Annotated in this window: 108 protein-coding genes and 4 tRNA genes (2 of these 112 cut by a window edge); 47 read left to right on the top strand and 65 right to left on the bottom strand. The window is 56.4% G+C overall.

Going from position 1 to position 111,396, the window contains the following annotated elements; genetic code table 11:
• Positions 1-331: the final stretch of a translation elongation factor Ts gene (gene tsf / locus ACR0NE_RS05295; RefSeq protein ID WP_170509912.1), read on the top strand. The gene continues 545 nt to the left of window position 1, outside the view; the window shows 331 of its 876 coding nt (coding positions 546-876); its start codon lies beyond the left edge, outside the window; the stop codon is at positions 329-331.
• A 363-nt stretch (positions 332-694) separates the two neighbouring features.
• On the opposite strand, the gene ACR0NE_RS05300 is transcribed toward tsf, so the two are convergent.
• The 3 genes from ACR0NE_RS05300 to ACR0NE_RS05310 form a co-directional block, all read right to left on the bottom strand.
• Positions 695-1,447, bottom strand: coding sequence for an autoinducer binding domain-containing protein (locus ACR0NE_RS05300; protein WP_170393076.1), 753 nt, complete (start codon positions 1,445-1,447; stop codon positions 695-697).
• Positions 1,444-1,893 (bottom strand): type II 3-dehydroquinate dehydratase, encoded by a 450-nt coding sequence (aroQ, locus tag ACR0NE_RS05305; protein ID WP_170393075.1) that lies wholly within the window; start codon positions 1,891-1,893, stop codon positions 1,444-1,446. Before aroQ ends, ACR0NE_RS05300 begins: the two co-directional genes overlap by 4 nt.
• Before the next feature lie 129 nt (positions 1,894-2,022).
• Complete coding sequence (locus tag ACR0NE_RS05310; protein ID WP_170595623.1) at positions 2,023-3,024, bottom strand: NADPH:quinone oxidoreductase family protein; 1,002 nt, start codon at positions 3,022-3,024, stop codon at positions 2,023-2,025.
• A gap of 108 nt (positions 3,025-3,132) precedes the next feature.
• Here ACR0NE_RS05310 and ACR0NE_RS05315 point away from each other — a divergent pair, with 108 nt between their 5' ends.
• The 4 genes from ACR0NE_RS05315 to ACR0NE_RS05330 all read left to right on the top strand — a co-directional run bounded on the left by ACR0NE_RS05315 (position 3,133) and on the right by ACR0NE_RS05330 (position 7,251).
• Positions 3,133-3,951 (top strand): SDR family NAD(P)-dependent oxidoreductase, encoded by an 819-nt coding sequence (locus ACR0NE_RS05315; RefSeq protein WP_170405770.1) that lies wholly within the window; start codon positions 3,133-3,135, stop codon positions 3,949-3,951.
• Between the two features lie 27 nt (positions 3,952-3,978).
• Positions 3,979-5,010, top strand: coding sequence for a phosphotransferase family protein (locus ACR0NE_RS05320; protein WP_170595621.1), 1,032 nt, complete (start codon positions 3,979-3,981; stop codon positions 5,008-5,010).
• Between the two features lie 107 nt (positions 5,011-5,117).
• Entirely contained in the window at positions 5,118-6,335 is a 1,218-nt protein-coding gene (locus ACR0NE_RS05325; RefSeq protein WP_170595618.1) for a serine hydrolase domain-containing protein, read from the top strand.
• A gap of 49 nt (positions 6,336-6,384) precedes the next feature.
• Positions 6,385-7,251 carry an acyl-CoA thioesterase gene (locus ACR0NE_RS05330; protein WP_170595616.1) on the top strand — a complete coding sequence of 289 codons (867 nt, stop codon included), beginning with the start codon at positions 6,385-6,387 and terminating at the stop codon, positions 7,249-7,251.
• Here ACR0NE_RS05330 and ACR0NE_RS05335 read toward each other — a convergent pair.
• A complete protein-coding gene (locus ACR0NE_RS05335; RefSeq protein ID WP_170595614.1) occupies positions 7,248-8,015 on the bottom strand; it encodes an SDR family oxidoreductase in 768 nt (255 codons plus the stop codon). The genes ACR0NE_RS05330 and ACR0NE_RS05335 overlap by 4 nt on opposite strands.
• Before the next feature lie 133 nt (positions 8,016-8,148).
• Complete coding sequence (locus ACR0NE_RS05340) at positions 8,149-9,378, bottom strand: acyl-CoA dehydrogenase (protein ID WP_170595612.1); 1,230 nt, start codon at positions 9,376-9,378, stop codon at positions 8,149-8,151.
• Positions 9,379-9,476: 98 nt separating this feature from the next.
• Here ACR0NE_RS05340 and ACR0NE_RS05345 point away from each other — a divergent pair, with 98 nt between their 5' ends.
• The gene (locus tag ACR0NE_RS05345) at positions 9,477-10,388 is read left to right on the top strand and encodes a LysR family transcriptional regulator (protein ID WP_170595610.1); all 912 of its coding nucleotides are present in this window, start codon (positions 9,477-9,479) and stop codon (positions 10,386-10,388) included.
• On the opposite strand, the gene phoB is transcribed toward ACR0NE_RS05345, so the two are convergent.
• The 10 genes from phoB to ACR0NE_RS05395 form a co-directional block, all read right to left on the bottom strand.
• Positions 10,385-11,074 carry a phosphate regulon transcriptional regulator PhoB gene (gene phoB, locus ACR0NE_RS05350; RefSeq protein ID WP_170393066.1) on the bottom strand — a complete coding sequence of 230 codons (690 nt, stop codon included), beginning with the start codon at positions 11,072-11,074 and terminating at the stop codon, positions 10,385-10,387. The genes ACR0NE_RS05345 and phoB overlap by 4 nt on opposite strands.
• Positions 11,075-11,086: 12 nt before the next feature.
• The gene (gene phoU, locus ACR0NE_RS05355) at positions 11,087-11,788 is read right to left on the bottom strand and encodes a phosphate signaling complex protein PhoU (RefSeq protein WP_170393065.1); all 702 of its coding nucleotides are present in this window, start codon (positions 11,786-11,788) and stop codon (positions 11,087-11,089) included.
• Between the two features lie 16 nt (positions 11,789-11,804).
• On the bottom strand, positions 11,805-12,602 hold the full coding sequence (pstB, locus tag ACR0NE_RS05360) for a phosphate ABC transporter ATP-binding protein PstB (RefSeq protein WP_170393064.1): 798 nt from the start codon (positions 12,600-12,602) through the stop codon (positions 11,805-11,807).
• 12 nt (positions 12,603-12,614) lie between these two features.
• Entirely contained in the window at positions 12,615-13,931 is a 1,317-nt protein-coding gene (gene pstA / locus ACR0NE_RS05365) for a phosphate ABC transporter permease PstA (protein WP_170595608.1), read from the bottom strand.
• Complete coding sequence (gene pstC / locus ACR0NE_RS05370; RefSeq protein ID WP_170595605.1) at positions 13,928-15,400, bottom strand: phosphate ABC transporter permease subunit PstC; 1,473 nt, start codon at positions 15,398-15,400, stop codon at positions 13,928-13,930. Before pstC ends, pstA begins: the two co-directional genes overlap by 4 nt.
• An 88-nt stretch (positions 15,401-15,488) precedes the next feature.
• A complete protein-coding gene (locus ACR0NE_RS05375; protein WP_170393061.1) occupies positions 15,489-16,529 on the bottom strand; it encodes a substrate-binding domain-containing protein in 1,041 nt (346 codons plus the stop codon).
• Positions 16,530-16,710: 181 nt separating this feature from the next.
• Positions 16,711-17,742 carry an ATP-binding protein gene (locus tag ACR0NE_RS05380; protein WP_170595603.1) on the bottom strand — a complete coding sequence of 344 codons (1,032 nt, stop codon included), beginning with the start codon at positions 17,740-17,742 and terminating at the stop codon, positions 16,711-16,713.
• Between the two features lie 6 nt (positions 17,743-17,748).
• Positions 17,749-18,270: a gamma carbonic anhydrase family protein gene (locus ACR0NE_RS05385; RefSeq protein ID WP_170595601.1), complete on the bottom strand. Its 522-nt coding sequence runs from the start codon at positions 18,268-18,270 to the stop codon at positions 17,749-17,751.
• Positions 18,267-18,908 (bottom strand): guanylate kinase, encoded by a 642-nt coding sequence (gene gmk, locus ACR0NE_RS05390; RefSeq protein WP_170595599.1) that lies wholly within the window; start codon positions 18,906-18,908, stop codon positions 18,267-18,269. The genes ACR0NE_RS05385 and gmk overlap by 4 nt, the downstream gene beginning before the upstream one ends.
• 15 nt (positions 18,909-18,923) lie before the next feature.
• Entirely contained in the window at positions 18,924-19,814 is an 891-nt protein-coding gene (locus tag ACR0NE_RS05395) for a YicC/YloC family endoribonuclease (protein WP_170595597.1), read from the bottom strand.
• Positions 19,815-20,046: 232 nt separating this feature from the next.
• Between ACR0NE_RS05395 and ACR0NE_RS05400 the strand changes: the two genes are divergently transcribed.
• Positions 20,047-20,718, top strand: a complete 672-nt coding sequence (locus ACR0NE_RS05400; protein ID WP_170595595.1) for a PAS domain-containing protein — start codon at positions 20,047-20,049, stop codon at positions 20,716-20,718.
• Positions 20,719-20,773: 55 nt separating this feature from the next.
• Here ACR0NE_RS05400 and ACR0NE_RS05405 read toward each other — a convergent pair whose 3' ends face one another.
• Positions 20,774-22,144: a class II 3-deoxy-7-phosphoheptulonate synthase gene (locus ACR0NE_RS05405; protein WP_170595593.1), complete on the bottom strand. Its 1,371-nt coding sequence runs from the start codon at positions 22,142-22,144 to the stop codon at positions 20,774-20,776.
• Positions 22,145-22,313: 169 nt separating this feature from the next.
• Here ACR0NE_RS05405 and ACR0NE_RS05410 point away from each other — a divergent pair, with 169 nt between their 5' ends.
• A complete protein-coding gene (locus ACR0NE_RS05410) occupies positions 22,314-23,318 on the top strand; it encodes a GlxA family transcriptional regulator (protein WP_170393055.1) in 1,005 nt (334 codons plus the stop codon).
• A gap of 20 nt (positions 23,319-23,338) precedes the next feature.
• Here the strand turns inward: ACR0NE_RS05410 and ACR0NE_RS05415 are convergent, their stop codons facing one another.
• Together ACR0NE_RS05415 and ACR0NE_RS05420 are read right to left on the bottom strand one after the other, a co-directional pair.
• Positions 23,339-23,866, bottom strand: coding sequence for a GNAT family N-acetyltransferase (locus tag ACR0NE_RS05415; RefSeq protein WP_170562711.1), 528 nt, complete (start codon positions 23,864-23,866; stop codon positions 23,339-23,341).
• Positions 23,867-23,954: 88 nt separating this feature from the next.
• Positions 23,955-25,049 carry a PQQ-dependent sugar dehydrogenase gene (locus ACR0NE_RS05420; protein ID WP_170405812.1) on the bottom strand — a complete coding sequence of 365 codons (1,095 nt, stop codon included), beginning with the start codon at positions 25,047-25,049 and terminating at the stop codon, positions 23,955-23,957.
• 170 nt (positions 25,050-25,219) lie between these two features.
• On the opposite strand from ACR0NE_RS05420, the gene ACR0NE_RS05425 reads away from it, so the two are divergent.
• The 6 genes from ACR0NE_RS05425 (at position 25,220) to ACR0NE_RS05450 (ending at position 30,988) form a co-directional block, all read left to right on the top strand.
• Positions 25,220-26,401: an ABC transporter substrate-binding protein gene (locus ACR0NE_RS05425; protein ID WP_170393052.1), complete on the top strand. Its 1,182-nt coding sequence runs from the start codon at positions 25,220-25,222 to the stop codon at positions 26,399-26,401.
• 125 nt (positions 26,402-26,526) lie between these two features.
• A complete protein-coding gene (locus ACR0NE_RS05430; RefSeq protein WP_170595591.1) occupies positions 26,527-27,315 on the top strand; it encodes an ABC transporter ATP-binding protein in 789 nt (262 codons plus the stop codon).
• A complete protein-coding gene (locus ACR0NE_RS05435; protein WP_170393050.1) occupies positions 27,312-28,142 on the top strand; it encodes an ABC transporter ATP-binding protein in 831 nt (276 codons plus the stop codon). The genes ACR0NE_RS05430 and ACR0NE_RS05435 overlap by 4 nt, the downstream gene beginning before the upstream one ends.
• 85 nt (positions 28,143-28,227) lie before the next feature.
• Entirely contained in the window at positions 28,228-29,238 is a 1,011-nt protein-coding gene (locus ACR0NE_RS05440) for a branched-chain amino acid ABC transporter permease (protein WP_170393049.1), read from the top strand.
• Positions 29,235-30,548, top strand: a complete 1,314-nt coding sequence (locus ACR0NE_RS05445; protein WP_170509854.1) for a branched-chain amino acid ABC transporter permease — start codon at positions 29,235-29,237, stop codon at positions 30,546-30,548. The genes ACR0NE_RS05440 and ACR0NE_RS05445 overlap by 4 nt, the downstream gene beginning before the upstream one ends.
• A gap of 227 nt (positions 30,549-30,775) precedes the next feature.
• Positions 30,776-30,988, top strand: coding sequence for a hypothetical protein (locus ACR0NE_RS05450; RefSeq protein WP_480438555.1), 213 nt, complete (start codon positions 30,776-30,778; stop codon positions 30,986-30,988).
• Between the two features lie 45 nt (positions 30,989-31,033).
• Here the strand turns inward: ACR0NE_RS05450 and ACR0NE_RS05455 are convergent, their stop codons facing one another.
• A complete protein-coding gene (locus tag ACR0NE_RS05455; protein ID WP_170595589.1) occupies positions 31,034-32,581 on the bottom strand; it encodes a helicase HerA-like domain-containing protein in 1,548 nt (515 codons plus the stop codon).
• A gap of 442 nt (positions 32,582-33,023) precedes the next feature.
• Here ACR0NE_RS05455 and ACR0NE_RS05460 point away from each other — a divergent pair, with 442 nt between their 5' ends.
• Positions 33,024-33,623: an invasion associated locus B family protein gene (locus ACR0NE_RS05460; protein ID WP_170393045.1), complete on the top strand. Its 600-nt coding sequence runs from the start codon at positions 33,024-33,026 to the stop codon at positions 33,621-33,623.
• A 52-nt stretch (positions 33,624-33,675) separates the two neighbouring features.
• On the opposite strand, the gene ACR0NE_RS05465 is transcribed toward ACR0NE_RS05460, so the two are convergent.
• Genes ACR0NE_RS05465 through ACR0NE_RS05480 form a run of 4 tightly spaced genes read right to left on the bottom strand, consistent with a single transcriptional unit; the run spans position 33,676 to position 37,910 of the window.
• A complete protein-coding gene (locus ACR0NE_RS05465; RefSeq protein ID WP_170595586.1) occupies positions 33,676-34,884 on the bottom strand; it encodes a beta-ketoacyl-[acyl-carrier-protein] synthase family protein in 1,209 nt (402 codons plus the stop codon).
• 8 nt (positions 34,885-34,892) lie between these two features.
• Positions 34,893-35,150: an acyl carrier protein gene (locus tag ACR0NE_RS05470; protein WP_170393043.1), complete on the bottom strand. Its 258-nt coding sequence runs from the start codon at positions 35,148-35,150 to the stop codon at positions 34,893-34,895.
• Between the two features lie 32 nt (positions 35,151-35,182).
• Positions 35,183-36,274 (bottom strand): UDP-3-O-(3-hydroxymyristoyl)glucosamine N-acyltransferase, encoded by a 1,092-nt coding sequence (lpxD, locus tag ACR0NE_RS05475; RefSeq protein ID WP_170595584.1) that lies wholly within the window; start codon positions 36,272-36,274, stop codon positions 35,183-35,185.
• A gap of 34 nt (positions 36,275-36,308) precedes the next feature.
• Positions 36,309-37,910: a L,D-transpeptidase family protein gene (locus ACR0NE_RS05480; protein WP_170595582.1), complete on the bottom strand. Its 1,602-nt coding sequence runs from the start codon at positions 37,908-37,910 to the stop codon at positions 36,309-36,311.
• 345 nt (positions 37,911-38,255) lie between these two features.
• Here ACR0NE_RS05480 and mepK point away from each other — a divergent pair, with 345 nt between their 5' ends.
• Positions 38,256-38,825: a peptidoglycan L,D-endopeptidase MepK gene (gene mepK / locus ACR0NE_RS05485; RefSeq protein WP_170393040.1), complete on the top strand. Its 570-nt coding sequence runs from the start codon at positions 38,256-38,258 to the stop codon at positions 38,823-38,825.
• A gap of 128 nt (positions 38,826-38,953) precedes the next feature.
• Here the strand turns inward: mepK and ACR0NE_RS05490 are convergent.
• The 10 genes from ACR0NE_RS05490 to iscR all read right to left on the bottom strand — a co-directional run bounded on the left by ACR0NE_RS05490 (position 38,954) and on the right by iscR (position 46,755).
• A tRNA-Arg gene (locus ACR0NE_RS05490) sits at positions 38,954-39,030 on the bottom strand.
• Between the two features lie 57 nt (positions 39,031-39,087).
• Positions 39,088-40,308: a cysteine desulfurase gene (locus tag ACR0NE_RS05495; RefSeq protein WP_170595580.1), complete on the bottom strand. Its 1,221-nt coding sequence runs from the start codon at positions 40,306-40,308 to the stop codon at positions 39,088-39,090.
• Positions 40,309-40,321: 13 nt separating this feature from the next.
• Complete coding sequence (locus ACR0NE_RS05500; protein WP_170393038.1) at positions 40,322-40,888, bottom strand: Yip1 family protein; 567 nt, start codon at positions 40,886-40,888, stop codon at positions 40,322-40,324.
• Complete coding sequence (locus tag ACR0NE_RS05505) at positions 40,885-41,370, bottom strand: YIP1 family protein (RefSeq protein ID WP_170595578.1); 486 nt, start codon at positions 41,368-41,370, stop codon at positions 40,885-40,887. Before ACR0NE_RS05505 ends, ACR0NE_RS05500 begins: the two co-directional genes overlap by 4 nt.
• Positions 41,370-42,650 (bottom strand): Fe-S cluster assembly protein SufD, encoded by a 1,281-nt coding sequence (sufD, locus tag ACR0NE_RS05510; RefSeq protein ID WP_170393036.1) that lies wholly within the window; start codon positions 42,648-42,650, stop codon positions 41,370-41,372. The genes ACR0NE_RS05505 and sufD overlap by 1 nt, the downstream gene beginning before the upstream one ends.
• The gene (sufC, locus tag ACR0NE_RS05515) at positions 42,650-43,405 is read right to left on the bottom strand and encodes a Fe-S cluster assembly ATPase SufC (RefSeq protein ID WP_170393035.1); all 756 of its coding nucleotides are present in this window, start codon (positions 43,403-43,405) and stop codon (positions 42,650-42,652) included. The genes sufD and sufC overlap by 1 nt, the downstream gene beginning before the upstream one ends.
• Positions 43,406-43,456: 51 nt before the next feature.
• Positions 43,457-43,660, bottom strand: coding sequence for a hypothetical protein (locus tag ACR0NE_RS05520; RefSeq protein ID WP_170405842.1), 204 nt, complete (start codon positions 43,658-43,660; stop codon positions 43,457-43,459).
• Positions 43,660-45,180 (bottom strand): Fe-S cluster assembly protein SufB, encoded by a 1,521-nt coding sequence (gene sufB, locus ACR0NE_RS05525; protein ID WP_170393033.1) that lies wholly within the window; start codon positions 45,178-45,180, stop codon positions 43,660-43,662. The genes ACR0NE_RS05520 and sufB overlap by 1 nt, the downstream gene beginning before the upstream one ends.
• An 18-nt stretch (positions 45,181-45,198) precedes the next feature.
• Positions 45,199-46,242, bottom strand: coding sequence for a cysteine desulfurase family protein (locus ACR0NE_RS05530; protein WP_170393032.1), 1,044 nt, complete (start codon positions 46,240-46,242; stop codon positions 45,199-45,201).
• A 54-nt stretch (positions 46,243-46,296) separates the two neighbouring features.
• Positions 46,297-46,755, bottom strand: a complete 459-nt coding sequence (gene iscR / locus ACR0NE_RS05535) for a Fe-S cluster assembly transcriptional regulator IscR (protein WP_170393031.1) — start codon at positions 46,753-46,755, stop codon at positions 46,297-46,299.
• Positions 46,756-46,933: 178 nt separating this feature from the next.
• Between iscR and ACR0NE_RS05540 the strand changes: the two genes are divergently transcribed.
• On the top strand, positions 46,934-47,587 hold the full coding sequence (locus tag ACR0NE_RS05540) for an alpha/beta hydrolase (protein WP_008758207.1): 654 nt from the start codon (positions 46,934-46,936) through the stop codon (positions 47,585-47,587).
• Positions 47,587-47,832: a hypothetical protein gene (locus tag ACR0NE_RS05545; RefSeq protein WP_170393030.1), complete on the top strand. Its 246-nt coding sequence runs from the start codon at positions 47,587-47,589 to the stop codon at positions 47,830-47,832. Before ACR0NE_RS05540 ends, ACR0NE_RS05545 begins: the two co-directional genes overlap by 1 nt.
• A 72-nt stretch (positions 47,833-47,904) precedes the next feature.
• Here the strand turns inward: ACR0NE_RS05545 and ACR0NE_RS05550 are convergent, their stop codons facing one another.
• On the bottom strand, positions 47,905-48,036 hold the full coding sequence (locus ACR0NE_RS05550; protein WP_255612097.1) for a hypothetical protein: 132 nt from the start codon (positions 48,034-48,036) through the stop codon (positions 47,905-47,907).
• 186 nt (positions 48,037-48,222) lie between these two features.
• Here ACR0NE_RS05550 and ACR0NE_RS05555 point away from each other — a divergent pair, with 186 nt between their 5' ends.
• From ACR0NE_RS05555 to ACR0NE_RS05565, 3 genes are all read left to right on the top strand, one after another.
• Entirely contained in the window at positions 48,223-48,558 is a 336-nt protein-coding gene (locus ACR0NE_RS05555) for a DMT family transporter (RefSeq protein WP_480453698.1), read from the top strand.
• 76 nt (positions 48,559-48,634) lie between these two features.
• The gene (typA, locus tag ACR0NE_RS05560) at positions 48,635-50,452 is read left to right on the top strand and encodes a translational GTPase TypA (protein ID WP_170595576.1); all 1,818 of its coding nucleotides are present in this window, start codon (positions 48,635-48,637) and stop codon (positions 50,450-50,452) included.
• Between the two features lie 273 nt (positions 50,453-50,725).
• The gene (locus tag ACR0NE_RS05565) at positions 50,726-51,583 is read left to right on the top strand and encodes a hypothetical protein (RefSeq protein ID WP_170393028.1); all 858 of its coding nucleotides are present in this window, start codon (positions 50,726-50,728) and stop codon (positions 51,581-51,583) included.
• A gap of 101 nt (positions 51,584-51,684) precedes the next feature.
• Here the strand turns inward: ACR0NE_RS05565 and ACR0NE_RS05570 are convergent, their stop codons facing one another.
• From ACR0NE_RS05570 to recA, 4 genes are all read right to left on the bottom strand, one after another.
• On the bottom strand, positions 51,685-52,305 hold the full coding sequence (locus ACR0NE_RS05570; RefSeq protein ID WP_170595574.1) for a transglutaminase-like cysteine peptidase: 621 nt from the start codon (positions 52,303-52,305) through the stop codon (positions 51,685-51,687).
• 360 nt (positions 52,306-52,665) lie between these two features.
• The gene (locus ACR0NE_RS05575) at positions 52,666-52,953 is read right to left on the bottom strand and encodes a DUF1330 domain-containing protein (protein WP_170393026.1); all 288 of its coding nucleotides are present in this window, start codon (positions 52,951-52,953) and stop codon (positions 52,666-52,668) included.
• A 1-nt stretch (position 52,954) separates the two neighbouring features.
• The gene (alaS, locus tag ACR0NE_RS05580; protein WP_170596106.1) at positions 52,955-55,627 is read right to left on the bottom strand and encodes an alanine--tRNA ligase; all 2,673 of its coding nucleotides are present in this window, start codon (positions 55,625-55,627) and stop codon (positions 52,955-52,957) included.
• A 180-nt stretch (positions 55,628-55,807) separates the two neighbouring features.
• The gene (gene recA / locus ACR0NE_RS05585; RefSeq protein WP_170595572.1) at positions 55,808-56,872 is read right to left on the bottom strand and encodes a recombinase RecA; all 1,065 of its coding nucleotides are present in this window, start codon (positions 56,870-56,872) and stop codon (positions 55,808-55,810) included.
• A 190-nt stretch (positions 56,873-57,062) separates the two neighbouring features.
• Here recA and ACR0NE_RS05590 point away from each other — a divergent pair, with 190 nt between their 5' ends.
• On the top strand, positions 57,063-57,656 hold the full coding sequence (locus ACR0NE_RS05590; RefSeq protein ID WP_170595570.1) for a sulfotransferase family 2 domain-containing protein: 594 nt from the start codon (positions 57,063-57,065) through the stop codon (positions 57,654-57,656).
• Positions 57,657-57,661: 5 nt separating this feature from the next.
• Here the strand turns inward: ACR0NE_RS05590 and ACR0NE_RS05595 are convergent, their stop codons facing one another.
• From ACR0NE_RS05595 to guaB, 3 genes are all read right to left on the bottom strand, one after another.
• Entirely contained in the window at positions 57,662-59,953 is a 2,292-nt protein-coding gene (locus ACR0NE_RS05595; RefSeq protein ID WP_170595568.1) for an ATP-binding protein, read from the bottom strand.
• 103 nt (positions 59,954-60,056) lie between these two features.
• A complete protein-coding gene (locus tag ACR0NE_RS05600; RefSeq protein WP_170595566.1) occupies positions 60,057-61,220 on the bottom strand; it encodes an RsmB/NOP family class I SAM-dependent RNA methyltransferase in 1,164 nt (387 codons plus the stop codon).
• Positions 61,221-61,280: 60 nt separating this feature from the next.
• Complete coding sequence (guaB, locus tag ACR0NE_RS05605; protein ID WP_170595564.1) at positions 61,281-62,729, bottom strand: IMP dehydrogenase; 1,449 nt, start codon at positions 62,727-62,729, stop codon at positions 61,281-61,283.
• A 215-nt stretch (positions 62,730-62,944) separates the two neighbouring features.
• On the opposite strand from guaB, the gene ACR0NE_RS05610 reads away from it, so the two are divergent.
• Together ACR0NE_RS05610 and ACR0NE_RS05615 are read left to right on the top strand one after the other, a co-directional pair.
• Positions 62,945-64,990, top strand: coding sequence for an ASKHA domain-containing protein (locus tag ACR0NE_RS05610; protein WP_170595562.1), 2,046 nt, complete (start codon positions 62,945-62,947; stop codon positions 64,988-64,990).
• Between the two features lie 24 nt (positions 64,991-65,014).
• Positions 65,015-65,872 (top strand): methyltransferase domain-containing protein, encoded by an 858-nt coding sequence (locus ACR0NE_RS05615; RefSeq protein ID WP_170595560.1) that lies wholly within the window; start codon positions 65,015-65,017, stop codon positions 65,870-65,872.
• A 1-nt stretch (position 65,873) separates the two neighbouring features.
• Here the strand turns inward: ACR0NE_RS05615 and ACR0NE_RS05620 are convergent.
• The 4 genes from ACR0NE_RS05620 to ACR0NE_RS05635 form a co-directional block, all read right to left on the bottom strand.
• Positions 65,874-65,947 (bottom strand) — tRNA-Gly (locus ACR0NE_RS05620).
• Between the two features lie 111 nt (positions 65,948-66,058).
• Positions 66,059-67,123, bottom strand: a complete 1,065-nt coding sequence (locus ACR0NE_RS05625; RefSeq protein WP_170393018.1) for a methyltetrahydrofolate cobalamin methyltransferase — start codon at positions 67,121-67,123, stop codon at positions 66,059-66,061.
• A gap of 9 nt (positions 67,124-67,132) precedes the next feature.
• Positions 67,133-68,059, bottom strand: coding sequence for a methylenetetrahydrofolate reductase (locus ACR0NE_RS05630; RefSeq protein WP_170596104.1), 927 nt, complete (start codon positions 68,057-68,059; stop codon positions 67,133-67,135).
• 26 nt (positions 68,060-68,085) lie between these two features.
• Entirely contained in the window at positions 68,086-68,382 is a 297-nt protein-coding gene (locus ACR0NE_RS05635) for a virulence factor (RefSeq protein ID WP_170393016.1), read from the bottom strand.
• A gap of 241 nt (positions 68,383-68,623) precedes the next feature.
• Between ACR0NE_RS05635 and ACR0NE_RS05640 the strand changes: the two genes are divergently transcribed.
• Together ACR0NE_RS05640 and ACR0NE_RS05645 are read left to right on the top strand one after the other, a co-directional pair.
• A complete protein-coding gene (locus tag ACR0NE_RS05640) occupies positions 68,624-69,736 on the top strand; it encodes a Ppx/GppA phosphatase family protein (protein ID WP_170393015.1) in 1,113 nt (370 codons plus the stop codon).
• A complete protein-coding gene (locus ACR0NE_RS05645; RefSeq protein WP_170393014.1) occupies positions 69,736-70,452 on the top strand; it encodes an RlmE family RNA methyltransferase in 717 nt (238 codons plus the stop codon). The genes ACR0NE_RS05640 and ACR0NE_RS05645 overlap by 1 nt, the downstream gene beginning before the upstream one ends.
• Before the next feature lie 6 nt (positions 70,453-70,458).
• On the opposite strand, the gene ACR0NE_RS05650 is transcribed toward ACR0NE_RS05645, so the two are convergent.
• The 3 genes from ACR0NE_RS05650 to ACR0NE_RS05660 all read right to left on the bottom strand — a co-directional run bounded on the left by ACR0NE_RS05650 (position 70,459) and on the right by ACR0NE_RS05660 (position 73,506).
• On the bottom strand, positions 70,459-70,653 hold the full coding sequence (locus ACR0NE_RS05650; RefSeq protein ID WP_170393013.1) for a hypothetical protein: 195 nt from the start codon (positions 70,651-70,653) through the stop codon (positions 70,459-70,461).
• A 91-nt stretch (positions 70,654-70,744) separates the two neighbouring features.
• Positions 70,745-72,649 carry a cytochrome c3 family protein gene (locus ACR0NE_RS05655; protein WP_170596102.1) on the bottom strand — a complete coding sequence of 635 codons (1,905 nt, stop codon included), beginning with the start codon at positions 72,647-72,649 and terminating at the stop codon, positions 70,745-70,747.
• Positions 72,649-73,506: a YihY/virulence factor BrkB family protein gene (locus ACR0NE_RS05660; RefSeq protein WP_170393012.1), complete on the bottom strand. Its 858-nt coding sequence runs from the start codon at positions 73,504-73,506 to the stop codon at positions 72,649-72,651. Before ACR0NE_RS05660 ends, ACR0NE_RS05655 begins: the two co-directional genes overlap by 1 nt.
• 158 nt (positions 73,507-73,664) lie before the next feature.
• Here ACR0NE_RS05660 and ACR0NE_RS05665 point away from each other — a divergent pair, with 158 nt between their 5' ends.
• A complete protein-coding gene (locus tag ACR0NE_RS05665; protein WP_170595558.1) occupies positions 73,665-74,750 on the top strand; it encodes an AI-2E family transporter in 1,086 nt (361 codons plus the stop codon).
• Between the two features lie 13 nt (positions 74,751-74,763).
• On the opposite strand, the gene ACR0NE_RS05670 is transcribed toward ACR0NE_RS05665, so the two are convergent.
• Complete coding sequence (locus ACR0NE_RS05670) at positions 74,764-75,444, bottom strand: Crp/Fnr family transcriptional regulator (protein WP_170595556.1); 681 nt, start codon at positions 75,442-75,444, stop codon at positions 74,764-74,766.
• A 191-nt stretch (positions 75,445-75,635) separates the two neighbouring features.
• Between ACR0NE_RS05670 and ACR0NE_RS05675 the strand changes: the two genes are divergently transcribed.
• The 3 genes from ACR0NE_RS05675 to cls are packed head-to-tail and all read left to right on the top strand — an operon-like array spanning position 75,636 to position 79,717.
• Positions 75,636-77,246: an arylsulfatase gene (locus ACR0NE_RS05675; RefSeq protein ID WP_255612093.1), complete on the top strand. Its 1,611-nt coding sequence runs from the start codon at positions 75,636-75,638 to the stop codon at positions 77,244-77,246.
• 60 nt (positions 77,247-77,306) lie between these two features.
• A complete protein-coding gene (locus ACR0NE_RS05680; protein ID WP_170595554.1) occupies positions 77,307-78,281 on the top strand; it encodes an HAD family hydrolase in 975 nt (324 codons plus the stop codon).
• A 23-nt stretch (positions 78,282-78,304) separates the two neighbouring features.
• Positions 78,305-79,717 carry a cardiolipin synthase gene (cls, locus tag ACR0NE_RS05685; protein WP_170595552.1) on the top strand — a complete coding sequence of 471 codons (1,413 nt, stop codon included), beginning with the start codon at positions 78,305-78,307 and terminating at the stop codon, positions 79,715-79,717.
• Here the strand turns inward: cls and ACR0NE_RS05690 are convergent.
• Positions 79,714-80,316, bottom strand: a complete 603-nt coding sequence (locus tag ACR0NE_RS05690) for a potassium channel family protein (RefSeq protein WP_370644421.1) — start codon at positions 80,314-80,316, stop codon at positions 79,714-79,716. The two genes, cls and ACR0NE_RS05690, sit on opposite strands and share 4 nt — an antisense overlap.
• On the opposite strand from ACR0NE_RS05690, the gene ACR0NE_RS05695 reads away from it, so the two are divergent.
• From ACR0NE_RS05695 to ACR0NE_RS05705, 3 genes are read left to right on the top strand one after another with little or no spacing between them, the layout of a single operon-like run.
• Positions 80,315-80,962, top strand: a complete 648-nt coding sequence (locus tag ACR0NE_RS05695; protein WP_170510210.1) for an ABC transporter ATP-binding protein — start codon at positions 80,315-80,317, stop codon at positions 80,960-80,962. The genes ACR0NE_RS05690 and ACR0NE_RS05695 overlap by 2 nt on opposite strands.
• The gene (locus ACR0NE_RS05700) at positions 80,959-83,373 is read left to right on the top strand and encodes an FtsX-like permease family protein (protein ID WP_170595550.1); all 2,415 of its coding nucleotides are present in this window, start codon (positions 80,959-80,961) and stop codon (positions 83,371-83,373) included. Before ACR0NE_RS05695 ends, ACR0NE_RS05700 begins: the two co-directional genes overlap by 4 nt.
• Positions 83,363-84,397 (top strand): lipocalin-like domain-containing protein, encoded by a 1,035-nt coding sequence (locus tag ACR0NE_RS05705; RefSeq protein WP_170595548.1) that lies wholly within the window; start codon positions 83,363-83,365, stop codon positions 84,395-84,397. The genes ACR0NE_RS05700 and ACR0NE_RS05705 overlap by 11 nt, the downstream gene beginning before the upstream one ends.
• A 33-nt stretch (positions 84,398-84,430) precedes the next feature.
• Here ACR0NE_RS05705 and ACR0NE_RS05710 read toward each other — a convergent pair.
• A tRNA-Leu gene (locus ACR0NE_RS05710) sits at positions 84,431-84,516 on the bottom strand.
• Positions 84,517-84,661: 145 nt separating this feature from the next.
• Between ACR0NE_RS05710 and ACR0NE_RS05715 the strand changes: the two genes are divergently transcribed.
• A complete protein-coding gene (locus tag ACR0NE_RS05715; RefSeq protein WP_170393003.1) occupies positions 84,662-85,240 on the top strand; it encodes a YqaA family protein in 579 nt (192 codons plus the stop codon).
• On the top strand, positions 85,237-85,701 hold the full coding sequence (locus ACR0NE_RS05720; RefSeq protein WP_170595546.1) for a disulfide bond formation protein B: 465 nt from the start codon (positions 85,237-85,239) through the stop codon (positions 85,699-85,701). The genes ACR0NE_RS05715 and ACR0NE_RS05720 overlap by 4 nt, the downstream gene beginning before the upstream one ends.
• Positions 85,702-85,704: 3 nt before the next feature.
• Here the strand turns inward: ACR0NE_RS05720 and ACR0NE_RS05725 are convergent, their stop codons facing one another.
• Positions 85,705-86,292 carry an HNH endonuclease gene (locus ACR0NE_RS05725; RefSeq protein WP_170405905.1) on the bottom strand — a complete coding sequence of 196 codons (588 nt, stop codon included), beginning with the start codon at positions 86,290-86,292 and terminating at the stop codon, positions 85,705-85,707.
• A 211-nt stretch (positions 86,293-86,503) separates the two neighbouring features.
• Here ACR0NE_RS05725 and ACR0NE_RS05730 point away from each other — a divergent pair, with 211 nt between their 5' ends.
• Both ACR0NE_RS05730 and ACR0NE_RS05735 read left to right on the top strand, forming a co-directional pair.
• The gene (locus tag ACR0NE_RS05730) at positions 86,504-87,109 is read left to right on the top strand and encodes an rRNA large subunit pseudouridine synthase E (protein ID WP_170562621.1); all 606 of its coding nucleotides are present in this window, start codon (positions 86,504-86,506) and stop codon (positions 87,107-87,109) included.
• Between the two features lie 31 nt (positions 87,110-87,140).
• Positions 87,141-87,566, top strand: coding sequence for a VOC family protein (locus tag ACR0NE_RS05735; RefSeq protein WP_170405910.1), 426 nt, complete (start codon positions 87,141-87,143; stop codon positions 87,564-87,566).
• A 4-nt stretch (positions 87,567-87,570) separates the two neighbouring features.
• On the opposite strand, the gene ACR0NE_RS05740 is transcribed toward ACR0NE_RS05735, so the two are convergent.
• The 3 genes from ACR0NE_RS05740 to ACR0NE_RS05750 are packed head-to-tail and all read right to left on the bottom strand — an operon-like array spanning position 87,571 to position 89,195.
• On the bottom strand, positions 87,571-87,873 hold the full coding sequence (locus tag ACR0NE_RS05740) for a putative quinol monooxygenase (protein WP_170421777.1): 303 nt from the start codon (positions 87,871-87,873) through the stop codon (positions 87,571-87,573).
• A gap of 27 nt (positions 87,874-87,900) precedes the next feature.
• Complete coding sequence (locus tag ACR0NE_RS05745; RefSeq protein WP_170392997.1) at positions 87,901-88,566, bottom strand: alpha/beta fold hydrolase; 666 nt, start codon at positions 88,564-88,566, stop codon at positions 87,901-87,903.
• Entirely contained in the window at positions 88,563-89,195 is a 633-nt protein-coding gene (locus ACR0NE_RS05750; protein ID WP_170392996.1) for a DNA-3-methyladenine glycosylase family protein, read from the bottom strand. Before ACR0NE_RS05750 ends, ACR0NE_RS05745 begins: the two co-directional genes overlap by 4 nt.
• 98 nt (positions 89,196-89,293) lie before the next feature.
• Between ACR0NE_RS05750 and ACR0NE_RS05755 the strand changes: the two genes are divergently transcribed.
• Complete coding sequence (locus ACR0NE_RS05755) at positions 89,294-90,520, top strand: MFS transporter (protein WP_170595543.1); 1,227 nt, start codon at positions 89,294-89,296, stop codon at positions 90,518-90,520.
• Between the two features lie 2 nt (positions 90,521-90,522).
• On the opposite strand, the gene ACR0NE_RS05760 is transcribed toward ACR0NE_RS05755, so the two are convergent.
• Genes ACR0NE_RS05760 through cysS form a run of 3 tightly spaced genes read right to left on the bottom strand, consistent with a single transcriptional unit; the run spans position 90,523 to position 94,332 of the window.
• Positions 90,523-91,299, bottom strand: coding sequence for a squalene/phytoene synthase family protein (locus tag ACR0NE_RS05760; protein ID WP_170595541.1), 777 nt, complete (start codon positions 91,297-91,299; stop codon positions 90,523-90,525).
• 1 nt (position 91,300) lies between these two features.
• The gene (cimA, locus tag ACR0NE_RS05765) at positions 91,301-92,935 is read right to left on the bottom strand and encodes a citramalate synthase (RefSeq protein ID WP_170595539.1); all 1,635 of its coding nucleotides are present in this window, start codon (positions 92,933-92,935) and stop codon (positions 91,301-91,303) included.
• Complete coding sequence (gene cysS, locus ACR0NE_RS05770) at positions 92,932-94,332, bottom strand: cysteine--tRNA ligase (RefSeq protein ID WP_170595537.1); 1,401 nt, start codon at positions 94,330-94,332, stop codon at positions 92,932-92,934. The genes cimA and cysS overlap by 4 nt, the downstream gene beginning before the upstream one ends.
• Before the next feature lie 218 nt (positions 94,333-94,550).
• Between cysS and ACR0NE_RS05775 the strand changes: the two genes are divergently transcribed.
• Positions 94,551-94,895 (top strand): MmcQ/YjbR family DNA-binding protein, encoded by a 345-nt coding sequence (locus tag ACR0NE_RS05775; RefSeq protein WP_170595535.1) that lies wholly within the window; start codon positions 94,551-94,553, stop codon positions 94,893-94,895.
• Positions 94,896-94,952: 57 nt separating this feature from the next.
• On the top strand, positions 94,953-96,128 hold the full coding sequence (locus ACR0NE_RS05780; protein WP_170595533.1) for a pyridoxal phosphate-dependent aminotransferase: 1,176 nt from the start codon (positions 94,953-94,955) through the stop codon (positions 96,126-96,128).
• A gap of 17 nt (positions 96,129-96,145) precedes the next feature.
• Here the strand turns inward: ACR0NE_RS05780 and ACR0NE_RS05785 are convergent, their stop codons facing one another.
• Complete coding sequence (locus ACR0NE_RS05785) at positions 96,146-96,664, bottom strand: outer membrane protein (RefSeq protein WP_170405935.1); 519 nt, start codon at positions 96,662-96,664, stop codon at positions 96,146-96,148.
• 413 nt (positions 96,665-97,077) lie between these two features.
• On the opposite strand from ACR0NE_RS05785, the gene ACR0NE_RS05790 reads away from it, so the two are divergent.
• A complete protein-coding gene (locus tag ACR0NE_RS05790) occupies positions 97,078-98,622 on the top strand; it encodes a trimethylamine methyltransferase family protein (protein WP_170595531.1) in 1,545 nt (514 codons plus the stop codon).
• Between the two features lie 54 nt (positions 98,623-98,676).
• On the opposite strand, the gene ACR0NE_RS05795 is transcribed toward ACR0NE_RS05790, so the two are convergent.
• Positions 98,677-98,922 (bottom strand): CREC-EF hand family protein, encoded by a 246-nt coding sequence (locus tag ACR0NE_RS05795; RefSeq protein ID WP_170595529.1) that lies wholly within the window; start codon positions 98,920-98,922, stop codon positions 98,677-98,679.
• Between the two features lie 543 nt (positions 98,923-99,465).
• A complete protein-coding gene (locus tag ACR0NE_RS05800) occupies positions 99,466-103,083 on the bottom strand; it encodes a vitamin B12-dependent ribonucleotide reductase (RefSeq protein ID WP_170595527.1) in 3,618 nt (1,205 codons plus the stop codon).
• A 544-nt stretch (positions 103,084-103,627) separates the two neighbouring features.
• Here ACR0NE_RS05800 and ACR0NE_RS05805 point away from each other — a divergent pair.
• The gene (locus ACR0NE_RS05805) at positions 103,628-104,062 is read left to right on the top strand and encodes a hypothetical protein (protein WP_170392985.1); all 435 of its coding nucleotides are present in this window, start codon (positions 103,628-103,630) and stop codon (positions 104,060-104,062) included.
• A gap of 8 nt (positions 104,063-104,070) precedes the next feature.
• Here ACR0NE_RS05805 and ACR0NE_RS05810 read toward each other — a convergent pair.
• The 4 genes from ACR0NE_RS05810 to pdxH form a co-directional block, all read right to left on the bottom strand.
• Positions 104,071-104,147: transfer RNA gene (locus ACR0NE_RS05810), tRNA-Pro, on the bottom strand.
• Positions 104,148-104,190: 43 nt separating this feature from the next.
• Entirely contained in the window at positions 104,191-104,658 is a 468-nt protein-coding gene (locus ACR0NE_RS05815) for a DUF192 domain-containing protein (RefSeq protein WP_170392984.1), read from the bottom strand.
• A 7-nt stretch (positions 104,659-104,665) separates the two neighbouring features.
• On the bottom strand, positions 104,666-105,193 hold the full coding sequence (locus ACR0NE_RS05820) for a cold-shock protein (protein ID WP_170392983.1): 528 nt from the start codon (positions 105,191-105,193) through the stop codon (positions 104,666-104,668).
• 117 nt (positions 105,194-105,310) lie between these two features.
• Positions 105,311-105,916, bottom strand: a complete 606-nt coding sequence (gene pdxH / locus ACR0NE_RS05825; protein ID WP_170405948.1) for a pyridoxamine 5'-phosphate oxidase — start codon at positions 105,914-105,916, stop codon at positions 105,311-105,313.
• Between the two features lie 134 nt (positions 105,917-106,050).
• Between pdxH and fabI the strand changes: the two genes are divergently transcribed.
• From fabI to trpE, 5 genes are all read left to right on the top strand, one after another.
• Positions 106,051-106,857: an enoyl-ACP reductase FabI gene (gene fabI / locus ACR0NE_RS05830; RefSeq protein ID WP_170405951.1), complete on the top strand. Its 807-nt coding sequence runs from the start codon at positions 106,051-106,053 to the stop codon at positions 106,855-106,857.
• 6 nt (positions 106,858-106,863) lie between these two features.
• Positions 106,864-107,373: a xanthine phosphoribosyltransferase gene (gpt, locus tag ACR0NE_RS05835; RefSeq protein ID WP_170392980.1), complete on the top strand. Its 510-nt coding sequence runs from the start codon at positions 106,864-106,866 to the stop codon at positions 107,371-107,373.
• A 39-nt stretch (positions 107,374-107,412) separates the two neighbouring features.
• Entirely contained in the window at positions 107,413-108,588 is a 1,176-nt protein-coding gene (locus ACR0NE_RS05840; protein ID WP_170595525.1) for an aminotransferase, read from the top strand.
• A gap of 81 nt (positions 108,589-108,669) precedes the next feature.
• On the top strand, positions 108,670-110,511 hold the full coding sequence (locus ACR0NE_RS05845) for a SurA N-terminal domain-containing protein (protein WP_170660552.1): 1,842 nt from the start codon (positions 108,670-108,672) through the stop codon (positions 110,509-110,511).
• 12 nt (positions 110,512-110,523) lie between these two features.
• Positions 110,524-111,396 carry the 5' portion of an anthranilate synthase component I gene (trpE, locus tag ACR0NE_RS05850; protein ID WP_170595521.1) on the top strand. 639 nt of this gene lie beyond the right edge of the window, so only the first 873 of its 1,512 coding nucleotides appear in the window; its start codon is at positions 110,524-110,526; its stop codon lies off the right edge, out of view.

The following is a 111,396-nucleotide window of genomic DNA, read 5'->3' on the forward strand; positions in this document are numbered from 1 at the left end:
TGCAGCTGTGAACCCAGCGGCCCTGTCCGAGGCGGACATGGACCCGGAAGTTGTCGAGAAAGAGAAGCAGGTCCAGATGGACATCGCCCGCGAATCCGGCAAGCCCGAGCAGGTGATCGAAAAGATGATCGTCGGTCGCATGAAGAAATTCGTCGCCGAAGCGACCCTGCTGAACCAGGACTTCGTTGTGAATCCTGATCTGACCGTCGAAGCGGCTGCCAAAGAAGCAGGTGCTACCATCACCGGTTTTGTCCGCATGGAAGTAGGCGAGGGCATCGTGGTCGAAAAAGAAGACTTCGCTGCCGAAGTTGCAAAGGCAGCCCAAGGCTAAAATCTTTTGCAGCTTCGGTTAGAGGCTGCAACAAATACCGAGCCCGGTTGCATAGCGCAGCCGGGTTTTTTTCATGTCAAAAGCCTGTGAACCGATGCTTGCGAAGATTGGTGAATTGAGGGGCCCTGCATGATGGGGATGGAAGGGCCCCTCAATAATCCCGACAAAGAGACGTGGACGAATAGACGCCTCGGTGTCAGAGCGATCAGAGAGCTTTGGTATTACAAAGATCCGATCAAAACGTTCCCTGGCTAAAGCCACCACTCACGGAACAATATCAATTTGCAATTTTATCGGGAGATTCGGAAAGTCATGTATTCCTTACCCTAGGTCAATTTGATGCTAATTAGCATCAAAATAGGGTCATGCTTCCATCACAAACATCTGATTCTGCAACGCGGCTTTCAATACGGCCTGAGCAGTTGTTTCAACCGAAAGCGCCTCACGCGCGAGTCTCAGGTGTTTTTCCACCGTTGCCGAAGTCAAACCCATCAATAGCGCGATGTCCTGCGTGGTCTTTCCGTCACCGACCCATTGCAAAGCTTCGCGCTGGCGTTTGGTCAGCGCGCGGTTCGGGGCATGATATGGCAAGGTCAGGATTTTGAGATGGGCAACATTGTTCATCAGAAGGATATCGTCGCCGTGCTCGTTCCAAACCTCGTCCATCTCCTCCTGGCTGTGATTACGTGCCGCAAGCGAAATCGCCCCTTTGGAACGCATCGACACCGAGTTGAAGCTGACCGTATAACCTACTGTAATATCACGCGACTTATTGAACTCAAAAACCCGAAGCTCTTCGTTCGACATGACCCCGCTGGACATCATGTCCTGTATCATGCTCCAACTTGCAGCGCCTTCGTTGTTCAGCGCCCATTTCAGCATGGGGGCGTGAAAATACAGGCCGGATTGAAGGAACCCTTCCAAGTAATCCGAGCAGTGATTGGTCAGGATTACAAAGTCTTCTGGATCGCCCAGCGAAGTCGCAGTTCGGTATTGCGTATACCCATACAACAGCCGGTCGAAGCCATACTTTTCCATCTGGCGGCAATGTGCATCCCAAAGCTCTTCCAGAGTTTTCGTGTAGCTCAGAAAATTCAGATACTCTTTGAGGGTCATCCTGTGTCCCTCTCAGCCAGATGCGCGGCAATCGCGTTCAGTGCAAGAACATAGCTTTGCGCGCCAAAACCACAGATCTGTCCAATCGCGACTGGTGCGATATGCGATTTGTGACGAAACGCCTCGCGCGCGTGAATGTTAGATAAATGAACTTCAACCACGGGTACTTCGGCCGAAGATATCGCATCCATCAGCGCAATCGATGTATGCGTGAATGCGCCTGCGTTCAGCACGATACCATCCTGAACGCCGCGTGCCGCGTGGATCGCATCAATCAGCGCGCCTTCGTGATTGGATTGGAGATGGGTTATGATTTGACCCAGCGTTTCACCATGCGCAACGCACAGGTCCTCGATCATCTGCAACGTCGTTGCGCCGTAGACCTCGGGTTGCCGTGTACCAAGCAAATTCAGGTTCGGACCATTCAGAACCAGGATATTGTGCATATTCAAACTGTCCCCATCTTCCTTTTTTCATAAACATGAATTTAAAGGTCGTCCAGCGACCTTCGCTCTTATGGGTAGAGCTTCATTGACGCATGCAGGTTGCTGGATCGGCTCAATCCCATCCTCTATTCAATTATCTTCCATCGTGACCACAACTTTACCGAGAGCCTCGCGCCGTTCGAGCATGCCAATTGCCTCTGCCGCCTGGGTTAGCGGAAATCGTGCACTGATACGGGGTGAAATCTTTCCCGAACCATATAGGCGGAACAACTCGGCCAGGTTTTTTGCGTGCCCCTTCGGGTCGCGAAGTACGGACGCGCCCCAGAACACCCCGACGATCTGACAGCCCTTGAGCAAAGCCAGGTTCAGCGGAATGCTGGGGATGCCGGCAGGAAAGCCAACAACCAGATAACGCCCGCCCCACGCCATACTTCGCAAGGCGGGCTCAGCGTAGTCTCCGCCGACCGCGTCGTAGACCACATCCACACCTTCGCCCCGGGCCAGTGCCTTTATCTCGGCGGACAGGGCCTTTTGCGCTTCGCGGTCCAAATCGCGTGGATAGATCAGCGTCTGGTCTGCACCAATATCTCTGCAAAACAATGCTTTGTCTTCAGACGAGACCGCCGCGATCACATGTGCCCCCATCGCTTTGGCTAGCTCGATCGCCGCAGACCCAACGCCACCGGCGGCCCCCAGAACAAGTACTTTTTCGCCGGGCTTAAGTAGCGTACGGTCCTTGAGGGCGTGGTATGAAGTGCCGAAGGTGAAGACAAAGCTAGCCGCATCTTCAAACGGCATCACGTCGGGTATCTTGACGGCAGTCGCTGGTTTGAGCTTCAGGTGCGTAGCGAACCCTCCGTGCCCTGTCAGCGCCAGAACCCGATCACCAGGCGCGAAGTCTGTGACGCCTTCTCCGACCGAGACAACTTCTCCGGCGATTTCACCACCTGGTGCAAAGGGGCGGGGTGGTTTTATCTGATAGAGGTCCCGGATCATCAGCGTATCAGGGAAGTTCACCCCGGCGGCGCGGATACGCAATACAATTTCATCTGACTCAGGGGTTGGATCGGGCAGGGTGGTCAGTTCCAAACTCTCGGGGCCGCCTGGTGTGACGCTGAGTAATGCCTGCATGTTTTTCAATTGCCTCTTGCTTCACCTGTTTTGAAATCGTTGGATTGTCAGCACGTATTGTCAAGAAGACCTCGCGCCAGAATCCCAGATCGCCTGAATGGAGTGCACATGACGCCCGAGACTTTGTTTTCGCTCAGTGGAAAGACGGCACTGGTAACTGGGGGTGCCACCGGTATCGGCCGAATGGCGGCCGAGGCGTTGGTACGTGCCGGGGCGCATGTGCTGATCGCTTCTCGCAAAGGCGAGGCATGCGAGGAGGTTGCAACAGAGTTGAACGCTCTGGACGCGCCAGGCTCGGCCGAAGGGTTTGCTGGCGACATCAGCAGTGAGGCGGGTATAGATGCGCTGGTAGATGAAGTCAAAAGTCGCACTCAAGCGATTGATATACTGATGAATAATGCAGGTGTGTCTTGGGGCGCGCCGATGGGGCAGTTCCCTCATTTCGCTTGGGACAAAGTCATGTCGGTTAATGTCGCAGGCGTATTTGATCTGACCCAAAAATTGCTGCCACTTCTGATGAAATCCGCAACCGACGAGGATCCTGCGCGGGTCATCAATGTAGGTTCGGTCATGGGTGAAGTTCCGATGGGTGACGGGGCCTACAGCTATTCCGCGTCCAAAGCGGCGGTTATTCACCTGTCCAAAATCATGGCTAAAGAATTGGCACCCTACAGAGTTACGGTGAATGCGCTGGCCCCGGGACCATTCGTATCGCGCATGACGGCCTTTGCTACCGAGGACGAAACCAAGCGCGCGCGGGTCGGCAAAGGTGTTCCACTGGGCCGGGTTGGCCAGGCCGAGGATATCGCTGGTTGCATGTTGTTTCTATGCGGTCGCGGAGGCAGCTATGTCACTGGCGCGGTCATCCCTGTCTCCGGCGGGATAAATGTGCAGACCGGTGGCAATATCTTTGCCGATGCCCTTTAGCCGTGGGTTCATACGCAGGCTGAATATATGACACACACTGAAAACACTCTGGATATCAAGTCCGTCGACGCTTATCTAAACACGCATCTTGTTGGGTATCATGGCCCTCTTGAGGCTACAAAATTCACCGTGGGTCAGTCGAACCCAACCTATCTGCTGCGTACGCCGGCCAAATCCTATGTTCTGAGACGCAAGCCGCCGGGCATATTGCTGAAATCCGCACATGCAGTGGATCGGGAATTTCGCGTACAAGCGGCGCTGGCTGGTAGCAAAGTGCCCGTCCCGCAAGTACATCTGCTTTGTGAAGATGACAGCGTCATAGGCTCTGCCTTTTACGTGATGGAGCATCTGAAAGGGCGCACATTTGTCGACCCTGTCATGAAAGGCGAAAACAATGCGACGCGCACGGGTGTACTGAAAGAGATGAACCGCGTACTGGCCGAACTGCACATGGTCGATATCGATGCGGTGGGTCTTTCGGATTTCGGACCTCCAGGCAACTATTTTGAGCGGCAAATTGCTCGCTGGACCAAACAATATCGCGCCTCTGAGACCGAAAAAATCGCCGAGATGGATCAGCTGATCGCCGAGCTTGAGCGCCAGATCCCCGAGGATGACAATCAAAGAACACTGGTTCATGGGGACTACCGAATCGACAATCTGATGTTCGAGGCGCATGGCACCGCCTGCATCGGAGTGCTGGATTGGGAGCTATCGACCATCGGTCACCCATATGCGGACCTGGCAGCCGTCATCATGCAATGGCAGCTGCCCCCGGGCAAGGAGGGTCGGGGGTTGGCTGGCGTAGATCGGTTAAGCCTTGGGCTACCGTCAGATCAGGACTTCATCGCCGAGTATTGCGCGCGCCGCGGCCTAACGGGGATTGAGAATTTTGGCTTCTACCTTGCTTTCAACTTCTTTCGGATGGCCGGCATTCTGCAAGGTGTCTACAAGCGGGCCTTGGATGGAAACGCATCAGACCCGGCACGCGCTAAGGCTTTCGGTGCCTATGTGCCGGTCTTCGCCCAACACGGATTATCTGCGCTGCAAAAAACGTAGGCAGTATTCTCGGCGCCCTTCAACAAATCCAGCAAAAATCAGCAGAATTCGCTGTTGCCTCGGATCTCACGAAGGCAAGATCGGCCTGATCAAGATGGAGTTGCCTCATGGGATTTGATCCGACCGCGCAGACCCACATCCGCCAATGGATGCACAGATATGTTGAGCAGCAGAAATACGCAGGCAGCGCCCTTCTGATCCACCAGAACGGGCAAGAGGCATTCTTTCACGCATTTGGCCGCCGCTGCATTGAAACCGACCTCGCGTTCCAACGCGATAGCCTGGTTCGGATCTATTCGATGACTAAGCCTGTGACGTCCGTTGCCTTGATGATGCTGGTGGAACAGGGGTTGTTTCATCTAGATGCCCCGGTTTCCGAATTCCTGCCAGAGTTTGCAACCATGCAAGCTTTGGTCCCGGGTGCAACGCAGTTGAACCAGACCAAGGACGCGCCGACACCCAGCCTGCATCAGTTGCTGACGCACACCAGCGGGCTGAGCTACCCGTTCAATCCCGGCCTTTTGCCAATGGCCATGGATGAGCTCGATCTGATCTTTTCCCCGAAACAAGGCCCGCTGGCGGGTCGGGTTAAAGTGCTGGCAGGGTTGCCGCTGGCTTTTCAGCCAGGTAGTCGCTGGGAGTACTCGGTCGGGATCGACGTGATTGGCCGCGTGATTGAAGTCGTATCAGGCAAACCGCTGGACGTGTTTCTAACCGAACACATCTTTCGACCACTTGGGATGAGTGAAACCGCGTTTTCAGTGCCTGAAGGGGCAGGGGACCGATTTGCGTCGCTCTACACCCCGCTCGAAGGCGATGCCATGGCGCTGAATGCCGCAAAATCGGGTGGAGAAACATTGCGGTTGGTGGATCGGGCCGGAGAGTCCCCGTTTGAGGCGGCAACGACCTTTTCTGGCGGTGGCGGATTGATCAGTACCATCGACGATTACAGCAAGTTCGCCGAGATGTTGCGAAACAAAGGAACCGCAAATGGCGCCAGACTACTCGGCCCCAAGACGGTAGAGTTCATGTTTCGCAATCACTTACCGGGCGATATTGCATCCATGGGTCCACAAAGCTTTGCAGAGCAACCCATGGAAGGCACAGGCTTTGGCATCGGAGGCGCGGTGGTACTGAACCCGGCGCGCACCCGCGCCCCAAGCTCGGTTGGCGACTATGGCTGGGGCGGGATGGCCTCGACCTACTTCTGGATCGATCCGGTCAACGCGCTGTCGACTGTGTTTTTTACACAGCTCTCGCCATCCAGCTCTTATCCATCCCGAGCCGAGTTAAAGGCGCTTGTTCACGCGGCGCTCGTTGAATGATCGATGTTTGAGTGATACCGGAAAAGGCCAAGACGCCGGAGAGCCCTGAATGACCGAAGCCGAACGCATATTGCTTGATCTGCTGAATATCGAACCGCTTGAGGTCGATTTGTTTCGCGGAACCGGTTCTGGTGGCGAGACACCAACGCGTATCTTCGGCGGGCAGGTGATCGCGCAAGCGCTTGCGGCAGCGTACAGGACGGTCGAGGATCGTCTATGCCATTCCTTGCATGCCTATTTCATAAGGCCCGGAGATCCGTCAATTCCGGTTATATATCAAGTGGATCGCGCGCGCGATGGTGGTTCTTTTACAACCCGCCGCGTGGTTGCGATCCAGCATGGCAAGCAAATTTTGAACATGTCGGCCTCGTTTCACAAGCAGGATGACGGATGGGAACATCAGCATCCGATTCCGGACGTTCAAGCGCCCGAGCACCATCCATCGCGTGACGAATTGCGCGAAAAATACCTGGATCGTGTTCCCGAAAAGCTGAAAGCTGAATTGCTGCGCGAGCGCCCGATCGAAGTGCGCGAAATCGATCCGCTGGACCTGTTTGCACCCGCAAAGGCAGATGACAAGAACCACGTCTGGTTTCGCATGGGCGCAGCGAACCACGCGGACACCGTTACACAACATCTTCTATTGGCCTATGCCTCGGATATGAGCTTGCTCAGTTCCGGAATGCGGCCCCATGGGCTGAGCTGGTTCACTGGTGAAATTGATGGGGCCAGTCTGGACCATGCAATCTGGTTTCATGCACCCGTGCAGTTTCAAAACTGGCATCTGTATTCGATGGAGTCGCCGTGGACAGGGCAGGGGCGCAGCTTCAATCGGGGTTCGATCTTTTCGCAGGATGGCAAACTGGTTGCGTCCGTCGCGCAGGAAGGCCTACTCAGACGACGGAAGCAACACTAAGTACTGCCAGCAAACCTTTGATTAAGCTTCATCATTCCACCTAACCATCGGTCGTAATCTTCTGTTTTTAAACGCATATAGTCAAGCACTTGTGGATGCGGAAGAATCAAGAAACGTTCATCCGCCAGCGCCTCGACACAGGCTTGGGAGACCTCATCAGGTTCAATTATTCCGTCAATCGCGGCAACCGAATCCTCATGTCCACGTATCATCTCGGACCGAACGGCCTGCGGACACAGAACCGAAACCCTGAGACCTTTATCGCCATAGGTCATCGCGATCCATTCAGCAAAACCCACAGCCGCATGTTTGGTTACGCCATAAGGGGCTGCGCCGGGTTGATTGAGCAATCCAGCCGCTGAAGCAGTGATCATCAAATAACCACCACCACGCGCAACCATCCTTGGGATCAGGTGCCGCGCGGTCCAGACATGAGACATCACGTTGATCTGCCAGATGCGGTCCCATTCAGCATCCGGCACTTCAAATCCACCTAAGGTGAGTATTCCCGCATTGGCACAGAATAAATCAATCGGAGCGATCGTATCCTCGACAGTCTCAATCAGATTTCGAATATCACTTTCCTTGGACACATCACAGCTGAGTGCATCACCGCCAATTTCCGCCGCCACGGCCTGCGCGCCGGCAAGGTCGATATCGGCGCAGACTACATGCGCACCTTCTTCTGAGAACCGCTTGGCAAGACCTTTACCTATGCCATTTGCAGCGCCAGTGATGACGACGGTCTTCCCAATCAGAACCATTGCATAGCTCGTGTCTTACTTCTCAAACACAGCGTAACATATTGGCATGCCACGACCAATGTGTGTTCTATAGTCGTGGCTCGCTTGCTACTTATTTTACATAATACCGATTATGCGAGTAACAGGTACAGCCTCAGTAAAATGCCTGTAACCCGGTTTGCGCCCGCCCCAGGATCAATGCATGAACGTCGTGCGTGCCCTCATAGGTGTTGACTGTTTCAAGATTGATCATGTGACGCACCACCTGGAACTCTAGTGAGATACCGTTGCCGCCGTGCATGTCACGCGACATCCGCGCAATGTCCAATGCCTTGCCGCAATTGTTACGTTTGATGATCGAGATCATCTCGGGCGCAGCTTCAGCCTGATCCATCAGACGGCCGACGCGCAAGCTTGCTTGCAGTCCCAAAGAGATTTCGGTCTGCATCTCTGCCAGTTTGCGTTGAAACAGCTGGGTCTGCGCAAGTGGTCGATTGAACTGTTTACGATCCAAGCCGTACTGACGCGCTGCGTGCCAGCAGCATTCCGCGGCCCCCATCGCACCCCAGCTGATACCATAGCGTGCGCGGTTCAGGCAGCCGAACGGCCCCTTGAGACCCTGAACATGTGGAAGCAAAGCGCCCTCGCCCACCTCAACGCCATCCATGACAATTTCACCTGTGATCGAAGTACGCAGGCTCAGCTTGTTCTCGATCTTCGGTGCACTCAGGCCCTTGGTGCCTTTATCCAGCACGAACCCACGAATCTTGCCGTCATGCGCATCTGACTTGGCCCAGACCACATAGACATCTGCGATCGGTGCGTTTGAAATCCACATCTTGCTGCCGGTCAGACGATACCCGCCATCAATCTTCTCGGCGCGGGTCTTCATCGCCGCCGGGTCCGAACCCGCATCCGGCTCTGTCAGGCCAAAACACCCAATCCATTCGCCACTTGCCAGTTTCGGCAGATATTTGCGACGCTGTTCTTCGCTGCCATAGGCGAAAATCGGGTACATCACCAACGAGCTTTGCACCGACATCATCGAGCGATAGCCGGAATCCACCCGTTCAACTTCCCGCGCCACAAGTCCATAAGATACGTAGCTTGCACCGATCCCACCATATTCTTCGGGGACTGTCGTGCCCAACAGGCCCATTTCACCCATTTCACGAAAGATCTCGGGATCGGTTTCTTCGTTTGCAAAAGCCTTGGTGACACGCGGCTGCAATTTCTCCTGGGCGTAAGCGCGCGCGCTGTCGGCAATCAGGCGTTCATCCTCTTCCAACTGGTCCGACAAGCGAAATGGGTCGTTCCAGTTGAAACGTCCAAGGTCAGGCGCATCTTTTGCGCGCAGGACAGGCTTTGTATCTGGAGCGTTCATTTTGCTTCTCCGAATTGAATAGGTTTGGGCAAGTATAATCTGAGAAATATTCAAAAAACAGCGAGACATTTGCATTGTTTCATGATCAAAACGCATAGATGGACACCAAGCGCCCTATCCTGCCGCCTATATCCGCGCTGCGCGCGCTTGAAGCTTTGGATCGCCTTGGATCAGCCTCGGCAGTCGCGGATGAAATGGCACTGACGCAGAGCGCGGTCAGTCGGCAACTGCAGACGCTTGAAGCGCATTTGGACGCAGAATTGGTCAGCCGTGATCGCAAGCGATTGTCACTGACAAAGGCTGGACAGGACTATGTACAAGAAGTTCGGCCAGCCTTGTCTCAGATCGCGCAGGCGGCGCTGAAACTGCACATTTCCCCTGTCGGTGGGACATTGAATCTGGCGATTCTGCCGACATTCGGAATGCGCTGGCTGGTACCGCGTCTGCCGGATTTCGCCCGCCGCCATCCGGATATCACAATCAACATGACCACGCGGTTGCGACCGTTTAGTTTTGCTTCGGAACCCTTTGATGCGGCTTTACATTTTGGGGAACCTGATTGGCCGGGAACTGATCGCTTGTTATTAAGTGTCGAGCGGGTTTTGCCTGTCTGCGCGCCCGAGCTTTTACCCAAAGGCACTCCGACGTCACCCCGCGATCTGCTAAAACTGCCGCTGCTGCATATCCAGACAAGACCGCGCGCCTGGCAGGACTGGTTTCAACAGATGGGTGTCACGCACCCGCATCCCCTGCCCGGCACCGTCCACGACCAGTTCAACACCATCAACCAAGCCGCGCTGCACGGCCTGGGTGTTGCCCTGTTGCCAAACTATCTGGTGGAACTAGACCTTGCGACAGGTAGGCTGGTTGCAGCCTTCCCTGACGCGATAGAGACGATGGGGGCATATTATCTGGTTTGGCCGCGCGAAAAATCGGATGACGCATCATTGCGAGAGTTTCGACACTGGCTTGCTTCTCAGGCCCAGACCGAAGAAGCACTGCCACGTTAGCCGAGCGCATACCCTGCCCCGCGCACCGTTCGCACCGGATCTTCGCCGCCATGTTGGGTCAACGCTTTGCGCAGACGACCGATATGAACATCAACAGTACGCGTGTCGACGTAGATATCGCGGCCCCAGACGCGGTCAAGCAACTGCTCTCGGCTCCAGACCCGGCCGGGCTTTTCCATGAATGTGCTCAGCAACCGGAACTCGGTCGGGCCCAGTTTTAACAGCTTGTTGTCGCGGCTGACCTTGTGGGTCTCAGAGTCCAGTATGATATCGTCAAACTCCAACCGGATGCCCACGGTCGCTGGACGGACTCTGCGCAATTGTGTCCGTACACGTGCCATCAATTCGACAACCGAGTAAGGCTTAACCACATAATCATCGGCACCGGTTTCAAGGCCGCGCACTTTATCAACCTCTTCCGAGCGCGCCGACAGCATGATGATCGGAATTGATCGGGTGTCCGGCCGCGTTTTCAGGCGGCGGCAGACCTCGATACCGCTGAGATTGGGCATCATCCAATCCAAAACGATGATATCCGGGCGGTCTTCTTCGACCAGCAACAAAGCTTCGTCGCCATTAGCGGCACGGATTACCCGGAACCCTTCGGCGTCCAGATTATAGGCCAGCACCTCTCTCTGGGCCAACTCATCCTCAACAACCAGCACCGTCGGTTGATCAGCGGACATGACTGAGATCTCCTAGATCGTTTGCGACGTGTTGTCGGCTTTGGGGCGCGCTTCGCTGGGTCTCTCGCCGGTGACGAGATAGACGACCTGCTCGGCAATGGCGGTGACGTGATCGCCCATGCGTTCGATATTTTTTGCGATGAAATGCAGGTGCATACACGATGAGATGTTGCGCGGATCCTCCGCCATGAAGGTCAGGAACTCGCGAAACAGGCCGTTATACATCTGGTCCACTTCCAGATCCCGCTCGATCACGTCCTGCGCCAGCTCAGCATCACGCTGGATATAGGCATCCAGCGCGTCGCGCAGCATCCGCTCGACCTCGCGCGCCATTCGGCGCAGAGCGGCGGCACTGCCGTTGATTTCGCCGGCATTCACCAGAACGGTCGTTCGCTTGGCGATGTTCTTGGAGTAATCTCCAATCCGTTCAAGGTTGGTCGCAACCTTCAGAACGGACAGCACCAGCCGCAAATCGCTGGCCGTCGGTGCACGCAAGGCAATCAGGCGCGCGGTCTCTTCATCAATCAGTTCTTCCAGTGCGTCGATGGCCTTGTCGCCTTGACGCACTTCATTTGCCAGTTCTTCGTCGCGGGTCTCCAGCGACCGGGCCGCGCCCATAATGGCGGCTTCGACCAGTCCACCCATCTTCATGATGTGTGCTTGGATGGCCTCAAGGTCGCGGTCGAACGCGGATGCAATATGTTGTTCGCTCATTGCAGTTATCCTGTGCTCAGCCAATCCGGCCGGTGATGTAACTTTCGGTTCGGGGATCTTCGGGGTTGGTGAAGATCTGCCCGGTTTCGCCAAACTCAACCAAGTTGCCCAAATGGAAAAACGCCGTCTTCTGGCTGACCCGCGCAGCCTGCTGCATCGAGTGGGTCACGATCACCACTGAATAGCGTGAACGCAGTTCGTCAATCAGTTCCTCGACCTGCGCGGTTGCAATTGGGTCCAGGGCCGAACACGGCTCGTCCATCAATAGCACCTCAGGCTCGGTGGCTACGGCGCGCGCGATGCAAAGACGCTGTTGCTGACCACCAGAAAGGCCGGTACCGGGAGCATCCAGACGGTCCTTGACCTCATCCCAGATCGCACCACGACGCAGAGATTTCTCTACGATTTCATCCAGTTCTGCCTTATTCTTGGCAAGGCCGTGGATACGCGGACCGTAAGCCACGTTGTCATAGATCGATTTGGGGAACGGGTTCGGTTTTTGAAAAACCATGCCGACCTTGGCACGCAACTGTACCGGATCGACGCGCTTGTCGTAAATGTCTTCACCGTCCAGCAGGATATCACCCTGCACCCGGCAAATGTCGATTGTGTCGTTCATCCGGTTCAGACAGCGTAAGAAGGTGGATTTACCGCAGCCAGAGGGACCGATGAAAGCCGTCACAGTCTTGTCTTCGATATCGACGCTCACGTCCTTGATAGCGTGGGTCTCACCGTAGTAGACCTGAACCTGCTTGGCGTTGATCTTGATGTCTTTGGAGTCCACGGTTCTCTCCACTCGTGTCATATCGTTCATTTTAAACCCCTCCTACCAGCGGCGTTCAAAGCGGCGGCGCAGGATGATAGCGATGATATTCATGGTCAGCAGGAACATCAAAAGGATGATGATGCCGCCCCAGGCTTTCTCGTAAAAACCCACATCGGCACGCGCGGCCCAGGTGTAGATCTGTGCCGGCATGGCCGAGTTCGGCTCGGTGAAGCCCGCCAAAAAGCCATCGGGATAGCCTCGGGCGACAAAACCCACCATGCCGATCAACAGCAACGGAGCAGTTTCACCCAGCGCCTGCGCCAAACCAATGATGGTACCAGTCAGGATACCGGGCGCGGCCAACGGCAGCACGTGGTGGAAGACGGCCTGCATCTTCGAGGCCCCTACCCCCAACGCCGCGTCGCGGATAGACGGGGGAACCGCCTTTAGCGAGGCTCGGGTCGAGATGATGATCGTTGGCAGGGTCATCAGCGTCAGCACCAGACCACCCACCAGCGGTGCCGACTGCGGCAGGTGCATGAATTGAATGAACACTGCAAGCCCCAGGATACCGAAGACGATGGACGGAACGGCGGCCAGGTTCGAGATATTCACCTCGATCAGGTCGGTAAATTTGTTCTGCGGCGCAAACTCTTCCAGATAGATCGAGGCGGCGACCCCAATGGGCAGCGATAGGCACAGCACCACCAGCATCATGAAGAACGAGCCAACAACTGAGGCACCAATACCCGCGCCACCGGGGTTATCCACGCCCGAGTCCGCACCAGTGATGAACGGCCAGTTGAAAGCCTGCTTAATGATCCCCGCTTCTTTCAGTGCGTCCACCAGATCCAGATCGCTGAGTTGCAGGAAGCGGCTGTCCTGCAGTGTTTCACGAGACACCCGACCCTTGAAGTAGCCATCCACACGGCTTGAAGCCGCCAGATCGAACATGATCGGCTCACCCAGCTTGCTAGGATTATCGGCATAGAAGGTTCGGATCGTACCCCCGATTTTGCCCAACAGACGCTCGATGGCATCCTGATCGAAATCCACGGTGATGCCACTTTCGGCCAGTTGTTCATTCAGTTCCGCAATGAACAGATTGGAGTAGGCCTTTGTCTTGAACATCGTGCCTTCGGCTTCATCGCGCTGCGCTTCGCTCAGCGTGAATTCTAAACTGATAACTGTGCGCTGGAAGGCCGGGATGCCTTGCGACAGGATTGAGGCAAACAGCACAATCAGAAAGAACAGTCCGGTCGCGATGGCGACGATCCCATAGGCGCGAAAACGCTTTTCGGCAGCCGCGCGTTTTTTGGTCCGGGCATCGGATGCAGTCAGCGAGGTCGAGGTGTTTTGCATGCTGGCGTCGGTCATTCGTACTGCTCCCGATACTTGCGCACGATATAAAGGGCGAAAACGTTCAGCCCCAGCGTGAGAATGAACAGTGTCATGCCAAGCGCGAAGGCGACGAGGGCCTCGGGCGAGGCGAAATCGGCGTCGCCCGTCAGCTGGCTGACGATCTTGGCGGTGACGGTGGTCATGGCCTCGAACGGGTTCAGGTCCAGACGCGCGGCGGCCCCTGCCCCCAGAACCACGATCATGGTCTCACCGATGGCGCGCGATGCCGCCAGCAGGATCGCTCCCACGATCCCGGGCAAGGCTGCGGGCAAAACGACCTGCCGGATGGTCTCGGATTGTGTGGCCCCCAGCCCGTAAGAGCCATCACGCATGGCCTGAGGCACCGCGTTGATGATGTCGTCGGAAAGCGACGAAACGAATGGGATTAGCATGATGCCCATGACAAGACCGGCGGTCATCACTGCCGTACCGGCTTTCATCCAGCCCAATCCGTCATCCCCGAACACGCTCAGCAACAGCGGGCCAACGGTCAGCAGAGCGAAAAGGCCGTAAACGATGGTCGGGATACCGGCCAGCACCTCAAGCATCGGTTTGGCGATCGAGCGCACGCGCGAAGAAGCGTACTCGCTGAGATAAATCGCAGCGAAAAGACCGATTGGCACGGCCACCAACAACGCCACCAACGAGATATAGAACGTGCCCCACAGCAATGGGATGATACCCAGATCTGATGCCCCGCCACGGCCCGAGAAACTGGGCGCCCAGGTAGTACCGAAAAAGAACTCTGATGCCGGGTAAAGCTTGAAGAACTCCCACGTATTGAAAACCAGCGAAAGGACGATGCCGACCGTTGTCAGGATCGCAATCGACGCAGCCGCCAGCAGCATCACACGAATTCCCTGCTCAACCACATTGCGGGCACGATATTCAGAATGCGTCTGGAACCAACTGAACGCAGCACCGGCCAAGGCGACCAGTATCACAGCGACGGACATTATCGCGTAACCGGTTGAATTTATCGCCCGATAGACTTGAGCTGCATGCAAAACCGTCTGCGTGATGTCCGAGGTTACGACTTGACCCGCGTCCTTCAACTTTTGGGTCATCTCGGAAATATCCGCCCGCGCATCCTGTGCGAGCGTTTCGGTGAGATGTCCCTGGGCAACGGCACTGTCCAGACCATTTGCGGTCCGACGCACCTCGGCCATAACAAGACTGCGCGACGATCCTTCCTTGATCGCCGTTTCGGGAACCATCTCCGAGACCTGAGAGTTAACGTAGAGCGGCTGAACCAGCAGCCAGACGATCAACAAGCCTAAGGCGGGAACTATGACTTTCAGTGCGACGTTCGCGCCATAAAACGAGGGAAGAGAATGCAGATTGCGGCTGTCCCCTCCGGCACTTTGCAAGGCGCGCATTCGCCCCAAAACATATCCGACTGCCGCGATCGCAAGCACGATCAGAATGAGCCAAAGAATTGGCATGACGCCCCCATAGGTCTTGATCGGGATTAGGGAAAAATTGGGGGCGACAGAAAACGCCGCCCCCAGTCAATTCAATCGGGGTGAGGGATTAGCTGCCCGAACCCAAGGTTACTTCGTTGGCAATCGCGTCCTGCGTTTTTGCCAGTTCAGGATCGGCAACCAGACCGTAGTTGGCCAGCGGGCCCGAGGGACCAGCAATTTCTTCATGAGTGAAGAACTGGGCGTATTCTTTCAGACCGGGGATCACGCCGATATGCGCTTTCTTGACGTAGAAAAACAGCGGGCGCGAGACGGGGTATTCACCCGACGCGATGCTCTCGGTCGACGGTGCGATACCACCCATCGTAGCCACTTTCAGCTTGTCGGTGTTGTTCTCGTAGAACGCCAGACCAAACACGCCGATACCATTGGTGTTGGTGTCGATGCGGGCCAGAGTTTCGGTGTAGTCACCGTCGATATCGACCGATTTGCCGTCGGTGCGCACGTCCAGGCATGCATCTTCGGCGTCATCTTCGCTTAGGCCGCCCGCGACCATGGCTTCCATCGCGCCCGTCGCTTCGCAACCTGCCAGCAGAACCTTGTCTTCGAACACTTCGCGGGTACCGTGCTTGGTGCCCGGGATGAACATTGCGATTTCCACATCCGGCAGGTCAGCGTTGAACTCGGCCCAGCTGTTGAAGCTGTTGTCGACCAGCGCGCCATCTTTCATCACTTTCGATCCGATGGCATTGTAAATATCCGCAGGTTCAAACGCCGTGAAGGCAGGACCCGACTGCTGGCTTGCAAATACGATGCCGTCATAACCGATGCGGACTTCCATGATGTCGGTCACACCGTTTTCGGCGCATGCTTTAATCTCTTTTTCACGGATGGCACGCGATGCGTTTGCAACGTCGATCGTGTTTTCACCGACGCCTTCGCAGAAGCGTTTCAGACCGGCGGACGAGCCGCCTGATTCAACAACCGGTGTGGGGAAGTCGGTATTTTCACCGAACAGTTCTGCAACGATTGACGCATAAGGCAGAACGGTGGAAGAGCCAGCAACTTGAACGTTGTCACGCGCAGCAGCAGTGGTTGCCGAGACGGCAGCGATAGCCAGCGCAGAAGCCGACAGTTTTACAAAGGACATTTCAGTCTCCTTGAAAAGGATGGGTACTGATCATCCCCATGATGATCTGAGCGCAGCACTATGACGCCTGCGTAAGCCTTTTGTGACAGGTATGTAACGGTTTCATGACAACTCATGAATTTCTCAGAAATTCTTAACTTGACGAAGCGTCACCCCAGTAAAGCCTGCGTTTGGCACGACCTCAGCGTGGTAGAATGACCGTAAACGTCGCGCCCTGCCCCGGCTCACTTTCCACCCGCAACCTGCCCCGATGGCGATTGACGATATGCTTCACGATTGCAAGCCCCAGTCCGGTTCCGCCCAACTCGCGCGAGCGGTGACTGTCTGCGCGGTAGAACCGTTCGGTCAACCTGGGCAGGTGTTTGGCATCAATACCGGGCCCTTGATCAATGATCTTGATACGTACCGCAGGACCGCGCATCGCCGTATCCCGCTCAGACAGGGTTACGACCACACCGACCTTGCCACCGCTGCCCCCGTATTTGATCGCGTTTTCAACGAGATTGGTTATCACCTGACGAAGCTGATCGCTGTCTCCGACCATCTCGATCGACTCGTTTGGGGCATCCAACGAAACAACAACACTGGCATCATCCGCCAGCGGTCGCAGAGTGTTTAAGGTCGATTGAATCAGACCTGTCAGTTCCAATGGCTCTTTGGGTCTGACCCGTTCTTCACTTTCCACTCGATTCAGCGACAGCAAATCCCCCACAAGCCGGTTCATCCGATTGGCCTCATCCGCCATGATCTGAAGAAAGCGGTCGCGGGCGGCGGTGTCATCGCGGGCGGGGCCTCGCAATGTTTCGATAAACCCCAACAAGGCCGTTAGCGGCGTGCGCAATTCATGGCTGACATTGGCCACAAAATCGCGCCGCATCTGACCTGCCTGTTCCAGATGCGTGATATCTTGAAATACCGCCAATACCGCCTCGGTCCCACCGACGAATCTGCACTGCACCTCAAACGTCGTATCCTGAGCACCATCATTGGAAAGATGCCGCGCTTTGCCGGGCTGCTTCGAGCGCAGGCATTGTTCGACGGCATCGATGACCTGAGGCTGGCGCAGGATCGTGGCAAAATGCCTGCCTTCGATTGCGTGCCCCAAAAGCGTCCGCGCCTCGCTATTTGCGGCGACAATACGCTCGGTCTGACCGACCAGCACCGCGGGCATCGGAATGGCTGAAACCAATTCGGCAAGCAGGGTATCCGTCATGCGCGTTTAGACCGGACGCAATGTTTGGCGAAACTTGCGCATGTTGTCCTGATAGTGCAGCGCACTCAGCGTTAGTTTCTGGGCCGCCGCCTCATCAAGCTGCCGCACAACTTTGCCGGGCGATCCCATAACCAGCGAATTATCGGGGATTTCTTTGCCTTCGGTGATCAGCGCCCCCGCCCCGATCAGACAGTTCTTTCCGATATTCGCCCCGTTTAGAACGATAGCCCCCATACCGATCAGCGTATTGTCTCCGATCGTGCAACCATGCAGCATGACCTTGTGACCAATTGTGCAGTTCTTCCCAATGGTCAGCGGATAGCCCGCATCGATGTGCATCACGCAGTTTTCCTGCACATTGCTGCCTGCGCCCACACGGATTTCTTCGTGATCGGCCCGGATGGTGCACCCGAACCAGACCGAAGCGCCTTGTTCCAGGACCACTTTACCGATCAAGTTGGCGTCGGGGGCTACCCAGGTGTCTTCGTGAATTTGCGGCGAGTGATCGCCCAAAGCATAGATGGTCATGACAAGCCCTCGAACTCGGTCTGCAACGAGCGGATGTGGTTCTGCAGGCTGGGCTGTTGGATGCGACGCATGCGTTCTGCGCTGACGATGGTTTTTAGCCTTTCCTCGGTGGTATCCAAATCATCGTTGATCAGAACATAGTCGTAGTAGCCCCAATGGCTGATCTCATCCCAGCTTTTCAACATACGCTTGGCGATCACGTCTTCGCTGTCCTGCCCACGCCCTTCCAGCCTGCGCCGAAGCTCGCGGATCGAGGGCGGGAGGATGAAAATCGACAACGCATGCTTGCCCAGATCCGAATTGCGGATCTGCACTTCTCCCTGCCAATCGACATCAAAAAGCACATCGCGCCCCTGTGTGATGGACTCGCGGACCGGTCCAGCAGGAGAGCCGTAGAAGTTGCCGAACACATGCGCGTGTTCCAGCATCTGCCCATCCGCCACCTGCTGTTTGAACTCGTCCTCGGATAGGAAGTAGTACTCCCGGCCATGCTCCTCACCCGGGCGCGGAGCGCGGGTGGTGGCCGAGATCGAGAATTCCAAACCGACATCCCACCGCATCAAACGGCGGGCCAGAGTGGATTTACCTGCACCCGAAGGCGAGGACAGAATGATTAATAGACCGCGGCGATCCGCCATGTGATGTTCCCGTCCTTATTCCACGTTCTGCACTTGCTCGCGCATCTGATCGATGACCGCTTTCAGCTCCAACCCAACCGCCGTCAGTTCGGCATTCTGCGATTTCGAGCAAAGCGTATTGGCCTCACGATTGAACTCCTGCATCAGGAAATCCAGCTTACGCCCAACCGGGCCGTCTTGCGTTAAAAGGGAACGCGCCGCAGTGACATGGGCCTTCAACCGGTCAATTTCTTCGGTAATATCGGCCTTGACCGCGATCAGGGCCAGTTCTTGTGCAACGCGATCAGGGTCCGCACCTTGCGTATTGTCGAGAACGCGCGTCAGATTTTCGCGCATGTTTTGCGCCATTTCCACGCGGCGACGCTCGGCCAGATCAGCGGCCTGATCCGTCAGCTTTGCGACTTGGTCGAGTTGTCCCGCAAGAATGCCTGACAGCGCTTCACCTTCGGAACCGCGCATCTCAATGAATGAAGCAAGCAAGCCACCGAACTCAGATTTCAGGTGCTCGACAAGTTGGGCTGGATCATCCGCGTCAGCTCCGGCTTCCAACATCCCTTTCAACGCAAGAAGATCACTGGCTTTGGACGGAGCCAACAATACGCCCCGCGCGCCTGCAAGCGCTTCGGTCTGGGCCAGTGCATCCAGCGCAGCTTCCATCGCTGGGGTGTTCAACCGGACATCCGCGGCGGATTCTTCCCGTCCCATCCGAAGGGACAGCGTGATGTTCCCTCGGTTGACCTGCTTCGACAGATCGCCTCTCAGCGCGGCCTCTAACCCTGTCAACCAATCGGGAAGCCGCAGACGTAAATCCAGCCCCTTGCCATTGACGCTGCGCAATTCCCAAGTCCAGCTATGGGGACCAAACGCCCCCTTGCCCGAGGCGAAACCGGTCATGGATTTGATCATGCCTGCCCTTTCCGTCAAATTCACTGGTCGCACCTAATGCCATTGACCAGCAAGGGGCAAGACCTTGCTCATTCCCCAATCAATGCCAAGAGGTTAACCATTCGTTAAAGAATTGCTCCAAAATTGTATTAACCCGTGTCAATCTGACAGTCAGAAAAGCTGGCGGATCGCAGCTTTGCCCATTAGATGGCATTTTAGGAAAATCGCGAGTGATTGACGGTAGGGTGATGAAATGAAAACCTTTTTCGGGACTGGTTCCGGCTCAGAACTTGGAAAGATCATCGCAATGGACCGATTTGACAGCGGGCGAAGCCTTTCTCCCATCCGTCAGGCCGAAGCCTATTGGACCGCCTTGCTGACAGGTGAAGGCGTTCCGATGCGCTCGCAGATCGATCCGCGCGGCCTGGAGAATATTCTCGAATACACATTCATACTGGAACGCATCGCGCCGGGTTTGGCCCGGTTTCGGCTGGCGGGAAGTCACCTGAACAATCTGGCGGGCATGGAAGTTCGCGGTATGCCTCTAACGGCTTTTTTCGAACCGAGCGCCCGCGATGATGTCAAATCCATTCTGGACCAAGTCCTCACCGGCCCCGCAGTTGCTGAACTGGGCTTGCTTTCGAAAGGCAAGCTCGGACGAACCAGCCTTCAGGCCCGCATGATCCTGCTGCCGCTTAAAAGCGATCTGGGCGACGTCAGCCGCATTCTTGGGGTTATGGTCAGCGACGGAACCATCGGGGCGACACCGCGTCGCTTCATCGTCTCGGATCGCCGCGTCAACACGATCTCTGATTTGCAACAGCCTCCGAGGCCTATCCAACAGCAAGCAGAGGGGTTCGCTGAAGACCAGACCGCGTTCAAAGGGGCACCGCACCTAAGGTTGGTATCATCACGTGACGACTAAATGAAAACGGCGGGCATGAGGCCCGCCGTCTTACTAATTCAGGATGTATTCGAAGTCAGCTTGCAGCGCGCTTGCTGCGGTCACGACGTAGGTTGGTCAGTTCTTCCGCGACAAGGAATGCAAGTTCCAGCGACTGCGAGGCGTTCAGGCGCGGGTCGCAAGCTGTGTGATAGCGATCCGAAAGATCCTCTTCGGTCACCGCGCGCACACCTCCGGTGCATTCGGTGACATCCAGCCCTGTCATTTCGAAATGAACACCACCGGGGATCGTGCCTTCAGCCTGATGTACGCCAAAGAAATCGCGTACTTCGCGCAGCACGGAATCAAACGGCCGGGTCTTGTAGCCGGTCGCGGATTTGATCGTGTTGCCATGCATCGGATCGCAGACCCAAGTAACCTGTACGCCCTCTTCCTTCACGGCTTTGACCAGACGCGGCAGATGCTCACCCGCTTTACCTGCACCAAAGCGCGCGATCAGAGTCAGACGCCCCTCTTCGTTTTCGGGATTCAACTTGGACATCAGAACCTTGAGGTCTTCGGCACTAGTTGTCGGGCCACATTTCAGACCAATCGGGTTCAGAACACCCCGGCAGAACTCGACATGCGCGCCGTCGGGCTGACGGGTCCGATCGCCGATCCAGATCATGTGCCCAGAACCGGCCAACCAATTGCCCGAGGTCGAATCCAGACGGGTCAACGCCTCTTCGTACTCAAGCAACAGGCTCTCGTGGCTGGTATAAAACTCCACCGATGAGAATTCGTGGGTGGTGTCGGCGGTGATGCCTGCAGCCCCCATGAAGTCAATCGAATCCTGAATGCGGTCGGCGATCTCAGAGTATTTCTGAACGTCTTGCCCGTCAGCAAAACCCAGCGTCCACGAATGCACGTGGCTCATATCCGCAAAACCACCGGTCGAGAACGCCCGCAGCAGGTTCAGTGTAGCCGCCGCCTGTGTATAGGCCTGAAGCATCTTGTCGGGATTCGGAATGCGTGCCTCGGGTGTAAAGGCCAGCTCATTGATGATGTCGCCGCGGTAGCTGGGCAGCTCCACACCGTCCACAACCTCGGTTGGCGCACTGCGCGGTTTTGCAAACTGGCCCGCCATGCGGCCAACTTTAACCACGGGAACCTTGGCGCCGTAAGTTAGCACCATTGCCATCTGCAGCATCACCTTGAACGTGTCACGGATCGCATCCGCGCTGAACTGCTCAAAGCTTTCAGCGCAATCCCCGCCTTGCAACAGGAACGCTTCGCCACGGCCCGCGGCTCCCAGATGCTGCTTCAGCCGTCGCGCTTCACCCGCAAAAACCAGCGGGGGATACTGCGAAAGCTGCGCCTCGACTTTGGCCAGCGCGGCCGCGTCGGTATAGTCTGGCATCTGAACCCGGGGCTTGTTGCGCCAGTTCGTTTTTTGCCATTCAGTCATAGCTTTTATCTCCGCTGAAGTATTTCAGGTGGCCTCTATACAAAATGCATGAATGAGAGGCCATATCCCTTTTGCGCCTCTTGACGCCATAATCAAGCTTTGAGCATGGTGACTGGCATATCCGCCACCGTGGAAATCCCGGTGCGCGCCGAATCAAGGACAGTTCGCCATGCAAGAGCAACGCCAAGTTGTCACTGTGGATCATAGCACAGGCAAGCCGCATAACTTTGTATTTGTGCTCTTGGACAAGTTTTCCCTTCTGTCATTCGCTTCGGCTTTGGACAGTCTGCGGATCGCCAATCGAATGGCCAACCGAGAGCTTTATACCTGGACCTTGACGGGCGAAGGCGGTGAAACAGTGACTTGTTCAGCCGGAACTTCTTTCAATCTTGATTCTGATCTAACCGAATTGCAGCGTGACGACGTCGTCCTGATCTGCGGGGGGGTCGATGTACAAGCGGCAACCACCAAACGAATCCTGAACTGGGTACGCCGCGAAGCGCGTAAAGGGTTGAAAATCGGCGGTCTTTGCACCGCGGCCTATACGCTGGCCAAAGCCGGTTTGCTGGAAGGCAAGCGCGCAACGATCCATTGGGAAAACTCAGACAGTTTTGCCGAAGAATTCGACACAGTAGAGCTGACCAAGTCGGTGTTTTTGGTTGATGGCAACCGAATGACAACTGCCGGCGGCACATCCTCGATTGACCTGATGCTCAAGCTGATTGCCGAAGATTACGGAGAAGATCTGGCCAACGCGGTCGCTGATCAGATGATCTATTCTTCGATACGTACGGATCAGGACACGCAACGTTTGTCGACACCTACACGGATCGGCGTGCGCCACCCCAAGCTCAGTCAGGTTATCCTGATGATGGAAAAGAACATAGAAGAGCCAATCTCGCCTTCTATTCTTGCCAAGGACGTAGGCATGTCGACGCGCCAGCTAGAACGTCTGTTCCGCCGCTATCTAAGCCGCTCGCCCAAGCGCTACTATATGGAGTTGCGCCTACATAAAGCGCGGAACTTGCTGATGCAGACCGATATGAGCGTCATCAATGTGGCGCTGGCTTGCGGCTTTGCCAGCCCGTCGCATTTCTCTAAATGCTACCGGGCGCATTACAACACCACGCCTTATCGCGAACGCGGTGCACAGAGCGGTCGGTTGTCTGTTTAATCCAAAGCCGCAGGGAAACCTTACAAATCTTTCGCAAAGTAGTGCAGGTGCGGCCGTAACATCGGTTGATCCAGATAGGTCGTGGTTTCGATTGGTGAGTCCAGTTCAACAAAACCAAGTTTGGGGTACAGGTCGCGCATTTCGACATTCGGTGTAAGCGTATCGGCGATGAGGCGTTTCAAACCCATATCACGCGCGGCCTGTTCCCGGGCTTCGATCAAGGCACGCCCGGCACCGGTCCCCCGTGCCTCCTCGGTCACAAAAACCCGCTTAAGTTCACCGGTTTGGTGATCAAATCGTTTCAGCATCCCACATCCAATGATATCTCCGGCATCGTTTCGCGCCACCACAAGACATCCATTCGGGGGTAGGTAATCCTCTGTATGCGCCCAAAACTCCGCCAATGCGCTTTCGGGGGCCGCTGGATCAATCTCAAAGCCCATATCCTGCATTCGTTGCACGATAAGCGCGTAATACTGTGCCAGAATCGTATTCAATTCGCGCTTTGGCGGCATTGTTTCACAAAGCTCGATTACAAAATCACTCATTCAAATCTCCTGATCACCCTGAAGCCCGGAACAGATACACCGTGACCGAATGGCATAGAAGCAAACGCCCTAACCCCGTTTAATACCGTCAGAGGGGCGTCATTCGGTAAACCGCGCCTTGCCCAACGGAAATGAACCAGATCGACCCATCTGGTGCTTCGGCGATGTCGCGAACACGTTCGGTCTCGGGGCCTTCGATCTGCTCAACCTCACGCAGTGGATCGCCCGCCAAACGTGCAATGTAGTCGAATTTCAAAGAGCCAACGAACAGATTCCCCTTCCATTCCGGCCAAAGTTTACCGGAATAGACCATCAAGCCAGAGGGTGCGATGGAAGGATCCCAATAGTGCTCGGGCTGTTCCATTCCTTGCTTCGACGTGCCTTCACCGATCTTCTGACCCGAATAATGAACGCCATATGAAATCACTGGCCAGCCATAATTGGCACCGGGTCTGATCAGATTAACCTCATCCCCGCCTTTTGCCCCGTGTTCCGAAACCCAAAGCCGGCCCTGCAGATCCAAATTGGCACCCTGAGGGTTTCTGTGACCAAACGACCAGATCTCGGGGCGGACACCGGGATTGCCCACAAACGGGTTATCACTGGGAACTGAACCATCACGGTTGATCCGAATGACCGTACCCATGTGGTTCGTTCGATCCTGCGCAGCCGGGCGATCACCTCGGTCACCGATAGTGACGAACAACGTGCCATCATTCGCTTCAACGACGCGAGAACCAAAGTGGCGCCCGCCTGAGCCACCGGGAGAGGCCTCGAATATCACGCGCAGATTGGTCAGACGTTCCCTGTTTTCCGATAAACGAGCGACAGCGACAGCGGTGCCTGCACCGCCTCGTTGCGATTTGGAGAAAGTCAGAAAAAGCTCGCGGGTCTGATTAAAGTCACGCGCGATGGTGACATCTAGCAAACCGCCCTGCCCGTTCGCGACCACTTTTGGCAGACCCTTGATGCGCTTCGCCTCACCTCCGGCAACGTACAAAAGCTCGCCATCTCGCTCAGTGACAACAAAGCTGCCATCCGGAAGAATGCCAATCGCCCAAGGTGTATCAAGGCCTCTAACCACCTGAGTAACCTGAACCGGCCCGCCGGTTGTGTTGATGACATCGGACCAGCCTGCAATCGACCAGCACGACAGAATGAGAATCGCAAAAGTTCTGATCATATCGACCCAATCCCTAGTGGTGCACCGCAACAAACTGACCTAGCCTAACAAAACAGATAGGATTGCTGCTTTCAAAAGCACTTTTTTGTTAGGACTTTTCTTTTTCGGACAGCTTGCCTAGGGTCATGCCCAGAACGACGACGTTCAAACGATAAATAGGGAGTAACCTAATGAAAAAGCTGCTTACCGCTACTGCAGCAACCGCTCTGCTGGCGGGTACCGCTATGGCCGAGGACGTGAAGCTGGGCGTGCTGTTCGGCTTTACAGGCCCGATTGAATCGCTGGCCCCGGCCATGGGTTCGGGCGCTGAAATGGCGATGGCCGAGGTCACCGAATCCGGCAAACTGCTGGACGGCGCAAGCGTGACCGGAACCCGCGCCGATACCGGCTGTATCGACAATGGTCTGGCCACCTCGAACGGCGAACGTATGATTGCCGATGGCGTTGCCGGTATCATCGGCGGCGACTGCTCGGGCGTCACTGGCGCAATCCTGCAGAACGTCGCGATCCCGAACGGCATGGTCATGATCTCGCCGTCGGCCACGTCTCCGGGTCTGTCGACCATGGAAGACAACGGCCTGTTCTTCCGCACCGCGCCGTCGGATGCGCGTGAAGGTCAAGTAATGGCAGACATCCTGAATGACCGTGGCATCAGCTCGATTGCTCTGACATACACCAACAACGACTATGGCAAGGGTCTGGCGGACGCAATCCAGTCCTCGTTCGAGGCTTCGGGTGGCGAAGTCACCATCGTTGCCGCGCACGAAGACGGCAAGGCCGACTATTCGGCCGAAGTTGGCGCGCTGGCCTCGGCCGGTGGCGATATTCTCGTGGTCGCAGGATATCTGGACCAAGGTGGTTTGGGCATCATCCAGTCGGCTCTGGACAGCGGAGCGTTTGACACGTTCGGTCTGCCGGGCGGCATGATCGGTGACTCACTGCCGGCAAACGTTGGTCCCGACCTGAACGGCTCGTTCGGTCAGATCGCTGGCTCGGGCGGTGAAGGTGCCGAGAAGTACTTTGCCATGGCTGAAGCTGCGGGCTTTGACGGTTCGTCGCCCTACTCGCCGGAAAGCTATGACGCCGCCGCGCTGTTCATGCTGGCGATGCAGGCCGCAGGTTCGACCAACCCCGCTGAATACGGCGCGAAAATCATGGATGTCGCCAACGCTCCGGGTGAGCAAATCTTCCCCGGAGAACTGGCTAAAGGTCTGGAGCTGTTGGCTGCCGGTCAGGACATCGATTATGTCGGCGCATCGGGCGTTGAACTGATCGGCCCTGGTGAAAGCGCAGGTTCCTATCGCGAGATCGAGGTGACCGACGGCGAAAACAAGACCGTCAACTTCCGTTGATCCAAGGTTAAAAGTCATAAAAACAAGCAGCCCGGCCCTTGTGTCCGGGCTGTTTCAATGAAAAAAGGCCGCACTCCGGTTAACGGGGATGGTAAAAACGCCGAAAACGGCGGCTAGGGGAAAAGATGATCGTCGTCGATGACGTGCACAAGCATTTCGGCGGGTTTCATGCGGTGGACGGGGCATCGCTGGAAATCCAAAAGGGCTCGATCACCGGTCTGATCGGACCGAACGGGGCCGGAAAAACCACGCTATTCAACGTGATCGCGGGCGTACTTCCACCGACCAGCGGTAAGGTACACATGGACGGTGAGGATATCACTGGCCTGCCCCCGCACGAGCTGTTTCATAAGGGCCTGCTGCGCACCTTCCAGATCGCGCATGAGTTTTCGTCGATGAGTTGCCGTGAAAACCTGATGATGGTGCCCGGCGCACAATCCGGGGAATCGCTGTGGAACACATGGTTCGGGCGTAAGCGTATCGCGGATGAGGAACGCGCACTTAGGGCGAAAGCCGATGAGGTGCTGGAGTTCCTGACAATCGAACATCTCGCCGATCACAAGGCCGGTCAGGTCTCGGGCGGTCAGAAGAAGTTGCTGGAACTTGGCCGAACCATGATGGTCGATGCCAAGATCGTGTTTTTGGACGAGGTCGGCGCTGGTGTGAACCGCACCCTCCTGATGACCATCGCCGACACGATCCTGCGCCTGAACAAGGAACGCGGCTATACCTTCGTCGTTATCGAGCACGACATGGATTTCATTGGCAGGATTTGCGACCCGGTCATATGCATGGCCGAGGGCAAGGTGCTTGCCGAAGGTACTCTGGACGAGATCAAGGCCAATGAGCACGTGATCGAAGCTTACCTAGGCACCGGCCTTAAGAACAAAGACAAGCTGGAGGCGGGCGCATGAGCGACAACCCCTACCAGGACGATAAGGGCAACAAGGACGCCTCGATCACCAATACGCATGGTGTCGGCACCATGACTCCAGCGCATCGCAAAAGCGGTGAAACGCATCGGGTCGAGGGCGGTCCTTTCCTGATTGGCGACACTATGACTGGTGGCTATGGCAAAGGGCCAGACATCCTGCATGACTGCACCATCGCCGTTGATAAGGGCGAGATCGCGGTGATCGTCGGCCCCAACGGCGCGGGCAAATCCACCGCAATGAAAGCTGTGTTTGGCATGCTGGACGTACGCCAAGGGTCTGTGCGGCTGGATGGCGAAGATATCACCAATCTCAGCCCGCAAGACCGCGTGGTACGCGGCATGGGCTTTGTCCCGCAGACCTCGAACATTTTTACGTCGATGACAGTGGAAGAGAACCTTGAGATGGGTGCCTTCATCCGGCGCGACGACATCAGCCAGACAATGGAACAGGTCTATGACCTCTTCCCCATCCTGCGCGACAAGCGCAACCAGGCCGCCGGAGAGCTGTCGGGCGGCCAGCGCCAACAGGTCGCTGTGGGCCGTGCGCTGATGACTCAGCCCAAGGTGTTGATGCTGGACGAACCCACCGCCGGTGTCTCACCAATCGTGATGGATGAGCTGTTCGACCGGATCATCGAAGTTTCGCGCACCGGCCTGCCGATCCTTATGGTCGAACAGAATGCCCGTCAAGCGCTGGAGATTGCGGACAAGGGATATGTACTGGTCCAGGGTCGCAATGCCTATACCGGGACAGGCAAGGAGCTGTTGGCCGATCCAGAAGTTCGCAAGAGTTTCTTGGGGGGATGACGCCAGTGACAGCTACTCTCGTGTTTGATCACTCTGAAATCAGGTCGAAAAGACGTACGAACTTGGAAAATGAGGTAACGAACTAATGGACTTCCTCAACGCCCTTGTGGCGCTCTCCAACTTCGTTCTTGTTCCCGCAATCGCCTATGGCAGCCAGTTGGCGCTGGGCGCTTTGGGGGTGACGCTGATCTACGGCATCCTGCGGTTTTCGAACTTTGCCCATGGCGATACGATGGCCTTTGGCGCGATGATCGCCGTGCTGGTCACATGGGGTCTGCAGGCCGCTGGGGTCAGCTTCGGGCCGTTACCGACCGCTCTGCTGGCCCTGCCCTTTGCCATTCTGGGCTGTATCGTTCTGGTGCTGATCACCGACCGGTTGGTCTATCGGTTCTATCGGGAACAGAAGGCCAAACCGGTCATTCTGGTGATCGTCTCGATGGGCGTGATGTTCATCATGAACGGGCTGGTTCGTTTCATCATCGGTCCGGATGACCAAAGGTTCTCGGACGGAGCGCGTTTCATCGTCTCGGCGCGAGATTTCAAGGCGATGACTGGGCTGCGTGAAGGGCTGGCTATCAAGACCTCCCAGGGCATCACGGTGATCGTGGCGGTTGTCGCCGTGGCGCTGTTGTTCTGGTTCCTGAACAAAACGCGCACCGGCAAATCAATGCGGGCCTATTCTGACAATGAGGATCTTGCGTTGCTGTCCGGTATCAACCCCGAGCGCGTGGTGATGATCACATGGATCATCGTTGCCGCGCTGGCGACCACTGCGGGCGTGCTTTACGGCCTCGACAAAAGCTTCAAGCCATTTGTCTATTTCCAGCTTTTGCTGCCGATCTTTGCCTCGGCTATCGTGGGTGGCCTCGGAAACCCTCTGGGAGCCATCGCAGGCGGTTTCATCATCGCGTTTTCTGAGGTGACGATCACCTACGCGTGGAAGAAAGTGCTCACCTATCTGGCACCTGAAAATCTGGAGCCGTCAGGTTTGGTGCAGTTCCTGTCCACCGATTACAAATTCGCTGTCAGCTTTGCCATTTTGCTGATCGTACTTCTGTTTAAGCCAACCGGCTTGTTCAAAGGAAAAGTGATATGAGCGAGCCCGTCAAAAACACGCTGCTTTTTGTGGTCGTCGGCGCACTCATCCTGTTGACCGGATTCACCCAAAGCTGGAACGCCGCAATCCTGATCCTGAACATGGGCTTGATCTCGGCCATCATGTCGATTGGCGTGAATCTGCAATGGGGCTTTGCTGGCCTCTTCAACGTTGGTGTCATGGGCTTTGTCGCGCTGGGCGGGCTGGCGGTTGTGCTGGTCTCGACACCCCCAACCCCCGGCGCCTGGTCTGGTGGCGGGTATGGCGTCATCCTGTCGCTTTTGATGGGCGCGGCAACCGTGGTTGCAGCTGTGATGGTGGCCCAAAAAATGCCCAAGGGACGCCCACAAACCTTTGCAATCATCGGTATTCTGGTCGTAGGTTTTTTTGTTTACCGCGCAATTTTTGATCCCAACGTAGCTGCGATCGAAGCGATTGATCCTGCTGTCGCAGGTAATATCGGCGGTTTGAACCTTCCTGTCCTATTCGCTTGGCCTGCCGGGGGACTTTTGGCGGCGGGCGCAGCATGGCTGATCGGAAAAACGGCGCTGGGCCTGCGCTCGGACTATTTGGCAATTGCCACACTTGGTATCGCCGAGATCATCATCGCCGTCATGAAAAACGAGGACTGGCTGGCACGTGGGGTCAAGAACGTCTACGGCATTCCACGCCCCTCACCGGTGGTTGGCTACGAAGTTGAATTGCAGCAAGACCCAACTTTCCTTGCAAGGGCCGAGTGGTTCGGGCTGGATCCGGTTACTGCCTCGACGCTTTCCGTCAAGCTGGGCTACTCTTTGCTGTTCCTGATCGTGCTACTGGTGCTGCTGTGGATGGCTCAGATGGCGTTGAAAAGCCCTTGGGGCCGCATGATGCGCGCCATCCGCGACAACGAGGTTGCCGCCGAGGCGATGGGCAAGGATGTCACCCGCCGCCATCTACAGATCTTTGTTCTGGGCTCAGCCATCTGCGGCATCGCCGGTGCGATGATGACCACTTTGGACGGGCAGCTGACGCCGGGCACTTACAACCCGCTTCGCTTTACCTTCCTTGTCTGGGTCATGGTGATCGTCGGCGGGTCGGGCAACAATTTCGGAGCCGTACTGGGAGCGTTCCTGATCTGGTTCCTGTGGGTTCAGGTTGAACCCATGGGCCTGTGGCTGATGAACCTGATAACCTCAGGCATGCCTGACGGCAGCGCACTTAAGACGCATCTGATAGATAGCGCCGCACATATGCGCCTGTTCACCATGGGGCTGATTCTTTTGATTGTTCTCAGATTCAGTCCAAGAGGGCTGATCCCCGAGAAATAAGCAAAATTTCTTGCGAAATTCCCCTAACGCACCGTTAATCGGTGCGTTTTATTGTGCGGCGAGTCAGAACGCTCTAAATCGGTGTATCGTGATCCACCACATCGCGCTGTGCCCCATACCATGTTTGTTTGGTGCGGAGTTGTAACGATCTGACAGTTAACCAAGATGAGAGCACCGTAGTCGCAATGATTAAACCACTCAGAGTTTTCGCAATCGGGATCCCGCTGATGGCAACGCTATCAGCGTGTATTCCCTCACCCGAACAGTTGGAGACCACCCCGGTCAAGGTCCAGACGCCCAAAGGAGTTGTGACCTGTCAGCTTTACCGCCAGGACCGCGTCACCTGGGACCGCGCAATCGATTTTCCGGCCACCAAAATGTCGGTGCCCGAGGCGGATAATTATTGCAGACAGGAAGGCCTGCGCCGGCTTAATCGATAACAATATGGGCGCGCGACTGGTTCGGCGCGCGCTGCGCTCCGGATTCTATCGATTGCGGAACAAGCCGCCCAGTATGCCCCTGACGATGCGGCGGCCAGTTGTTCCTTTCAGCTCTTTGATCACGGCCTCGCTCATGGCCGTGGCGAAGGTATCCTTTTTGCGCGAAAGACGAGATGACGATCGCCCAACGCGGTTGCCCGAATACCTTCGGGCCGAGGCGTATTCGCGTTCTGCCGGGCTCTGCTGTTCCAGAACTTCGTCGGATTCCGCCTGTTCCGCCGCATTCGCAGCGGCATCCGCGCGCGCCTGCAGAATCTCAAACGCCGATTTGCGGTCGATACGCTTGCCGTATTTTGCATCCATCGGCGAAGCTTTGATCACCGACTGACGCTCAGCTTTGGTAATCGGACCAAGTTGGGAGCCCGGTGGCCGGATCAAAGTGCGCTCGACCACGCCCGGTACACCCTTCTTTTGCAGCATCGACGTCACGGCCTCGCCCACGCCCACCTCTCGGATTGCGGTCTCAGTATCGAAAGCTGGGTTTTCACGATAGGTCTCAGCAGCAAGTCGCAGATTCTTGCGGTCGCGCGCTGTGAAGGCCCGCAGCGCATGTTGGACCCGGTTGCCCAGCTGACCCAGAATATCTTCCGGGATGTCCGCCGGATTCTGCGAGATGAAATAAACGCCAACGCCCTTTGATCGGATCAGGCGCGCCACCTGCTCGACCTTGTCCACCAGCACTTTGGGGGCGTCCTCGAACAGCAAGTGCGCTTCATCAAAGAAGAACACCAGTTTCGGTTTTTCAGGGTCCCCCACTTCGGGCAGTTCTTCAAACAATTCGCTAAGCAGCCACAACAGGAAAGTCGCGTACAGACGCGGAGAGCCCATCAGCTTGTCAGAGGCCAGAATGTTCACCATCCCTTGCCCGTTCGCATCTGTCCGCATCAGGTCGGCCAGGTCCAACGCAGGCTCGCCAAACAGATTGGTACCGCCCTGATTTTCCAGAACCAGCAAGCGGCGTTGAATAGCACCGATCGAAGATGTCGAGACATTGCCATAGCGCAGCGATAGTTGGGCACGTTTCTCGCCTATCCAGACCAGCAATGCCTGCAGGTCTTTCAGGTCAAGCAGCGGCATGCCTTCTTCGTCTGCGACCCGAAAGGCGATGTTCAGAATGCCTTCCTGCGCCTCGCTCAGCTCCATCAGTCGCGATAGTAGCAGTGGGCCCATCTCTGTCACTGTGGTTCGGACCGGATGCCCCTGCTCGCCAAACAGATCCCAGAACGTGACTGGACACGCGGCGTAAGAGAATGTGCCGAACCCGATCTTCGCGGCCCGATCCAAAAAAGCCTGGTGTAATTTGTGGGTTTCGCTTCCAGGCAGCGCCAGCCCCGACAAGTCACCTTTCACATCGGCCAGAAACACTGGAACCCCTGCCTGTGAGAAGCCTTCAGCCAGAATTTGCAGCGTAACCGTTTTGCCCGTACCGGTCGCACCAGCAATCAGGCCATGGCGGTTCGCATATTTCAGCGACAGCCCCTGTGCCACTGAATAGCTGTCGCCACCACCGCCTACGAAGATCTTGTTGTCCATTGAAAATCTGTCCCGAATTCTACCGATCTGCTGCAAGCATACAAAGTTAACCTTTCGCTGCGAGAGTAAATGTTGCTTCTCGTGGCCTGGCTGCGGGGGCAAACTTCCTCCCTGTCGACTGGCCGTGCCTTTGGGCACGGCTTTTTTTTTAATTTCTACGAAAACCGAAAGACGCAAGAATAGTTTTTTAGGGTTAGGAGTTGACCAACGGGTTCCCCTTTCGTAACGTCTGCGCATAACTAAGTCGGCCAGTCCGACGGGGAGAAAATATTCAGGAAGGGAGCCGCTCCACCGGCTCCCTTTTTCGTTGCAGATCGCGGTGTTTCCCACGCATTTCGGCAAAAAACGATCAATTCCCGGTCTGGAATTCGGATTTACCCTGACACCACTGAATTGCGGTGATAGAGGAAACAAAAAACTGGATCAGTTAGATGAGGCATTCATGATCAGGAAACTTGTCCCTTTTAATGTGGCGGCCGCAGCACTGTTATGCGGAACAGCATTTGCGCAGGAAACCACACAGCAACCTGAAGCCGGTGCTGAAGCCGAAGTTGGCAGCGATCTGGATCTGGGTGAATCCGGTCCCCGTGTTGGCGAGCAATACGTCAAAGAACAAACGGGTGAATGGAATATTTCCTGCATCAAAACCGAAGGCGAAGACGATCCCTGCGCGATGGTTCAGATCCTCAATAACCAACAGGGTGATCCGATTGCCGAAGTTTCGATCGGAAAACTGCCCGAAGGCGGTGCCGCTGTTGCTTGGGCGAATGTCGTTGTACCGCTCGAAACCCTGCTGCAGGCGCAATTGGCTATGTCGATCGATGGGGCACCGCGCAAGCTTTACAATTATCACCACTGCATTCCGGTTGGCTGCGTGGCGCAACTGGGTTTGACTCAGGGTGATATCGACGCGATGAAATCAGGCCAAAAGGCGGTGCTGTCGCTGGTTCCTGCGCGCCTGCCAGATCAGGTTCTGAATATGGACATGTCTTTGTCTGGCTTCACAGCAGGCTTTGACGGGCTGAATGTTTCCATAAACTAAGCCCCGCAAAAACATCGAATAAGAAAGCCGCCGTGATAACACGGCGGTTTCTTCATATACGCTTCAACGCAAGAACGGCGTTCAGCCCACCAAAGGCGAAAGCATTGCTAAGGGCGACATTAACTTTCGCCTCACGCGACTCGTTTGGCACCACATCCAGCGCGCATTCGGGGTCGGGCTCTTCATAGCCAATGGTCGGGGCGATCACCCCGTCGCGCAGGGCCATGATACAGGCTAATAGCTCAACTGCGCCGGTACCGCCGATCAGGTGTCCGTGCATGGACTTTGTTGACGAAATCATCAGATCGTCGGCGTGTGGACCAAACACACCAGCAACGGCTGCACATTCGGTTTTGTCATTTGCAGCCGTGCCGGTCCCATGGGCATTTATGTAACCCACATCGCTTGCATTCAGCCGTGCATCCGATAACGCCCCGGCCATGGCCCGTGCTGCCCCTTGTTTGCTGGGCATAACTATGTCGGCCGCGTCCGAGGACATGGCAAAGCCCACGACCTCGCACAGGATATCTGCTCCGCGCGCGCGCGCGTGTTCGTATTCTTCGAACACAAAAACACCCGCACCTTCGCCTTGCACCATCCCGTTTCGGTTTGCGCTAAAGGGCCGACAGGCATCTTTTGACATGACGCGAAGCCCTTCCCATGCCTTGACGCCCCCAAAGCACAGCATCGACTCCGAGCCACCGGTCACCATTGCGGGCGCTGCCCCGCTGCGCACCATCTGAAATGCCTGCGCCATCGCATGGTTCGAAGACGCACACGCTGTTGATACTGTAAAGCTAGGGCCTTTGAGGTTGTGCTCCATCGAAACGTGGCTGGCCGCCGCGTTGTTCATCAGCTTGGGCACGACAAAAGGATGCACGCGATTTTTACCATCCTCGTAAACCGAGCGGTAGTTGTCATCCCAGGTGGAGACGCCACCACCGGCCGTTCCCAGCACCACCCCCGACCGCGCGGCTGTGTCACCCGAGAATACGATACCGGATTGATCGATCGCTTCTTTGGCGGCGGTTAACGTGAACTGCGTGAACCGATCATACAGCGTCATCTGTTGGCGGTTGAAACGGCCCTCGGCCTCAAAACCCCGGACTTGACCGCCGATCTTGATCGACAGGCGATCCACATCACGAAACTCAAGGTCGGAGATACCACAACGACCCTCGCGCATGGCTTCCAGAGTGTCGGGGACGGAATGGCCCAACGCGTTAATGGTGCCAGCACCCGTAATGACGACGCGTTTCATACCAGCGGTCAGACCTTTTCAGACACGAGTTTTTCGATACCCGCAATGATCGCTGTCACATTCGAAATGTCGAAATCGCCGGATGTGGGCTCGTTTGCGTTGAAGGGCACGGTGATATCGAACTCTTCCTCGATGGCAAAGATACTCTCAACAAGACCCAGGCTATCGATGCCCAATTCTTCGAGCGTACTGTCGGGCGTCACATCCGAAGGCTCAAGCACGGCCTGTTCGGCAATGATTGCTATGACGCGGTCGCTGATGCTCATCTCGATCCCCTGATTTTCGCCTTGGGGATGATTTAATCACTTGAAGGCTGTTTGAAAACAGCCTTTTTCAACGCCTCGACGTCGCGCGACAATCGGGGCAGACGACGTTGGGCTTTATATATCTCGGTATGGCTTTCCATTTTAATGCCCGGGTAGCCCATGATTACGCGACCAGCAGGAACATTTGACAGAATCTTGGTGCCGCCACCGGCAATCACGCCATCACCGATGAAAATATTATCGACAACACCAGTCTGACCACCCAGTACTACGTTATTACCAATCTCGACCGAACCAGAAACGCCGGTTTGCCCACATAACAAACAATCCTGCCCGACTCGGGTGTTGTGTCCCACGTGGACAAGATTATCCAGTTTCGATCCACTACCGATTACAGTATTGCGTATGGTCCCGTTGTCGACAGTGCAGTTCGAGCCGACCTCGACATCGTCGCCAATCTCGACCGCACCCAGCGAATGGATGCGCAACCAGCTTTGCGCCTTTGCATCCCCCTGATCACCCAGAGTTTTCCGCGCATTTTCGGCACCCGAGACTTCTGGTGTGACATAGCTGAAACCGTCCCCGCCGATACGGGCACCCGGCTGCGCGATAAAGCGATCACCGATTTGAGCCCGCGCACCGATGCTGACCATTTCGCGCAGCAGCGCGTTTTCACCAAGCGACGCATCCATACCGATCACGCAATGCGGGCCGATAACCGAACCCGCGCCGACGCGCGCGCGCGCACCGATAACAGCAAGCGGGCCGAGCGATACGTCAACCCCGATCTCGGCGGTTTCATCAATGACAGCCGATGGATGAATTCCCGGCGCAATCCCCTGCCCGCGATCCAGCATCGCGGTGATCCCTGCCATCGCCATGCGGGGGCGTTGCACAAAAATGGCGGCCTCAAGCCCCAGTGCTTTCCAGTCCGCGCCATCCCACAAAACCGCGGCCCGTGCTGTACCGGTCTCCAAGGCTTCAGCATATTTTGGCGACATCGCCATGGCCAGATCGGTTGGCCCGGCATCTCCCGGCTCGGCTGCCCGCAAGATGGTCAGACCAGTCTGGCCTTCTGCGACGACCCCCAGGGAATCGGCGATTTGTTGAACGGTAAACTGCATGTCGGGCGTCCTCGTGGCGGGATTTGCCTCGTGATTACCCTTGAACGTCCGGCAGGACCACCCCTGCCTTTTGCAGCGCTTCCCAGATCTTGCGATCCCGGTCATACACGTCGCGGCGATACTGCACCTCGCCTTTGGGGCCAATATAGGCCGTGCGATAAATCAGATGCACCGGAATTTTTTTATCCAGTTCAACCTTCGTTTCTTTGCCCGTGTTCAGAACGCGGTGGAAAAACGCCTTAGGATCCTCTTCCTGCTTGGCCAGCAGCTTATAGGCAAACTCGAACGGTTGCGCCAAACGGATGCATCCATGAGAGAATGCCCGAACCTCGCGTGCGAACAGAGATTTCTGAGGCGTATCATGCAGATAGATGTTGTACTTATTAGGGAACATGAACTTCACCAGCCCAAGTGCGTTGCTTTTGCTCGGGGGCTGACGCATGGAAAACGGGAAATTACGCGCAGTGAACTGGGTAAAGTCAACCGCTCCACGATTTACCTGACGGCCACGGCGGTCGGTGATCTGGATATGGCCGACAGCATTTGGATTGGCCCGTAATTGCGGCAGATATTCCTTCGTGATGATCGAGCGTGGCACATACCAACTTGGGTTGATCACCATATGCTCCATCTCATCCGAGAACTCTGGGCTACGGCGATCATGTGTGTTTTTGCCGATCACGGCACGAGTCTCAAACGTGACCTGCCCGTCATCGACGATCTTGGCAGAAAAATCGGCCAGATTCACCAGAATATGCCGCTCACCACGGTCTTTGGGTAACCAGCGCTCCCGTTCAAGCGCAACGTAAACAGCTTTCAAGCGGTCTGAAACTGGGCGATTGATCTCGGAAATAGTGCCTTTGCCAGCTACGCCATCCGCCTCAAGACCATGAGCAGCCTGAAAGGATTGCACCGCCGCAAACAGCGCATCATCATAGTTTGGGCTGGCAGTAGGCTTCAGATAACCCATCGCGACAAGTCGATTGCGCAGCCTGATGACACTGTTCCCTGTGTCCCCAAGCTCAAGCTTGGAGACAGGAACGGTCTCGCCCCAGCCACCTTGTGTCATCAGCGCTTCCAGCGCCTTCTTCTGTTTCAACAGCGCAAGATACTGGCGCGATTGAGGCATCATATCCCTGAAATAGGTATCACCCTGGCTGGAAACGAGCAGTTCAAGATGCTCTGCGGCGCTGTGTCGTTCCACCGCCCGCACTAGGCCGGGATCAATCTGCGAAGGCGTTACAGAACCGGAATGCAAGTCTCTGGCATATTTGACAAAAACCCGAGTCAGCTCGGCCTCGAGCATGCCCAGATCACGGGTGTTGCGCGCGTCCTGCATCTTTGTCTTCAAAGTCTGGACGTCGTAACGTGCCCCAGGCAATCCATGCAGATCGGTCGTCGAAAGCGCTTCGATCAGGGCTTTGCGTCGTGCAGAATGTTCGGGCGTATCGCCAACCCAAACCGGATCAAACCCGTTTGTGCGATAAAACTCAGCAATTGCCGGGCTGTTGGACACACTTTCCGCAACGGCCATTTGAAACGCTGTGCCATCCGTCCCCGCCTGCGCGACTGAGGCCGAAGCCACAAGGAAAGCGGCGATAAAAACACTTGAACGAGCACGGGTAACAAATGACATAGGATGGCCCTGTTTCTTCAATGACTTGTCACGCCCTATAAGCGGCGTCTGAAAATAATGTTTTGCTGAGCGCCTGATGTCTATTCACAAATTCATCACCAGACCGCTTCTTTGACCCCTGGTGCGCGTTTGCATCGCCGACGCGCGAACTGCGCCAAAAGCAAGCATACTTGCATCAGTTGCGCAAAAAACTGCCGAAATTTCCCCCTTGATTTGACTGCGACCAAAGATTTCTTGGCTGTTGATTCCTACTGTGCCATAAATCCCGCATCTGGGATGGGAAAAAATTAATACGGCGCGCGTAACATCGTGTGCAGGCAGGAACAGTACGGGACGAAACAAAAAATGACCAAGAGCAGTACCTCGGGCCTGACCCGGCGTGCCCTATTGGGCGCATTCGCCGCAACCGCAGTTGTTGCAGCCCCCACATATTCCAACGCAGCTGGTTTCCTTCGCGGCGGAGGTGATATTCGCCGTATCCGCATGTATTCCGGCCGTACCGGTGAACGTATCGATATGGTCTATTGGGTTGATGGCAAATACATCAAAGACGCAGTGAAAGAGGTCAACCACTTCATGCGCGACTGGCGCAGCGATCAAGTCAAGTCCGTGGACCTGAGGACCATCGACATCATGGCGGCCACTCATAACCTTCTGGATGTCAGCGAGCCATACATGCTGCTGTCGGGTTACCGCTCGCCGCAAACCAACGCAATGCTGCGCCGCCGCTCGCGGGGTGTTGCCAAGAATTCGCTTCATATGAAGGGTCAGGCTGCTGATCTGCGACTGTCATCACGCTCGGTCTCGCAAATGGGCAAAGCAGCGATGGCCTGCCGTGCCGGTGGCGTTGGACAGTACTATCGTTCGAATTTCGTTCACATGGATTGCGGTGTCATCCGCTCGTGGCGCGGCTAATCGAGCATTTCATCTTTCGCTGTTGCACAACCCCCATCAGATAGTTCTGGCGGGGGTTTTGTTTTGCTTGGAAAAACAGGTTCGTGCACCGTCAGTTCTGCGTAATATGACGACTAGCAAAGGTGAAATGGCGCACCTGAGAGGATTCGAACCTCTGGCCTCTGCCTTCGGAGGGCAGCGCTCTATCCAGCTGAGCTACAGGTGCCTTGGCCGTTAGCTACCCTCGTTCCAATCCGGGTGCAACTGCAAATCCGCAGTACGATCAGGCAAACAGATCGTGGGCAAGCTCCAACGCATCGATCAAAGTGTCGACCTCATCCGTCGTGTTATAAAGCCCAAAGCTGGCACGACAGGTAGCAGTGACCCCCAAATGGTCCATCAGCGGCCCGGCGCAATGGTGCCCTGCGCGCACTGCGACACCCTTTTTGTCCAGAATGGTAGAAACATCATGGGCATGCCCTGCCCCATCCAGAGTAAAGCTGAATATCGCGGCTTTGTTCGCTGTGGTGCCTTGAACCTGCAGCCAGTTCAATCCATTCAACCGTTGCATCGCATAGTCGCGCAAGCCGGCCTCATGCGATGCGATGCTCTCAATGCCAAGGTCCATCATATAGTCAAGCGCCACACCCAACCCGATGGTCTGCACGATGCCGGGGGTTCCGGCCTCGAACTTCATTGGAGGATCGTTGTAGATCACCTGATCCTTTGAAACCTCTTTGATCATGTCACCGCCACCTATAAAGGGGCGCATTTCAGCCATGCGGTCCGATTTGATAAAAATTGCGCCAGAACCGGACGGGCCGTACAGTTTATGACCCGTGATGGCATAGAAGTCACATCCGATGTCATCGACATTGACGGGCATATGAACCGCGCCCTGGCTGCCATCCACCAGAACCGGAACGCCTTTGGCGTGGGCGCCTTGCGTGATTGCTTTGACATCAACCACAGTGCCCAGCACGTTCGAGCACTGGGTCACCGCAACCAGCTTTGTCTTGGGGCCAATGGCGTCGATTACCGCCTGAGGGTCAAGATGGCCGGTCGCATCGACATCGACCCATTTCAGCACCACGCCCTGCCGTTCGCGCAGGAAGTGCCACGGTACGATGTTGGCGTGATGTTCCATCACGCTGAGGACAATCTCGTCCCCCGCCTGCAGGCGTGGCATTGCCCAACCGTAGGCGACCAAATTGATTCCCTCGGTCGTACCCGAATTCAGGACAATCTCATTCTCGTTTGATACGCCCAGAAACCGCGCAACCGTGCCACGGACGGCCTCATATTTCTCGGTCGCGAGATTTGACAGATAGTGAAGCCCTCGATGCACGTTCGAATATTCGAGCGCATAGGCCTGCGTGATCGCGTCGATCACCACCTGGGGTTTCTGCGCGGAGGCCCCGTTGTCTAGATAAGTCAGCGGCTTTCCGTTGACCTGACGTGACAGGATCGGAAAATCTGCGCGGATTTTTTGTACGTCATACATAGACAGGACTTCCCTATACAGACCCGGCGGGGATCAGCCAAAGAACAAACGGGACGGCCACAAGACCAGAGATCAGGATCACAACAAACGACTTTCCCAACGACTTAAATCGATGCGCCTCGTTGAGAAAATGCAGGGTGATGTAAAGGCTAAGACCCAGCATCGCCAGACTGGCCGGTAAGAATAGAAACGGCAGCGCTGCAACCAGCGCTAGAATGATTGCTTGCCCCGCAATTTGCAGGATTTGCAACCAGACAATCAGCGTCATGAAGTCATTGAACGTTCCCGTTCCACCCAGGACGCGGCCCACTAATAGGAACGTCACGACGCTGATCATGATTGCCGCAACGGAAACAAAAAGCGTCCTTGATAGTGGCTCAGCCAGTTGCTGAACATCCGGACTGATAAGCGGCAGGACGAAGCTGGACGCAGACTGGACCAGAGCGTTCAGGATCACCGCGAGAGAGAAGGCGAGCCACAGTACATCCGTACCCAGCCGCAACGCGAGCAATCGTCTTGCGGCTTCGGCTGGATTGGACAGGGTCAGAACGACCAGGTTGAGCAGTGCGGTGGAATTCATTTAGCAGCCTTTTGCGATTGCTTGAGGCCCGACAACCAGAACCAGAGAAAAACCGCAACCCATAACAGCCCCACAAGTGTTTGCGCTGACCCGGGGCCGATGAAACCGGACACCAGCCCATTCAGCAACACCAAAGGCGCTGACGCGAGAAGCGCCCAGAACAAGGCTAGCCGCGCGCCGAAACCATCACCTTTTCCACCCAAAATCCGGGCCACTAGATGTGTAAGCCCGGCAAGTAGGTAAAGCACAAGCGGCATACAGATCACCCAGGCAAATAGACCGCCTGCCAGCAAAGCGTTCAGTTCTTGCCCCGTAGCATGAGCCTCGCGGGCCAGTCGCGGGGTGTCTGCGATGAACACAATGGTGCAGGCGATCATGACGATGGCCAATGCGCGATCCTCGCGCGGCCCCATATCAAGCAGCCGACGCACCACACGCCCCGGTCCGCGATACGTGGCCACGATATCAGTTGTGACAGGCATCAGCGGCGGCGTGCCAGCCAATCTTGCAATCGGGACACGATATCAGCTGCCAGATCCTCGTCCTCGATTTCATCAACGGCTTCAGCCAGGAAGGCCAGTGTCAACATGTCGGTTGCTTCTGCCGTTGGGACGCCACGGGAGCGCAGGTAGAACAAAGCCGTTTCATCAATGGCGCCCGAGGTCGAACCGTGCGAACACGCCACGTCATCGGCGTAAATCTCAAGCTCGGGTTTGGCGAGGAACTGACTGTCATCGTCCAGAAGCAGCGACTGGCTGATCTGGTAACCGTCGGTTTTCTGAGCACCTTCCTTCACCAAGATCTTGCCCTGAAAAACACCCGTCGCACCATTGCGAAGCACCTTCTTGAACACTTGGCGGCTCTCGCAATTCACCGCATCATGGGTGACAAAGACCGTGTCATCATGGAGAAAATCACCGTCTCCAACACACGCACCCGCCACGTGAGCGACCGCATCGTCACCCGTCAGTTCGACGACTTGCTCGTTTCGCGTCAAAACTCCGTTCACGGTCAGCGTGAAGGATTTATAAACGGATTCTTTGCCAAGCCGCGAGAACATATGAGTCGCCGCACGGCGTTGATGATCCCTGCCCTGCGCACGGATATGATGCAGCGTGCCATTGTCGGCGATATCGATCTCCATGCATTTGTTGAAGCGCGACGCTGCGGGTCCGTTTTCAAGGATCGTGACTTCGGCACCGCTTTCAACCCGAACGACGTGATGCAGGATCGCATCCGACGTTTCAGATTCATGGCGATAAATCAGGTTAATCGGTTTGCTCGGCTTGCCGGATACATGAATGGCAACTCCATCTGACGCATAGGCCGTGTTCAGCGCCGCCAAGGGACGCGCCACTGGATCTTGGCCTTTTGCTTCAAGAACGCCGTATAACTCTTTGGCCCAATGGATATCTTTGCAACAGATATCTTCCAGCCGATCGATCGTTACACCCTCCAGAGACAGATCATCAGACTCTTCCGGGCTGAATACGCCATCAATGAAAACGATCTTCAGTCGGTCGAGCGCGTGGAACAGAGCCGGTTCATCCGTTTTGAACAAAGCAGCACTGGGAGCTTCCGCAGAGACCAGAGTGTCTGGACGGGTATATTTCCAGTATTCATCTCGACGACTGGGCAAACCCATCGCGCGTACACGTGCAATTGCGGCTTCGCGCGCTTTGCGTGTGCATCCCGCATCCGGCATGGTCAGCGCTGCCAGCCGTTCCTCGGTCGCCGTTTGTTTTGCTTGGGGCAAAGCCATCAGTTCACCTCAGCCAGTATGTCGGCATAGCCGTTGTTTTCAACTTCCAGCGCCAGTTCGGGACCACCGGATTTCACGATACGACCATCCGCCATGATGTGAACCACGTCAGGTTTGATGTGATCGAGAAGCCGCTGATAGTGCGTGATAACAAGGAAACCCCGCCCTTCATCGCGCAGGGCGTTCACACCCTCGGCCACCAGTTTCATCGCGTCCACGTCAAGGCCCGAGTCTGTCTCATCCAGGATGCACATCTTCGGCTCAAGCATCGCCATTTGCAGGATTTCGTTGCGCTTTTTCTCACCACCCGAAAAGCCAACATTGACCGGACGTTTCAACATTTCAGCGTCGATTTTCAGCGCCTTGGCCTTGGCACGAACCTCTTTCAAAAAATCCGTCGCCGACAGCTCTTCCTCGCCACGTGCTTTGCGCTGCGCATTCACGGCGGTGCGCAGGAAGGTCATGTTGCCCACACCGGGAATCTCGACCGGGTACTGGAACGCCAGAAACACACCTGCGGCTGCACGTTCTTCCGGTTCCATCTCAAGCAGATCCTCGCCATCAAGCGTCGCGCCGCCCTCGGTCACCTCATAGCCATCACGACCAGACAACACGTAGCTGAGCGTTGATTTGCCCGAGCCATTGGGCCCCATGATCGCATGCACCTTGCCAGGCTCGACCGTCAGGTCGACCCCCTTAAGAATTTGCTTGTCTTCTTCCTCAAGTTTGACGTGCAGGTTATTGATTTCCAGCATTTTCTGTCCTTTAGCATCTCGCAAGGGGCGCATTGCGACCCCGATAAGTTCTTATCCCAGCACCTTGCGGATCACGCGGGCGATGATCCATCCAAGCAACGCGCCTGCGCCCACTGCCCAAACCGGGTTTATGAAGTCCATGTACTTGGTATTGACGTAAGCAACCCCCAACAGGCCGCCGAGCACCGGCAACGCATAGCCAAGCACGGTCAGGACATCGTCCTTTCGGATTCGCTGTTGGGGTTTTGGTGTCATCAGCCGACTGATCCCTCAAGGCTGATTGCCACAAGCTGTTGCGCTTCCATCGCAAATTCCATCGGCAGCGCCTGCAGAACGTCCTTGCAAAACCCGTTGACGACCAAGGCCACGGCTTCTTCCTCGTCCATGCCACGCTGACGGCAATAGAACAGCTGATCGTCATCCACTTTTGATGTCGTCGCCTCGTGCTCGACCCGAGATGAGTTGTTCTTCACCTCGATATACGGAACCGTATGCGCCCCGCATTTGTCGCCAATAAGCAAGCTGTCGCACTGCGTATAGTTGCGGCTATCCTTGGCCTTTGGATGCATCGACACCAGACCACGATAGGTGTTCTGCGCCTTACCGGCACTGATCCCTTTCGATACGATCCGCGACTTGGTGTTCTTGCCCAGATGAACCATCTTGGTGCCGGTATCGGCCTGCTGCATGTTGTTGGTGATCGCGATCGAGTAGAACTCACCCTGGCTATCGTCGCCACGCAGGATGCAAGACGGGTATTTCCAGGTTACGGCTGAGCCGGTTTCGACCTGCGTCCACATCACCTTGGAGCGATCACCCCGACAATCGGCGCGCTTGGTCACGAAGTTGTAGATACCGCCCTTGCCATTCTCATCTCCGGGGAACCAGTTCTGAACGGTCGAGTATTTCACCTCGGCATCTTCTTCGACGATGATCTCGACAACCGCCGCGTGCAACTGAGCGGTGTCGCGCTGGGGCGCGGTGCAGCCTTCCAGATATGAGACGTAAGAGCCCTTGTCGGCGATGATCAGCGTGCGCTCAAACTGGCCGGTATTTTCAGCATTGATGCGGAAATATGTGCTCAGTTCCATCGGGCAGCGTACGCCCGGCGGGACGTAGACGAATGAACCATCCGAGAATACAGCCGAGTTGAGCGTGGCATAGAAATTGTCCGAGACCGGTACGACCGTCCCCAGGTATTTCTTGACGAGTTCCGGATGCTCTTTGATCGCCTCGGAAATCGAGCAGAAGATAACGCCGGCTTTCTTCAACTCTTCCTGAAAAGTCGTCCCGACCGAAACCGAGTCAAATACTGCATCAACAGCAACCTTACGGCCTTCTGCCGGTGCATTCTCAGCGCCCTCGACACCTGCCAGGATCATCTGTTCTTTCAGAGGGATACCCAGCTTTTCGTAAGTCGCCAGAAGTTTGGGATCGACCTCATCAAGAGATTTGGGTTTATCTTCCATCGATTTCGGACGGGCATAATAATACTGGTCCTGAAAGTCGATCGGCGGGTAGTGCACCATCGCCCATTTAGGCTCTTCCATCTGGGTCCAGCGCTCGAACGCGGCCAGACGCCATTCGGTCATCCACTCAGGTTCATCATTTTTGTCCGAGATCAGACGAACGATATCGGGATTCACGCCTTTTGGCGCATACTCCATCTCGATATCAGTTTCCCAGCCGTATTTATAAGTGCTGACCTCGCGAACCGCGTCTACGGTTTCCTGATCGACACCCTCTTTCACCTGGGTCTGGTCCAAAGCGGCCATAATTCACCCTCCGTCAGATCACGCGGCCCGCGCGCGATGCTTTTTCTCTTTTTCAAGCCACGTTTCCGCGAAACGCAGCACATCTTCTTCCGTCGTTTCTGGCCCCAGCGATACGCGGATTGCGCTGGAGGCCGTCATCTCATCAAATCCCATGGCCGTCAGTACGGCGCTTGCGCGAACCTTGCCGCTGGAACAGGCCGAGCCTGCGCTGATCGCAAATCCCGACAAATCCATCTGCATGACCTGGGTCTCACCCTTCCAGCCCGGTGTGGCGAAGCACAGAGTGTTGGGGAGTCGCCCTTGGTCTTTCCCGACAAAAATAGTAGCTTTCGTACCAGCCTCAAGAGCGTTTTCTAGAATATTTCTAAGTTCTGCAACGTTTTCCCAAACGCCATTTGCTAAATCACGGGACGCGGCTTCAGCTGCTGCTCCGAACCCCGCAATTCCAGTGACATTTTCTGTACCCGAGCGACGCCCCATCTCCTGCCCGCCGCCCTTGATTTGCGCAGCAAGATCGGTGCCGCGTTTCATCACCAACGCCCCGATCCCTTTTGGCCCGCCAAGTTTGTGGGCTGAAATCAGCGCCATCTCAGCCCCCAGCCAGTTGAAGGCTATCGGCAACTTACCAAAAGCCTGAGTCGCGTCGGTGACCGCAAGACCGGCAGGCAAAGTTTGAACAATTCCAGTTTCCGAATTGGCCAGTTGTAGCGTGGATCGGGAAGCGTCCGGCACGTCAACGTAACCGCCTTGGGAGACAGGCAGAACCTCATTAATCCAAGCTCTTACCGCGTCATGTTCAATCGCTGCACCTTGAAGATCGCGCCCCGCCATGGCCAAAGCCGCTGCCTCCGTCGCACCAGAAGTAAACACGATGTCGGCACCATCGGCCCCAAACGCTGTTGCGATTTGAGCCCGCGCTTTCTCGACCACCGCTTTTGCGGCGCGCCCTTCGGCATGGACCGAGGACGGATTGCCCACCAAATCCATCGCCGCGATCATTGCATCGCGGGCCTCGGGCCTCAGAGCGGCGGTTGCGTTATGGTCGAGATAAACCCGTTTCATAGATGTATCTTTTCCAAGATGGGTTTTGACGGAACACAGAAAAACGTCATCAGATCAATCGTCCACGACTGCGAACAAGCTAGGAACAGCGGGACACGGTGCAAGATCATTCCGAATTACATCCGACAGCCGCGTTTGATGCAGGAATACGTAAACATTCGCGCTCAGGCTTTCCCACAACCGATTGGTCAGTGACTGCGCCCGGCTGCCCGAAGACGCGCCCGAGGCACCTGCCCCCTTGTGCATCGCATCCACCGTCTCATCAACCGCGGCCAGTATCTCGACCACACGGATTTCCGAGGCAGGTCGCGCCAGGCGATAGCCCCCACCCGGTCCGCGTACTGAACTGACCAGATCAGCTCGGCGCAGTTTCACGAAAAGCTGCTCCAAATACGGCAGTGAAATATCCTGACGTTCGGAAATCTCGCCCAACGTGACGAGTTTGTCCGAGGACTGAAGTGCGATATCCGCCAGCGCAACCATCGCATAGCGGCCTTTGGTCGACAGCTTCATTTTGTTTCCTTCAGGCAAGAACTGCGCGAAAACATTGACGTCGCCCGAGCCAGTGCGTATCTCCCACTGACAGCGTTTTCACGCGACACAATGTAATTAGAACCGTTCTAAGGTACCTGAGGATTACCGTCAAGATAATCTCGGGGCCGACGCGTCAAAAAACAGGACCAAAGCACACATGCCCGAGGTGATTTTTCCCGGACCCGAAGGCCGCCTGGAAGGCCGCTACCACCCGCAAAAGGAAAAAGACGCACCGATCGCTATCGTGCTTCACCCGCATCCACAATTTGGCGGGACCATGAACAACAAGGTGGTCTATAACCTGCATTACGCCTTTTACAACATGGGCTTCACGGTTCTGCGTTTTAACTTTCGCGGCGTTGGTCGCAGCCAGGGTGAGTATGACCAGGGTGTAGGTGAGCTGAGCGATGCAGCATCAGCGCTGGATTACCTTCAGTCGATGAACAACAACTCCAAGCATTGCTGGGTCGCTGGGTTCTCGTTCGGTGCTTGGATCGGAATGCAGCTTCTGATGCGCCGCCCCGAGATCACTGGCTTCATCAGTGTATCGCCGCCCGCAAACATGTACGACTTTTCGTTCCTGGCCCCCTGCCCGTCTTCTGGCTTGATCATCAACGGATTGGCGGACCGTGTGGCACCGCCTGCAGACACTGCGTCTCTGGTCGGAAAGCTGCATGAACAAAAGGGTATCACCATCACCCATAATGAGGTGGAAGGTGCCGATCACTTCTTCCAAGACCGCCACATGGACACGCTGATGACAGATGTGACGGATTACGTGAAACGCCGCCTGACAGAGAATACGCGCTGATGTCCGATACCATCACTACCCTCGCCGCCAGATTGGCCGAGGACACGATGAAGGTTATGGACGAGACAGGCGAGGATCGATTCTTTGTGGAGGTTGGAGACGTTCTCGGTGCAGCCTCGCAATCCCTGGAAGAAGCGTTCTTGACCGAAATCCGGGTTAGGCTGGCGGAACGCAAGGCGCGTCAATTCGTGGTGAAAAGACTGTCTGAACATCGATCCAAGCTGAAAGCGATCGAAAAGCAGTAAAGATTGCTTAGCGTCTGAAGAAAAGAAAAGGAGCCCGAAAGCTCCTTTTCGAGGATATCGCTCGGTGGGCGCCTAAACCGGAAAACCTGTGAACCGCTCAACATTCTGGGCTGCATCAATGTCGACGGACCCCCCGTCTGCAAGCCACCCCAACGCCACAATCAATACCGAAGCGATAATGACCGATTTTGCAAAAGTCGTCATCTTATCAAACTCATTAAAAACACACTAAAAACAATCGAGTGTTTAGCACATATGCAAAAGCCCGAATAGTCGGGTTTACCTGACCTTTGGTAAAGTTAGGGTTTTGATCATCTGCATCTGAATCCCCTTGCCCAAATGATCGCAAGTATGCTCAACCTTTCGCGATAATTCAGAGAGGCATCGCTCGTGCCAAAGACCTACCTAATCCTAATGTTGGCTGTTATCGCGGAAACCATCGGCACGACTGCGTTGCAGGCTAGCCATCAGTTTACGCGATTTTGGCCGTCGGCTCTTGTCGTGGTTGGCTATGGGTCGGCCTTTTATCTTATGGCCCTCACGTTAAAGGTCATGCCTGTGGGCATTGTCTATGCAATCTGGTCGGGCCTTGGTATTGCCCTGATCGCACTGATTGGATTTCTGGTTTTTGGCCAAAAACTCGATTGGCCCGCAGTCTTGGGTCTGGGCATGATTTTGAGCGGCATTCTGATCATCCACCTGTTTTCAGCTACAGCGGGCCACTGACCGCCGGTTAGGGCTGGTATATTTTGTCGCGCCGCGTTATGCGCGCGGCAACTTCCCGTTCAAAGGCTGACCTCTCATGGACCTGCGCAACATCGCAATCATCGCTCACGTGGACCACGGCAAGACGACCCTGGTGGATGAGCTGCTTAAACAATCCGGCGCGTTCCGGGAAAACCAGGCCGTGGCAGAACGCGCCATGGACAGCAACGACCTGGAACGCGAACGCGGCATTACCATCCTGGCCAAAGCCACCAGCGTTGAGTGGAAGGATACCCGCATTAACATCGTCGACACCCCCGGCCACGCTGATTTCGGTGGGGAAGTCGAACGTATTCTCAGCATGGTCGACGGCGTTGTACTGCTGGTCGATGCCGCCGAAGGCCCGATGCCGCAAACCAAATTCGTGACCTCAAAGGCGCTGGCTTTGGGCCTGCGCCCGATTGTCGTGCTGAACAAGGTCGACAAACCCGATGCCGAGCCTGATCGCGCGCTGGACGAATGTTTCGACCTTTTCGCCAACTTGGGCGCCGATGACGATCAGCTGGACTTCCCGGCCATGTATGCTTCGGGCCGGTCCGGCTGGGCCGATATGGAGCTTGACGGTCCGCGCAAGGACTTGACCGCCCTGTTCGATCTGATCGTTGATCACGTCCCCGCCCCCAAGCAGATCGAGAAAAAGGACGAACCGTTCAGGATGCTCGCCACCACTTTGGGCAGCGATCCATTCATCGGTCGCATTCTGACCGGTCGCGTGGAAAGTGGAACTCTGAAAGCAGGTGACAGCCTCAAGGCACTCAGCCGAGACGGCACCCAGATTGAAAGCTTCCGCGCGTCGAAAATACTGGCATTCCGTGGATTAGCTCAACAACCCATCGACGTCGCCGAAGCAGGCGACATTGTCACGATTGCGGGTATGAGCAAAGCCACCGTGGCAGATTCCCTTGTATCACCGCAAGTCGAAGAGGCCCTGCCTGCCCAGCCTATCGATCCGCCAACCATCACAGTGACCTTCGGCATAAACGATTCCCCGCTGGCCGGTCGTGACGGCAAAAAGGTTCAGTCTCGGGTCATTCGTGATCGCCTGATGAAAGAAGCCGAATCGAACGTAGCCATCCGCATCAGCGACACGCCCGGCGGTGAGGCTTTCGAGGTTGCTGGTCGCGGCGAATTGCAGATGGGTGTTCTGATCGAAAACATGCGCCGCGAAGGATTCGAACTCAGCATCTCGCGCCCACAGGTTTTGTTCCGCGAGGAGGACGGCCAGCGCCTTGAACCTATCGAAGAAGTCACGATCGATGTGGATGATGAATATTCTGGCGCGGTGATCGAGAAAATCACTGGTGCGCGCAAAGGTGAACTGGCTGAAATGCGCCCTGCAGGGGCAGGCAAGACCCGGATCATCGCCCACGTGCCGTCTCGTGGCCTGATCGGCTATCACGGAGAGTTCCTGACCGACACACGTGGAACTGGTGTTTTGAACCGGGTCTTCCACGGCTGGGCAGCCCATAAAGGGCAGATTCCTGGTCGACGTGCGGGTGTTCTGATCTCGATGGAAAACGGTCAGGCGGTCGCCTATGCGCTGTGGAATTTGGAAGAGCGTGGCCGCATGTTTGTTGGACCGCAAACTGATGTCTATCAGGGCATGGTGATCGGTGAACATTCGCGAGACAATGATCTGGAAGTGAATCCGCTGAAAGGTAAAAAGCTAACTAACGTGCGTGCCAGTGGATCGGACGACGCAGTAAGGCTGACCCCTCATATTCAGTTCTCGCTTGAAGAGGCAATCGCCTATATCGACGACGATGAACTGGTCGAGGTGACGCCTAATGCGATCCGGCTTCGCAAACGTTATCTGGATCCGCACGAGCGTAAACGGATGTCAAAATCAGCCTGATCAATGCTGTGAACTTGTTCACGTTTTGGAAACATTGCCACATTCGTGACATTTTTGCGTCAGGCTAGAAACAACATAGAAAAAGAAGACCTGGTGCAACAGCAGGTCTTCTTTTTGTTTTTTATGGATTAATCGTGTTTGAGTGAGCTGGATCACAGAAATCCAACAGAAAGTTTGCTTGAAAATAGGCGATAGAAAGAGGACTTTGTGTTCAAAGTGTGACGCCGTTTGAGTATACGGCAATTTAGTTAACGAGTGCTTAAGGAGCGTGCGATGCGCATTAGATCCAAACTGTTATCGATTGCTTTTGCTTCTGCAATCTTACCCTTCACCTTCGGAAATTCCGCTCAGGCAGCTGGTACGTGCACTGTGAGCACGGCCAAACAGTCTGTTTCTTCGAACACTCTTTGTGCGTGTGACGTGGTTACTTCGGGCATGCTCCGGTATATCCAGCGACGCGCCGACTTCGAGTCGATCCTGGAGCGTACAATTCTTGATTGCCCGCGATTTGCAGCTGTTTTGACTGACTTGCCTACGGCGAGCATCGGCATTAACCCGCAGCGCACGGGTGACGGTGCCTCAGACGAAAGAACCGAGCGAGATAGGCCTGATACCCCGGTCACACCCGATACGCCTGACACACCTGATACGCCTGACACACCCGATACGCCTGAGAAGCCAAACGGCGACGACGAAAAAGCCAAGGAAGAAAGAAAAAAGGCAAAGGAAAACAGGAAAAAGGCGAAAGAAGAGCGTGAAAAGGCAAGGGAATACAGGGAAAGAGTCAAAGATAAAAGAAAGACAATCAAGCAGCACCGGCAAACGGCTAAAGACTATTCTGAAAAAGCCAAGCAACTACGTGACGCTGGCGATAAAAAGGGTGCGAAGCAGGCAAGGGAACAAGCGCGACTGTTTGCTGGGTGGGCCAAAGAAAGCCAAGCTTGGGCTAATGAGCAACGTGCCTACGCACAACAACATGCCGCTAACGCCAAGATGTACCGGGAAAGTGCCCGGCAGTCGCAAGAGCGTTTGGGAAAACTGTCAATAGCCGAAGCCAAACGGGTCAAAGACAGGGCCAAATCCCAAGAACGCAGAGCTGAGCGCGAAAAAGAGGATGATCGCGGTCATTAATTCCTTCGATCAGGGTTGGGCGCGACCATGGCGCCACTGACGAGAATAGCGGATGGGCGGCGTGCAGATGCACCCGCCCACTCTAGTTGAGGTCGAAGAACTCAGCTTTTTCCATAAACTCCCAGCCATCTGGCGGGCTGCTTAGGATCTTGCATCCTCAGGAACAGATAGCGCGTCGCCTTCCAAGGCTTGATCTGATTGGTCAAATTATCCAGAACCAGATCGCCGTCGCTTGACCGATAGACCAAAACAGCATGAGAGTTTCTGCGCGTATCCAACACTGTCGCGAGCAGTAGTTTACGAGGGTCGAAACCGGCCTGGATCAAGTCTCTTTTCTTTAGAAGCGCAAAATCTTCGCAGTCACCACCGCGCGACGTTGGAAGCGCCCAAAGTTCACTGGTTTTGTATTGCGACTGATCCGTGACCTCTCGCGTGGATCGATTAACGCGGCGGTTGATCTCTTTGACAAGTTTCAATTCTTGGCTGGTGGATAAGGAACCGATACCTTTTTGCGCACATGCCCAGGAATATTTACCGCAAAGCTGACGCGCACCGGAGGGTGGTGGCGAGGCAGCGATACTCGGGATAAACGCGGCATCTTTCGCCGATGCTTCAGTCCCAAACAACAGCGAACCGTTAATCAGGGTAGCCAAACCAAACAGCCCGCCAAGCTTGGCAGCGCTCTTTAAGTGGGCGTCTAAGGTCGTACCAAAGAATTTCATGCCTGTCCCTCGAGTCCTATTAGTCCCTGCAAACTGCGTGGATCAGAACCCATCTGTACACCGGACCATATCCGCAAACCGTGGTTGTCACGCAATCAAATCCGAGATTGAGCGGAAAAAACGGCGGAAATTCGTCACTTTTCGTGACCATTTCCGCGCAAGAAAGTGGCGCGAAGTGCCACAATCGGACAGAGAAATGTGTTCAAAGCCAACCGGAAGTATGCACAACCCATTGTAATAATGTGTATAAATTCAGAGCGATCGTGAAGAGCCGCCCACGCTAAAATGCATGGCAGGTCGCACGGCTCTGGGCCGGGCAGAATTTGCAAATTTCATGCGAAGGTAGTTTGAGCCTGATTCTCAGTCGGTAATTTCAACGACCACCAGCTCTCGTTCGCTAGCGCCACGGGCATGATCCAATGCCTGCTGATATGCAGGAGAATTGTAGCACTCTACCGCAGCCTCGACGGTTGGGAAGCGGGCGACCACATTGCGTGGTCGCTCTTTGCCCTCTAACTGCACGTAACGTGCCGCGCGGGCGATGAATTCACCCCCATGCGCCGCAATTGCCGGCCCTGCAAGCTCGGCGTATTTTCCATAAGCATCGGCGTCTGTCACAGTGACGTGTGCGATCCAAAGTGCTGGCATCTTATCCTCCCAAAACCTGTTCAGCGGCCTTGATTGCAGCCTCTGCATTCGAGGCATCCTTGCCCCCACCCTGTGCCATGTCAGGCCGTCCACCACCGCCCTTGCCGCCAAGTTCAGTCACCGCCGCGCGGACCAGATCCACCGCAGATACCGTGTCTGTCAGGTCCGAAGTGACACCCGCTGCGACAGCCGCTTTGCCCCCAGTATCAGCAATCAATAATACTGCGCCCGTACCCAGACGGCTTTTGTGCTCATCAATCAACGCAGGCAGGTCCTTTCCGGAAACACCCGTGAGCGACTGCGCAAAGAACGCCACACCGTTCACATCGCGCGCTTCAGCGCCACTGCCCTGTCCCGCACCTCCGGCCATCGCCAGATCGCGGCGCAACTGCGCAACTTCGTTCTGCAGCGATTTACGCTCGTCCAACAGAGTCTTCACACGTGCCACAACGTCATCCGGCTGGGCTTTCAACTCAAGCGCAATCGCTGAAAGGCGATGGTCCTGTTTCGACAGATACTTAAACGCGTCATCACCGGTCAAAGCCTCGATCCGCCGCACGCCCGCACTGCTGGCACTGTCGCCCAGCACGACAAAGGTTCCGATATCACCGGTCTGGCGCACATGGGTGCCGCCACACAGTTCAATCGACCATGTCTGACCATCCTGGCCTTTGCCGGTGGGTGCTTTGCCCATCGAAACCACACGCACCTCATCCCCGTATTTCTCACCGAACAGAGCTTGAGCACCCAGTTCACGGGCGTCATCAGGTGTCATAATCCTAGTTTCCACGGTTGAGTTTTGCCGGATGAATGCGTTCACCTCTCGCTCAACTTTCTGCACTTCTTCCAGTGTCAGAGCCTTGGAATGGCTAAAATCGAACCGCAAACGATCTGATGCGTTAAGCGACCCGCGCTGCGCCACGTGGTCACCCAATGTCTCACGCAGAGCTTCATGCAGAAGGTGCGTCGCGGAGTGGTTGGCACGAATGGCCGTGCGGCGCGCGTGATCGACTTCCAGCTCAACTGCGTCACCTTTTGAGATCGCCCCATGATCAATCGTGACCTTGTGAGCATAGACTTTGCCATCAGCAAACTTTCTGGTGTCTTCAACGCGGGCGATATCGTCGCGCTCATCCAGCCTGCGAATTTCACCGGTGTCGCCGACCTGGCCGCCGGCCTCGCCATAGAACGGTGTCTGATTGACTACGACCCAGCCGGTACCACCCTTCTCGATCTTGTCGACCAATACACCATCGACCACCAACGCAGCGACCTGCCCTTCGGCCTTTTCAGTATCGTAGCCAAGGAAATCGGTCGCACCGGCCGCATCCAGCACATCGAACCAAACCACCTGATCGGCAGATTCGCCAGACCCGGCCCACGCCGCGCGAGCCTTGGCTTTTTGTTCGGCCATGGCCACGTCAAATCCATCGGTGTCGACGGTTCGACCTTTCTCGCGCAGCGCATCCTGCGTCAGATCGAGCGGGAAACCATAGGTATCATACAGTTTGAACGCCGCGTCTCCGGGTAGTGGATCGCCTTCAGGTAAGCCCGAGACTTCCTCATCCAACAGCTTCAGACCGCGATCCAAAGTTTGCTTGAACCGAGTTTCCTCAAGCAGCAGTGTCTCTTCGATCAGTGGCTGCGCCTGACCAAGCTCTGAATATTGCGCACCCATCAATTGCACCAGCGTGGGTACCAGGCGGTGCATCACCGGATCTTTGGCCCCCAACAGATGCGCATGGCGCATCGCGCGGCGCATGATACGGCGCAGAACATACCCTCGCCCATCATTTGACGGCATCACACCATCCGCGATCAGGAACGAAGTTGAACGCAAGTGGTCCGCAATCACGCGATGATGCACGTTTTGATCCCCATAAGGATCAACACCGGTCGCATCCGCGGAGGCTTCGATCAGCGTTTTGAACAGATCGGTGTCATAATTGTCGTGGCTGCCTTGCAGCAACGCTCCAATGCGTTCCAATCCCATGCCGGTGTCGATCGACTGCATGTCGAGTTCGACCATCGAGCCGTCTTCGAACTGTTCGTTCTGCATGAAAACGATGTTCCAGATTTCGATGAACCGATCACCATCTTCCTCAGCCGAACCCGGAGGCCCACCCCAGATGTGATCACCGTGGTCATAGAAAATCTCGGTGCACGGGCCGCAGGGGCCGGTAGGGCCCATTTGCCAGAAATTGTCATTGGTAGCGATGCGGATGATCCGGTCTTCAGGGACACCAACCTTTTTCCAGATTTCAAATGCCTCATCATCGGTGTGATAAACAGTGGCCAACAGACGGTTCTTATCGATACCAAACTCTTTGGTGATCAGTTCCCAAGCGAACGGTATCGCCTCATGCTTAAAGTAATCCCCGAATGAGAAATTCCCCAGCATTTCAAAGAACGTATGGTGGCGAGCGGTATAGCCCACATTGTCCAGATCGTTGTGTTTGCCGCCTGCACGCACGCATTTCTGTGCAGTGGTAGCACGGCTGTAGTCGCGGGTTTCAACGCCAGTAAACAGATTCTTGAACTGAACCATACCCGAGTTGACGAACATCAGTGTCGGATCATTGCGCGGAACCAGCGGGCTGGACGCAACCACTTCGTGCCCCTGCTTGGCAAAGTAGTTCAGGAAGGTAGATCGAATGTCGTTCAGCGTTGGCATAAGGCTCTCTCGGCGCGCAGTCGTTATGGTCAGCAAAGGTTTAGCCCCACCCCCCGAGAGTGTCCACAGCATTGGCCCATCCGAAACGAAACAAGGCGGCCCCGAGGGGCCACCCTGTTCCAGATATTTTAGCACTACCGGGGTGCCGGGGGATTTCTTCGGTTCCCCCTCAGGCACGCTTTAAGCTTCGAGGATGTCATCCTCTTCCGTTTCGGGTGGCATTTCAAAGTCTAACCCATGCGCGGCACGTATTTTGTCTTCGATCTCGAGCGCCGCACGGGAATTGTCACGCAGATATTGCTTGGCATTCTCACGCCCCTGCCCGATCCGCTCATCACCATAGCTAAACCACGAACCCGACTTTTCGACCACACCGGCCTTGACGCCCAGATCCAGAAGCTCACCCATTTTGCTGATGCCTTCGCCATACATGATGTCGAATTCCACCTGCTTGAACGGCGGTGCCACCTTGTTCTTGACGACCTTGACGCGGGTCTGGTTGCCCACAACTTCGTCCCGATCCTTGATCGCACCGATACGGCGAATATCCAGACGGACCGAGCTGTAGAATTTCAACGCATTACCACCGGTAGTGGTTTCCGGGCTGCCAAACATCACACCGATCTTCATCCTGATCTGGTTTATGAAGATCACCATGCAGTTCGAGCGATTGATCGAGCCGGTCAGCTTGCGCATCGCCTGGCTCATCAGCCGGGCCTGAACACCCACGCTGCTGTCACCCATGTCGCCTTCCAACTCGGATTTCGGCGTCAGCGCCGCAACCGAGTCGACCACGACCATGTTCACGGCCCCCGACCGCACCAAGGTGTCGGTGATCTCAAGTGCCTGCTCGCCGGTGTCGGGCTGAGAGATCAGCAATTCATCCAGATCCACACCCAGCTTGCGCGCATATTGAGGGTCCAGTGCATGTTCTGCGTCGACGAACGCGCAGACTCCGCCGCGTTTTTGCTGTTCAGCGATGCAGTGCAGCGTCAGCGTGGTCTTACCCGAGCTTTCCGGGCCATAAATCTCGACGATCCGGCCCATCGGCAAGCCGCCGATCCCCAGAGCGATATCCAAGCCCAGCGATCCGGTCGAACTCGCATCGATATCCTGCTTGGAATCTTCGCCCAACTTCATGATCGAGCCTTTGCCGAACTGCCGTTCGATCTGGGCCAATGCGCTGTCGAGCGCCTTTTGCTTGTCTGCGTTTTTCTTGTCGCTCATCGTCAGAAGATCCGCCATTGTCCTGTCGCCTTCTCTTTTGTCACACCCTTGATCGGGCGGCAATCGCTGCTTTGTTCGCCTCTTGTTCCTTATGAGACCAAAAAGAGAACATTTCAACTAAAACTTATGAAAACTACTTTTCAGCAATTGTGTTAAAGAGTCGTTTACGACAATCTGAGACATGAAAGGCATTGAAGAGAAAAGATAAATGCTTGTTTTCTATGAAAAGCGGCTGGCGCTTCTGTCTGTTCCAAAGACCGGCAGCACAGCGTATCAGTCGGCCTTGCGCGACCGGGCTGACATCGTCGTGTCCGGCCCAACTGACCTGAAACATGCGAACATGCGTCGCTATGATCGCTTCTTCCAGACAATGTTCCGAAAGATGTGTGATACCGAAATGGACGTCATGGCCATTGTGCGCGAACCCATCGATTGGCTGGGAAGCTGGTATCGATATCGAACGCGCCCTGAATTGGCCGATCATGCGCATTCCACGAAGGATATTAGCTTCGAGGCGTTCCTGAACGCCTATATGCAGAATCCCCGCCCGGCCTTCGCAGATGTGGGATGCCAGACCGAGTTTCTGCAACCCCGCAGCAACGGCGCGGGCGTGACCCATATCTTCAAATATGACAACCAGCAGAAGATACTGGAATTCCTTCAGAATCGGCTGGAATGCGATATCGAACTGTCGCGTGAGAATGTCTCACCCACCTGCCCGATGAACATTTCAAATCAGACCGAACACCGGTTCCAGACGTTGAACGCCGCTGAATACGCGTTGTATCAATCCGCCGAATAGTGGTTTCAGTTCATTTGCTGAAACACCGCTTCGGTCAGTTGGGTCAGCGAAAACGGCTTGGGCAGGAAAGTGGAGTTTTCGATCTGGGGGCCAGATTCGCCAAACGCCCCTTCTGTATAGCCTGACATGAAGACCACCCGCACGTCTGGGCGCGCTTTCATCGCCTCGCGCACCCAGGTCGGGCCGTCCATTCCGGGCATGACGACATCGGTAACAAAAACATCCACCAGCAAATTGGGGTCGTCCAACAATTGCAGCGCATCTTCGGCTGATTCAGCTTCAAGCACAGTGTAGCCTTTCAAGCGAAGCGCCCGCGTCGCGAAGGCGCGCACCGGGGCTTCGTCTTCGACCAACAAAACCACGCCTTCACCCAATCGGGAACTTTGCACCTCTGACGTATCGGGGGCCTCAGGCTCCGATTCTTGGACCCGGGAACTCACAGGCAAGAGCACGGTGAATTCCGTTCCCCGGTCCTGCACACTGTCGACAAATATGAAACCACCAGTCTGTTTTACGATCCCGTAAACAGTCGATAGCCCCAGCCCCGTCCCCTCGCCTGTGCGTTTGGTCGTATAAAATGGCTCAAACACTTTTTGCAGTTTGTCTGCAGGAATCCCGATGCCGCTGTCGATGACTTTGACCGTAACATATTCCCCCGGCTGTACCGTAGCCCGATCGCGCGTGATCGATTGATCCAATGTCACTACTTCGGTCTCGATCCGAATCTCCCCACCCTCGGGCATCGCATCACGCGCATTGACGACCAGGTTCATCAAGACCTGCTCTAACTGGCGCTTGTCCGCGCAGACGGATTTGAGCACCGGATCATGACTGAGCGTCAGGCGGACCTTCTCGCCCACAAGACGGTTTAGCAAATGGATAAGGTCTGAAATTGTATCTCGCAGATCCAGAACCTCGGGCCGGAGCGTTTGTTTGCGCGAAAAGGCCAGAAGCTGGCTGACCAACGCTGCAGCACGGTTGGCGTTCTGATTGATCTGTACAAGATCGCCGTAATTCGGGTCATCTTGGTCATGGCGCAACAGCAACAGATCACAATGCCCCGAAATCGCCGTCAGCAAGTTATTGAAATCATGTGCGACCCCGCCAGCCAATTGCCCAACGGCTTGCATCTTCTGGCCTTGGACAAACTGCGCCTCCATCGTTTTCAGTTCGGTGGCATCGTTCAGAACCGCAATAAGACAAACCTGACCATCCCTGAGAATCCGTGACAGCGTAACTTGCACAAACACCTCTTTGTCCTTGCGCACCAAACGCAGGAATTCAGACCGCGGTGCTGCGCCTTGTTCGGCAGCACTCGCCAGCCAGTCCCTGATCGGATAGCCGAGCCCCTGCATCATGCTTTCGATATTCGTCCGCCCCGGTTGGATCTCACCGACCAATTCAACCGCGAGGTGGTTTGCTTCGCTAACATCTCCATCGGGAGACATGCACATGATCGCAACTGGCAAATCTGCAAATGATGTCGTGTGCTGCGGTCCTTCGGCGTGCTGCAGCGGCGTTAAAAGCAACTCACGCACAATACCGCTGTGCCTGAGCGTTGTGACAGTGAATGATGCTTCGGTTTCCCCGGTTTTAATCTGTATGATGCTACCATCAACTGCACCGCCAGCCTGAACCATCGGCTTGAGGCAGGTGGGAATCTGACCAAAAAGTTCGATTGCTGCATCATTGGCATCCAGCACCACGTCATTTCGTCCGACCGTCAGAACCGGCCGCTGCACGCTGCGCCAGATCTGAGGTGCATCTATTCTAAAACGCCAGCAAAACCGATTTTCACCCAGCTTTGAAACAGACACGGGTATTGTTTGTCCGCGCGTGACAACATCTTCTTCCCAAAAGCCCCGTTTCAGGGCATGAGACTGCAAACGCAACAGCACCGCCGACGGGTTTGCAAATACGGTACGCAGAGACTCATCTAGTCGCGTACCCGCGTTCCGAATAAGACGTGCATTGGCCTGAGCGTTTGCAACTAGCACCTCGCCCATCGCATCCGAAATGACACAGGCATCGGTTTCTTGCTCTAGAAAGCCCGTCATCGCAGCGTATGTTTGCGCTTCGATCTGATTCAATATCCAAGCACGCGCCAATGCAAAGACCACTACTACCAGGAAGGACAAGCCAACGGCTGCGACCCCGGCACTTAACCGTGGCGGCAAGACGTCAAAGAAGGAAAGTACGCTCAATAAAATGGCGATCAATGCCAGTGAGGCATAGCGCCCACGATCAATGCCCCATCCACTTGATCGAGAGGGGGTAAATTCAGATTGAATAGACATAAACAGCCCGGATTATTACAATTTCTGATCAATATCTGCCTGCAATGGTTAATTGCTGCTTAATGATCAGTGACATAAACTTCTTAAGGTTGTGTTTTAAAGTTTATATTCGCGTCAAGTGTGCTGTAAAAAATCCATCGGTCCCGTGTGAAACCAGCCACGTTTTGCGGTATCCGCTCTGCCATTCGGGATTGCTGGCAAAGAATCCATCAATAATGCCGTCGTTTTCAATCGTCAGCATCGAGCAGGTCGCATAGGCAAGCACGCCTTTGGGCGCAACGAGAGGTGATACGTCTCGTAGAATAGCGGCCTGAATCTGCGTCAGCTCGTCCAAGCGCTCCGGTGTAAGCGCCCATTTCCCTGCCGGTGCGCGGCGCCACGATCCGCTGCCGGAACATGGCACATCTGTCAAAACCACATCGAACGGGGCCTGACCGGTGATTTGGCCTGTGGTCAGGATCTTGACATCCGCGCCCGCCCTTGCCGCGCGCGCTGGCAAGTCGCGCATACGGTTGGGATTGGCATCATGGGCAAAGACCTGAACACCCATATCCGTAGCCGCTAAAGCAAGGGACTTGCCTCCGCCACCCGCACAATAGTCCAGGACACGCATGTCTGGCTGTAAATCAAGCGCGGCAACAACCGCCTGGCTTGCGGCATCCTGCAACTCAACCAGCCCATCTGTATACGGACCGCTCTGAGATATCTTGCGTGCGCCCTCGGTAACTTCCAATGCGGTGTCGCAAGCCGAATGTGGATGCGCCGTAATCCCATCGGCAGCCAATCGCTGAATGGCCGAGGGTCGGTCAGTTTTCAGCAGGTTGACCCTCAGATGAATCGGAGCGCGCGATTGTAGCGCGGCTGCGGCAAGTTCAGCTTCGTCCTTCAACGCGGCCTGAAATTGAGGCCACAACCATTCGGGGATATCCAGACGTTCTGCGTCGCTCTGAAATGACCTGGGTTGGTCAGCTTCGGTTACCTCTGCAGGTGCATACCGCGCACCCGAAAATAATGACGTTAGGTCTGAGTCCAAGGATCGGGCGGCACCGATCATCAGGCCGCGCCCCGTCTCGGACCCACCGAGCGCCGAGAAGGATCGTTTGCACCGCAATGCATCAAACACATGATCCCGGATCGCAGCGCGATCCTTAGATCCCGCGAACCGACTGCGTCGAGCCCAGCCGGTCAACGCCTTCTCGACCGGTGCACCGGCAAGAATGTCATCGAGGATCTCGATCGAGGCCTGAACCCGAGCAGCAGGTGTCATCGCGTTTTCCGTTCGTCTACACGATCAATTTCGAGAGACCCCCTGAAGGGTCTCACAAACTTACATCACGCGATAATTGGGGCTTTCCCGTGTGATCTGAACGTCATGCACATGGCTTTCCTTCAAACCTGCGCCAGTGATTTTGACAAAGTTGCAGTTCTGGCGCATCTCATCGACGGTGGCACAACCGGTATAGCCCATCGCCGCGCGCAAACCTCCAACCAGTTGGTGCACAACAGCGCTTGCGGACCCTTTGTACGGCACCTGTCCTTCGATCCCTTCAGGCACCAGCTTGTCATTCGCGGCGTCCTTCTGGAAATAGCGATCCGCCGAGCCGCGCGCCATCGCACCCAGGCTGCCCATGCCGCGATACGATTTGAACGAGCGGCCTTGATAGAGGATCACCTCGCCCGGGCTTTCATCCGTGCCCGCAATCATCGAACCGACCATAGCGCAAGACGCACCTGCCGCAATCGCCTTGGCGAAATCGCCCGAGAATTTAATGCCACCATCCGCAATGACCGGAACCTCCCCCGCCGAAGCGGAGCAATCCATGATTGCCGTCAACTGAGGCACACCAACACCCGCGACCATCCGTGTGGTACAGATCGAGCCGGGCCCGATGCCCACTTTGATCGCGTCTGCACCTGCATCGATCAGCGCTTTGGTGGCCTCGGCAGTGGCGACGTTACCGGCGATGATCTGAACCTCGTTCGACAGCGTCTTGGCACGTTTCACCGCATCCAGAACACCTTGCGAATGACCATGTGCGGTATCCACAACAATGATATCGACCCCGGAATCGACCAACTGCTCTGACCGCTCAAACCCCGCGTCTCCGACCGAGGTCGCAGCAGCCACCCGCAGTCGGCCCAACCGGTCCTTGCAGGCTGTAGGGTTCAGCACGGCCTGCTCGGTATCTTTCAGCGTCAGTAAGCCTGTCAGCTTGCCCTCGCCATCGACGACCAGCAACTTTTCGATCCGACGCGCACGCATAAGGCTTTTGGCCTCTTCCAGATCGGCGGGCTCTTGCAGCATCGCCAGATTGTCAGAGGTCATCATCGCTTTGATCGGCGTGTCATCCGAGGTCGCAAAGCGCATATCTCGGTTGGTGACAATGCCGACGACACGACCGCTTTCTTCAACGACCGGGAAGCCGGTGAAGTTGTAGCGCTCTACCAAAGCCTGAGCATCTGCCAATGTTTGATCCGCGCGCAGCGTGACCGGGTTATAGACGATACCGGATTCGAACCGCTTAACCCGACGCACTTCGCGGGCCTGTTCCTCGACCGAGAGGTTTTTGTGCACCACGCCGATGCCCCCAGCCTGCGCCATGGCGATAGCCATACGCGCCTCGGTCACCGTGTCCATCGCCGAGCTTAGCAGCGGGATGTTCATCGTAATCTCACGCGTCACGCGCGTGGTGGTATCAGCGGTTGCCGGCAGCACAGAAGATGCGCCCGGAACCAGAAGAACGTCGTCGAAGGTGAGTGCCTCACGAATCTGCATTTGATAACCCCATGCAAAAGCCCGTTTGACGGTGACCCTATTGCATGGATTTCACCAGAGGGAAAGCCCCGAACCCAAGTTGTTTTCCCCTGCGGGCTTCTGCCACGCCCGAAAACGACGCAAGCAATGCAAAACGTGCCGCTGAATGCCCTTTCCCTTTGCGTTCAAACCCATATGTTCGCCGGCATACGCGCGAATACAAAGGCAGGCCATTCATGACCACCGATCCTCTTGTCGTTTTTACCCCGTCCGGCAAACGCGGACACTTTCCCGTTGGCACGCCAATCCTGACGGCAGCGCGCCAGTTGGGTGTCGATCTTGATTCAGTCTGCGGTGGACGCGGTATTTGTTCGAAATGTCAGATCACCCCCAGCTATGGCGAGTTTCCCAAGCATGGCGTGACCGTCTCGGAGGACGCGCTGAGCGAATGGAACGCGGTTGAACAGCGTTATGACGACAAACGAGGCTTGAAACCCGGGCGCCGTTTGGGCTGTCAGGCCTCGGTTCAGGGTGACGTGGTGATCGACGTGCCTCCTGAAAGCCAGGTTCACCGTCAGGTGGTCCGCAAGGCCGCCGCCGCCCGCGCCATCACCATGGACCCTGCAACACGCCTGTATTTCGTGGTGGTGGAAGAACCCGACATGCACTCGCCCACAGGCGATCTGGAACGGTTAGAACGCGCCTTGCGCGAACAATGGAAGATCGATGCGATTACCGCCGATCTGTCGCTGATGTCCAAGCTGCAGCCAGTGCTTCGCAAAGGGAAATGGGAGGTCACGGTCGCCGTCCACAAAGGCCACAAGGACAACGTGGCCCTTATCGTCGAAATTTGGCCCGGCCTGCACGAACATGGGCTTTACGGTCTGGCTATCGACCTCGGCTCGACCACCATCGCTGCGCACCTGACCGATCTGGAAACAGGTGAAGTCAAGGCTTCTTCCGGCCTGATGAACCCGCAAATTCGTTTCGGCGAAGACCTGATGAGCCGCGTGTCTTACGCCATGATGAATCCCGGTGGTGACAAGGAAATGACCCGGGCCGTGCGCGAAGCGATCAACGATCTGACCACTTCAATCGCTGATGAGGCCGGGATCGATGCCGCTTTGATCGTCGAAACGGTGTTCGTCTGCAATCCGGTCATGCACCATCTTTTGCTGGGTCTGGACCCAGTCGAACTGGGTCAGGCGCCATTTGCGCTCGCGACGTCCGAAAGCATGTCCCTGCCTGCGCATGAGATGGACCTGACCACGATGAATCCACGCGCGCAGGTCTACATCCTGCCGTGTATTGCGGGCCATGTGGGTGCGGACTGCGCTGCCGTTGCCCTATCCGAGGAACCCGGCAAGTCCGACGATCTGGTACTGATCGTGGATGTGGGTACCAATGCGGAAATCTTGCTGGGCAACACCCACCGCGTTCTGGCCTGTTCGTCACCCACCGGCCCCGCATTTGAGGGTGCCCAGATTAGCTCGGGCCAGAGAGCCGCGCCCGGTGCGATTGAACGAATCGAAATCGATCCTGTCACCAAAGAACCGCGTTTCCGCGTGATCGGGTCCGAAAAATGGTCGAATGACGAAGGCTTTGATCAGGACATTGCCACCACGGGCATCACCGGTATCTGCGGCTCAGGCATTATCGAGGCCGTGGCCGAGATGCGCATTGCAGGTCTTCTGGACGAAAGCGGGCTGATCGGCTCGGCCGCGCAGACGGGCACACCGCGTTGCGTTCCCGAAGGCCGCACCAACTCCTATCTGATCCACGACGCCAGCGCCGAGGGCGGTCCGCGTATCACGGTAACTCAGGGTGATATCCGTGCCATCCAGTTGGCTAAATCCGCGCTCTACGCCGGAGCGCGTCTCCTAATGGATGAGATGGAGGTTGACCGTGTGGATCGCGTGGTACTTGCCGGTGCCTTCGGCGCGCATATTTCGACCAAACACGCGATGGTGCTGGGTATGATCCCTGATGCACCGCTCGAGAAGGTCTCCAGCGCGGGTAATGCCGCTGGAACCGGTGCCCGGATCGCGCTGTGTAACATCGGATCGCGGGCCGAGATCGAACGCGTGGTGCGCGAGATCACCAAGGTCGAAACGGCAATCGAACCCAAGTTTCAAGACCATTTCGTCGCCGCCAATGCGATCCCGCACAAAACCGATCCGTTCCCTGAATTGGCCCAGGTCGTCACCCTGCCCGCTCCGTCCTTCAATACCGGCGGCGGGGATGAGGAAAAATCTGGCCGCCGACGCCGCCGGAGGTCATAGTCGCCCCATCCACAGGAGGCGAATATGACATCAGAGAACGAGGAACAGGCGGAATTCTGGGGAAACTCGGAACAAGGCACCAAATGGCTGACCTATGAGGATCAGCTTGACCACGCCTTCGCGCCCGTTCTTGATCTCGTTCTGGACCGGGCCGCCCTGTCGGCGGGTATGCAAGTGTTGGATATCGGATGCGGCACAGGCGTCAGTGCAATCGCAGCGGCGCGCGCGGTTGGGGCCGAAGGACACGTATTGGCGGCCGATATATCGCAGCCGTTTCTGGACCGCGCAGCCAAACGTGCTGAAAGCAACGGGATACAGACTATCACTTTTCAGCACGCGGATGCGCAAACCTACGCGTTTGAACCCGGACAAATGGATGCCGCAATCTCCCGGTTTGGTGTCATGTTCTTTAGCGACTCGATCGCAGCATTCCGAAACATCGCCTCGGCACTGAAACCAGGTGGGCAAATGACGTTCGCTTCCTGGGGGCCATTGGACGTCAACCCGTGGTTCAAGATACCCCATGTCGCCGCCGTTCGGCGAATGGGTCAACCGCCCCGCGTAGACCGCTATGCGCCCGGGCCGCTGGCGTTCCACGACATCGACCATGTCAAAGGTCTGATGACCCAAGCGGGGCTGTCTGAAATAACCGGCGACGCGATCACAGTGAACCTGACGGGTTTTGGCGGCGTTGAAGGCACGGCGAGGCTGGTGACACGTGTTGGTCCTGCGGGCCGTGTTGTTGCTCATTTCGAAGGGAGTGAGGCTGATACTGACGCTATTCAAGAAGCGGTCGCAAAAGAGTTCCGACAGTATAAGTCTGGTTCGGAGATCCTCATCCCGGCGATGATCAACCTCTATCAGGCCCGACGCGCAGAATGATTGGAGCGGGTAGCGGGAATCGAACCCGCGCGTTCAGCTTGGGAAGCTGACAGGCTACCATTACATCATACCCGCCGCTGGGCATTGATTAGCACTGCTCTTTACTGGGGTTCAAGGGTCAACAAACGCTGACGAATCGAAAAGGCCGGATCAAAAAATCCGGCCCAATCCATTGTTTTATTTACCTTAAGCGCGGCGACGACGACCACCGCCACGACGTCCGCGTGCACCCTCGCCTTCGGCTCCGGCCTCGGCGGGTGGTTTGTTGAACCTGATCCACTCACCGCCATGTGCGTCGTTGTTGGTCAGCAGGTTGGCGGCGCGGATGGCCTCCATCTCTTTGCCCGCACGCGGAAGGGTCGAACCCAGACCGAACATCTGTACAAAGGTTTCGTCGTCCATATCCTCGGGCAGAATGATACCGGCGGCAGCGACGGCCTCTTTCTTTTCGGCAATCTTCTTCTGCGTCACCGGCAGAGCCACCGGGTTCATGATCGCTGAAGTCATTCCAGCACCCATTGCCATCGGCAGGAAGGCGTTGTTGATACCGTGACGGTTCGGCAGGCCGAACGAGATGTTGGACGCACCGCATGTGGTGTTCACGCCCAGCTCTTCCCGCAGACGACGGACCAGAGCAAACACCTGCTGGCCAGCTGTTGCCATCGCACCAATCGGCATGACCAGCGGATCGACCACGATGTCATGAGCCGGGATGCCGTGATCGGCTGCACGCTCAACGATGGTTTTGGCGACGGCAAAACGCACATCAGGGTCTTCCGAGATTCCGGTGTCATCGTTCGAGATCGCCACAACGGGTACGTTGTATTTCTTGACCAGTGGCAGAACCAGTTCCAGACGCTCTTCTTCACCGGTGACCGAGTTCAACAGCGGACGACCTTCCGCCGCCTCAAGACCGGCTTCCAAAGCGCCCGGAACCGAGGAATCGATGCAAAGCGGTACATCAACAAGCCCCTGCACCAGCTCGACGATCTTGGTCATCAGCGGCGGCTCGGTCTCGTTCGGGTTGGGGTTCGAGTTGTAGACGACACCTGCGTTGATATCCAGAACGGTCGCGCCTGCAGCGACCTGCGCCAGAGCATCCTTTTCGACTGTCGAGAAATCGCCTGCTTCCAATTCGGCAGCCAGTTTCTTACGGCCCGTTGGGTTGATCCGCTCACCGATAACGCAGAACGGTTCGTCAAAGCCCAGAACGGCAGTTTTTGTTTTTGATTCTACGACTGTACGGGTCATGTCCGTTCCTTAGGAGTTAACCGGCTTTGCCGAAGCGCCGCCGTTGTTGATCGCCCAGTTGGCGTTGGTCTTGATCCCGCCCAGCGGGAAGAAGTGTACCTTGGTGATATTGAAATCCGGGTTGGCTGCCTTGTGATTGGCCAGTTCGGTGACCACATCGGTTGGCTCGTAAGGCAACAGCAGCTTGGACACGTCCATGGCGCGCTTCTGCAGGACTTTCAGCGATGGACCAACGCCGCAGGCGATAGCGAATTTGATCAGCGTCTGCAGCTTCGCCGGGCCCGCGATACCGATATGGATCGGCAGATCAATACCCGCTTCTTTCAGGCTATCTGCCCAAGCAATGATCGGCTTGGCGTCGAACGCAAACTGAGTGGCCAGCGCCATTTCGGCGTCGGTGGTTTCCGAAAACTTCTGCTTCCAGCGCAGCGCGTCATCGACATTCTTGGTCGAGCCGTCGGGATCGATATCCTTGTTACCTTCGGGGTGACCGGCTACGTGCAGTCGCTTGAACCCCGCCCTGTCGAACAGTCCGGTTTCCAGCAGCTGCATCGAGCTGTCGAAATCACCATGCGGTTTGGCGACACCACCAGCCAGCAGAAGCGCCTGCTCGACGCCCGCTTCACCCTGATACATGGAAATCCAGTTTTCCAGTGTCGCGGCATCCTTGATGATCCGTGCCGGGAAATGCGGCATGACAGGGTAACCTTCGGCCGCGATGCGCTTGGCGGTTTTGACCATGTCTTCGATTGGCGTGCCCTCGATATGGGCGATGTAGACACGGGTGCCTTCTGGCAGCAGCGCGCGGAAATCTTCGACCTTTTCTGCAGTGCGCGGCATCACCTCGATCGAGTAGCCCTGCAAAAAGGCTTCGACGGTCGGGTTCACAGGGCCGTTTTCGACCGCATCACGTTTCTTGAAGTTCAGCAAAGCCATAGCGGCCTCCCATAAAGATCTGGGGCTCATGCCCAACCGTCATTGGCGATCAGGGTCTTGATACGGTCCTGATCGTACTCTGTTTCCAAACGCGCGGCCTCGGCCTCGGCAATTTCGGACGGGTCGCCCTCAACTGCGAAAGGCTCGGCTTTGCGCCACTCGGCCAGATAGGCATCACTATCCTTGGCGTTCACCTTCATTGCTGCCCGGTCGATGGCTTGTTCAAACCGCTCTTCCAACTGCCGCTTAGCGCCACGACGGCCCTTGCCGACGATGACTTGGGCGGGAATATCGCGCCAATATACGATGGTGACGTCAGGCATTACCGTGATTCCTCCTAACCAGATGGACCGGTTCTAAACTTCAATGTGGGTCCAAGTCGGTCGATTTTCGACATACGGCGTATTTGCAGCGACCTTTTTGCCCACGGCTGCATACCGCAGCTTTTAAAGCCTTGGTGGCCAAAACCGAACATCAAAATCCTAATGACTTTAATGAGCGTCTTGCGTGATCCAATTGCGCGACCTATGGTCGGAATAACTCGAAAATCGGAGGGCGTTTAAGATGGCGCCCAAGCGTCCCAGAGGTGCGGGCGCGTTCCCGAAAGCGGTCGAAAGCCCCGCGCCGGCAAGACCCGATCCAGATGCGTTATATGCGGCACTGGATTTGGGGACAAATAGCTGCCGCATGTTGATCGCCCAGCCCAAGGGCAGTGGATTTCATGTGGTGGACAGCTTCTCCAAATCGGTGCAGTTGGGTGCCGGTCTGGAACGCACCGGGCGGTTGTCGCGGGCGTCCATGGCACGTACCGTACAGGCGCTGCGGATTTGTCAGCAAAAACTCAAGCGTAACAAGGTCAAGCGCATGCGCTTGATCGCAACCGAGGCCTGCCGTCGCGCCAAGAATTCACGCGATTTCATCCGGCAAGTTAAACGCGAAACCGGCCTGACGCTCGACATCATCCAGCCCGAGGAAGAAGCACGTCTGGCTGTGATTTCCTGTGCACCGCTAGTGTCGACCAAGACCGAGCAATTGTTGGTCGTCGATATCGGCGGCGGCTCAACCGAATTGGTCTGGATCGACATCTCCTCTGTTCCTCGTCGGGATCGGCCTGCCGCGATTATGAGATTGCATAACGGGTTCCACACACCAGAAAGCCCTTTCCCTGCGGCCAAGGTGGTCGATTGGATCAGCGTCCCGCTGGGCGTGGCAACATTGCGTGATCAGTTCAACGACGTCGAAGACGATGCCGCGCGTTTTGCGCTAATGAGCTGGTTTTTTGAAGAAAACCTGGCCGATTTCGCGCCTTACAAGGATGAACAGGCCCGCGAAGGGTTCCAAATCGTGGGCACCAGTGGAACGGTGACCACCGTCGCCGCCTCGCATCTTGGGCTCAAGCGCTATGACCGGACGAAGGTGGACGGATTGCGGATGACCAGCGATCAGATTGACAAGGTGATACGAGGCTATCTAGAACTCGGCCCTCGTGGGCGCCGCCGTGATCCCCGGATCGGAGAAGATCGGCAGGCCCTGATCATGTCCGGCTCGGCCATCTTGCAGGCCCTGTTGCGCTGCTGGCCCACCGATCGCCTTTCTGTGGCGGACCGTGGGCTGCGCGAGGGTTTGCTTTATGCGCAAATGAGTGCGGACGGTGTATTGGAAGACGGACCGTTCTGATGGCGAAGACACCAACTGGCAAAAGCAACTCGGGTCGCGGACAACGCGACCTGAAGGTGAAGGTCAAGACAGCGCGCGGGCGCAAGCTCAGCTCGACCCGCTGGTTAGAACGGCAGTTGAACGACCCCTATGTCAAACGCGCGCAGGTCGAAGGCTATCGCGGACGCGCGGCATTCAAGATACTTGAGTTGGACGACAAGTTCCGGTTTCTCGTACCCGGCGCGCGCGTGGTCGATCTGGGATGTGCGCCCGGTGGCTGGCTGCAAGTCGCTGTGAAACGCGTCAATGCACTCGGCGAGAAAAGCGGCAAGCGCATCGGCACCGTCCTGGGGGTTGACCTTCAAGAGGTTGAGCCCGTCGCCGGTGCCACCGCGCATGTCCTTGATTTCATGGAAGATGACGCCGATCAGAAGGTCAAGGACTGGCTGGGTGGCAAAGCGGACGTGGTCATGTCTGATATGGCGGCTGCATCCTCGGGCCACAAACAGACTGACCACCTGCGGATCATGGCCTTGTGCGAAACGGCGGCTTATTTCGCGTTCGACGTGCTGGAAGAGGGCGGCACCTTCGTTGCCAAGGTGCTTGCTGGCGGGGCTGAGGGGGACCTTCAGAAACTGCTCAAGCAGAAATTCAACAAGGTTGCCAATGTGAAGCCTCCGGCCTCACGTTCTGATAGTTCCGAGAAGTTTGTTGTCGCCACCGGCTTCCGGGGTTAAGCGGCGTTAATCCAGATCGATCTTTCCCGGCGCTATACTCTGTTTCCGCAGAGACGCTGCAGCTATGCCTTGCAGCAATAGTGCTTCGCCATGATTGATATCGACAGGCTTGCGCGCGCGCAGCTCTTCAATACGCTGGTCAAGCGTCGTTTTACGGGCCGCCGTCAGCGGCTTTGCGAGGGTTGCGGTGCGATCCGGCATACATCACCTGTAGCAATCCGAGTGCTTATACCGGTTGGCTAACCGCAGAATGCGCCGTGAAGATGGCGCAAATCTGCCAGTTCCATGCCAGTTATCTCCCGAGTTCCTGCGCCAGTTGCATTAAGTTTGGATCATCGGGAAGAACTAACAAGGCCTCGTCCAATGTCGCCAACGCAGCCTGAACACCGCGATTGATGTGGGCAAGTTGAACCAGCATCGGCCAAGCCTCAACGCGCTGCGGGTCGAGCGTTACAACCTCGCGGAATGCACGTTCTGCAGCCGACGCGTTTCTGAGCGTAAGCGCCCAACCACCCAACACCAAATGGGTCTCAGGAAAGTCCAAACGATTGGAAATGCTACGTTGCCAATCCGCCATGCCCTGCTGCGCGCTTGCGCGTTGGTCTTGCGTCATGGCCTGCGCTGGGATCGATAAGAACTCTTTCGCAGCCGAGATGCGTACATTGCGCATGGGGTCGGATAACAACGGCTCTAACCGCGAAGCGCGCAACTGGGCAGGAACCTGACGCTGCAGTACCGGTCCATTGGCCCGTATCAGTGGGTCCGGATCGGCCAGCAACGGTGCTAGACGCTCGGCAAGATCAGGCGTTGCAAAAGGTTGCAACAAATACAGAGCGGTTGCGCGAACGATACCTGCCTGCCCTTCATCCAGAGCGATCGCGACCAGCGTTTCAGGGTCGTCCAATTGACCACTGCCTGCTGCTGCAAATGTCGTGCCATAATGCGCCACTCTATAGGATGATTCCGGGAACCAGAGTTCAATCTGCTGCGCCGCCCAAGACTGATCTTCATCCGCATGGCAATCGGTGCAGGCATCAGTTCCGAGCCTCAGATCAGGGCGGGGAATGCGGAAGCTGTGATCGCGCCTGCCATCTACCCCCATATAGACACGCTCGATCATGTGGCAGTTCTTGCATTGGGCACCCGCAGAATTTTCAGCATGTTGGTGATGCGCGGGCGTGTCATATTCGGCCAGCCGAAGGGTCGGGAAATCCGGGTTGCCAGCGGGGGAGTGGCATTGGGTACACAACCCATTACCCTCGGCTTTCACCTCAGCCCGGTGCGGATCGTGGCAATTCATGCAACCCACCCCTTCTGCATACATGCGCGACTGCAGGAATGAGCCATAAACATAGACCTCGTCCAAAATCTGGCCATCTGGGTGATACAAACCCGGTCGCAGCAACGCCAGGTTATAGGCGTCGTGATACGGCTTGCCGGGAAGCGGATTACCATCTTCTAACGCCTCGCGCCGGGAATGACAGCCGGCGCATTGCTGAATTTCCGCTTCTGTCTGCCCCCTGCCCCATGTCGTAGGGAATCCGAACTCGCTCAAACCGTCTTGCAACACTTTTCCGGTCGTCCACTCCAAATGCGCAGAACCCGGCCCGTGGCAAGCCTCGCACCCGACACCAATTTCGACCTGTGTCGAGGCATAGCGCCTTTCCTCAGAGTCGTAGTTCTTCACATAACCGGTCGCATGACACTCGGCACAGCGGGCGTTCCAGTTTTTGTACGGACCGGTCCAGTGCAGCCCATCATTCGGAGGCAGATCCTGATCCGGGTAAAGGTGGAACCAACGGCCCTTTTCGACGTCCCAAACCACATCAAAACTCTGCAATCGGCCGGGCTCGGTTTCGAAAAGATATTGCTGTAGCGGCGCGATACCGACAACGGAATGGACCGGATAGGTCGTTGTAACGCCGTCCTTTTCGGTGACCTGCGCCGTAAGAGCTCCATCTTGATCCGCAAAGGCCACGCTCATTCCATCATGCGAGAATCGTGTTCCATCGAAATCAGCCTGAACGTGGCCGTCCTCCACCTCGGTCCAGGCAAGCGCATGGTATGAGCTTTCCCAGGCTTCGGTTTCTTCCTTATGACAATCCGAGCACGCGTCTGATCCAACATAGTCCTGCGCCTGCGACTGCTGCGCGGTCGCCCAAAAGATCGCGGTCATCACGATAGCGCGGAGATACATCATTGCCCCTCTTCGTTTTGCAAATCGATCAGCGCACCGTTGTATTCGGCCCCGAGGATCAGCATGGCCGAGCATAAGTACAGGAAAATCAGCGCTGCCATTGCCCCTGCAAGCCCGGCATACGTCGCGCTATAGGTCGCAAACTTGGCGATGTAGATTGAAAAGCCCCATCCACCTGCAGCCCACAAAGCCAATGTCAGGATTACGCCCGGCAAGATTTGTAGTAGGCTGTGCCGTCGGGTGGGCAAGATCAGATGGGCCAAAAGAACGGTGCCAGCGGGGACAGCCACGGTAAAGGTCCATCGCAGACGATCCACCGACAGCCAGTTGTCCACATCCACTGCCGTCTTTTCCGAAACCAAACGGGTATAGACCGGCAGAACGACTTCGACCGCCGCGATGGCCAGAATGGCAGCACCGCCGATTATGACCAGCACAAAGCACAGCAGTCGGGTCTTCCAGAAGGGCCAATTGTCCGTGTCGTGATAGGCCTGCGCCATCGCCTTTCGCACAGCGGCGACTCCGTTCGAGGCAAAGTAGATCGCCAACAAGCCACCCAAAGTGATCACGCCCGAGCCTGCACCGGCCAGAACAGCACGCAGTTCTGAAACGATGGGATCGGCCACGTCTTTGGGCCAGGCGCCAAATATCAGTTCGATCAGTTCATCGGTCACATAGCCCTGTGACAAGGCCCCTGCCAACGCGACCGTGAACAGAACGAATGGAAAAAGGGCCATCATCAACGACATGGCGACGTGGCTGCTCATGACGAAGCCGTTTTTGTCATTAAATCGGCGCACAGCAAGCCAGAGCGCACGCAGGAATTGGCCGAACGAGGGAATCAAAACAGTTGGCATTGCGCTAGCCTAGCCTGCCTTTTCCTTTGGCAGAACCGTCAATCGGATCAGGCCACCGATTTCATGCGTATAACCTTCTGTATGGATTGCATAAACCCGCCAGCCTGTGCAGGATCAATCAAAACACATCCAGGCAGCACTCAGACCAAGGCCATCTTATGACCTCTGACCCAGAAAACAGCCCTTCCCGTGCGCGTCCGCAACTGAGCGTATTGCGGGATGTTGCGATCGTGGCCACGCTAATGGTGCTTGGCCTCTATGCAGGGGCAAACTTTCTGGTGCCGTTGACCATGGCGTTACTGGTCAACGTGCTGATCCTGGCCCTTAGCGACCGGGTCATTGCAGTGACGCGGGTGCCAATCTGGTTGGCGAATGTCGCGGGAGTAACAGTTGTATTGGCCGGTTTGTTCATGATCATGTACATTCTGGGCAGTCAGGCCACGCAGTTTGCACGCTCGATCAACACCTACGAAAGCCAGTTTGACGGGGCTGTTCATAGAATTACCGGGTTGGTCGGCAACGATGTCACAAGTTTTATCCGAGACAATCTGGTCAGCATCGATATGTCCTATGTCGCTCGGATATTGCTGGGCAGCGCCACATCGCTGCTTAACCAGTTCTTCCTTATAAGCCTCTATGTCGCCTTTCTGATGGCCGAGCGGTTGGCCTTTCGCAAGAAAATCCAGCTTGCCGCCGGCAACCCGCGGCTGGGGGCTGACCTGGCCTTGGTTCTGGATGCGATTTCGTACAGCCTGCAGCGATATGTCGGCGTGAAAACCTTTATCAGTCTGATCACCGCCACCATCAGCTACGCCGTATTCAAAGCGCTGGGTCTGGAATATGCTGAAACCTGGGCCGTGCTGACTTTCGCCCTGAATTTCATCCCGTCAATCGGTTCGATCATCGCTGTCATCTTTCCCGCAATGATCGCTCTGGTTCAGTTTGAGACGATCGGGCCATTTCTCGTGATCGTTCTGGGGTGCGGCACACTACAGTTTCTAATCGGCAACTTTCTGGATCCGGCCATGCTGGGCCGATCGCTGAACATGTCGACCTTCCTAGTGATTTTGGCGTTGACCTTCTGGACTACGGTCTGGGGTCTGATCGGAGCGTTCCTGAGTGTGCCTTTGACCGTCTGCATCCTGATCATCTTCAGCCACATCCCCGCGCTGCGCCCTGTCGCGATCTTGATGTCTTTGGATGGAAGGCTCGGTGAGGATGATCGGTCGTCAACCGAACATTAGGCTTGAAGGTCCGTCAACTTTGACAGCTAGCGACGAGGGCGCGTCGATCTTTCAACCTCAGCCGACCATACCCGCCTTCGATCAAGTCTAATTCGATAAGCCTGTGTAATGCTCGGTGAAGCGTTGGCGCAGAGACTGCAATCATAGCCGCCAGCTCTTCCTGCGAAACCGGTATCCAACCCTCTGCATCGGATGTCACCTCATCCAGATGCAGCAGCCTCAAAACCAGCCGTTTCTCGGTGCCGGTCACCGCAAGATTGGCAACGATACGCAGGGCTTTTTGCATGTTTTCATGACTTAAGGCGTAGAAATCCCGAACAAAGTCAGGAGAATCCTGCACCAAGCGTTCTAACCGCGGGGCCGGAAAGAAAAGCGTCTCGGTTGGCCGAGTCGCTACCACGCTGATCAGCCGATGCGCAGTCGCAAACAACGCGAGATCGCCGATCCAAAAGCCACGTCCTTCTTGGTGTATGACAAATTCCTGACCGTCATCTGCGGGGACGGTGATCTTAACACTACCATCCAAAACAGCGTGGATCCCGTTGGCGGGATCACCCTGGACAAACAAAGCTTCGTCAGCACCGTAAGTTCGGCGCACGGCACTGCGTAAAAGAGCACCCTGAAAGGCGGGAGATCTGGTATTGAACCAGGAACTTTCCTGCAGCGAGTCTAGATCAGTTTCAATTAATGCCATCTATATATTTAAACTTCATCATATGATAAATTTCAATCAGGCTCACTGGCCTACATTACTTACACACGAATCCCGCAATCTGGCTATTTTCGCGGGATATCCAATGCTTAACGACTGCAACTAATCCTATTCTGGACACAAGTCTCAGATAGTTCACAGGGACAAATTGTCCACAAGTTCAGGAGTAAAACATGTTAACTACAACCCGGTTCTTGGAAAGCTGGCGTATCGGACTGCGCCGTACCGCAGCAGCGTCGATTGCCGTTCTGGTCGCACTGCCCGCATGGGCGCAGGATCAAAAACCCAACATTTTGGTCATTTGGGGCGATGACATCGGCCAATCCAACATTTCGGCCTACACAATGGGCCTTATGGGATACCAGACCCCCAATATCGACAGGGTCGCCGATGAAGGCATGATCTTCACCGATTATTATGGCGAGCAATCCTGCACAGCTGGCCGCTCATCTTACATCATGGGCCAATCGGTGTTCCGGACTGGACTGTCCAAGGTTGGCTTGCCTGGCGCTAAAGAAGGGATGCAGATCGAAGACCCCACGATTGCAGGGTTGCTTAAGGATCATGGGTACGTGACCGGCCAGTTTGGCAAGAACCACCTGGGCGACAGGGATGAGCACCTGCCGACAAATCACGGATTTGATGAGTTTTTTGGGAATCTCTATCACCTCAATGCCGAAGAAGAACCCGAGCATGAAGATTATCCCGGGGACGCGGTTCTGCCCGACGGGCGCACGTTCCGCGAGGCCTATGGTCCGCGCGGTGTGATCAAGTCCAGCGCAGGCGGCCCCATCGAAGACACCGGTCCACTGACACGCAAACGCATGGAAACAGTGGATCAGGAAACCCTGGAAGCTGCCGTTGAGTTCATTCGTGAGGCCAACCAGAACGGCACACCATTCTATGTCTGGTGGAATGGCACACGGATGCATTTCCGCACCCATGTCGGGGAAGAAATGCGCGAAACAGCCAACGAAATCCTAGGTAGTCCGGCCGATGAATACACGGCGGGCATGATCGAACACGACATTCAGGTCGGCCAACTGCTTGATCTGCTGGACGAACTCGGCATCGCCGACAACACTATCGTTCACTATTCCACCGATAACGGCCCGCATTACAACACATGGCCGGATGCCGCTTCGACACCGTTCTGGGGCGAAAAGAATACCAACTGGGAAGGCGGCTGGCGCGTACCATCCATGGTGCGTTGGCCCGGCAAGATCGAAGCGGGTTCGATCTCGAACGAAATCGTGCATCACATGGACTGGCTGCCCACCTATCTGGCGGTCGCTGGCGACCCCGAAATCAAGGAAAAGCTGAAAGCCGGCTATTCCTCACCTGCCATGGGTCGCGACTACAAAGTGCATCTGGATGGCTACAACATATTGCCACTGCTGACCGGTGAGACCACTGAAAGCCCCCGCCGTGAAATCTTTTATTTCACGGATGACGGCGACCTGTCCGCTTTGCGTTTTGACGACTGGAAGCTGATCTTTTTGGAGCAAAAAGCATGGGCCACCCTGCGCGCATGGATGGAACCATTCACGGAGCTGCGCGTGCCGATCATCGTGAATCTGCGCCGCGACCCTTATGAGCGTGGATACCGGACATCCAACACATACTATGACTGGATGATTGACCGGGTGTATTTCCTAGTACCGGCGCAGCAATATGTGGCGAGTTTCCTGAGTACTTTCCAAGAGTTCCCACCACGCCAGAAGGCGGCAAGCTTCAGCCTGGATCAGGTGATGCAGAAATTGGCCACACCAACTTCGAACTAGAAAACAAGACAGGGGCCGCCGTAAAGCGCGGCCCCTTTTTCCAGTATCAGAGGCTATTACATGAGATTTCTCAAACTCACGGCGTTTATAGCCACCGTCCCCCTAGTGGCGTTCGCAGACCCCCTGCCCAGCTGGACCGACTCGGCATCAAAACAGCTGATCATCGACTTTGTTGACGCGGTCAGCGACCCGGCGAATGAACTATATGTCACTCCCGCCGACCGGATTGCGGTGTTTGACAATGACGGCACGCTTTGGGCTGAACAACCGGTCTATTTTCAGTTCATATTTGCCATGGACCAACTGGCAGAGCTTGCTAAACAAGACCCATCAATCTTATCGAGCCCAGCCCTGAAAGCGGCTGCCGAGGGTGATCTGAAAACCATTCTGGAAGGCGGGCACGACGCTCTGATCGAAGTGGTCAACGCATCGCATTCCGGCAGCAGCGTTGAAGTATTTCAGGCGTCGGTGGCGGATTGGCTGGACACTGCACGACATCCCGAGACCGATCTGCCCTACGACCAGATGACCTATCAGCCGATGGTCGAGCTGTTGCGCTACCTGCGGGATGAGGATTTCAAAACCTATATCGTATCGGGCGGCGGTCTGCATTTCATGCGTGTCTTTGCCGAACAGGCCTATGGCATCCCGCCCGAACAGATTCTGGGCACCTATGGTGAGACCACCTATGACAGCGAAAACAGCACACCTGTGATCAACAAGGCCCCCGGCATCGCCTTCATCGATGACAAAGAAGGCAAACCTATCAATATCGAGCGCACCATCGGCAAGCGCCCCATATTCGCCGGGGGAAACTCGGACGGGGATTTTGCCATGCTTGAATGGACCACCGCAGGCGACGGGCCACGGCTGGGCGTTTTGATCCATCACACGGACGCGGACCGCGAATGGGCCTATGACCGCGAAAGCCCGATCGGACGGCTGGTCGACGGGTTGGACAAGGGCCCTGAAATGGGATGGGTCATTGTTGATATGGCCAACGACTGGTCCCGCATCTACACTGGGGCAAACTAAGCAACCCGGACCGCTGCGCACTGATGTGGACAATACTCGTCTCGTTTTTTCTGTTTGCCCTCTATTGCGTAGCGATCGTCTTTGCAGTTCGGGCTGCGCAGACTGCGCGCACACCACAAGGGGCGGTTGGCTGGGTTGTGTTCCTGCTGTCGGCCCCGATGTTTGGCGTGCCGCTGTACCTGTTCCTAGGGCACCATCGGTTTCGGGGATATAGGATCGCGCGACAACAAAGTGAGCGCGTCGTCGAAGGTATCAAAACTTTTGCTGATTTCTCGAAACCCGACCCTGAGACGATGCGGGTCAATCCCCGACCGTTCGAGGCGCTGGCCCATCTGCCCGTGTCACGCGGCAACGGAGCCGAGTTACTGATCGACGGAGAGGCCACATTTGATGCCATTCTCGACGCCATCGACCGGGCCAAAAACTATGTTCTGATCCAGTTTTATATCGTCCGCGATGATGATCTGGGGCGAAAGGTGCGGGACCGGCTGATCGCGGCGGTCAAGCGTGGCGTACATGTTCGGTTCATGACCGATGCGGTGGGCAGCTATGGCCTGCCGTCCAGCTATTTTGAAACTCTGCGCCAGGCCGGAGTGGATGTTGCAGACCCCCGCGAACAACGCGGACCAAATTTCCGTTTTCAACTGAATTATCGCAATCACCGAAAAACTGTGATCGTGGATGGCGATGTCGGCTTTATCGGTGGTCATAACATTGGGGTCGAGTATCTGGGGCAAAGCCCTCGGTTCGGTCGTTGGCGGGATACGCATATCAAGATGACCGGTCACGTGGTTCGGCAATTGCAACTGATCTTCACCGAAGACTGGCACTGGGCGCGCAACGAAGACCTGATCGACCAACTCGATTGGGCTGGAACTGAATCTGATCAGGACATGAATGCGCTGCTGGTGGCAACGGGCCCGGGCGACGAAACAGAAACCGGCGCAATGATGTTCTTTGCGGCCATTTCTGAGGCGAAAGAACGGCTTTGGATCGCCTCGCCCTATTTTGTGCCCGACATCGACATCATGACCGCGCTACAGCACGCGGCGTTGCGTGGTGTGGATGTACGAATACTCGTGCCGGATGTCATCGACCATCGTCTGCCCTGGCTGGCCGCTTTTGCCTATTTCGACGAAATCCGAGACTGTGGCGCCCGTGTGTTTCGCTATACCGACGGCTTCATGCATCAAAAAGCGTTTGTTGTAGACGATACCTTGGCCGCCGTTGGCACCACCAATCTGGACAACCGATCTTTCCGTCTGAACTTTGAAGCGATGGCCCTGTTCTTTGACCGTCGCGCAGCAGAGGCCGTCGCCGCAATGCTGGAAACCGATTTTGAAGCAAGTTACGAATTGACCCGCAATTTGCCCCAGCAACCGTTCCACATCCGTTTTGGTGCGCCGCTTGCACGGTTGTTTGCACCGATCCTCTAGTTCAGGAACCGTTCTTCAAACACCCGCGTCATGAGGGCCACAAGGAACGCGGTTGACAGCCCAAAGGCCAGTAGGCCCGTGACCGATGCAAACGCTCCGAAGATGCGCAGCCCTTCGCCCAAGACGATGTCGCCGTAACCCAGCGTTGTGAACGTCACCAATGAGAAATAGAGGGCCGAATTCCAATCCGGCAGCACATCACCCCACACCCAGACAATCGCCCAGATCCAGACCTGAACCGTATGGGTCAGTACGATAAACACCAGCGCCACGCTGATCGGGCCTGCGGTTGCAAGGATAGTGCTGCGTGTCTCCCATTTCGCGACCAGTTTTCGGATGACCAGAACGCACCATGTCAGCAGCATGATTTCGATCAGAAAACAAATACCCAGATAGAAGCTGCCCCAAATGATTTGTTGCGACAATGTCATGTAAACGGCCTTTGTTCTGATCGCTGAAAACTGTGCCAGCATGGGGGTTTCGCGCGTTGCCGACAACCCCATGCGATGCGTAAGGCTGCGGCGAATAGAACCGATCTCGGCTCTGGACACTGGCGCGCCGCGTTGCACATTGTGACGGGACCAGATGAGAGTTTGCATGTTGCTATCAATTGATCACGTTCGAAAATCCTATCCCGGTGGGCGACCTGTCCTGACCGATGTTTCATTGACGCTGGAACAGGGGCAGACCTTGGCGCTGACCGGAGAAAGTGGCAGTGGCAAAAGCACATTATTGCATCTGGTGGCGGCGCTGGATGGGTTTGATGGCGGAGAGATTACTCTGGACGGGCGCGCCATGTCGGCCCTGAATGATGCGGAACGCGCCGAATTGCGTCGCGGCACCCTGTCTCTGGTCTTTCAGCAGTTCAACCTGATCCCGTCGCTGACCGTTGCCCAGAACCTCTCGATCCATGCGCGACTTGCGGGTCGGGACGACCCGGATTGGGTTGTCCACCTGACCGAGCGCCTTGGCCTGAGCGAATTGCAAGACCGCTACCCCGAGAACCTTTCGGGCGGACAGCAGCAGCGGGTTGCCATCGGACGCGCCATGGCGATCCGACCACGATTGCTGCTAGCGGATGAGCCGACGGGCAATCTGGACGAAACAGCAAGTGCGGTGGTGCTGGACCTGATGCTTTCATTGGTTGCCGATACCGGCGCTGCGCTCCTGCTGGTCACCCACTCGAATGACATCGCCAGCCGTCTCGACCGACGTGCCCACCTGACGGGCGGGCATATCGCATGACACGCGCTGCGGTCCTGGCGCTGGTGTCCCATTGGCGGATGCACCCATTGCAATTGATGACGCTTCTGACGGGTATCGCGCTGGCAACTTGTCTGTGGTCGGCCGTGCAAGCCATCAATGCCGAAGCGCGCGCGAGCTATGAACGCGCCAGCACCCAGCTTGCCATCGGACAATTCGACGAATTGCGCGCCTCCGGTTCCACGATCCCTCTTTCCCGCTACGCCGAGCTCAGGCGCGCAGGTTGGCAAGTGGCGGCCGTCTTAGAAGGCACGCTGCGCATCAAGGACCGTTCCGTACGTCTGATGGGGGTGGATTTGGTGGCCTACCCTGTCCTGCCCGCGATCACCCAGATCGAGCAAGGCGCGGATGCCCCCGACCCAGCTGATATGCTGACAGCTCCGGGGCGGCTGCTGATGTCACCCGCCCTGGCCCCGCTGTTTCAATCTAGTGACGACTTCCCACCGGTGCTTTCCAGCACCGCGCTGCCACCTGATCTGGTGCTCACCGATATTGGAGTGGCCGAGCGCCTTCTGAACCGTCCCGGTCAGATTTCCCGTCTGGTGATCTTGCCCAATCAGCCCCGTGGGGTCCCATCTCTGTCAGAACTTGCGCCTGAACTTCAACGAATTAGCCCCTCGGCCCAGTTGGATACCGCGCAACTTACCGACAGCTTTCACCTGAACCTCTCAGCCTTCGGCTTGCTGTCTTTCGCCGTCGGCCTGTTCATCGTTCACGGAACGGTCGGCCTCGCCTTCGCGCAGAGGCGTGGCACTATCCGTACATTAAGGGCTTTGGGCCTTCCCATGCGGGGCCTGATCTGGATCGTTCTGGGTGAATTACTTCTCTTGGCCCTGATCGGTGGCCTGTTCGGGTTAATCCTGGGGTATTTTCTGGCTGGAGCCTTGTTGCCTGATGTCGCCGCCACGTTGCGCGGCCTCTACGGGGCAACAATCGACGGGCAGATGTCATTACGCCCCCAATGGGTCGCCGCAGGTCTTGCGATGGCAACAGGCGGCACGTTGGCGGCCAGTGGCCACGCTCTTTGGCGACTTTCGCGCATGCCCATCCTCGCAGGGCCGGGCTTACAAGCTTGGCGTGGCAGTAAAGCCTCGGCCCAGATTACAGGCGCATGTGGCCTAGCCCTGCTAGCAGTGGGCTTTATCGCATATTTCACAATCGGCGGACTTATCGCAGGATTTGCCTTGCTTGCCGGGATGCTGACCGGAGCGGCCTTGTTGCTGCCGCTCGCACTGTCAGGGATATTGACCTTGTGCCTACGCCGGGCCCGCACGCCTGTTGGTCAATGGGTGCTCGCGGACATGCGGGCGCAATTGCCCGGTCTGTCACTTGCGCTGATGGCCTTGCTGCTGGCGCTCGCCGCGAATATCGGCGTGGGCACAATGGTTTCAAGCTTCCGCCTCACCTTTACTGGCTGGCTCGATCAACGGCTGACCTCCGAACTTTACGTGACCGCAGCCGACAATGCACAAGGCGCAGCCCTTATCGATTGGCTCGCCCCAAGGGCGTCAGCTGTCCTACCCATTCGCAGCACCGAATTGCTGCACGAGACCGGGCCGTTGTTTCTGTACGGGATTGTTGATCACGATAGCTATCGCAACAACTGGCCACTGATCGCCAAGGATCCCGACGTCTGGGACAACGTCCTGTATCGCGGCGCCGTACTCATCAACGAGCAACTCGCACGACGCGCGGATCTGTGGCCCGGAGATACCGTCGCGATCACACCCGAGCACAGCTTGCCGATTGCAGGTGTCTATTCCGACTACGGGAACCCGACAGGTCAGGCCATCGTCGCAATGCCGATGCTGGATCAGATTGCCCCGGATACGGATACACGCCGCTTTGGCATTCGCATCGCACCGGATCAGGCCTCGGAGCTGGCACAGGCGTTGCGTGACCAATTTGACCTGCCTCCATCGGCAGTTGTGCAGCAGGCCGCTATGAAAGCGCAATCGATGGCTGTTTTTGAAAAAACTTTCGTCGTCACCTCAGCGCTGAATGTGCTGACACTGGGCGTTGCGGGGTTCGCGATACTCACCAGTTTGCTGACATTGTGGACCCAGCGCCTGCCTCAGGTCGCACCGGTCTGGGCGCTGGGTCTAACGCGCGCGCAACTGGCCAAGCTAGAGCTTCTGCGCAGTGTCCTGCTTGCGGTGATGACCGCTTGCTTTGCCCTTCCATTGGGCCTTGTATTGGCATGGGTGCTGCTGGCCGTGATCAACGTGCAGGCCTTCGGATGGCGCTTGCCCATGTATTTGTTCCCAACTGACTGGCTGAGCCTGTTCCTGCTGACTCTGGTTGCCGCCGTGCTCGCAGCAGCCCTACCCGCATTACGATTGCTCCGCCTGCCACCTGCTGCGCTGTTGAGGGTTTTTGCCAATGAACGTTAAAGCCTTCATTCTGTTCATCCTCCTTCCAATTACCGGTTGGGCGCAGGGTTATGCCGGGTTGGGCGGCAATGCGGATGGCTTTACGCGTCCTGAACCGGACTACAGCTTTCAGTTTCCGCAAGATCACGGCGCCCATCCTGATTATCGGATTGAATGGTGGTATCTGACGGCAAACCTCAAAGACGCAGAGGGCCGCGACTATGGCATACAATGGACCCTGTTCCGTTCGGCACTGAAACCATCCGAAGCTGACGGCTGGCAAAACCCACAGATCTGGATGGGCCATGCCGCGCTCACAACCCCAGAAACACACTATTTCGCCGAACGACTCTCTCGTGGCGGTGTCGGACAGGCTGGCGTTACGGCCCATCCGTTTGAGGCATGGATCGATGAATGGCACATGCGCGGCGATGATTTGGAAACCCTCAGCCTGACAGCAAACGGATCAGACTTTGGTTATGATCTGACTCTAAAGGCCCAAGGCCCATTGGTGTTTCACGGGGCCGAGGGGTATTCGGTGAAATCCGCCGATGGTCAGGCAAGCTACTACTATTCACAACCCTTCTACTCGGTCGAGGGCACGCTCCACCTGCCCAACGAAGATGTCGAAGTCGCCGGCCAGGGTTGGCTGGATCGCGAATGGTCTTCGCAACCCTTGGCCGAAGATCAAAGCGGCTGGGACTGGTTCTCGCTCAGCTTTGACGACGGTGACAAGCTGATGGCCTTCCGCCTACGCGGGGATCGAGGGGATTTCACGGCCGCTACGTGGATTGAGCCTGATGGGCAAACGACCCCCCTACCTGACGGCTCAGTCCTGCTAGAACCCCTTGAAACCGCCCGCGTGGCACAACGTGACGTTCCGATCAAATGGCAGGTGTCGTTGCCGGATCGCGGGATCGATGTTGAAGTCGATGCCATAAGCCCGAAGGCTTGGATGGGAACCCGGTTCGAATACTGGGAAGGCCCAATCACCATCACAGGTAGCCACACAGGACGCGGATATCTTGAGATGACGGGGTATTGAAGTTGAACTTCAGCAATATATTCAGAATTGCTGTGGTGCCCAAGGAGAGACTCGAACTCTCACGCCCGTGAAGGCGGGGGATTTTGAATCCCCTGCGTCTACCATTCCGCCACTTGGGCCACGAACACTGGATTAGCGCTCTACCGAGAGAAGGTCCAGAGGCAAAAAACAACCACTGCCCTGAATGTTTCATCGAAGGAGGTTGACGGTCAGTCGGGTGCATGGTTTGGCTTGCCGCAGCGGTTACCAGGATACTTATTCTTCATGTTGCGATCCCTTTATGACTGGACCATTCGTCTGGCCGAACATCCTCATGCGCTCTGGGCGCTGGCTGTTGTGGCTTTTGTCGAAAGTTCGTTTTTTCCGATCCCACCCGATGTTTTGATGATTCCCATGATCCTTGCACGTCCGTCGCGGGCCTGGCTGATCGCGACGGTCGCCTTGGTTGCCTCGGTGCTGGGTGGGATATTGGGTTATGCAATTGGGGCATTCTTTTACGAAAGCCTTGGGCAGCCTGTTCTGGAAGCCATGGGCAAAGCCCACGCAATGGAAGAGTTCAATACCCGCTTCAATGATTTCGGCTTCTGGGCCGTGCTGGCGGCTGGTGTGACGCCTTTCCCATATAAGGTCATCACCATCATGTCGGGCTGGACCGGGATGCCGATTGGGACGTTCATAGCCACCTCGATCCTGGCGCGCGCCTTGCGCTTCTTTCTTGTGGCAGGGCTGCTGTGGAAATTTGGGGAACCAATCCGTGACTTCATCGAAAAACGGTTGGGTTTGATGTTTACCCTATTCATAATCCTACTGTTTGGCGGCTTTCTTGTGGTGAAATACTTATGACGCGCAAAAGACTTTTGGTTCTGGTTGCCGCATCCGGCTCGGCCGCGTTGCTACTTGGGGCTTGGGGCTTTCAATACATTGGTGGGCTCGCGCCGTGCAAAATGTGCATCTGGCAGCGGTATCCTCATGGTGTCGCAGTGATTCTTGGTGCTCTAGCCTTTACCTTCCCGGGCGTCCGCCCCCTGCCCCTAATAGGCGCTCTGGCGGCGGCCACAACGGCGGGAATAGGGTTTTACCATGCTGGGGTCGAGCAAGGCTGGTGGGAGGGCCCATCGACCTGCACATCTGGTGATATCGGCGGTCTGAGTGCAGAAGAGTTAATGAATCAAATCATGTCCGCACCGCTCGTCCGTTGCGATGACATCCCGTGGGAGATGTTCGGGATTTCCATGGCGGGCTGGAATGGATTGATTTCGACGGGTCTGGTCCTGATCTGGATCGCAGCCTGGCGCGCGCGCTAGGGTTTATAGCTGATCCAGTTCGGCATCCCAGTAGAGGAAGTCGATCCAGCTTTCGTGCAGATGGTTCGGGGGGAACTTCCGACCGATATTGCGCAAAGCCTCAGCATCCGGCTGACGCGGCGGTTTATTCAGTGACATTCTGGCCTGTCGCAGGGATTTTGAGCCCTTGCGCAGATTGCACGGGCTGCACGCTGCAACGACATTCTGCCAACTTGTGACCCCGCCCGCAGCGCGCGGTACAACATGATCAAAGGTCAGGTTTTCACGGCTGCCGCAGTACTGGCATTTGAATTCGTCCCGCAAAAATAAATTAAAGCGCGTGAAGGCCACGCGCTTTCTGGGTTTTACATAGTCTTTCAGGACAACCACCGAGGGTATTCGGATCTCGGTACTGGGACTGCGGACAACCTCGTCATATTCCGCAACAATATCCACCCTGTCCAGCCAGGCAGCTTTGATCGCCTCCTGCCACGGCCATAAAGACAACGGGTAGTAGGAAAGAGGTCTGTAATCGGCGTTCAAAACCAATGCCGGATGATGCTTGAGAGCACCGGTTTCCCTGACAAATTCGGTCCTGAAGTCTCCGTCCATAACAGAATCGCTCCTCGCTCTGTACTGCCCGTTTGTGACAACAGAGCGGGGAACACCCGCCCCGGCCTTAAGTTAACTATATATCGTGTTAAATCTCTGACAAGTGCCGAGTTCACACAACATCTCGGGTATTGGTTAGGCCGAATACGTAACAGATAAGTGACACTTATCCACAGGTTGCGCAGATGTGGTCTGCAAGCTATGGCGGGGCATGTCCTGGTTCATCCGTTTCAACAAACCTTACGATGTATTGCCGCAGTTCACCGACCGCGCCAATTCTGACTCGCCCCGCAGCACGCTCTCGGAATTCATCGACCTGCCCGGTGTCTATCCTGCGGGACGCTTGGACCGGGATAGCGAGGGTTTGATGCTGCTGACTGATAATGGGCGATTGCAGGCGCAGATATCAGACCCCAAGCACAAGATGCCTAAGACATACTGGGTTCAGGTCGAAGGCATTCCCGATACAGCGGCACTAAAGGCGTTGCGGGAAGGTGTTGAACTTAAGGATGGTTTGACGCGCCTCGCCAAGGCGCGGCTGATTGACGAACCCGAATGGCTGTGGCCACGCACCCCGCCGATCCGGGTTCGCCAAACGGTGCCCGACAGTTGGATTGAACTGACGATTAAAGAGGGCCGCAACCGTCAGGTTCGCCGGATGACAGCCGCAGTCGGGCACCCAACTCTGCGCCTGATCCGAGCCCGTGTTGGAGATTGGTCTTTGGACGGCCTTGACCCCGGTCAGTGGGAAAGCCTGCCGATGCCAGCTGTTGACGCAGCACCGTCGCGCAAGCGGGACCGCCGCCCGCGCCGGTGACAAAAACTGCGTGATGTGATAGGCTTAGGGCATGAAGGTAACACCGGATATCCCTGCCCCGTCTGCCATCCTGGAAGCCGCGCTGTATGTCGACGATCTAGATGCGGCCGAGGATTTCTATGGTCAGATATTGGGGCTAGAGAAAATCCAGCGCGTCACCGACCGCCATGTGTTCTATCGGATCGGCGGGTCCGTCCTGTTGCTGTTCAATGCCAGCGAAACCGAGAAACCGCCAGGCAACCCTGATCTGCCGGTCCCACCGCATGGGGCGCGCGGTCCCAGCCATGTTTGCCTTGTCCTAACCCGAGATGAAATCACCGTGATGCGCAAGCATCTGTTGGACTGGAACATCCCTGTCGATGCCGAGTTCGACTGGCCCAACGGAGCCCGGTCGCTCTATGTACGAGACCCTGCAGGCAACTCGGTCGAATTCTCGGAAGGAAGGCTTTGGGAGTGATCGATCAGCGAAGCGGCTGCTTCTCGCCCCCGATCACACGGTAGATTTCGCTAGAGACAACGCCGACCTCACCAAGTGCCGCCTGAAAAGCAGCCATATGAGGGGTCGCGAAATGGGCCTCAAGCGCGGCCTGATCCTGCCATTCCTCATAGACCCGAAAGCGGGTCGCCTGACCCAGGATTTGACTGAATTCATAGATCAGGCATCCGGGTTCTTTCAGAGTTTCCGCAACCATTTCCTGCGCGGCAGCAATGGCTTTCTCGACCGCTGCATCTGAAACTTCGACCACTCCTGTCACGATCAGCATCATGCTCTCCTTAGATCGCCCCGCAAGTCAGAGGCTCAGCTTATCCCGCATGAAGGCCAGCGCAACACTCAAGCCATCCGGAGCAATCCCGTGGCCGGTGCCCTTCATTATATGGGCATAAACCTCTTTGAACCCAGCCGCCTGAAGTGCCTCAGCTGCTTCTGGCAACGATTGCGGCGGTACAACGTCATCAGCATCGCCATGCACCAGCAGGATTGGCATGCGACTGACGGTTTCGTCCGGCAGCAAATCAGGTTCCAGCAAACGTCCCGAGAACGCTACGATCCCCGCCACTGGGTCCTCGCGGCGCGGGGCTACATGTAAGCTCATCATCGTGCCCTGGCTGAAACCGAACAGCACTACCTGCTCTGGCAGGACATCCTCATCCACCATCAGCGCATCAAGGAACGCGTTGAAATCCTCAACTGCCATTTCCATACCCCGTCGGGCTTCCTCCTCGGATGAGCCATCAATCCACGGGATCGGGAACCACTGGAAACCGTTGGGCATACCGATGATCTGTTCAGGCGCGTCCGGAGCTACAAACAACGTATCCGGGAGATGCTCGCCCAACGGATCAGCCAGCCCCAAAAGATCGGCCCCGTTTGCACCATAACCATGCACAAACACCACGACCGAGCGTGTGTCGCCTGAAACCGGCTCTTTCCTGAGCGCGTTCAAAACCCGTGTCATCTGATCCCTTCTCTGTCTTTTGCGACCCGGTAATAGGCCCACAGCACCCGCGCCGCAACCGATCGCCACGGCGACCATGCTTCAGCCATCTGGCGTAACTCTTTGTCTTTTGGTCGTTCTGGCAATTCATAGAGGATGCGTGCAGCTTCCTGTAAGGCCAGATCGCCCGGTGCAATCACATCGGCGCGACCCAGCGAAAACATCGCATAAATCTCGGCAGTCCAGACACCGATTCCCGGTACCTCGGTCAGAATTGCGACCACTTCGTCATCTGGCGCATCACGCAACGCTTTGTAATCGATCCGCGCCTCAGCCAAGGCGCGGGCATAGCGAATTTTCTGACGGCTGAGACCCACAGCGCGCAGATCATCATCAGTGGCCCACATAATCTTGCGCGGACCGGTCAGTTTTGCGTCCTGCAGCCTCTTCCAGATTGCGTTTGCCGAGGCCACGCTGACCTGCTGACTGACAATCGCGCTGAGCAATTGGGCGAACCCGTCAGGCTTGCGCCTGAGTGGCAGGGGGCCGGTTTGCTCCATCGCATAAGCCATCCGGGGGCAGGCCTCAGCCAACCACTCGGCCCCTTCGGTAACGCAGTCCGGTGTTTCGATGATGCGTCCGACGGACATGCGCTCTCCGATAAGTGATCCTTGTCCGCACGTTAGGCGGATGTGCCGCATATGCAACCCGCTTGTGCCGAGTCTCAATCGTAGATAACCATTCGCCCATGACAATGATCGCTGCCACCCCCGACGATAGTCAGGCCAAACGCAACGTCGCCGTTTTGGTGGCGGCGCAGGCGATTTTAGGCGCGCAGATGCCGATGATGTTCATCGTCGGCGGGCTGGCAGGCCAATCGCTGGCCAGCAACGCTTGCCTTGCGACGCTGCCGATTTCACTGATCGTTCTGGGTTCAATGCTGGCGGCAACGCCGATTTCAGCCATCATGCAACGCTGGGGACGCCGTGCCGGGTTTCTTGTGGGATCAACCGCAGGTGCCGCAGGGGGCGTTATCGGGGCTTACGGCCTTTATCTCGGCTCGTTCCCGATCTTCCTGATCGGCAGCTTCCTGACCGGCATATACATGAGCGCACATGGCTTTTATCGCTTTGCAGCAGCAGACACCGCCTCTGATGCATTTCGGCCCAAGGCGATCTCATACGTCATGGCCGGAGGGCTTGCGGCGGCGATCATCGGCCCTCAGATCGTCAAGCTGACCTCGCAGGCGTATGTGGTCCCGTTTTTGGGCACTTATCTGGCGGTGATCGCGATCAACGTAATCGGCTCAGCCCTGTTCTTCTTTCTCGACATCCCTACTCCGCCGAAACCGACCGAAGATGAACCCAAAGGTCGCACACGGCTGGAGTTGCTGAAAACTCCACGCATCGCAGTGGCGATCATCTGCTCAATGGTTTCCTACGCGCTGATGAACCTTGTAATGACGTCTACACCTTTGGCCGTCGTCGGGTGCGGATATACCGAAGGAGATGCCGCGGATATCGTCACCAGCCACGTACTGGCGATGTACATTCCCAGCTTCTTCACCGGCCACCTGATCGCGCGGTTTGGGGTCGAAAAGATCGTAGCTCTCGGTTTGGCGATCCTTGGCGGTGCAGGCATTGTCGCCCTGCAAGGTGTTGATCTAGGTAACTTTTTCGTCGCCCTGATCCTGCTTGGCATCGGATGGAACTTTGGCTTCATTGGCGCCACCAGCATGTTGGCAGACTCGCATGAAGTGCACGAACGCGGGCGAATGCAGGGCCTGAATGACTTGCTGGTGTTTGGCGGCGTGACTTTGGCCTCGCTTGCCTCTGGCGGATTGATGAACTGCTCGGGCGGTTCAGCGGTCGAGGGTTGGACGGCCGTAAACCTCGCCATGATCCCGCTGCTGACCCTTGCAGGTGGCGCGCTGCTGTGGCTGGTTCTGAGGCCTTCGGACCCACAAACCGTCTGACGTTACCAGCGCCCGGTCGCTGCCGTTTTCATCAGGGTAAACCGACGTCGGATTTCACCCTGAGCCAACGCACCTGCGGCCACCCGGTCCGGTCTGGCCAATGCAGTCCGCAACACCCATTCCGTCTGCCACCCCGCATAGAGCGCAGGCCGTGCTTGTGCCGAGATCTCGTTGCGGGTGGACCGCGCTTGCGCCAATCGGTCCAAAGCCTTCTGCGCCAGCGCCCGAACCCCGTCATGGGTTCCGTCCAGCAAAGGAATGCGCCCACGTGCCTCAAGCTCGGGAATTGCGCGCAGCCAATTCGCGATCCCCGCTGCATATCCGAATTCACGCAGAACAGTTTCATCCGCCGAACCCAAAGCCTGCGCCGACACCACCATTAATGTTCCAGCGCTATGGGCAATATAGGCGTCAAAATGCGCCTCATCCTCGAACGGATCACGATAGATATCCCAACGCCTTACGGCCACATATTCATCCAGCAGCGCTGCCAGATGCGGAGAAATCACGCGCGACACAGGTGTGACAACCTCGTGCCGACGAACAGATGGACCTTCGGCAATCTCTTGCAAGGCATCGCGCCACCATTGCAGCCGCATCTCAGCGATCATGCTCTCTTGCGTCACCCACGGGGCACGGGCCACCTCGACGTTCAGCGCATAAATCGGGAACAAAACTGCCCGTGCCTCAACTGGCGCGGCCATGGCAGCCATAAAGCGATCGGGATCGGCCCGATGAACCAGCGCAGCACAAGCCTTGATGTCGTCGTCGAACTCCACCTTATTCGGCGGCCGCTGACTGCGGGGCGCAATCGCTCACCAGTTTCCACTGAATCGCATCCAGCAGCGCTTCGAACGAGGCATCAATTATGTTCGCACTCACCCCAACCGTAGACCAGCGCCGCCCTTGCCCGTCTTCGCTGTCAATGATCACGCGCGTGACCGCCTCGGTCCCGCCCTGAGTGATGCGCACCTTGAAGTCGACCAGCCGCATATCCGACAGTATCTGCGAATACTGCCCCAAATCCTTGGCCAGAGCTTTGGCGAGCGCGTTCACCGGACCGCGATCACTACCGCTTTCGTCCAGCGACTCACTTACCGACAGCTTCTTCTCGCCATCCACTTTCACAACAACAACCGCCTCAGACAGGCTGACCATCTTGTTGTATTTGTTCTTCCGGCGCTCAACGGTCACCTTATAGCGCTTGACCTCAAAGAATTCGGGTAACTGCCCCAATTCATCCCGCGCCAGCAGCTCAAAACTAGCCTGCGCGGTGTCGTAGGAATACCCCTCGGCCTCGCGCAGTTTTATCCGCTCAAGGATACGTCCCAACGCCGGATCGCCCGCTTCTACGGCCAATCCCGCATCGGTCAGACGTTTGCGCAGGTTCGATTGCCCAGCCTGGTTCGACATCGGAATGATGCGCGCATTTCCAACACTTGCCGGATCGATATGCTCATAGGTTGTCGGGTCCTTGAGGATCGCGCTGGCATGCAGCCCGGCCTTATGCGCAAAAGCCGACGCGCCTACATAGGCGCTCTGCTTGCTGGGCACTCGGTTCAGGATATCATCCAACATCCGGCTGATGCGCGTCAGCCCGGCCAGCGCCTCGGGCATCACTCCGATCTCATAGCACGAGGCATAGGGTTCTTTCAGCATCAGCGTTGGGATCAAAGCGGTCAGGTTGGCATTGCCACAGCGCTCTCCCAACCCATTCAACGTACCTTGAATTTGCCGCGCCCCCGCATCGACTGCAGCCAGCGAGCACGCCACTGCGTTCTCGGTGTCGTTATGCGTATGAATGCCCAGCCGATCCCCCGGCAGACCGGCCGCAATCACCTCGGATACGATCCGCCCGACCTCTGCCGGCAATGCTCCGCCATTGGTGTCACACAGAACCACCCACCGTGCCCCTGCATCGAGCGCAGCGCGGCAGACTTCAACCGCATATTCCGGGTTGTCCTTGTAGCCATCAAAAAAATGCTCGGCATCAAACAGAGCCTCCCGCCCCTGCGCCACGATATGCGCGACCGAGGCGCGAACGTTCTCGGTGTTTTCCTCCAGCGTGATACCAAGTGCGTGGGTCACGTGGTAATCGTGCGATTTCCCAACCAGACAAACGGCTGGTGTTCCCGCGTTCATTACAGCCGCCAGAACGTCATCATTCTCAGCCGACCTGCCCGAGCGTTTGGTCATTCCAAACGCCGTCATACAGGCCGACGTCTCAGGCGCGCTTTCAAAAAACGCACTGTCGGTCGGGTTCGCTCCGGGCCAACCCCCTTCGATGTAATCAATCCCCAGCGAATCCAACGCCTGCGCGATCTGCACCTTCTCGGCTGTCGAGAACTGCACACCCTGAGTTTGCTGCCCGTCGCGCAACGTGGTGTCGTAGAGGTAAAGGCGTTCCTTGGTCATTCGACCCCCTCCAGCTTGGCGGCGTCGAATCCGGCGCCGGGCACCAATTCCACACCATCCTTGCTCATCCGAACCTCAAGCCCGGCGGCGATATATGCCGCCTTTAGACGATCAACCTCAGAGAAATCCTTGCTCTGCATCGCAAACGCGCGCGCAGCGGCCAGCTTTTCTGCATGAGACGACAGATTAGCCGAAGCGGTCTCGGCCCAAGCGCCCATATCGTCCCCCAACAGTCCAACCAGCTGCGCACTTGCCAGCAAAGCCGAAGCATCACCATCTGCAGCCAAACGATGCAGTTCCGCGATGGCACCTGCCGTGTTCAGATCATCCGCAAGCGCATCGATGACCGCAGGTGCCGCGGTGGCGGCGGGCTCGATGCCCGCTGTCAACGCCCGCCACTTGCGCAATGTTGCCTCGGCTTCGCGCGCCTTCTTCTCGGTCCAGTCCATCGGCTTGCGATAATGGGTCTGCAGGAACACAAACCGGATCACTTCACCCGGCACACCCTGCTCAAGCAGATCATGAACGGTGAAGAAATTGCCCAGCGATTTGGACATTTTCTTGCCCTCGACCTGCAGCATCTCATTATGCATCCAGACACGCGCGAATTCGCCATGCGGATGGGCACATTTGCTCTGAGCAATCTCGTTCTCGTGGTGCGGGAACATCAGATCGTTGCCGCCACCGTGAATATCAAAGCTCTCGCCCAGCAATTCATAGCTCATGGCCGAGCATTCGATATGCCACCCCGGACGCCCCCGGCCCCATGGGCTGTCCCAGCCGGGCAACTCATCGGTCGACGGCTTCCACAGCACAAAATCCATCGGGTTCTTCTTGTAAGGCGCGACCTCGACCCGCGCCCCGGCGATCATGTCATCAACCGACCGCCCCGACAGCGCACCGTAGTGTTCCTTCCAGCTGTCCACCGCGAACAACACGTGACCCTCGGCGGCATAGGCATGCCCCTTGTCCATCAGGTCTTCGATCATCGCAATCATCTGCGCGATATACTCTGTGGCGCGCGGCATCGCGTTGGGTTCCAACGCCCCCAGCGCGCCCATGTCGTGCAGATACCAGCCGATGGTTTCGTCCGAACGTTCCTGCACCAACTGTTCCAAAGACCCGTCAGCCCCAGCCTTCTTGCGCGACAATGCGGTGGCGTTGATCTTGTCATCCACGTCGGTGAAATTGCGCACATAGGTCACGTGATCAGCACCGTATACATGCCGCAACAAACGATAGAGCACGTCGAACACAACCACAGGCCGTGCGTTCCCCAGATGCGCCCTATCATAGACCGTCGGACCACAGACATACATCCGCACATTATCGGGATCGATCGGCGCGAAATCCTCTTTCGTCCGTGTCCTTGTGTTGTGCAGTTTGATCGTCGTCATCGGGTCGTGCTCCTGAAACAGCATATACGTCACGCGTTGGCGCGGGCTTAGCAACTTGTCTCAGAGATGAAAACGAAAGAAACCGGCCCGCTTGAGAAATCAGCAGGTAATGCAGCAGATAATGATGCAAGTTTTCCGGTTCATGCGCTTTGCCTAGCACGGCTACCGCTCTGAGCCAAGTCTTGAGTTTTACAATCCGCGGCGGCACTCTGCCCGCCATGAGCCGTGAATTCGTTAACACTATTTGCGCTGACCTGCCCGGAGCCGAACTCTCGGATCCTTGGGGCGGAGGCCACGACGCATGGAAAGTGGGCGGCAAGATGTTTGCCTGCGTCGGCTCGGTCGGGGATGGTGTATCGGTCAAGACAACCGACATTGAGACCGCGCAGATGTTGATCGACGCAGGGATTGGCACCAAGGCCCCGTATTTTCACCGCAGCTGGGTTCGCCTGCCGTGGGAAACCGCCGCCGACGAGATGCAACATCGCCTGATCACCTCATACGATATCGTCCGTGCATCGCTGCCCAAGAAGATACAGGCGAGTTTGCCACCGCGAAGCTGATTGACAAAATTGCTGTGCTTTGCCCCATTCGGCGTCATAGCCGGTCGGGAGAATCCCTTGAAACTATCGCATCGCATTACGCATCTGACCGAGGGTGGATCAGACGGCTGGGAGGTGTTCATCCGCGCGCGTCGGATGATTGCCGAAGGCCATGCCGTTACCGAGTTGACGATCGGCGAGCATGACATTCGGACCGATCAGTCAATATTGTCGGCCATGGAAAGTTCGGCCCGCAGCGGGCACACAGGATACGCGATGGTTCCGGGCACTGATCTGCTGCGTGATACTGTGGCCGCCCGTGTCCAAATGCGAACAGGTGTAGCGACCACACGCAACAACGTTATCATCACCCCTGGCGGTCAGGCCGCATTGTTTGCGGCACACACCGCGCTTTGCGATCCGGGCGATATCGCGCTCTACCTGGATCCGTATTATGCCACCTACCCCGGCACGATCCGTGGCGTTGGAGCGGTAGCCAAACGCATAGAAACACGCGCCGAAGATTTGTTCCAACCTCGCGCTTCCGATATCGATGGCGCGGCAGGCGGGGCGGTGTCGCTGCTGATAAACTCCCCAAACAATCCAACTGGTGTGGTCTATTCCGCCGAAACACTTTCTGCCATCGCCGAGGTTTGTCAGCGCCGCGATCTATGGCTGATTTCCGATGAAGTCTACGATACGCAGGTTTGGGAGGGTGAACACCTGTCACCTCGCGCTCTACCCGGCATGGCTGAGCGCACTCTGGTCGTGGGTTCAATGTCGAAATCTCATGCCATGACTGGCTCGCGTTGTGGGTGGATCGTTGCTCCGGAAGGCGTGATCGACCACCTGATCAACTTGGCAACACACACAACCTATGGTGTGCCCGGCTTTATACAGGATGCGGCCAACTATGCGCTGAGCGTGGGACAACCTCTCGAAGACAAAATCGCCGCGCCGTTTCGCCGCCGCCGCGCTCTGGCGATTGAAGTGCTGGCTGCGCAGCAGGTCGTCACCTTAATACCGGCGCAAGGCGCGATGTATCTGATGCTGGATATCCGGGCTACGGGTCTTAGCGGCGATGTGTTCGCAAATGCGCTGCTGGACACGCATGCCATCGCTGTGATGCCCGGTGAAAGCTTTGGTTCTGCCGCAGCAGGTCACATCCGCGTGGCCATGACAATCGATGACGAGAAATTCGTCACATCGCTACAGACCCTATGCGAATTTGCCGCTCAATTGGCAGAGGGATGACAATCGACCACCGAGTTTCAGAAGCGGAATGTGGTGCGCAAGTTGAACACATTTGCGTCGAGGCTTCGACCAGACTCCGGTATATCATCGAAGTTCTGCCGCAGCGCTTCGCCACTGATTACAAACCGATCGCCAAGCGGATAGGCAACACCGATCCCGTAAACGGCTGCCGTATCACTGTCACCCGACGTACTGGCCCGCGCGGTTCCCAAGACAACATAGCCAAGGGCTGATCCAAAGTCGTAGCCGCCGCGCAACTTCAATCGCGACATACTATCAAGGCTTCCTTCGGATTGTCCCAGATCAAGATTCAGGCGGTTATATTCCAACTCACCGCCAAGCACGAAATTTCCAAAATCATAGTCGTATCCGATCAGCGGGCCAAAACTGCCCCCGCTTCCGCCTGCCCCTCCGGACCCATCAACATCTGCATAACCAAAGCTGAAACCAGCGTACGCGCCTGTCCAGTCTTCTGCCACAACCTGCCCTGCACCTGTTATCAGTGCTGCGGCGAGTGCGGCCAGTAATGACTTCATGCAGACCTCCAAACATCCGTTGCCGGTTTGGGCGCATCCCCGAGGCAGCGATCTGCTGATCAGCCAACCCCAGTATTTACTTAAACCTAAGGTACAAATCCAAATAACTACGTGCAGATTAACAGATTCTTACCGCTATTGGAAAAAAACATTTAGTCACGAGGATTTGCGCCCAGTTCATTTTGACTGACGACCCAATAAAATTAGTCCAAAGTCGCAAACAGAACAGATTGTCCAGTAGTGCATTGAAACAATGGGCGCATCAGACTGAGGAAGTTGATGCATAACGAAGTTTGGAAGATTCGGCTGGTCAGCCGCACCATTGGTGCGGATCGCGGTCGTGCGGCACGAGGACGGCCAGCACTGGTCTAGGTACACTCACCCACAACGTACTTTTTTGACCGGACACACACATGAACGAACAAACCCGAAACTCATCCCGCAGCGGTGGCCGCGCCGCGCGTCGTGCCGCCCGTGCGTCAGCTCTTCCGGAACATCTTCGCCCGATTCGGCCTGGTATGGAGGGCGGAACCCTGAAGGTTCTGACCCAAGCACAGATCGAACGCATCCACGAGGCCGCTCTGACCGCACTAGAAACCATCGGCCTTGCTGATGCGCCACAAAGTGGGATCGACTATCTCGTGGCTGCGGGATGCACCTTGGGCGACGATGGCCGCATCCGCTTTCCGCGCGCATTGGTCGAGGACACAATCGCCAAGGCCAACCGCTCGATCACGCTACACAGCCGGGATGGCAAGTCGGATTTGGAGCTATCAGGGACACGTGTCCATTATGGCACCGCAGGCGCAGCGGTCAGCATGGTCGACGTGCATGGACAGGAATATCGCGACTCGACCCTGCAGGACCTGCATGACGCGACTCGCATCTGTGAACAGCTTGAAAACATTCACTTTGTTCAACGCCCCATGGTGTGCCGAGATATCGCCGACAACCTTGAGATGGACCTGAACACGGTCTACGCCACCACCTCAGGCACGTTCAAACATATCGGTACGTCGTTCACGGAGCCCAGCCATGTGGCCCCCGCCATCGAGATGCTGCACATGATCGCGGGCGGAGAGGACAAGTGGCGTAAGCGGCCCTTCATGTCCAACTCCAACTGCTTCGTTGTGCCCCCGATGAAATTCGCCACCGAAAGCTGCGAGGTGATGGAAGAATGCATCAAGGCCGGAATGCCGGTTTTGTTGCTTTCTGCGGGCATGGCAGGAGCTACCGCACCCTCGACCGTTGCCGGAGCGATCACACAAGCCTCCGCCGAATGTCTGGCGGGTTTGGTTTATGTAAACGCCGTAAAGCCCGGTGCTCCTGCGATTTTTGGCACTTGGCCTTTTGGTCTGGACCTGCGCACGGGTGCAATGTCCATCGGCTCGGGTGAACAAGCTCTGCTAACCGCTGGCTGCGCGCAAATGCACCAGTTCTACGATCTGCCCGGTGGTGCCGCAGCTGGTGCATCGGACGCGAAATTGCCCGACATGCAGGCCGGTTGGGAACAAATGTGTTCGAACGTCATGGCTGGGCTGTCGGGCCTGAACATGGTGTATGAAGCGGCAGGCATGCATGCCTCGTTGCTGGGGTTCTGCCACGAGAGCCTGATCCTGAGCGATGACCTGATCGGACAGGCACAGCGCTGTGTGCGCGGAATCGAGGTAACGGACGAGACGCTGGCACTGGATCAGATGGCCGAAGTCTGCATGGGTGGTCCTGGGCATTATCTTGGCACCGATGCGACGCTAGGCCGTATGCAGGCAGATTACGTCTATCCTACCTTTGGTGACCGATCATCTCCGAAGGAATGGGTTGAGCTTGGCAAACCAGATCTGATCGAAAAGGCAGTGAAGCGGAAGGAAGAGATCCTCGCCGTGCCTTCCCCGGCCAGATTCGACCCGCTTCTGGACGCGGAAATTCGTGGCAAGTTCAACATTTACTTACCCGCGTAAGACACTGAAAAATAAGCGGCCCGGAGCTTCCGGGCCGCCAGTACTCCTGCTATATCAGCCGTTGGACGACGGCAGCAGGCCCGCTTGTTCAGCGATGGTGATCTCATCCTGATCTAGCGCACCGTCGCCGTTTGCGTCCATCTGCGCAAAGCCTTCGGCATCAACGTCAGGCACGACGGCCTGAACTTCATCGATCGTCAGTACTCCGTCGCCGTTGGTATCGGCGGCGCTTTGGCCGACGGCCAATGTCGGCAGGCCAAGTGCGAAGGTTGAGATAAGGGCCAGAATTTGCGGTTTCATGTTATGCCTCCTGATTGCGTTTTCTTGAGTGTTTGCGTCCGGACAAGCGCCAAAAAAAGGCCATCCTGAAGGCGTGTCACCCGCTCAGATTGATATGGCCGCTTTCAAGCCAATCTCTGCGTGTTTGACTGAGTCGCATTTGCGGAGGCTTGCCGGGCGAAATGGCCAGGACAGGTTTCGGCAACTCTTGCCCGATCCAAACAGGATGATCCGGCGAAGCCCTGCTCAGATCCGCGACTCGGGGTTGAAAAAAGAAAGGGGGCCGAAGCCCCCTGTCAGTTTCGCCTTCCAGGCTCATTTCGTTGACCGCCCGGTGTTTTTTTGCCTGCGGCCTGGACTGCGCATGGGACGAGCGCACCCGTCCCGTGAGAGAGTGGGAGGGAGCAAATATTCCGCCCCACCCTGTTCCCGGCCGACACGGGCATGTCGGCCGAGTGAAACAAGGCATCGATGGTAAGTCTCAGCGCCTTGCTTCGTATTCGTCGGGGCCGGTTACTGTGGCAGCATCCGACCCCTGCACCCCGGGTTGCCGGGGCGCTAAACTCAGCTACACCCGCTAGTTGCGCCGCAGGTGTTGCATTTCATGCAGGTGCCGTTGCGCACCAGCGTGTAGTTTCCGCATTCGCCGCATGGATCGCCCTCGTACCCTTGCATCTTGGCTTTGGTACGGGCGTCCATTCCGGTCGCAACCGCCGTCTCAGCGGGTGCTTCGAATGTCGCTGCGGTTTCGGCCATACCGGACACGTCGGCTTGACCACCATTGAAGACCATCAGATCCTGCGGTAGCCGCTTGCGCAGATACCCAGTCGAGCTGATTTGTTTCAGCACTTCCAGAGATTTGGTTGCCGCGCTTTCACTGATTTCCGATACGTTGGACAGACCATCCTCTTCGCCGCGACCCAGATCGTCGAAGGTCGCACCTTCGGGTTTCACATGGGCCAGATCGGTGCGGTCCAGATAGGAAACGGCCAGTTCGCGGAAGATATAATCCAAGATCGACGTCGCGTTCTTGATCGAGTCGTTGCCCTGCACCATCCCAGCCGGTTCGAACTTGGTGAAGGTGAACGCATCGACGAACTCTTCCAGCGGCACACCGTATTGCAGGCCGACCGACACGGCGATGGCAAAATTGTTCATCATCGCCCGGAAGCCAGCGCCTTCCTTATGCATGTCGATGAAAATCTCGCCCAATTTGCCGTCTTCGAACTCGCCAGTCCGCAGATAGACCTTGTGGCCGCCAACGATCGCCTTTTGGGTATAGCCCTTGCGGCGATGCGGCAGTTTCTCGCGGTGGCTGCGGATCATTTCCTTGACCACAACCTTCTCGATCACCTTCTCGGCCAGAACGACGGCTTTTTCTTGCGTCGAACCGCTTTCTAGTACTTCGGCTGCCTCATCGTCATCTTCGACCAGCGCCGCCGCCAGAGGCTGCGACAGTTTCGAGCCGTCGCGGTACAGCGCGTTCGCCTTCACACCCAGCGACCAGCTGAGTTCGTATGCCTTCTGGCAGTCCTCGATGGTCGCGTCATTGGGCATGTTGATCGTCTTTGAGATCGCGCCCGAGATAAAGCTTTGCGCTGCAGCCATCATGGTAATGTGGCTATCAACCCCAAGGAAACGCTTGCCTTTCTTGCCGCACGGGTTGGCGCAGTCGAAGATCGAATAGTGCTCTTCCTTCAGATGCGGCGCACCTTCCAGCGTCATGGTTCCGCAAACATGGTCGTTGGCCGCGTCGATATCCGCCTTGGTAAAGCCCAGATGGCGCAGCAAATCGAAAGTCGGGTCATTCAGCTTGGTCGCCGGGATGCCCAGAACGCCGGTGCAGAAGTCTTCACCCAGCGTCCACTGGTTGAAGACGAACCGGATGTCGAACGCGCTTTCCAGTGCGGCATCTACTTTTGCCAACTCGTTCGGGCCAAAACCATGACCGGTCAGCGAGGTGTGGTTGATCCCCGGCGCGTTGCCGATGGTGCCATGACCAACCGCATAACCCACGATCTCTTCGATCTGAGCCGAGGAATAGCCCAGCTTTTCCAGCGCCGAAGGCACCGAGCGGTTGATGATCTTGAAGTAACCACCGCCGGCCAACTTCTTGAACTTGACCAGAGCAAAGTCCGGTTCGATCCCGGTCGTGTCGCAATCCATCACCAGACCGATGGTGCCGGTTGGTGCGATAACTGTGGCCTGCGCGTTGCGATAACCGTTCTTTTCGCCGAGGCTCAGCGCTTCATCCCAAGCTGACATGGCCAGATCGATCAAACGCTTATCCGGGCAATTGTCGTGATCCAGAGGCACCGGCTTAACAGCCAGTTTTTCATAACCATCGGTCACTCCTTGCGACGCACGACGGTGGTTGCGGATGACGCGCAGCATGTGTTCTGCGTTGCGCTCATATCCTTTGAACGGGCCAAGCTCGCCTGCAATCTCTGCCGAGGTCGCATAGGCCACACCGGTCATGATCGCGGTCAGCGCGCCACAGATCGAACGCCCCTCATCCGAGTCGTAGCTGTAACCCATGTTCATCAACAGGCCGCCGATGTTAGCGTATCCCAGACCCAAGGTGCGGAAGTCGTAAGAGAGTTTCGCAATTTCCTTAGACGGGAACTGCGCCATGGTCACCGAGATTTCCAGCGTCAGCGTCCAAAGCCGTGAGGCGTGCATGTAATCCGCCGCCTGGAACTCACCGTCCTTGAAAAAGGTCAGCAAGTTCATCGACGCCAGGTTACAGGCAGTGTCATCGAGGAACATGTATTCCGAACACGGGTTCGAACCGCGGATTTCACCGTCTTCGGGGCAAGTGTGCCATTCGTTGACAGTATCATGGAACTGGATGCCAGGATCGGCACAGGCCCATGCGGCGTGGCCTACCTTTTCCCACAAATCACGTGCTTTGACTGTACGAGCAACCTTGCCGTCGGTGCGGTTGATCAGTTCCCAATCCGCGTCTTTTTCAACTGCGGTCAGGAACGCATTGGTCACCCGGATCGAGTTATTCGAGTTTTGGCCCGAGACCGAGCTATAAGCCTCCGAATCCCAGTCCGTATCGTAGGTCGGGAATTCAATGCTGTCGTGACCCTGCTTGGCGTAGTCCAGAACGCGCTTGATGTAAGTCTCTGGGATCGCAACCTTTTTCGCTTCGCGAACCGCATTTTTTAGGGCGTCGTTTGCGTTTGGATTATAGGCATCATCGGCAGAGCCGTCCCAAGACCGGATGGCCTCGAAAATACCGTTCAGCATCTTCTCGTGCATCTTCGATCCGGCAACGATCGAGGCCACCTTCTGCTCTTCGATCACTTTCCATTCGATGAATTGCTCGATGTCCGGGTGATCTGCATCGACGATTACCATCTTTGCTGCCCGACGGGTTGTACCGCCTGATTTGATCGCGCCAGCGGCGCGGTCGCCGATCTTGAGAAATCCCATGAGGCCCGAAGACTTGCCGCCACCCGAAAGCGCTTCACCCTCTGCACGCAGATGGCTGAAGTTGGTTCCGGTGCCCGAGCCATACTTAAACAGGCGCGCCTCACGCACCCACAAGTCCATGATGCCGCCTTCGTTGACCAGATCATCGTCGACCGACTGGATGAAGCACGCATGCGGTTGCGGATGCTCATAAGCGGATTTCGATTTGGTTAGCTTGCCGGTTTTGTAGTCAACATAGTGGTGCCCCTGCGCCGGGCCATCGATCCCATATGCCCAGTGCAGACCGGTGTTGAACCACTGCGGCGAGTTCGGAGCTGCACGCTGGGTCGCCAGCATATAGCGCATCTCGTCAAAATAGGCGCTCGCGTCCTCTTCAGTCGAGAAATAGCCGCCCTTCCAGCCCCAATAAGCCCACGCGCCGGCCAGACGATCAAAAACCTGTTTCGATGAGGTTTCGCCATCAAATTCAGCATCTTCCGCAGGAACCGATCGCCACAGGAATTCGGGAACGTCCTTTTCCTTAACCTTCTTCAGCTTGGAAGGAACACCGGCCTTGCGGAAGTACTTCTGTGCGATGACATCGCTAGCCACCTGGCTCCATTTTGCAGGCACTTCGATCTCGTCCAGACGGAACACGATTGTGCCATCCGGATTGCGAATCTCGGATGTTGCGGACACAAAATCCAGATCGGCATATGCATCCAGTCCCGGTTTGGTGAATTTTCTTTCAATCTTCATGTCCGCTGCCCCAGCTTCGATCTGTCCAAATTTCAAGTCCCGGCACTAAATCTTGATGCTGCGGGGTGCCGCCCGCACTACCGACGAATTTGAGACGCAAGGGACCGGACGCTGCCTAGAACAGCGCAGAACCGCGAATACGGTCTACGTCATAGTGGTATGCTTTCCGTCCCTCGCCCGATGCCTTTTCTGGTCATTGCCTACCAGATTTAGTGGCTCGTCTTTCGGCCCATACAATCTGACGTATATTCCCATAGTTGGTCAACGGGCTTTTTCGGTCATTTTTGGAATCTTTTAGCTTGACCTGTTTTGCTGAACCGGCGGAATTTCGCCGCATCGCGATTCCTCCACAGACATGTCCCGGACGAGCAGCCCATTCCGCCTTGATGTGTCAGAGTGATTTCTCGTGTTTTCCGCCACAGTTAGAGGTCATTGATCAACCGATCCCGCGTTAAGGACATGCTCAGAGAATCATCGTCACGACATCGCAGCGCGTGCCATACTTGAAATCACAAGACATTTCTGGATGGGAAATCTACTCTACATGCGTTTGATTTCATTGTTAACTATTGTGGCGCTAATCGTGTCCTGCACATCACAGGAAGCACCACCTGCATCTCGCAGCGCGCAATTCGACGGTTATCCGCAGAACCTTTTCAATTCCTTCAGGACCGACTGCGCGGGGCCGGGCGACAAGTATATCAAGACCACCGCAAGCATCTTTGAATGCCGCGAGACCTTGCCGCCCGAGGCAACGGCGTATTTGATTCTCAGCTTCAACGGTTATCCGCAGAACTTGCCGCAGATCGTAACGCGGCTGAGCTCGACCAAGAATCAGGCCGGGTATCGCGTGGACGCAGAGTTGTACTTTCTGGTTCCGCAGAAAGATGGTTCAACTCTTAGAATACCTATTGAAAGCAAAGATTTGGACAGGGATTTTTCCAAGCTCTACACCGATTATGGCGGAACGCCAGTGTAGAGGAAAAATGGTCGGGGCGGCAGGATTCGAACCTACGACCCCCTGTACCCAAAACAGGTGCGCTACCAGACTGCGCCACGCCCCGGACCGTGCGCCTTCCTAAACGTGCCGATCTGATTTGAAAAGCCCTAACAGGGCCAAATTGCAGGACCTTGCGAAAAAACTTCGTGGCGCATCTGCGATCCAGGCCGAATGGCGTAACGCTCGGCTAGGCCAGCGTTGATTTCCAGGACTGCATAAACCGAATCGCCGCCTTCGATTGGGCTCAGATCCCCCGGAATTGCACCTTCGTGCACACGCGTCACAGTGCCCGCGCGATCAACAAAGATCATATCAAGCGGAATCAGGGTATTCTTCATCCAGAACGCAACAGGTTGAGGGGGATCAAAAACAAACAACATTCCAGATCTGTTGGGCATGCTTTCGCGAAACATCAATCCGCGCGATCGCTCTTTCGGTGTGATGGCCAGTTCAACGTCGAAGCGAACCTCTGCCAGATCATTTCGAAGCTCGACACGATCCGGACGGCATTCTGCCCGCGCGATCCCGCCAATCAAAAAACTCAGGAGCGCCAGTACGAAAGCCGTTCTCATCATTCAGAACCTAGTCGTTCAGGGCCGCTTCCCAGGCCAGAACCTGCGCGGCCATTCTTCCGCGCTTGCCATCAATGACCCGCATGGCCAGCGCTTCGCCCGGTTGCAGATCTGCCAACCCAGAACGACGTAGCACCTCGATATGCAGGAATACGTCTTCACTGCTGCCGAAAACATTGGCAAAGCCAAACCCTTTGCCCTTGTCGAACCATTTGACGCGCGCAGCCTCAAGCGGAGCGCTGCCGATCACGGTTGGATCAAGCTCGGCAAAATCGGCCAACATCATGGTTTCCGCGCGAACAGGCGGGTCAACACTGATCACTTCGACCGCTTGAACACCGCGATCAGTTTTGTGGGTCATGATCTCGATGCCGGCGCCATCCGCGACCGAGCTTTGCCCGAAGTTTCGCAGCACGTTGACGTGCAACAGAATGTCCGGGCCGCCTTCGTCAGACACAACAAATCCGTATCCCTTGGCGGGATCGAACCATTTTACGTGTCCACGGACGCGGTACATGCTGTTCAGATCTTCTGGCACTGTTTTCCCATTACGATAGGCAAGTCGTTAAGGGTTTCTTGTTTATGTTTTGGCTCGCAAATTCAAGCTGAAAAAAGCTATTGTCTGCAAACAGTTGCATTTCACGCAACGCGAACGTCATGGATTTAACCTCAGCACTTGCCAGTCGGAATCGACATTTTGTCGCTTCCACTGAAACCTGTCATGCAACCGGAAGGCACCATCGGCCCAGAACTCGACTTCGACAGGTGTTACACGGTATCCCCCCCAAAATTCAGGGCGAGGCGGGTTGGTACCCAACTTTGCGGTCACTTTAGCCACTTCGGCCATCAGGGATGCACGACTTTCCAGCGGTTGCGACTGGTGTGACGCCCAAGCACCCAAGCGGCTTTTGAGCGAGCGCGAGGCGTAGTATGCGTCCGCCTGCGGCCCATCTTCCTTGGTGATTGTACCACGAACACGGATTTGTCGCCGCAAAGATTTCCAATGCATCACAAAAGCCGCTTTGTGGGCGCTGTCCAACTCCTGAGCCTTTGCGCTGTGATAGTTCGTATAGAAAACAAACGCGTCCTTCTCGATTTCCTTCAGCAGAACCATACGGGCATTCGGCAAACCTTCCGGGTCCACGGTTGCCAAAGCAATCGCATTAGGATCATTCGGTTCGGTCTTTTCTGCCTCGGCCAGCCACCGATCCGCGATTTCAAACGGATCAGCCCCGGCGAAGATGCCATTATGCTCGTTCATTTCCATCCCCAGGAAACAATTAACATGACCCTAAGGCGAGAACCCGCTGCGGGCAAGAGCGCATGGCCTTGAAGCAGGACAATCAATGGCATAAACCAACCGAACACAATGCGACGACAGGCGGAGAACCGAAGATGTCAAATCAGTTGATGGCCGGAAAACGCGGCCTCATCATGGGACTGGCCAATGACAAATCAATCGCATGGGGTATCGCCCGCGCCTTGTCCGACGCCGGGGCCGAGTTGGCCTTTTCCTATCAGGGGGACGCCCTAAAAAAACGCGTCGATCCATTGGCGGCGCAGTTGGGCAGCGAGATCGTTTTGCCCTGTGACGTCAGCGATGAAGAATCAATTAATGAACTCTTCAGCGCGCTCGAAAAGAAATGGGGTAAACTGGATTTCGTCGTCCACGCCATTGGCTTTTCTGACAAGAACGAATTGCGCGGGCGCTACGTCGACACATCGCGCGCGAACTTTAACCTGACGATGGATGTTTCGGTCTACTCTTTCACCGCCGTTATGCAGCGCGCGGAAAAAATGATGAACGAAGGCGGCAGTGCGATCACCCTCACCTACTACGGCGCCGAACAGGTCATGCCACACTACAATGTAATGGGTGTTGCCAAAGCCGCCCTTGAGGCGTCCGTAAAGTATCTGGCCGAGGATTTGGGCAAAGACGGCATTCGCGTGAATTCAATCTCGGCAGGCCCGATCAAAACGCTCGCGGCCAGCGGCATCGGCGATTTCCGTTACATCATGAAGTGGAACGAGTATAACTCGCCCCTGCGCCGGAATGTGACCATCGATGATGTTGGTAAATCGGCCCTGTATCTGCTGTCTGATCTCAGCAGCGGAGTGACAGGTGAGAATCTGCACGTGGATTCAGGCTATCACATCGTCGGCATGAAGGCCGTCGACGCGCCGGACGTTGAAAAAGGATAACAGACCATGAGCGCCAAGGACCGCCTGCCACACGAAAAAGGCTTCCACATCAGCTGGGATCAAATTCATCGCGACTCGCGCGCTCTTGCGTGGCGTCTGGATGGGCAAGGACCAGATGACGGCGCTTGGCGTGCAGTCGTGGCAATTACACGTGGCGGCATGGCCCCCGCGATGATCGTCAGCCGCGAACTGGATATCCGTACGGTCGATACTGTCAGCGTGAAATCCTATCATCATCAGGCGCAGGGCGAAGCAGAAATTCTCAAAGCGCCCAATGCTGATCTGATGGGTGATGGCACCGGTATTCTGATCATCGACGATCTGGTCGATAGCGGCAAAACGCTGGAACTGGTGCGCGAGATGTTCCCCAAAGCGCATTTCGCGACCGTATACGCCAAGCCCAAGGGCCGTCCGATGGTCGACACCTTCATTACCGAGGTCAGTCAGGACACATGGATTTTCTTCCCATGGGACATGGCGCTGCAATATGTCGAACCCTATCGGGGCACCGATTAATCAAGCGTTTTTCATAAGCGCTGAAATCACGGACTCACCATGACAATGACCCGCACTGCCGCCACCTTTGCCCCTCCGGTGATGGAGGCACGCCGTTGGCTGGACGGGGTCGAGTTCGCGGTTGACCGTCCGTTGATCAATGTCAGTCAGGCGGCCCCGGTCGATCCGCCCCCGTTAGCGCTGCGGCAAGCAATGGCCGAATTCGCAGTCGAGCAGGACAGCGCACATCTTTACGGCCCGGTTCTGGGCAACGATGACCTGCGGTCCGAGCTCGCGGCTCAGATCAGCGCACATTATGTGGCTGAGGTAACGGCGAATCAGATCGCAATCACCTCGGGCTGCAATCAGGCCTTTTCAGCCGTGATTTCGGCAATTACCGATCAGGGGGATGAGGTGATCCTTCCGACTCCTTGGTATTTCAATCACAAGATGTGGCTGGATATGGCTGGGGTAAAAACCGTTGATTTGCCCACAGACGATGATTTGCTTCCCGATCCGGAACGCGCCCGCGCCCTTATCACCGAAAAGACACGGGCGATTTCGTTGGTGACGCCGAACAATCCCGGTGGTGTCGAATACCCTGCGGACTTGGTGCGCCGCTTCTTTGATCTTGCGCGGGAAACGGGGCTTCGTCTTTTGGTTGACGAAACCTATCGCGATTTCGACAGTCGATCAGGCGCGCCTCATGACCTGTTCCAGCAATCGGGTTGGGACGATACGTTTGTCCATCTCTACTCGTTCTCAAAAGCCTATCGCCTGACCGGTCACCGTGTCGGCGCGATTTCAACCAGCCCCGCCCTGTTGGCGGAGATCGAAAAATTTCTGGACACGGTCGCGATCTGCCCCGGCCAGATCGGCCAGTTTGCCGCGCTTTGGGGCATGCGGAACTTGACCCAATGGGTTGCGGGTGAACGAGATGAAATTCTCGACCGAAGAGCCGCCATTGCAGAAGGAATGCCACGCCTTGAAGACAAAGGCTGGCGTCTTTTGGGACTTGGCGCTTACTTTGCCTACCTCGAACATCCCTTTGGCATCGCTTCCGACGAATTGGCCCGACGGCTGGTACCCGAGGCAGGTATACTGCTTTTGCCGGGTACCATGTTCATGCCAGAGGGCGATTCCGCGGGAAAGCGGCAGGTTCGTGTAGCATTTGCCAACCTCGACCGCGCCGGTATCGCGCAATTGTTCGACCGATTGCAGGGCTTGTCCTTCTAAGCTTGCCCCCCGGCTGCACGCATCGTATTCAGGGCCGCAACCGACTGGGCAGACATTTGCCGACAAAACCAAGAGGGCACCATGGCCGCAGGCATGAAAAACCTATCCAAAACCTTTGTCTGGATTCTCATGGGTCTTTTGATGCTGGGCCTTGCGGGCTTTGGCGCCACCAGCCTGACCGGAACCGTGCGTACGGTTGCGCAGGTCGGTGATGAAAGCATTTCGGTCGACGCGTATTTTCGTGAGCTTCAGCGCGAGATCCGGGCCGTCGAAGCACAAACCGGACAGGCAATGCAGATTTCGCAGGCACATGATCTTGGCCTCGATCAACTTGCCCTTTCGCGCCTGATCGCGCTGGCCGCAATCGATAACGAGGTCGGACAGCTTGGCATTTCGATCGGTGACGAGAACCTGCAGGACGAGATTGTACAGATACCGGCGTTCCAAGGTGTAAACGGTACATTCGACCGCGAAGCCTATCGCTTTCAGCTGGAACAGGTCGGAATGACCGATTCCGAATTCGAATCGGATCTGCGCAAAGAATCTTCACGCACCATCGTTCAGGGTGCGGTCATGAGCGGTGTTGAAATGCCCCGTACGCTGACCGAGGCTTTGTCGAACTATGTGCTGGCCCGCCGCAGCTTTACCGTGGCGACCCTGTCAGCCGACCTTCTCGAAACGCCCGTGGCCCAACCCACAGACGCGCAGATTCAGACATATTACGATGAGAATACCGATCAGTTCACCCTGCCCCGCACCAAGCAACTGACCTACGCCATTCTGTCGCCCGACATGCTGCTCGACACGATCGAAGTGGACGAAGATTCTCTGCGCCGTCTATACGACCAACGCGCTGACGAATTTTTCCAACCCGAGCGCCGCTTGGTCGAGCGTCTGCCCTATCCCAGCGAAGAATCCGCAACCGAGGCGCTGGCACAACTTGAAGTTGGCGGGGCCGATTTCGAACAGTTGGTCCGCGAACGTCAGCTTGAGCTGAGCGATGTTGATCTGGGCGATGTCACACGTGAAGATCTGGGCGATGCAGCCGACGCCGTGTTTGCCGCCGAGATCGACGATGTGGTCGGCCCGCTTCCTACGGTTTTCGGCCCTGCCCTGTTCCGGATCAATGGATCGCTGGCCGAGAACAATGTCAGTTTCGAAGACGCCGAACCCGAACTTCGTGCAGAACTCGCCGCCGACCGAGCGCGCCGTCAGATCGAAGCACAGGCCGAAGACATCAACGACCTGCTTGCAGGCGGCGCAACACTGGAAGAACTGGCCGGTGAGACCGAGATGGAACTGGGTCAGATCGACTGGACCCAGCAAAGCGACGATGGCGTCGCCGCGTATGACGGCTTCCGCGCAGTGGCTGAGGCTGTGCAAGAAGGTGATTTCCCAGAGGTCGCGTTCCTTGAAGATGGTTCGATCTTTGCGCTGCGCTTGAATGAAGTGCTAGAGCCGCGCCCGGAACCTCTGGAAAGCGCCCGTGACCGTGTCGCCGAGGCATGGCTGCAGGTAGAAACTGCGAAAGCGCTGCAAAACCAGGGCAACATGGTTCTGACCCAGCTGGCAACAGATGGCGACTTTACCGCCACTGGCCTGCCCTTCCGCGTCGAAAATGCGCTGACACGTACCGCATTCCTCGAGGATGTTCCCGTGGACTTCATGACTCAGGTGTTTGAAATGGACCCTGGTGAGCTGCGTGTCATTCCCGGAAACGGTAACGCCCTGATCGTGCGTCTGGATGAAGAGCTGCCTCCGGCGGAAACCGATGAGCAACGCCAGATGCAGGATGCACTGGCTGCGCAATTGAGCCAGGCGCTGGCGCAGAACATCTTTGACATCTATGTGCGCAATGCCCAGACACGCGCACGCCCTGTGCTGGATCAGCAAGCGCTGAACGCGGTACGGGCCAGTTACTAAAAGAGACAGAACATGGCCCTGACCCCGGATTTCGAAAGTTTCGCGCGCGCTTATGATGCGGGCGAAAATCAGGTCGTCTATACCCGCCTCGCCGCTGATCTGGATACGCCGGTTTCACTGATGCTGAAACTGACAGGCGCTCAGAAAGACGCCTTCATGCTCGAGTCGGTAACCGGGGGTGAAGTGCGTGGGCGCTATTCGATCATCGGAATGAAGCCCGATCTGATTTGGCGCTGTCAAGGCGAGACATCGGCCTTGAACCGATCAGCCCGCTTCGATGCCGAGGCGTTCGAGCCACAGGATGGCAACCCGATGGACAACTTGCGCGCCTTGTTGGCTGAAAGCCGCATCGCGCTTCCCGATGACCTGCCGCAGGCCGCCGCTGGCCTGTTTGGCTATCTGGGCTACGACATGGTCCGGTTGGTGGAATACCTGCCGGATGTGAACCTTGACCCGTTGGGCCTGCCCGATGCGATCATGCTGCGCCCCTCGGTCATTGCTGTGTTGGACGGCGTCAAAGGCGAGGTTACCGTGGTGTCGCCCGCCTGGGTCAGCGAGGGGCAAACCGCCAAAGCCGCCTATGCGCAGGCTGCCGAGCGTGTGATGGATGCCGTGCGTGATCTTGAGCGTGCCATGCCGGCCGAGACGCGCGATCTGGGTGACGCAATTGAAGTAGGGGCTCCTGTCTCTAACTTCACCAAATCGGGCTATATGGAAGCCGTTGAAAAGGCCAAGGAATATATCCGTGCGGGTGATATCTTTCAGGTCGTCCCGGCCCAACGCTGGACACAGGATTTTCCACAACCGCCATTTGCCCTCTACCGCTCGCTGCGGCGTACCAACCCATCGCCATTCATGTTCTATTTCAACTTCGGCGGCTTTCAG

The organism is Ruegeria sp. C9 (assembly GCF_056537585.1).

What these genes read in the sequence shown, in the direction of transcription:
- ACR0NE_RS05715 (WP_170393003.1), top strand. Translation starts at nt 84,662, where the DNA reads ATGTTGCGATCCCTTTATGACTGGACCATTCGTCTGGCCGAACATCCT.
- ACR0NE_RS05740 (WP_170421777.1), bottom strand. Translation starts at nt 87,873, where the DNA reads ATGCTGATCGTGACAGGAGTGGTCGAAGTTTCAGATGCAGCGGTCGAG.
- ACR0NE_RS05815 (WP_170392984.1), bottom strand. Translation starts at nt 104,658, where the DNA reads ATGATGAGAACGGCTTTCGTACTGGCGCTCCTGAGTTTTTTGATTGGC.
- ACR0NE_RS05615 (WP_170595560.1), top strand. Translation starts at nt 65,015, where the DNA reads ATGACATCAGAGAACGAGGAACAGGCGGAATTCTGGGGAAACTCGGAA.
- ACR0NE_RS05610 (WP_170595562.1), top strand. Translation starts at nt 62,945, where the DNA reads ATGACCACCGATCCTCTTGTCGTTTTTACCCCGTCCGGCAAACGCGGA.
- ACR0NE_RS05395 (WP_170595597.1), bottom strand. Translation starts at nt 19,814, where the DNA reads ATGATCAAATCCATGACCGGTTTCGCCTCGGGCAAGGGGGCGTTTGGT.
- pdxH (WP_170405948.1), bottom strand. Translation starts at nt 105,916, where the DNA reads ATGAACGAGCATAATGGCATCTTCGCCGGGGCTGATCCGTTTGAAATC.
- ACR0NE_RS05630 (WP_170596104.1), bottom strand. Translation starts at nt 68,059, where the DNA reads ATGGCTTTGCTGAACTTCAAGAAACGTGATGCGGTCGAAAACGGCCCT.
- cimA (WP_170595539.1), bottom strand. Translation starts at nt 92,935, where the DNA reads ATGACCAAGGAACGCCTTTACCTCTACGACACCACGTTGCGCGACGGG.
- ACR0NE_RS05675 (WP_255612093.1), top strand. Translation starts at nt 75,636, where the DNA reads ATGTTAACTACAACCCGGTTCTTGGAAAGCTGGCGTATCGGACTGCGC.
- ACR0NE_RS05735 (WP_170405910.1), top strand. Translation starts at nt 87,141, where the DNA reads ATGAAGGTAACACCGGATATCCCTGCCCCGTCTGCCATCCTGGAAGCC.
- alaS (WP_170596106.1), bottom strand. Translation starts at nt 55,627, where the DNA reads ATGCCAACGCTGAACGACATTCGATCTACCTTCCTGAACTACTTTGCC.
- pstB (WP_170393064.1), bottom strand. Translation starts at nt 12,602, where the DNA reads ATGAACGATATGACACGAGTGGAGAGAACCGTGGACTCCAAAGACATC.
- ACR0NE_RS05470 (WP_170393043.1), bottom strand. Translation starts at nt 35,150, where the DNA reads ATGAGCATCAGCGACCGCGTCATAGCAATCATTGCCGAACAGGCCGTG.
- ACR0NE_RS05440 (WP_170393049.1), top strand. Translation starts at nt 28,228, where the DNA reads ATGGACTTCCTCAACGCCCTTGTGGCGCTCTCCAACTTCGTTCTTGTT.
- ACR0NE_RS05595 (WP_170595568.1), bottom strand. Translation starts at nt 59,953, where the DNA reads ATGTCTATTCAATCTGAATTTACCCCCTCTCGATCAAGTGGATGGGGC.
- ACR0NE_RS05695 (WP_170510210.1), top strand. Translation starts at nt 80,315, where the DNA reads ATGTTGCTATCAATTGATCACGTTCGAAAATCCTATCCCGGTGGGCGA.
- ACR0NE_RS05425 (WP_170393052.1), top strand. Translation starts at nt 25,220, where the DNA reads ATGAAAAAGCTGCTTACCGCTACTGCAGCAACCGCTCTGCTGGCGGGT.
- ACR0NE_RS05600 (WP_170595566.1), bottom strand. Translation starts at nt 61,220, where the DNA reads ATGACACCTGCTGCTCGGGTTCAGGCCTCGATCGAGATCCTCGATGAC.
- ACR0NE_RS05720 (WP_170595546.1), top strand. Translation starts at nt 85,237, where the DNA reads ATGACGCGCAAAAGACTTTTGGTTCTGGTTGCCGCATCCGGCTCGGCC.
- phoU (WP_170393065.1), bottom strand. Translation starts at nt 11,788, where the DNA reads ATGAGCGAACAACATATTGCATCCGCGTTCGACCGCGACCTTGAGGCC.
- ACR0NE_RS05625 (WP_170393018.1), bottom strand. Translation starts at nt 67,123, where the DNA reads ATGACCCGTACAGTCGTAGAATCAAAAACAAAAACTGCCGTTCTGGGC.
- ACR0NE_RS05435 (WP_170393050.1), top strand. Translation starts at nt 27,312, where the DNA reads ATGAGCGACAACCCCTACCAGGACGATAAGGGCAACAAGGACGCCTCG.
- ACR0NE_RS05300 (WP_170393076.1), bottom strand. Translation starts at nt 1,447, where the DNA reads ATGACCCTCAAAGAGTATCTGAATTTTCTGAGCTACACGAAAACTCTG.
- ACR0NE_RS05565 (WP_170393028.1), top strand. Translation starts at nt 50,726, where the DNA reads ATGCGCATTAGATCCAAACTGTTATCGATTGCTTTTGCTTCTGCAATC.
- phoB (WP_170393066.1), bottom strand. Translation starts at nt 11,074, where the DNA reads ATGTCCGCTGATCAACCGACGGTGCTGGTTGTTGAGGATGAGTTGGCC.
- pstC (WP_170595605.1), bottom strand. Translation starts at nt 15,400, where the DNA reads ATGCCAATTCTTTGGCTCATTCTGATCGTGCTTGCGATCGCGGCAGTC.
- cls (WP_170595552.1), top strand. Translation starts at nt 78,305, where the DNA reads ATGTGGACAATACTCGTCTCGTTTTTTCTGTTTGCCCTCTATTGCGTA.
- fabI (WP_170405951.1), top strand. Translation starts at nt 106,051, where the DNA reads ATGTCAAATCAGTTGATGGCCGGAAAACGCGGCCTCATCATGGGACTG.
- ACR0NE_RS05690 (WP_370644421.1), bottom strand. Translation starts at nt 80,316, where the DNA reads ATGCAAACTCTCATCTGGTCCCGTCACAATGTGCAACGCGGCGCGCCA.
- ACR0NE_RS05460 (WP_170393045.1), top strand. Translation starts at nt 33,024, where the DNA reads ATGATCAGGAAACTTGTCCCTTTTAATGTGGCGGCCGCAGCACTGTTA.
- ACR0NE_RS05530 (WP_170393032.1), bottom strand. Translation starts at nt 46,242, where the DNA reads ATGAAACGGGTTTATCTCGACCATAACGCAACCGCCGCTCTGAGGCCC.
- ACR0NE_RS05795 (WP_170595529.1), bottom strand. Translation starts at nt 98,922, where the DNA reads ATGAAACCGCAAATTCTGGCCCTTATCTCAACCTTCGCACTTGGCCTG.
- ACR0NE_RS05570 (WP_170595574.1), bottom strand. Translation starts at nt 52,305, where the DNA reads ATGAAATTCTTTGGTACGACCTTAGACGCCCACTTAAAGAGCGCTGCC.
- ACR0NE_RS05380 (WP_170595603.1), bottom strand. Translation starts at nt 17,742, where the DNA reads ATGACGGATACCCTGCTTGCCGAATTGGTTTCAGCCATTCCGATGCCC.
- ACR0NE_RS05730 (WP_170562621.1), top strand. Translation starts at nt 86,504, where the DNA reads ATGTCCTGGTTCATCCGTTTCAACAAACCTTACGATGTATTGCCGCAG.
- ACR0NE_RS05635 (WP_170393016.1), bottom strand. Translation starts at nt 68,382, where the DNA reads ATGCCTGACGTCACCATCGTATATTGGCGCGATATTCCCGCCCAAGTC.
- ACR0NE_RS05680 (WP_170595554.1), top strand. Translation starts at nt 77,307, where the DNA reads ATGAGATTTCTCAAACTCACGGCGTTTATAGCCACCGTCCCCCTAGTG.
- ACR0NE_RS05405 (WP_170595593.1), bottom strand. Translation starts at nt 22,144, where the DNA reads ATGACTGAATGGCAAAAAACGAACTGGCGCAACAAGCCCCGGGTTCAG.
- ACR0NE_RS05665 (WP_170595558.1), top strand. Translation starts at nt 73,665, where the DNA reads ATGACCTCTGACCCAGAAAACAGCCCTTCCCGTGCGCGTCCGCAACTG.
- ACR0NE_RS05330 (WP_170595616.1), top strand. Translation starts at nt 6,385, where the DNA reads ATGACCGAAGCCGAACGCATATTGCTTGATCTGCTGAATATCGAACCG.
- ACR0NE_RS05495 (WP_170595580.1), bottom strand. Translation starts at nt 40,308, where the DNA reads ATGTATGACGTACAAAAAATCCGCGCAGATTTTCCGATCCTGTCACGT.
- cysS (WP_170595537.1), bottom strand. Translation starts at nt 94,332, where the DNA reads ATGACGACGATCAAACTGCACAACACAAGGACACGGACGAAAGAGGAT.
- ACR0NE_RS05410 (WP_170393055.1), top strand. Translation starts at nt 22,314, where the DNA reads ATGCAAGAGCAACGCCAAGTTGTCACTGTGGATCATAGCACAGGCAAG.
- ACR0NE_RS05445 (WP_170509854.1), top strand. Translation starts at nt 29,235, where the DNA reads ATGAGCGAGCCCGTCAAAAACACGCTGCTTTTTGTGGTCGTCGGCGCA.
- ACR0NE_RS05540 (WP_008758207.1), top strand. Translation starts at nt 46,934, where the DNA reads ATGCCCGAGGTGATTTTTCCCGGACCCGAAGGCCGCCTGGAAGGCCGC.
- ACR0NE_RS05455 (WP_170595589.1), bottom strand. Translation starts at nt 32,581, where the DNA reads ATGGACAACAAGATCTTCGTAGGCGGTGGTGGCGACAGCTATTCAGTG.
- ACR0NE_RS05345 (WP_170595610.1), top strand. Translation starts at nt 9,477, where the DNA reads ATGGACACCAAGCGCCCTATCCTGCCGCCTATATCCGCGCTGCGCGCG.
- lpxD (WP_170595584.1), bottom strand. Translation starts at nt 36,274, where the DNA reads ATGCAGTTTACCGTTCAACAAATCGCCGATTCCCTGGGGGTCGTCGCA.
- ACR0NE_RS05800 (WP_170595527.1), bottom strand. Translation starts at nt 103,083, where the DNA reads ATGAAGATTGAAAGAAAATTCACCAAACCGGGACTGGATGCATATGCC.
- ACR0NE_RS05700 (WP_170595550.1), top strand. Translation starts at nt 80,959, where the DNA reads ATGACACGCGCTGCGGTCCTGGCGCTGGTGTCCCATTGGCGGATGCAC.
- ACR0NE_RS05755 (WP_170595543.1), top strand. Translation starts at nt 89,294, where the DNA reads ATGACAATGATCGCTGCCACCCCCGACGATAGTCAGGCCAAACGCAAC.
- sufD (WP_170393036.1), bottom strand. Translation starts at nt 42,650, where the DNA reads ATGGCTTTGCCCCAAGCAAAACAAACGGCGACCGAGGAACGGCTGGCA.
- ACR0NE_RS05750 (WP_170392996.1), bottom strand. Translation starts at nt 89,195, where the DNA reads ATGTCCGTCGGACGCATCATCGAAACACCGGACTGCGTTACCGAAGGG.
- ACR0NE_RS05320 (WP_170595621.1), top strand. Translation starts at nt 3,979, where the DNA reads ATGACACACACTGAAAACACTCTGGATATCAAGTCCGTCGACGCTTAT.
- ACR0NE_RS05415 (WP_170562711.1), bottom strand. Translation starts at nt 23,866, where the DNA reads ATGAGTGATTTTGTAATCGAGCTTTGTGAAACAATGCCGCCAAAGCGC.
- ACR0NE_RS05375 (WP_170393061.1), bottom strand. Translation starts at nt 16,529, where the DNA reads ATGTCCTTTGTAAAACTGTCGGCTTCTGCGCTGGCTATCGCTGCCGTC.
- recA (WP_170595572.1), bottom strand. Translation starts at nt 56,872, where the DNA reads ATGGCGGATCTTCTGACGATGAGCGACAAGAAAAACGCAGACAAGCAA.
- aroQ (WP_170393075.1), bottom strand. Translation starts at nt 1,893, where the DNA reads ATGCACAATATCCTGGTTCTGAATGGTCCGAACCTGAATTTGCTTGGT.
- ACR0NE_RS05805 (WP_170392985.1), top strand. Translation starts at nt 103,628, where the DNA reads ATGCGTTTGATTTCATTGTTAACTATTGTGGCGCTAATCGTGTCCTGC.
- ACR0NE_RS05385 (WP_170595601.1), bottom strand. Translation starts at nt 18,270, where the DNA reads ATGACCATCTATGCTTTGGGCGATCACTCGCCGCAAATTCACGAAGAC.
- ACR0NE_RS05590 (WP_170595570.1), top strand. Translation starts at nt 57,063, where the DNA reads ATGCTTGTTTTCTATGAAAAGCGGCTGGCGCTTCTGTCTGTTCCAAAG.
- gmk (WP_170595599.1), bottom strand. Translation starts at nt 18,908, where the DNA reads ATGGCGGATCGCCGCGGTCTATTAATCATTCTGTCCTCGCCTTCGGGT.
- ACR0NE_RS05640 (WP_170393015.1), top strand. Translation starts at nt 68,624, where the DNA reads ATGGCGCCCAAGCGTCCCAGAGGTGCGGGCGCGTTCCCGAAAGCGGTC.
- gpt (WP_170392980.1), top strand. Translation starts at nt 106,864, where the DNA reads ATGAGCGCCAAGGACCGCCTGCCACACGAAAAAGGCTTCCACATCAGC.
- ACR0NE_RS05705 (WP_170595548.1), top strand. Translation starts at nt 83,363, where the DNA reads ATGAACGTTAAAGCCTTCATTCTGTTCATCCTCCTTCCAATTACCGGT.
- ACR0NE_RS05785 (WP_170405935.1), bottom strand. Translation starts at nt 96,664, where the DNA reads ATGAAGTCATTACTGGCCGCACTCGCCGCAGCACTGATAACAGGTGCA.
- ACR0NE_RS05745 (WP_170392997.1), bottom strand. Translation starts at nt 88,566, where the DNA reads ATGACACGGGTTTTGAACGCGCTCAGGAAAGAGCCGGTTTCAGGCGAC.
- mepK (WP_170393040.1), top strand. Translation starts at nt 38,256, where the DNA reads ATGACCAAGAGCAGTACCTCGGGCCTGACCCGGCGTGCCCTATTGGGC.
- ACR0NE_RS05645 (WP_170393014.1), top strand. Translation starts at nt 69,736, where the DNA reads ATGGCGAAGACACCAACTGGCAAAAGCAACTCGGGTCGCGGACAACGC.
- ACR0NE_RS05520 (WP_170405842.1), bottom strand. Translation starts at nt 43,660, where the DNA reads ATGACACCAAAACCCCAACAGCGAATCCGAAAGGACGATGTCCTGACC.
- ACR0NE_RS05420 (WP_170405812.1), bottom strand. Translation starts at nt 25,049, where the DNA reads ATGATCAGAACTTTTGCGATTCTCATTCTGTCGTGCTGGTCGATTGCA.
- ACR0NE_RS05325 (WP_170595618.1), top strand. Translation starts at nt 5,118, where the DNA reads ATGGGATTTGATCCGACCGCGCAGACCCACATCCGCCAATGGATGCAC.
- ACR0NE_RS05845 (WP_170660552.1), top strand. Translation starts at nt 108,670, where the DNA reads ATGGCCGCAGGCATGAAAAACCTATCCAAAACCTTTGTCTGGATTCTC.
- ACR0NE_RS05575 (WP_170393026.1), bottom strand. Translation starts at nt 52,953, where the DNA reads ATGCCAGCACTTTGGATCGCACACGTCACTGTGACAGACGCCGATGCT.
- ACR0NE_RS05480 (WP_170595582.1), bottom strand. Translation starts at nt 37,910, where the DNA reads ATGTCATTTGTTACCCGTGCTCGTTCAAGTGTTTTTATCGCCGCTTTC.
- ACR0NE_RS05655 (WP_170596102.1), bottom strand. Translation starts at nt 72,649, where the DNA reads ATGTATCTCCGCGCTATCGTGATGACCGCGATCTTTTGGGCGACCGCG.
- ACR0NE_RS05335 (WP_170595614.1), bottom strand. Translation starts at nt 8,015, where the DNA reads ATGGTTCTGATTGGGAAGACCGTCGTCATCACTGGCGCTGCAAATGGC.
- sufC (WP_170393035.1), bottom strand. Translation starts at nt 43,405, where the DNA reads ATGCTGGAAATCAATAACCTGCACGTCAAACTTGAGGAAGAAGACAAG.
- ACR0NE_RS05310 (WP_170595623.1), bottom strand. Translation starts at nt 3,024, where the DNA reads ATGCAGGCATTACTCAGCGTCACACCAGGCGGCCCCGAGAGTTTGGAA.
- ACR0NE_RS05500 (WP_170393038.1), bottom strand. Translation starts at nt 40,888, where the DNA reads ATGAATTCCACCGCACTGCTCAACCTGGTCGTTCTGACCCTGTCCAAT.
- ACR0NE_RS05430 (WP_170595591.1), top strand. Translation starts at nt 26,527, where the DNA reads ATGATCGTCGTCGATGACGTGCACAAGCATTTCGGCGGGTTTCATGCG.
- ACR0NE_RS05400 (WP_170595595.1), top strand. Translation starts at nt 20,047, where the DNA reads ATGAAAACCTTTTTCGGGACTGGTTCCGGCTCAGAACTTGGAAAGATC.
- typA (WP_170595576.1), top strand. Translation starts at nt 48,635, where the DNA reads ATGGACCTGCGCAACATCGCAATCATCGCTCACGTGGACCACGGCAAG.
- ACR0NE_RS05450 (WP_480438555.1), top strand. Translation starts at nt 30,776, where the DNA reads ATGGCAACGCTATCAGCGTGTATTCCCTCACCCGAACAGTTGGAGACC.
- ACR0NE_RS05725 (WP_170405905.1), bottom strand. Translation starts at nt 86,292, where the DNA reads ATGGACGGAGACTTCAGGACCGAATTTGTCAGGGAAACCGGTGCTCTC.
- ACR0NE_RS05545 (WP_170393030.1), top strand. Translation starts at nt 47,587, where the DNA reads ATGTCCGATACCATCACTACCCTCGCCGCCAGATTGGCCGAGGACACG.
- pstA (WP_170595608.1), bottom strand. Translation starts at nt 13,931, where the DNA reads ATGACCGACGCCAGCATGCAAAACACCTCGACCTCGCTGACTGCATCC.
- ACR0NE_RS05660 (WP_170393012.1), bottom strand. Translation starts at nt 73,506, where the DNA reads ATGCCAACTGTTTTGATTCCCTCGTTCGGCCAATTCCTGCGTGCGCTC.
- ACR0NE_RS05315 (WP_170405770.1), top strand. Translation starts at nt 3,133, where the DNA reads ATGACGCCCGAGACTTTGTTTTCGCTCAGTGGAAAGACGGCACTGGTA.
- ACR0NE_RS05650 (WP_170393013.1), bottom strand. Translation starts at nt 70,653, where the DNA reads ATGCCGGATCGCACCGCAACCCTCGCAAAGCCGCTGACGGCGGCCCGT.
- ACR0NE_RS05775 (WP_170595535.1), top strand. Translation starts at nt 94,551, where the DNA reads ATGAGCCGTGAATTCGTTAACACTATTTGCGCTGACCTGCCCGGAGCC.
- ACR0NE_RS05670 (WP_170595556.1), bottom strand. Translation starts at nt 75,444, where the DNA reads ATGGCATTAATTGAAACTGATCTAGACTCGCTGCAGGAAAGTTCCTGG.
- ACR0NE_RS05340 (WP_170595612.1), bottom strand. Translation starts at nt 9,378, where the DNA reads ATGAACGCTCCAGATACAAAGCCTGTCCTGCGCGCAAAAGATGCGCCT.
- ACR0NE_RS05840 (WP_170595525.1), top strand. Translation starts at nt 107,413, where the DNA reads ATGACAATGACCCGCACTGCCGCCACCTTTGCCCCTCCGGTGATGGAG.
- ACR0NE_RS05790 (WP_170595531.1), top strand. Translation starts at nt 97,078, where the DNA reads ATGAACGAACAAACCCGAAACTCATCCCGCAGCGGTGGCCGCGCCGCG.
- sufB (WP_170393033.1), bottom strand. Translation starts at nt 45,180, where the DNA reads ATGGCCGCTTTGGACCAGACCCAGGTGAAAGAGGGTGTCGATCAGGAA.
- ACR0NE_RS05505 (WP_170595578.1), bottom strand. Translation starts at nt 41,370, where the DNA reads ATGCCTGTCACAACTGATATCGTGGCCACGTATCGCGGACCGGGGCGT.
- ACR0NE_RS05465 (WP_170595586.1), bottom strand. Translation starts at nt 34,884, where the DNA reads ATGAAACGCGTCGTCATTACGGGTGCTGGCACCATTAACGCGTTGGGC.
- guaB (WP_170595564.1), bottom strand. Translation starts at nt 62,729, where the DNA reads ATGCAGATTCGTGAGGCACTCACCTTCGACGACGTTCTTCTGGTTCCG.
- ACR0NE_RS05550 (WP_255612097.1), bottom strand. Translation starts at nt 48,036, where the DNA reads ATGACGACTTTTGCAAAATCGGTCATTATCGCTTCGGTATTGATTGTG.
- iscR (WP_170393031.1), bottom strand. Translation starts at nt 46,755, where the DNA reads ATGAAGCTGTCGACCAAAGGCCGCTATGCGATGGTTGCGCTGGCGGAT.